This is a genomic window from Bradyrhizobium sp. WSM4874 (genome assembly GCF_055811835.1).
The window spans coordinates 1-87,998 of the sequence record NZ_JBVVPR010000034.1 but is presented as its reverse complement, the minus strand read 5'-3'; the positions used below and the strand labels follow the sequence as shown (position 1 = coordinate 87,998).

Genomic DNA, 87,998 nt, shown 5'->3' with positions numbered 1-87,998 from the left:
TCGGCCTTGGGGCTGGTTTCGCGGATGATGCGCTCGACCTCGTCGCCGGTGCCGACCGGTACGGTCGACTTGGTCACGACGACGGTGAAGCCGGACAGCGACTGCGCGATCTCTTTCGCGGCGGCATAGACGTAGGACAGATCGGCGTGACCGTCGCCGCGGCGCGAGGGCGTGCCGACCGCGATGAAGACAGCATCGGCATCCGCGACCGGCTTGGACAAATCGGTGGTGAACTCCAGCCGCTTGGCCTTGACGTTGGTCGCGACCAGTTCGTCGAGTCCGGGCTCGTAGATCGGTATCTCGCCGCGATGAAGCGCCGCGATCTTCTTCTCGTCCTTGTCGACGCAGATGACGTCGTGACCGAAATCCGCAAAGCAGGCCCCGGACACCAGTCCCACATAGCCCGTGCCGATCATAGCAATGCGCATGAAAAACCCTGTTTGGCTTGGTTAACGAAACCGCAATTCTAAGGCGGTTTAGCATTTTCCCGGGGGGAGGGAACAGCCCGCGTGCAAAAAACGGCACGGCAATTGTACCGGTTAAGAAATCGTAAGCCGCAAGGCGCCAAACTGCTCCGCGTTTACACAGATCCGGTCGGAACACGCCTCGAAAAGAGACACCATGGCACTATCAGGCACAATCGCCGCGAGCGGGGGACTCAAGGCCCCTTCCGCTACGCGTGTCGATTGGGTCGATTACGCCAAGGGCATCTGCATCGTCATGGTCGTGATGATGCATTCGGTGCTGGGGGTCGAGCTTGCTGCCGGCGAGACCGGCTTCATGCATGTCTTGGTGGCCTTCGCAAAGCCGTTCCGGATGCCGGATTTCTTCCTGATTTCGGGGCTGTTCCTGCCACTGGTGATCGACCGGGACTGGCGAACCTATCTCGACCGCAAGGTGGTGCATTTCGCCTATTTCTATGTCGTCTGGGTGACAATCCAGTTCGGCTTCAAGGCCCCCGCATTTGCAGCGGAAACGAGCTGGCGCGACGCCGGCTTGCTCTATCTGGAATCCTTCGTCGAGCCGTTCGGCACGCTGTGGTTCATCTACCTCCTGCCGATCTTCTTCGTCGTCACAAAACTGATACGGCGAATCCCGCCGCCCGCGATCTGGCTCATCGCGGCCGCACTGGAGACGGCGCGTGTCGCAACCGGCTGGACCGCGATCGACGAGTTCTGCGCGCGCTTTGTCTATTTCTATTCGGGCTATCTGTTCGCGCCCTACGTGTTCGCGCTGTCGGACCGCGCGCGCAATCATCCCGCATGGGCGCTGGCAGCGCTCGCGACATGGGCGCTGGTCAATGGAGGCCTGGTTATGCTCGGCGCCAGCGAGTGGCAATTCATATCGCTCGTGCTCGGCTTCGCCGGCGCCTGCGCCATCATCACGATGGGCACGCTGCTCGCGCGCGCGCAATGGCTGAACGTCTTCCGCTTCTGCGGCGAGCATTCGATCGTGATCTATCTCGCGTTCTTTCTGCCGATGGCGGCGACACGGACGCTACTATTGCGCACGGGCATCATTCCCGACATCGGTGCGGTGTCGCTGATCGTGACCATCGCCGGCATGATCGGAGCGCTCGCAATCTGGCAGATCGCTCTGCGCCTTGGTGGCAGTTTCCTGTTCGAGCGGCCCGATGCGTTCTGGATCGCGCCGAAGAAGACAAGCGCGGTGCTGCAGGCGGCGGAATAGCACGCTGTCGTCGCCCGGCTTGACCGGGCGACCCAGTACGCCGAGAGTCTGTGGTTCAGCCGATAAGCCGCAGTGTACTGGATTCCCCGCCTTCGCGGGGAATGACAGTGGGATGCGGGGAATGACAGTGGGGATAGCCGCTTCAGCAAGCCAAAAATCCCCCTCACAAGGCTGTCAAAGCCCGCAAAAATTCATACATTGCGGCCATGCCCAAGACATCTCCCAACACATCCCCGAAGACCGCCGCCAAAGCCGAAACCAAGCCCACTGCGGCGACAGCTGCTGCCAAGCCCGTCGCTGCGAAGGCGGCCGGCAAGGGCGACCATGTCTTCCTGGTCGACGGTTCCGGCTACATCTTCCGCGCCTATCACGCGCTGCCGCCGATGAACCGCAAGTCCGACGGCTTGCAGGTCAATGCCGTGCTCGGCTTCTGCAACATGCTGTGGAAGCTGTTGCGCGAGATGCCCGAGGACAACCGGCCGACGCATCTGGCGATCATCTTCGACAAGTCGGAAATCACCTTCCGCAACAAGATCTATCCTGAGTACAAGGCGCACCGGGCGCCGGCCCCGGACGATCTGATCCCGCAATTTTCACTGATCCGCGAAGCGGTACGCGCCTTCGACCTGCCTTGCCTGGAGCAGGTCGGCTTCGAGGCCGACGATCTGATTGCGACCTATGTGCGGCAAGCCTGCGAGCGCGGCGCGAGCGCGACGATTGTGTCCTCCGACAAGGACCTGATGCAACTCGTCACCGATTGCGTCACCATGTACGACACCATGAAGGACCGCCGCATCGGCATCCCCGAGGTGATCGAGAAGTTTGGCGTGCCGCCGGGGAAGGTGGTGGAAGTGCAGGCCCTGGCCGGCGATTCCACCGACAACGTGCCTGGCGTGCCCGGCATCGGCATCAAGACCGCGGCGCAGCTGATCGTCGAGTATGGCGATCTCGAGCAACTGCTGTTCCGCGCCACCGAAATCAAGCAGCCGAAGCGGCGCGAGGCGCTGATCGAGAACGCCGAGAAGGCGCGCATCTCGCGACAGCTCGTATTGCTCGACGACAAGGTCGACCTCGAAGTCCCGCTGGACGATCTCGCCGTCCACGAGCCCGATGCACGCAAGCTGATCGCGTTCCTGAAGGCGATGGAATTTTCCACGCTGACGCGCCGCGTCGCCGAGTTCTCTCAGATCGATCCGGCCAACGTCGATGCCGATCCGGGCTATTCCAGCGGCGCCAGCGTCTTCTCGCCGCTGCCGCCTTCGGACGTCGTGCCCGCCCCGGGAACCGGCGCGCCGGCGCAAATTCCGGCGGGCCAGCGCAACGCATCGGCGAGCAAGGAGGACAAGGCCGCGAGTCCGAAGGGCGCGCCGATCTCTCTCGCCGCCGCGCGCGAAGAGGCTTTGCGCAAGCTTCCGGTCGACCGGAGCAAGTACCAGGCCATCAAGACGCTCGCGGAATTGAACGCCTTCATCGCGCGCATCCATGATGCCGGCCATGTCGCGGTCGAGATCCGGGCAAACTCGATCGATCCGATGCGGGCCGATCTCTGCGGCATCGCGCTGGCGCTGGCGCCGAACGAGGCCTGTTACGTGCCGCTGGCGCACAAGCAGTCCGGCGGCGGCGCCGGACTGTTCGACGCCGGCCTCGCGCCCGATCAGGTCAGGCACGCCGATGCGATCGAGGCGCTGCGACCGGTGCTGGAATCGCCAGGCATTCTCAAGATCGGCTTCGACGTCAAGTTCACCGCGGTGATGCTGGCGCAGCACGGCATCACACTGCGCAACACCGACGATGCGCAGCTGATCTCCTACGTGCTCGACGCCGGCCGCGGCTCGCATGCGTTGGAGCAGCTATCCGAGCGCTGGTTCGGCCACGCCATGCTCAAGGAGAACGAGCTGCTCGGCAGCGGCAAGGGCAAGATCACGTTCGACCAGGTGCCGATCGACAAGGCCGCGGCGCTGTCGGCGGAAGGCGCCGACATGACCTTGCGCGTCTGGCGCGTGCTGAAACCGCGCCTTGTCGCCGAGCACATGACCACAGTCTACGAGACGCTGGAACGCCCGCTGGTCGCGGTGCTCGCACGCATGGAGCGGCGCGGCATCTCGATCGACCGTCAGGTGCTGTCGCGCCTCTCCGGCGACTTCGCCCAGACCGCGGCCCGTGTCGAAGCCGAGATCCAGCAGATCGCGGGCGAGCCCGTCAATGTCGGCAGCCCGAAGCAGATCGGCGATATCCTGTTCGGCAAGATGGGGCTGTCCGGCGGCACCAAGACCAAGACCGGCGCGTGGTCCACCACCGCTCAGGTGCTCGACGAACTCGCCGAGCAGGGCCACGACCTCCCGAAGAAGATTCTGGAGTGGCGCCAGGTCTCGAAGCTGAAATCGACCTACACCGACGCGCTGCCGACCTACGTCAATCCGCAGACCCACCGCGTCCACACGACCTACGCGCTGGCCGCGACCACGACGGGCCGGCTGTCGTCGAACGAGCCGAATCTGCAGAACATTCCGGTGCGCACCGAGGACGGCAGAAAAATCCGCCGTGCCTTCATCGCAACGCCGGGGCACAAGCTCGTCTCCGCCGACTATTCGCAGATCGAGCTGCGGCTGCTCGCCGAGATCGCGGACATTCCCGTGCTGCAGCAGGCGTTCCGCGACGGTCTCGACATTCACGCCATGACGGCATCGGAAATGTTCGGCGTGCCGATCAAGGGCATGCCGAGCGAAATCCGGCGCCGTGCCAAGGCGATCAATTTCGGCATCATCTACGGCATTTCGGCGTTCGGTCTCGCCAACCAGCTCGGCATCGCGCGCGAAGAAGCCTCCGCCTACATCAAGAAGTACTTCGAGCGCTTCCCCGGCATCCGCGCCTATATGGACGAGACGCGCGATTTCTGCCGGAGCCACGGCTATGTCACCACGCTGTTCGGACGGAAGATGTACTATCCCGACATCAAGGCTTCGAACGGCTCGGTGCGCGCCTTCAACGAGCGCGCCGCGATCAACGCCCGGCTCCAGGGCACCGCCGCCGACATCATCCGCCGCGCCATGACGCGGATGGAGGACGCCCTGGTCCAGAAGAAGCTGTCTGCGCAGATGCTGCTGCAGGTGCATGACGAACTGATCTTCGAGGTGCCGGACGCGGAGGTCGAGGCCACGCTCCCCGTCGTGCAGCACGTGATGCAGGACGCACCGTTCCCGGCCGTGCTGCTCTCGGTGCCGCTGCATGTCGATGCACGCGCGGCGAACAATTGGGACGAGGCGCATTGAAGCTAGGTCTTCACTACGCTCCTTCCAAACTTACAGTGTCGTCCCGGCGAAGGCCGGGACCCATACCCCCAAGAAGAAGTTTGAAGTGAGATTGTAGTTGGCAATCTTCGCCCAACTCGATCCTCGGCGTATGGGTCCCGGCCTTCGCCGGGACGACCTATAGAGAGAGACACGGATCGAATTGTCCTCCGTGCAATTGCGCGATGGCCCCACTGGGCCACGCATATTAGAACCATGCTGTCTCGCGCACCGGTTCAGCCATGCCCCACACCCCCGCCCTGCTCGGCTTCGCCCTCGTCTGCCTCGGCCTCGTGCTCACGCCCGGGCCGAACATGATCTACCTGATCTCGCGTTCGATCACGCAAGGGCCGGCGGCGGGCATCGTCTCGCTCGGCGGCGTGGCGCTCGGCTTCGTGTTCTACATGCTGTGCGCGGCGTTCGGCATCACGGCGCTGCTGCTCGCCGTTCCCTTCGCCTATGACGCGCTGCGCTTTGCCGGAGCCGGTTATCTGTTGTGGCTGGCCTGGCAGGCGGTGAAGCCGGGCGGTCGCTCGCCGTTCCAGGTGAAGCAGCTTGCGATCGACAGCCCGCGCAAATTGTTCGCAATGGGGTTCGTCACCAATCTGCTCAACCCGAAGATCGCGATGCTGTATCTCGCGCTGCTGCCGCAGTTCATCGATCCCACCGCCGGCAGCGTGCTGGCACAGTCAGTGGTGCTCGGCGCAATCCAGATCGCGATCAGTGTCAGCGTGAATGCGATGATCGCGCTCGCGGCAGGATCGATCGCGTTGTTTCTCGCAAGCCGGCCAAGCTGGATGTTGGTCCAGCGCTGGCTGATGGGCACGGTGCTGGCCGGGCTTGCGGTGCGAATGGCGGTCGAGGCGCGGAAGGTGTGATTTTCACCTCTCCCCGTAAGAACGGGGAGAGGGAGAAGAAAGATCAATCCAGCTTCGCCTCCATGCCCCGCTTGACCGCCGGACGTGCCATCAGGGCCTCGTACCAGCGCTTCACGTGGGGGAAGTCGGCCAGGTCAACCTTGTGGCGAGGGTGACGCCAGGCCCAGCCCAGGATGGCAAAATCGGCAACCGAGAGCTCGCCGGCGACGAAGTCGCGGGCCTCTAGCCGGCGGTCGAGGACGCCGTAGAGCCGTCGCGTCTCCGCCATGTAGCGCTTGAGGCCATAGGCGCGGTCCTGCTCGTTCTCGAGCGCGATGAAATGGTGCACCTGGCCCGGCATCGGCCCAAAACCGCCCATCTGCCACATCAGCCATTCATAGACGGGGATGCGGCCCAAAAGCGATTTCGGCAGGAATTTGCCGGTCTTTTCACCGAGATAAAGCAGGATCGCACCCGACTCGAAGATGCTGACGGGCTTGCCGCCGGGGCCATCGGGATCGAGGATCGCGGGAATCTTGTTGTTGGGCGAGAGCTTCAGGAACTCCGGCGCCATCTGTTCGCCCTTGCTGATATTCACCGGGATCACCTTGTAGGGCAGCCCCATTTCCTCCAGCGCGACCGAGATCTTGCGGCCGTTCGGCGTGTTCCAGGTGTGCAGCTCAATGGTCATTTGTCGCGTTTCCTTGCCCAGTCTTCTTGCCCCAGATATCCGGCATCCACCTACTCCAGAACGTTGCACCCCCACAACCGGCGGGCCGGGATGGCCGATCCCTGTTGACGGGGGAAGCCCCCTCTGGAATGTCGGGGCCGTCGCGGATAAATTCCGCCACCTCCAAAAACGCTCCCGAGGGCCCGCCGTGTCTAAATCAGCCTCCCGCGCCCGCCTGTTCGAGATCATCCGCCGGCGCTCCTTCGGCCGCGGCGAGGTGACGCTCGCGTCGGGCCGCAAGAGCGACTTCTACTTCAACCTCAAGCCGACCATGCTCGACCCGGAGGGCGCGACCCTGCTCGCCGAGCTGACCTATGAAGCGCTGAAGGACGACCAGCTCGATTTCATCGGCGGGCTCGAGATGGGCGCGGTGCCGCTGGCCGGGGCGCTGGCGCAGATCTCCTGGATCAAGGGCCATCCCATCGCGGCCTTCTTCGTGCGCAAGAAGCCGAAGGAGCATGGCGCCAAGCTCGCGATCGAGGGGCTGCCCAGGGGCGAGACGCTGGAGGGCAAGCGCGTCGTGATCGTCGAGGATGTCACCACCACCGGCGGCTCGGCGATGAAGGCGGTGGAAGCGGTGCGCGAGACCGGCGCTGAAGTGGTGCTGGTGCTGACCATGGTCGACCGCGAGGAAGGCGCCGACGACACCTTTGGCGCGGCCGGGCTGCCATTCCGCTCGCTGTACAAGGCGTCGGAGTTCTTGAAGGCTTGAGCGGCTAGACGTTTTCCGCCGTCGTGCCCGGGCTTGACCCGGGCATCCACGTCTTTGCCGCACCAGAGACCGTGGATGGCCGGGACAGACCGGGCCATGACGAGGTCCACCCCGTCCGGCGACACCGCTCCCCCCTCAACCGCTCATTTACCATCCCGCCTTATGGTGAATCATGTGCTGAGACCTGATGGTCCCGGCCGGTTGGGTAGCGTCGGGTGGAGTAAGCGTTTGCGTACAATCATGTCCCATGCGCGCCGGCGGCGTCGCGCGATGCTCGCAGCCGCCACATTGGCAACGCCGCTGCTTGCAGCTCCGGCCCCGGTTTCGGCCGAAGGCCTGTTCGACTTCTTCTTCGGCGGAATGCAGCAGCAGCAGCGGCCCCAGCGTGAGGTGCCGCAGCAGGCGAGCTCCTACGCCGACCCCTTCACCGGCCAGCAGAATGCCGCAAGCCCGCAATACGTGCCGCCGACACGTTCGGCCGCGGCCGGCGGCTCGGGACCGGCGTTCTGCGTGCGCAGCTGCGACGGCAAATATTTTCCGCTGATGCGCGGCCTCACCTCGCCCGCGCAGATGTGTCAGGCCTTCTGTCCTGCGAGCGCGACAAAAATCTATTTCGGCTCCTCGATCGACGGCGCGGCGTCGCAGAGCGGCGAGCGCTATGCCGATAGCGAGAATGCGTTCGCCTATCGCAAGGCGCTACGCGCCGACTGCACCTGCAATGGCCGCGAGCCGGTCGGCCTCGCGCCGGTCGATCTGGCGCTGGACTCCTCGCTAAAGCCCGGCGACGTGATCGCCACCAGCGATGGCCTCGTCGCCTGTACCGGCATCCGCGTCGGCAACGACCAGGCCGCGGACTTCACCCCGGTCGCCTCCTATCCTGGTCTCACCGCGCAGGTCCGCGCGCGGCTCGGCGAGATGAAGGTGGCGCCGGTGCGCGCCGAGACGGTGGCGGCGGATGGCCCCGCCGCGGAGATCGTGCGCGAGACGCTACCCGACGTGACCGTGCCGAAGACGCAGAAGCCGGCGAAGCGGGCGGGGCTGGATTAGCTCGGGCTCGTCTGTAGCCAAGCCGTCATTGCGAGCGACTTGTCCGCCGAAGCTCGAAGAGCGAAGGCGGAAGCGAGGCAATCCAGTCTGCCTTCGTGGAGGCACTCTGGATTGCTTCGTCGCAAGAGCTCCTCGCAATGACAGAGGATGGTGGATTACCTCCCGATGATCACGCCGATCACGTTCGGCGCCGCCAGATATTTCTCCTCGATCGCCGCGCGCGCGGCGGCGCGGTTGTCTGCCGTGAGCAGGCCGCGCTTCTCGGCTAAAATCATCCAGCAAAAACCCCACCAGTCGGTGAGCATGCCTTGATCGTCGACGAGGTCATAACCCTGCTCGGCTGCGAAGATGCGCGCATGCGCTTCGTCCAGCGTGTCGAGAAACAAATGGTCCTCGGCCGAAAACAGATCGTCGCTGACGTCGTCGATGGTGTAGCCCCAGATCGACTGGCACACCGCGTTGAACTCGCGGTCGAACTGGTCGTCGTCGACCGCGTAGCGCCGCGCCGCCTGATGCAGCCGCGACAGCGAGCGCGCGAAATCGGCGATCCTGGTGAGGGCAAATTGATCAAAGGCAATGGTGGACATGTAGTCCTCGCGAAGTCTGGCGGACGCTAGATATTGTGTCGGCAATGTGCCGAATCACAATGATATATCAAAGACTTGCTAAAGTGTTCTTAATTTGTTCTGATGCTTGTCGTCCCGGCGAAGGCCGGGACCCATAACCACCGTTGCCAGACGTTTTCAGAATCGGTGCCCAGCGATGAATGCACCAGCCGCGTACTACGTCTACATTCTCGCGAGCCGACGGTACGGCACGCTATATATCGGCATCTGCAACGACTTGGGCATTCGATTGTCACTACATCGTTCGGGACGCGGCTCGAAGTTCGTCAGCAAGTACGGCGTGACGCGGCTCGTCTATGTCGAGACATACGCAACTCCATGCGAAGCAATCGCACGTGAGAAAGCGCTGAAGGAATGGCACCGCGACTGGAAGATTTGTCTGATAGAGCAGGAAAATCCGGACTGGCGCGACCTGTCTCATCTTCTCTGACTGCGGTGGTTATGGGTCCCGGCCTTCGCCGGGACGACACCGTTTTTGTAGCGCGCGACCAGCCTCACATCGCCGACATCAACTTATCCCCGCACGCGCTCGCATAAAACTTGCCGCCGCATTGGCGCTTGATGGCGGCGCAGCGGGCGGCGGGGGATGCGTTTTGCGGAAGCGTGACGGCGCAGCTCAGGCCATCGGCGCTGCGGCCGATCTTGCCGGCGGCGAAGGCGGCGCTGGACGCGGTGATGCAGACGACGAGGAACGTGGCCGCTGCGATTTCGATCAGTCGTCGCATCACGGGTCTCATCAGAGGGTTCATGCACGTCTCCTCCACACTGATGGCTGAATTGGCCGCCATTCTACCACCAAATCCACGTTTCCCCGTATGCGTCCGGGTTCCCAAATCGGCCCGTTCCTTGCATAATTTTACGCCAGCGCAGTGCACGGTCGCACCAGCGACGGTTCCGGTGCACAGGCAAGATGCGTAGGGTCAGTAGTGTTCTCGCGACCAGGAAGTGACGACTTTGCAAGATTCATCGTTCCAGCCCAATTTTCCCGCTCCCAACCAGCCCATCGACGAACTCGCGCTGGCTGAGATCAAGGGCGCGATCCTGGCGAAGCTGCGCCTTGCCATCGGCAAGGATGCGGGCATGGCCACCAAGCACGACTGGTATCAGGCCGCGGCGCTGGCGTTGCGCGACCGCATCGTGCATCGCTGGCTCACAGCCGAGAAACACAGCTACGATGCAGGGCGCAAGCGCGTCTATTATCTCTCGCTCGAATTCCTGATCGGTCGCCTCTTCAGCGACGCGCTGAACAATATGGGGCTGCTGAAGATCTTCGAGGTCGCGCTCGGCGATCTCGGCGTCTCCTTGCCTGAGCTGCGCAAATGCGAGCCGGACGCGGCGCTCGGTAATGGCGGGCTCGGACGGCTTGCCGCCTGCTTCATGGAGAGCATGGCGACGCTGTCGATCCCCGCGATCGGCTACGGCATCCGTTATGATTACGGCCTGTTCCGCCAGATCATCAATCAGGGCTGGCAGCAGGAATATCCGGACGAATGGCTCGGTTTCGGCAACCCCTGGGAATTGCAGCGGCCCGAAGTGATCTACGACATTCGCTTCGGCGGCGGTGTCGAGCATGTCGACGACAAGGGCCGCGATCGCGCGATCTGGCATCCGTCCGAGACCGTGCAGGCGATGGCCTATGACACGCCGATCGTCGGCTGGCGCGGCCAGCACGTCAACGCGCTGCGGCTGTGGTCGGCGCGCTCGCCCGATCCGTTGAAGCTCGACGCCTTCAACACCGGCGACTATGTCAGCGCCAGCGCCGAGCAGTCGCGCGCGGAAGCGATCTGTAAATTCCTCTACCCGAACGACGAGAGCCCTGCGGGCCGCGAGCTGCGCCTGCGCCAGGAATATTTCTTCGTCTCGGCTTCGCTGCAGGACCTGATCAAGCGGCACCTTGCATCCGACGGCCAGCTCCGCAGCCTGTCGAGCAAGGTCGCGGTGCAGCTCAACGACACCCATCCGAGCTTGGCCGTCACCGAGCTGATGCGGATCCTGATCGACGATCACAATTTCCGCTGGGACGAGGCCTGGAAGATCACGGTCGCCACGCTGTCCTACACCAACCACACCCTGCTGCCCGAGGCGCTGGAGACCTGGCCGGTCGAGCTGTTCGAACGGCTGTTGCCGCGGCATCTCGAGATCATCTACCGCATCAACGTGCAGCATCTCGCGCTCGCCGAGGCGCGCGCGCCCGGCGACATCGACTTTCGCGCATCGGTCTCGCTGATCGACGAGAGGAGCGGGCGGCGCGTGCGCATGGGCCAGCTCGCCTTCGTCGGCTCGCACCGCATCAACGGCGTCTCGGCGATGCATTCGGACCTGATGCGCGAGACCGTGTTCCACGATCTCAACCATCTCTACCCCGGCCGCATCACCAACAAGACAAACGGCATCACCTTCCGTCGCTGGCTGATGCTGGCGAACCCGAAGCTGACCGATCTGTTGCGCGAGACCTGCGGCGATGCCGTGCTCGACGACCCGACGCAGCTCAGCCTGATCGAGGCCCGCGCCAGCGACGTCGAATTCCAAAAGAAGTTCCGCGCAGTCAAGCTTCACAACAAGACCGCGCTGGCGCGCCTGATCGGCGAGCGGCTCGGTATCAAGGTCGATCCGACCGCGCTGTTCGACGTGCAGATCAAGCGCATCCACGAATACAAGCGCCAGCTTCTCAACGTCATCGAGACGGTCGCGCTGTACCAGGCGATCAAGGACGATCCCAACGGCAATTGGGTGCCGCGGGTGAAGATCTTTGCGGGCAAGGCTGCGGCGAGCTACCGCTACGCCAAGCTGATCATCAAGCTGATCAACGACGTCGCCGAAGTCGTCAACAACGATCCCGCGATCGGCGGCAAGCTCAAGGTCATCTTCCTGCCCGACTACAATGTCAGCCTCGCCGAAGTGATCATTCCCGCGGCCGACCTCTCCGAGCAGATCTCGACGGCCGGCATGGAAGCCTCCGGCACCGGCAACATGAAGCTGTCGCTGAACGGCGCCCTCACCATCGGCACGCTCGACGGCGCCAACATCGAGATCCGCGACCATGTCGGCGCGGAGAACATCGCGATCTTCGGCATGGAAGCCGGCGACGTGATGATCCGGCGCAAGCAGGGGCTGGACGCCTCTGACGTGATCCGCAATTCGCCGAAGCTCCAGCGCGCCATCAATGCCATCGGCGTCGGCGAGTTTTCGCCCGGCGATCCCGGCCGCTTCGAATCGATCGCGCACGCGCTGCGTTATCTCGACCATTACATGGTCAGCGCCGATTTCGATTCCTATTACGAGGCGCAACGCAGCGTCGATGCGCGCTGGCAGGTGGCGCCGGCCTGGACCCGCGCCTCCATCCTCAACGTCGCGCGCATGGCGTGGTTCTCCTCCGACCGCACCATCCGCGAATATGCCGAGGAGATCTGGAACGTGCCGGTGAATCCGACCACGCCGTTGCTGCCGACCTTGCGCGACGTCGCGGGCTGAATTTCCGCGGCGTGAAATCGGTTACCCACGAGGTAATTGCACAAGCCGGCGGCGGACGTGATATGACGTCCGTCATTGAACGCCGGATCAAACAATGCACGCCAAGCTCCCGCACCCTTTCGACGACGCCACCCGCGTCACCGCCGGCGACTCCAGTTGGCAGGGACACACCAGCGACGATTACTGGGCCTTTGTCGGCCCGTTCGGCGGCGTCACGGCTGCGACCGTCCTGCGTGCGCTGATCGAGCATCCGCAACGCGCCGGCGATCCGCTGGCGCTCACCGTCAATTACTGCGCACCGATCGCGAAGGGGCCGTTCGATCTGGACGTGCGGCTGGTGAAGGCCAATCGCTCCAGCCAGCACTGGAGCGTCGAACTGTCGCAAGGCGGCGGCGAGGTCGCAACGCTCGCCACCGCCGTGTTCGCCGAACGCCGGCCGTCCTGGGAGCACAGGGTGGCGCAATATCCTGATGCAAAGCCGTTCGAAGAGACGATGCCGTTCCCGAAGATCGCGGCGTCCTGGGCCAACCAATATGAATTCCGCTTCGTCGAGGGCGAGATGCGGATCGGCCCGCCCAAGTCCGAGCTCGCCAGCACTTACTCAAAGCTTTGGATCAGTGATCGCGAGCCGCGCAAGCTCGACATGCCGGCGCTGATATCGATGTCGGACGCCTTCTTCGGCCGCATCTTCCACGCACGGCGCGAACTCGTGCCGTTCGGCACGGTGTCGCTGACGACATATTTCCACACCGACGCCGAAGAGCTCGCCGCCGAGGACATCACCCGCGTGCTGGCGACCGCAGATTCAAAGATCATGCACAAGAGCTACGCCGACCAGAACGCCGAGCTGTGGTCGCCGAACGGAAGACTGCTCGCGACCACGACGCAGATCGCCTATTTCAAGGCGTAGCTGCTTCCGCAAGTTCGTCATTGCGAGCGCAGCGAAGCAATCCAGACTGTTTCCGCGGAGGGATTCTGGATTGCTTCGCTACGCTCGCAATGACGAGTGGAGAGATATCGCACAAACAAAAAGGGCGGCCTCACGGCCGCCCTTTGCGATAAAGACAGAACAAACTTACTCCGCCGCGAGCTTCACGTCCGGCGCGGCGGCGCGGACCTCGGCGTCCACCTGGGCTTCAAACTTGGCAAAGTTCTTCTGGAACATGCCGACCAGCGCGCGGGCGGTCTTGTCGAACTCGTCCTTGTCCTTCCAGGTGTTGACCGGGTTGAGGATCTCGCTCGGCACGCCCGGCAGCGCGGTCGGGACCGCGAAGCCGAAATATTTGTCGGTTCGGAATTCGACGTTGCGAAGCGAGCCGTCGAGCGCAGCGGTGAGCAGCGCGCGCGTCACCTTGATCGGCATGCGCGAGCCGGTGCCGTACTTGCCGCCGGTCCACCCCGTGTTGACCAGCCAGCAGTCGACATTGTGCTGGGCGATCAGGTCGCGCAGCATGTTGCCGTAGACGCTGGGATCGAGCGGCAGGAAGGGCGAACCGAAGCAGGTCGAGAATTCCGGCTGCGGTTCGTTGCCGAGACCGCGCTCGGTGCCCGCGACCTTCGCGGTGTAGCCCGAGAGGAAGTGATACATCGCCTGCGCCGGCGAGAGCTTGGCGATCGGCGGCAGCACGCCGAAGGCGTCGGCGGCGAGCATCACCACGTTCTTGGGCTGCGGTGCGCGGCCGGTGCGCGAGGCGTTCGGGATGAATTCGAGCGGATAGGCCGAGCGCGTGTTCTCGGTCTTGGAGCCGTCGTCGAAGTCGACCACGCGAGTGTCTTCGTCGAGCACGCAATTCTCAAGCACCGCGCCGAAACGCGTCGAGGCGGCATAGATCTCGGGCTCGGCTTCCTGCGACAGCTTGATGCATTTGGCGTAGCAGCCGCCTTCGAAGTTGAAGACGCCGTTCGGGCCCCAGCCGTGCTCGTCATCGCCGATCAGCGTGCGGTTCGGATCGGCTGACAGCGTGGTCTTGCCGGTGCCGGACAGGCCGAAGAAGATCGCGGCATCGCCCTTGGCGCCGACATTGGCCGAGCAATGCATCGGCATCACGCCGCGCTCGGGGAGATAGTAGTTCAGCGTGGTGAAGACCGACTTCTTCATCTCGCCGGCATAATAAGACCCGCCGATCAGCACGATCTTGCGGGCGAAATCGATCGCGACGACGTTCTCCGACTTGCAGCCATGGCGCTTCGGATCGGCGCGGAAGCTCGGCATGTCGATAATGGTGAGCTCCGGCGTGAAGCTCGACAACTCGACCGCCTCGGGACGGATCAGCAGCGTGCGGATGAACAGCGAGTGCCAGGCGAGCTCGGTGAAGACGCGGGTCTTGATGCGATAAGCCGGATCGGCGCCGCCATAGAGGTCCTGTGCGAACAGCGACTTGCCTTCGGCATGCTTGAGGAAGTCCTGGTAGAGCGTCTCGAACTGCTCTGCGGTGATCGACTGGTTGCCGGCCCACCACATCTTCTTGTCGGTGGTGGCGTCACGCACCGTGAATTTGTCCTTGGGGCTGCGGCCGGTGAACTCGCCGGTGTCGGCGCAGAGCGCGCCATCGGCCGACAGCACCGCCTCGCCCGCGGAGAGCGCGTATTGATAGAGTTGCGGCGCACCGAGGTTCCAGTGAACCTGCTTGAGATTCTTTAAGCCGAATTTGTCGGCGCCGAAGGCACCGTTGCGCACGCCCGTCTCTTGCACGAAAAATCCTCCTAGAACCCAATCAGCGCGATCATGCTTGGCGCCGCCGCGGTCACCGTGATTACAGGCCGTCCGGCCTCGGTTGGAACGACCTAATACTGATGAACGCTGGCGTTGCCAAGCTGATCCCTTAGGATTTGGTTTATTCAAGGACCGCGCCAAACGTCGCGCATGTCAGCTCTGAGCAGGCGCATCAAAAAATCAACAATGATCGCGCAACCAAATGCGCGTTTCGGCGTTCTACGAGGTTGCTGCGCCGCACAATCTTCCGCGCCATCCTATCGTACCGCGCCTTCGCCGATCAGCGCGAACGGGCCCCACATCGCGGGGTATGCGTTGCGCGGTGACGAGGTGTCGTCAACATAGGTTAACATTGCGCGGCGCAAAGCTTCGGCACGGCCGATCTTTGGTTCGTTTTTGAGCAGCTCGAAAGTCGATGTGGTCAAGCGGGTGGCAGCTTCCGAATCAACGGCCCAATGCGAGACCAGCAGCGCACGCGCACCGGCATAGAAGAACGAGCGCGCCAGTCCCGACAGGGCCTCGGCGCCGGGCTTGTCGCCTGCGATGGTGTTGCAGGCCGAGAGCACAACCCAATCCGCGTTGAGCTTGAGCTGGGCGACTTCACTCGCAGTGAGCAGACCGTCGTCGAGCTCCGTGGGCTCATCAGGAATGGAGAGCGCGAGCGAGGGCTCACCCAGTCCCTTGATGTCGCCGGCAACGAGGCCGTGGGTGGCAAAGTAGATGATGCCGTATTGAGCAAGCGCTGCACGCTTCAGCGTCGTTTCGCTGGCGTCGCGGCCGAGATGGATATCGGCCTCGGCAGCCCCGACATCCCTGGCCACCGCGTTCAACTCATCGGCGGTGTCGGGCAGCTGCGGCAGCGCCTGCGCAAGTCGCGCGCGATCGACGCCGGCACCGCGCCAGAAGTCGCTATAGGCAATGGTCGCGATGCTGCGCGCGACGACCTTGCCGCTCGCGGCGCGCCGCTCGGCGGGCGCTTCCAGCGCGGGATTGAACACGGGATCGCCAAAGCCGGTCATCGGCTTCACGCTTTGGTCCCGACGGGCGAAGGCCCGCAGCGATTTCAGGCTGACCACCGACGGCAGCACCGAGACGGCCTGGCGCCGCAGCAGCCAGGCGGCGCCGCGATAGCCTTCGAGCGTGTCGGGGATCGCAGCCTGCGGCTTCTCGGTGACGAGCAGATGAAACGGCAAGGCGGTCAGCGCAGCCGACGGCACCACCAGCAGGCTGCGCTTGTCCTTTGTCAACGCCTCGACCGGACCGAGCAGCGCGACATGGAGCTCGTTGGCGAGTGCGAGATCGAACAATCCGGATTTGCCGGAGGCATCGCGCGCTTTGCCGACGTCGAGTCCCTTGCGGAATGCCGTCACCTTCTGCGTCAGCGCATCCGCGCCGAGTGGAATCGCCCTCCAGCCGACGCCCTCGCGCGTGATCGCGATGACATAGCTTTGCTTGTCGACGACGGAGTAGAGCACCATCGCCTCGTCCGCCGACAGCAGCCGCTGAATGTCCTTTGCCGTCAACGGCAGGGGATTGGAGAGCGACGCGTAGTCGGGAAACTCGACCGCGAGAGTCTTCTGCAAGCCCGCACGCTCGTTGGCAATCGTTGCAATCCGCACGCGGCTGCGCTGCTCGGCTGCGAGATAGCGCTGCGCAGATGGCTTCGACACCGCGGTGACGATCGCCTTGTCGAGCGCCTCGGACTCAGCCGCGAGGTCCTGGTCCCGGCGCACCAGTTCGGCGAGCCGGTCGCTGCCGGCAGCAAGCCGAACCGCGAGCTTGTTTACGGCGGATGCGGCGGAGGATTGCGTGCCGCGCTGGATCGCGGCGAGGGCCTGGTCCAGCGCCTTGTCGCCGGGCAGCAGATCTTGCTGGCGTGCGGCGAACAGGACCGGCAACACGACGCGCAACTGCGCGCGATCGCCCCGAAGCGTCCTTTCCGCGAACGGCAATGCGTCCGCGGTGTGCCCGGCCACGTAGAGGAAATAAGCGAGATTGCTGGTCGAGGTCATGACGTCGGGATGATCGGGCCCGAGCGCATTTTCGCGGATGAGCAGCGCCCGGCGGTAGAGCCGCTCGGCGTCCGCATAGCGCTGCTGGTGCTCGTAGAGGCCGGCGAGATTGTTCAGCGAGCGGGCAACGTCGGGATGATCCGGTCCCAGCACCTTCTCGCGGATCGCGAGCGAGCGCTCGATCGGCGCTTCCGCGTCCGCATCGCGGTTGAGATCGCGATAGACCTGGCCGAGATTGTTCAGGACCGTGGCCACCGCCGGATGCTCGGGGCCGCCGGCCTTCTGGTAGATCACGAGCGCCCGCTGAAACAGCGGCTCGGCATTCGCATAGTGCTGCTGCTTCACATGGAGCGTGGCGAGATTGTTGAGGGACTGGCCGACATCGGGATGCTCGCGCGACAGCCCCTTCTCGCGAACGGCGAGCGCGCGCCTGAACAGCGGTTCGGCCTCGGCATAGCGGCTCTGCCGCTGGTAGAGCGCGGCGAGATTGCTCAGTTCGGCTCCAAGCAGCGGGGTTTCGAGACCGAGCGACTTTTCCATCAACATGATGGCGCGCTTGTAGAGCGGCTCGGCCAGATCGTCGTGGCCCTGACCGGCATGAACCTGGCCGAGGTTGTTCAGCGCGGCGGAGAGTTCGCGACCGGTGTCGCTCTTCTCCAGGCTCGCGACCATGCCTTGCGCCAAAGGCAGTGCTTCCGAATATCTGCCAGCGCTCATCAGAGCGTTGATGCGCGCGCTCTCCGCGGCGAGACCTTTCGGAGCAGAGCTTGTCTGGGCAACGCTAGGCGTGACAAGCGATGCGGTGATCGCGAGCGTCAAACCCGCGACCAGCGTCAGCCTCTTCCATTCTGCCATGACGCTCTCGCCGCCGCCTTCCGACCGGTTACGGTACCGATTACGGAGTTGGGTCGCGGCGACGGGCGGCAGCGTTCAATGTGTTGCGCTCTGGTCCATCCTGGCGCGCGCTTCGCCGGCGAGGCGAACCAGCATCTTGCGCAGCGCCGTGCCATCAGCCACGCGTTCCGGGAAGTCCAGCCTCAAGGCGGTCTGGCCGTTCTGCATGTCGAGGCCCTCCGGATCGCATCCGGTGCAGCGCCAGTCGCTCTCGGCAGCGCCCAGCAGTTTTGTTGCATACAGGCCCATGGCCTCGCGGTGGTCGGCATTCATGTGCTCCACCGCGCCCTCCTCCGCCGCCAGCAAGTCCTCGGCGCCCGTGAGGTCCGTGAGGAATTGCTCCGGCTTGAGGTCGACGATCCGGCCGAAGCCCGCGACCAGATGGGTTCCCGTGGGTCGGATCCGAAAGAAAGAGAAATCCTTAAAAGAAACAAAGGCTTCCGCTGAGGGATGGGCATTGAGATACCGTCGCTGGAGCAGATCCTTGTCCGCATCGGCCGGCTCGGCATGACCGGACAGCATGATCCGGGCACCTTCCAGCGGATCGCCCGCCGCCCGCTCGTCCAGCATCAGGGACACCCGGCTGTCGGCCAGGATGTTCCTGGTGTGCACCGCCAATCCCGAGATCAGCAGGATCGGAGAGCCATCCGGATGGCTGGCCAGATTGACCAGGGAGCAATAGGGATCGCCGCTGCCGGCCATCAACGTCGCCAGGGCACCCTGCCGTGACCGCCGCAGCAGCGATTTGGCGAGCTTTCCGGGATCGAAATCGGGGGTCGGTTGCATCGGCTTTCTCGGGTCAGGTGGTTGCATGGAGGGCCTTTTTTCGGGTAAACCGGGGCCCGGTTATGGGTCGAGATGCGGCGAATCTGCCGTGTTTCGTGGAACTTGGTCACACTTCAGCCTAGCTTGCATTGCTCGGTGACAAGGTTCGACTGCCAACATCGGCACCCATGTATGCGGCGCATCAGTGGATTGCTCGCCGTTTCAAGCCACGACCCAAACGGAAAGCAGAAAGCAGAGGCTCATGCCCACAATCGCTTTGGTCGACGACGACCGCAACATTCTCACATCCGTCTCGATCGCGCTGGAGGCCGAAGGCTATCGCATCATGACCTATACTGACGGCGCCTCCGCGCTCGACGGTTTCCGTACCACCCAGCCCGATCTTGCCATCCTCGACATCAAGATGCCGCGCATGGACGGCATGGAGACGTTGCGCCGGCTGCGGCAGAAATCCGACCTGCCCGTGATCTTCCTGACCTCCAAGGACGAAGAGATCGACGAGTTGTTCGGCCTCAAGATGGGCGCCGACGACTTCATCCGCAAACCATTCTCGCAGCGCCTGCTGGTCGAGCGCGTCAAGGCGGTGCTGCGCCGTTCGGCGCCGAAGGACCCGACCGTCACGCCGAAGGAGAACGACGCCAAGGCGCTCGACCGCGGCCTGCTGCGCATGGATCCTGAACGGCACACCTGCACCTGGAAGAACGAGCCGGTGACGCTGACCGTCACCGAATTCCTGATCCTGCAGGCACTCGCGACCCGGCCCGGCGTGGTGAAGAGCCGCAACGCGCTGATGGACGCCGCCTATGACGACCAGGTCTATGTCGACGACCGCACCATCGACAGTCACATCAAGCGGCTGCGCAAGAAGTTCAAGGTGGTCGACAACGAGTTCGAGATGATCGAGACGCTCTACGGCGTCGGCTACCGCTTCAAGGAAGCCTGAGGCGCACGCGCCTCCACGAAAGACTGAGAGCATCGCCGGTTCTGATTCCATCGGGACCGGGATGGCTCTAGGATGCGGGGACCTTCGCACGAGCTGTCCTAACGCGGGCGTGAGCATTGCTTGACCGAACGCAGCCTGACGAGAACCAGAACGCCGAGGACGTCACCGCCCACGGCGCTCCGGATCAATTGGCCGAGGACAAGCCGGCCGTGCGGGGCTGGCGTCCGCTGAACTGGCTGAAGCGCGCCGGGCAGTTCTTCTTCGCGCTGTCCTTTTCGAGCCTGACCCGCCGCATCGTCTCGCTCAACCTCGCCGGCCTCGTCGCGCTGGTGGCGAGTATCCTCTATCTGTCGCAATTCCGCGCCGGCCTGATCGACGCCCGCGCGCAGAGCCTGCTGGTACAGGCGGAGATCATCGCCGGCGCCATCGCCGCCTCCGCGACGGTGCAGACCAATGCCATCACCATCGACCCCGACCGGTTGCTCGACCTCAAGCCGGGCGAGACCTATGGCGGCTCGGACGAGTATTCCTCGCTGGATTTTCCGATCAATCCGGAGCGCGTGGCGCCGGTGCTGCGCACGCTGATCTCGCCGACCAAGACACGCGCCCGCATCTACGACCCGAACGGCAGCCTGCTGGTGGACAGCCGCAGCCTCGAGACCGTAGTGCGCTTCCCCCTGCCGTCAGTCTCCGCCGAGAAGCCGGGCATCGTCGAGCGCGGCATGGTCGCGGTCCGCACTTGGCTCAATCGCGGCGACCTGCCGCTCTATCGCGAGCTTGGACCCGAGAACGGCAATGGCTATGCGGAGGTCGGCGACGCGCTCCAGGGCCAGAAGCGCTCGATGGTGCGGGTCAATGCGCGCGGCGAGGTGATCGTCTCGGTCGCGGTCCCCGTGCTGCGCTCGCGCGCCATCCACGGCGCGCTGATGCTGTCGACGCAGGGCGACGACATCGACCAGATGGTCACCGCCGAGCGCCTCGCCATCCTCAAGGTGGGCGGCGTCGCCGCAGCGGTCATGATCATGCTGTCGCTGCTGCTGGCCAGCACGATCGCAGGTCCGGTCCGCCGGCTCGCCGACAGCGCCGAGCTGATCCGCCGCCGGATCAGGACCCGGGTCGAGATTCCCGACTTCACCCGCCGTCGCGACGAGATCGGCCATCTCTCCGGTGCGCTGCGCGACATGACCAGTGCACTCTACAGCCGCATCGAAGCGATCGAGATGTTCGCCGCCGACGTCGCGCACGAATTGAAGAACCCGCTGACCTCTTTGCGCTCCGCGGTCGAGACGTTGCCGCTGGCACGCAACGAGAACAGCCGCGCGCGCCTGCTCGAGGTGATCGAGCATGACGTCAAGCGGCTCGACCGGCTGATCTCGGACATCTCCGATGCCAGCCGTCTCGATGCCGAACTGCAGCGCCAGGATGCGATCCCGGTCGACCTGCGCCGCCTGCTGACGACGCTCGTCTCCGTCGCCAATGAAACCAAGCTCGGCCATGACGTCGCTGTCGAAATGCGTTTCGAGGGCCGCGGCCCGACCGATAATTTCGCCGTGACGGGCCACGATTCGCGGCTCGGACAGATAGTCTCCAACCTGCTCTCGAATGCACAGTCCTTCTCCGAACCCGGCAACAAGGTGCGTCTCACCTGCCGCCGCGTGCGCGGAGAGATCGAGATCGTGGTCGACGACGACGGCCCCGGAATCCGCGATGACGCGCTGGAGCGCATCTTCGAGCGCTTCTATACCGACCGCCCTCATCAGGGCTTTGGCCAGAATTCCGGCCTCGGCCTGTCGATCTCCAAGCAGATCGTCGACGCGCATGGCGGACGCATCTGGGCGGAGAACCGTCCCGGCCCGGCGGACGAGGACGGAGCGCCGAGTGTCGTCGGCGCGCGCTTCGTGGTGAGGCTGCCGGCGCTATGAGCGACGGCGGCCCTAGCATTCACGCCTCGGCGGTCAAGGTTGGAGATCTGGCGGTGCTGATCCGCGGGCCCTCGGGCTCCGGCAAGTCGCGCCTTGCCTTTGATTTGATCATGGCGGGACGCAGCGGCGTGCTCGAAATGGCCGTTCTGGTCGGTGATGACCGTGTCCATCTGGCGACAGTCGGCCGGGAAATTGAGGTCCGCCCCGCTCCGGTCCTGGCCGGGCTGATCGAGATTCGGGGGCTGGGAATCCGCCGCTGCGACTTCGTGGAGCATGCGACCGTCGGTCTCGTGGTCGATCTGGACGCTGCGGATGCGGAGCGGCTGCCGCCGGCCGAATCCCTGAAAACAGCCATTTTAGGTGTCGAAATACCGCGAATCCCCATCGGCCGTGACTATTCGCCCCTCCCCCTGGTTGTTGCAGCCTTGACCACTACCAAGAGTTCATCTTCCGCTAACCCTTCCGGCGATTGTTTGAAGGGAAATGGTAACCATATGAACCCCACACTCGCGACCGAATAGACCGGCGCAGCTCCCCTTATCCATCCGTCTAGATTCAGGGAGATACGCAACATCCCCTCTTGCGCGGGGGCTCTGGATGGTCAAAGTGGCGCGTTCGTGCGGTGCACCAAAAGCGCCCGCGAGGAGTTTTCCGATGATTGGTCTAGTACTTGTGACCCACGGGCGCCTTGCCGACGAATTCAAGGCAGCGCTTGAACATGTCATGGGCCCACAAAAGCAAATCGAAGCGATCACGATCGGCGCCGAAGATGATTCCGATCTCTGTCGAAGCGACATCATCGAGGCGGTTAACCGCGTCGATTCCGGCGACGGCGTCGCGATCCTCACCGACATGTTCGGCGGCACGCCGTCCAACCTGGCAATATCGTGCATGAGCCGGCCGAAGGTCGAAGTGCTCGCGGGCATCAACCTTCCCATGCTGGTGAAGCTCGCCAAGGTGCGCGAGGAGCGTCCGCTCCCCGACGCGATCGCGATGGCCCAGGAAGCGGGTCGCAAATACGTCACCATCGCCAGCCGCGTCCTCGCCGGCAAATGAGCGACGAGGCGCCGCAAGCCGGGACGGGCGTGCCCGCGGGCGCGATCTCCAAGGACCTCCTGATCATCAACAAGCGCGGCCTGCATGCGCGGGCCTCCGCAAAGTTCGTCCAGGCCGTCGAGCGCTTCAGCGCGCAGGTCTGGGTGACGCGCGGCGGCGAAACCGTCGGCGGCACCTCGATCATGGGCCTGATGATGCTCGCCGCCGGTCCCGGCACCACCATCACGGTCGCCGCGTCCGGCGATGATGCCGAAGCCGCGCTGGCGGCGATCACCGAACTCGTTGAAAGCAAATTCAACGAGGAAGGGATTTAGGCGGCGTCGCCTCGATCACTTCGGCGGCGCGATGTAGATGTTCCAGCTCATCGACGGACCGGCTTTGCCGTGGGTGAAACGGCGCGTCGTCATCACGATGCGCTCGGCGTTCGGCGCAACCTCGGACACCCATTTCTCGAACGCTGGCAGGCGACCGTCGGCCGGATCGAACACGCCGATGAAGCCGTATCGCTTAACGTCATCGGGCGAAATCAACCCGGACCCCCAGGCTTCGAGCGGCGTGAACGCGGCCGGATGATCCGGGCTGTAGAACACCATCGGCTGGATCGATTCCATGGTGCCGGCAACGACCGCCCAGCGCGAGGCGAAGCGCGCGTGCCAGGCCTGCGTCAGCTCGCGCGCGAGATCCGAGCGCGCGCCATAGGTCGCCGTGTTGCCGGCATTAGCCGCCATCTCGCGCGCGGCGATCCAGGGCGAGGCAATGAGCGTGGCGACGCTGAGCACGAGCCAGATCGCGACAATGTTGAATAGCGCAGCACTTTGCACCCGCAAGGCCGGGATCGCGACCAGCGCGAGCGGCACCAGGAAGAACAGCGAGATGCCCCAATCGGTCTTCATGTAGATGCTGAAGGCCAGCGCGCCGAGCGCGGGGCCGACCGCGACGATGATCTGAATGAGCCAGACGTTGCGCGCCTGCGAAAGGTTCACGCTCGCATTCGCGCCGCGCGCCCAGGCCCGCGTGACGATGCGCAAGGGCGCACGCAGGAGCAGCCTGAACCAAGGCGACACCAGCGCCATCGCCAGAGCGGCCAGCGCCACCGGCAATGCCAGCAGCGCGACATTGTGCAGGGCATAGCCGGCCACCAGCTGATGCACCTGGCCGCTGTCCTCGAGGCTGTAGGTGTCGCCGGCATAGGTCAGCGGCACGAAATGCGCGTCCGCCAGCCAGACGATGTGCGGGATCATCGCCACCGCCATCGTCGCGATCGCAACCCATGGCGCCGGTGACGACAGGAAACTCAATCGCTCCGGATGGATCAGCGCGGCAAGCCCGATGGCGCCGATCATGGTCAGCACCCAATATTTGGTCATCAGCGCCAGCGCGCCGGCAAGGCCGAGCAAGACTCCGGATTGCCAGCTCCGCTTCTCGAACGCATTGAGATAAGCGAGCACGAGGAGCGGCAAAGTGACGAGCTGAAGCAGGTCGGGATTGTACTTGAAGCCCTTGAAATTGAAGATCGGGTAGAGCGCGACCATCACCACGACCAGGAACGCGCGCCGCGCATCCACGACGCGCAGCGCGATCAGCCAGCAGATCACCATACCGGTGCTGACGGTCGCCATCGCCAGCGCATAGGTCGCCCAGTCCGTCGGCGGGAACATCGTGAACCAGAGGCCGGCGACCCAGCCCGACAGCGGCGGGTGCTTGCCATAGCCCCAGAGGAATTTCTGCCCCCAGCCCCAGGCTTCCGCGACGTCCATGTGAACGTCCTGCGCTGCCTTGAGGTTGATCAGGATGAAGGTCCAGAGCACCGCATGCAGGATGGCGAGCTGGATCACCAGCCAGAGGCGCGCCTCGGGGCGGGTCGCGCTGGCAACCAGCCAGGCCCGAAAGCGGGCATAGCTCACCCGGGTCTTCGCGCGCGCTCGGGCAGACGGGATCGAGGTCGTCGACATGGGCCTGGACATCAGGCGTTGCGTAGCGCGTTTCGGGCCTTCGTGGAATCAGCTTGGCGTGAACAAAGGCCCTGAAATTACAGCAATATGGTTGCCGCACGGGGATGTGAGTGGTATCCCGCGCCCATGACGACCGTCCCCATTTCCAACATCCGCAATTTCTCCATCGTCGCCCATATCGACCATGGCAAATCGACGCTGGCCGATCGCCTGATCCAGATGACCGGCGGCCTCACCGACCGGGAAATGGCGGGCAAGGAGCAGGTGCTCGATTCCATGGACATCGAGCGCGAGCGCGGCATCACCATCAAGGCGCAGACGGTGCGCCTTGCGTACAAAGCCAAGGACGGCAAGGATTACATCTTCAACCTGATGGACACGCCCGGCCATGTCGACTTCGCCTACGAAGTCTCGCGGTCGCTGGCGGCCTGCGAGGGTTCCCTGCTGGTGGTCGATGCCAGCCAAGGCGTCGAAGCGCAGACGCTCGCCAACGTCTACCAGGCGCTCGACAACAACCATGAGATCGTCCCGGTCCTGAACAAGGTCGACCTTCCCGCCGCAGAGCCCGAGAAGGTCAAGCAGCAGATCGAGGACGTCATCGGCATCGATGCCTCCGACGCGGTGATGATCTCGGCCAAGACCGGCCTCGGCGTGCCCGATGTGTTGGAGGCCATCGTCACGCGCCTGCCGCCGCCGAAGGGCGATCGCGATGCGACGCTGAAGGCGTTGCTGGTCGACAGCTGGTACGACGTCTATCTCGGCGTGGTCGTGCTGATCCGCGTCGTCGACGGCGTCATGAAGAAGGGCAGCCGCGTCCGCATGATGGGCACGGGCGCTGCCTATGACATCGAGCGCGTCGGCTTCTTTACGCCGAAGATGACGCAGGTCGACGAGCTCGGCCCCGGCGAGATCGGCTTCATCACCGCCGCGATCAAGGAAGTCGCCGACACCCGCGTCGGCGACACCATCACCGACGACAGGAAGCCTGTTACCGAAATGCTGCCGGGCTTCAAGCCGGCGATCCCGGTGGTGTTCTGCGGCCTATTCCCGGTCGATGCCGACGACTTCGAAACACTGCGGGCCGCGATGGGCAAGCTGCGGCTCAACGACGCCAGCTTCTCGTTCGAAATGGAAACCTCGGCCGCACTCGGCTTCGGCTTCCGCTGCGGCTTCCTCGGTCTGTTGCATCTGGAGATCATTCAGGAGCGGCTGTCGCGCGAGTTCGATCTCAATCTGATCGCGACCGCGCCGAGCGTCATCTACAAGATGAAGCTCAACGACGGCACCGAGATCGAGATCCACAATCCCATCGACATGCCTGACGTGGTCAAGATCGCGGAGATCCAGGAGCCCTGGATCGAGGCCACGATCCTCACCCCCGACGAATATCTCGGCAGCGTGCTGAAGCTGTGCCAGGACCGCCGCGGCTCGCAGAAGGAGCTGACTTACGTCGGCTCCCGCGCCATGGTGAAATACGATCTGCCGCTCAACGAGGTCGTGTTCGACTTCTACGACCGCCTGAAGTCGGTCTCCAAGGGCTACGCCTCGTTCGACTATCATCTCACCGACTACAAGCCGGCCGATCTGGTCAAGATGCAGATCCTGGTCAACAACGAGCCGGTCGACGCACTCTCGATGCTGGTGCATCGCACCCGCGCCGAAGGCCGCGGCCGCGCCATGGTCGAGAAGATGAAGGATTTGATCCCGCCGCACATGTTCCAGATCCCGATCCAGGCGGCGATCGGCGGCAAGGTGATCGCGCGCGAAACGGTCCGCGCGCTGCGCAAGGACGTCACCGCAAAGTGCTACGGCGGCGACATCACGCGCAAACGGAAACTTCTGGAGAAGCAGAAGGAAGGCAAGAAGAAGATGCGGCAGTTCGGCAAGGTCGACATCCCGCAGGAAGCCTTCATCGCCGCGCTGAAGGTGGACAGCTGAGGCGAGCGCCTCGCCCGGCTCTAGCGAGATGAGACAGGGCCGGTTCGGGACCTTTGGGCGGACAATAAAAAACGCGAAAACAACCCCATGCACAGTAGCCGGCACGTTGTTGGCATTGGTTTTTTTCGAGCTTCCGATTTTACGAAATCTATTTGACTCGTCGGGCAAAACAGGAGCATGATGCCATAATCGCAAGCCGTGGGATTGGCGAGCTGTTGTGTGCAGGCCTGCGATGTCGAGCTTTCAATTCTGAGGCGTGTGCACTTGATCGTTCCAGCTTCTTGAAGCGTGCGCAAAGCTCGTCACGCTGGCCGCGACGACGTAGGATCTGAAACGAACAATGACGACCTCGCTCGTTCACGCCTGCGACGTCTATTTTGCCCCTCCTGACGCGCTGCAGCGTGCAACGCTGCTGCGCAAAGCCGGGATTCAGCAAGCATGTCGCAAGCCATAATCAAATAATCAGACGAGACGGGCACCGCCATCGATGTGAAGCGTCTCGCCATTCATGAAGCGGTTGCTCATCAGGAAGACCACAGCGTTTCCGGCTTCCTGCGCCGTGCCAAGGCGGTGCAGCGGCAGCTTGTCCTTGAGAGCCGCCACGTAATCATCGCGGCCGTCGCCAAGTGTGCGCGCGAGCAGAGGCGTATCGATCGTTCCAGGCGACAACGTGTTCACGCGGAGCGGGGCCAATTCCAGGGCGAGGCCCCGGGCGAAGGCTTCCATAGCAGCCGAGGCGGCGGCAAGCACGGCGGTGCCGTATGCGTTTGGTCGGTCGGCCAAGGCTCCGGAAATGAAAGTGACTGATCCGTCGGCGGCAATTCGGCTTCCGAGGCTGCGCAGGACATGAACAGCCGCCCAGATGCGCTCATCGAAAGCGCGGCGCAAATGATTGACGTCCGCCGCAAATATCTTGCCCGCGACGAAACTGCCGGCAAGCAGAACGAGATGATCGACGTGGGGGATATCAGCTAGTGCGGCGGCGATCGTTTCAGGTTTGGTCACATCGGCGGAGCGCCAACCGGCGAACCCATTCTCGGAGGCAACCCGCTCAGCTCCCGCGGCACCGAGCCCGATAACGATGACTTTGCCACCGGCTGCTTGGGCCTGTTGGGCCGCGGCAAGGCCAATTCCCGACGTACCACCGAAAATGACGACAGTTTGGTCCTTGAGAGAGCTGGAGGGCAAATCGGTCATGAAGGCGGTCCTTTCGAAGGGCAGCGCCCAACGCGCGGCCGATGGACTCAATCTAGACGCCTCGATTTTGCTTGATAATCCGGCACATTGTCGGCTCTATTATGCCGCCATGGAACAAATCAGCCTCGACCGACTGACCGGACTTATCGCCTTCGCCCGCTCCGGATCGCTTGGCAGCTATACCGCCGCCGCTCGCGCTCTCGGCGTCTCGCCTTCGGCCGTCAGCAAAAGCGTTCAAAGACTGGAGCAGCGTCTTGGCCTCCGCCTGTTCAGCCGAACCACCCGCTCGCTGACCTTGACCTCGGAAGGCCGAGATCTGCACGAGCGGACACTGCGCCTTTTGCGGGAAGCGGATGCGATCGAACAGGCGGCATCTGCCGCGCGGTCCGAGCCCTCTGGCGTTTTGAGGATTGCAGCGCCTCTGCCGATCGGCACCCATATTCTCGCCGCGGCGTTGCCGCGCTTTCGCAGTCGCTATCCAAAACTTGCGATAGACCTGCGGCTCGGCGATCAGTTCGTCGATCTTATTGAAGAGGGCATCGATGTGGCGATCCGCGTCGGCGAGCTTGCCGATTCTCGGCTGATCTCACGGCAACTCGCGCCTCACCGCATCTGCGCATTCGCGTCACCGGAATATCTGGCTCGGCGCGGAACGCCGATGAGCCCGCACGAGCTGGTCAATCATGACTGCGTAAACTTTCGCTTCCAGAGTTCGGGGCAGATTTTTCGGTGGCCTTTGATCGTCGGGGACCGCTCGATCGAGCTCGTTCCCGATGCCGGGATCATCACCGACGTCAGCGATGCCGTCGCCGTGGCCATTGCGTCGGGTGGCGGTATCGGCATTACGCCCACCTACGTCGCAGCACCCTACGTGCGGCGAAAGGAGCTCTTGCCGGTGTTGCAGAATTTCGCCGTTCCGAGGACCAACATCACCGCACTTTGGCCGGAAAGTCGACGCGGCAATCCCAATGTGACGAGCTTCATCGCGTTCTTGTCCGAAGTCTTCACGTCGCGACCTTCATGGGACGACGTGGTCGCCAAAGCCGGTCAGGATGTCGAGAGATGAAGCTTGCAGTCTCGCCAACGCCCGCCGGGGACCGTTAACAGAGGCGACGGCTGCCTTCTAACGTCGCCTTCTGCCCGATCGCGTTGAAAACGCCAGGGGCGGCGCTTCATGGCCTCGTTGAACTCGAACGTTCAGGCCTCATCAGACCTGCCGCGCGCGACAAACGCATCGCCCTTGTCGTTCGGACAATTACAGTTTCCGGGCGCAGTTCGCCTGCTCGCGGCTGATACCGCTCAGTTGTCGGCCACCTCACACCCGTGCCTGTCTCCATATCCGATCATGTTGCGCCGAAGCGTCGCCAATCGGCAGAGACTTTGCTAGACCTGTGACGCAAGGCTAAATGCCTTTACGCCGGAGGCAACGCCACCCCCGTCAACTCGCCCAGTCTGTCGAGAAGTCTCTCCTGAAAATCGCGGTCCGTCGCTTCGTGCGCCGGCTCTTGGCGCCGGAGGTCATGCCAGTAATGACCGCTGACCAGGGCGGCGGGATCGTCGCTCACCGCCAGCCAGGTCTGCGTCCGGTGGCCACGCCGACCGGCGCTCCGGCACCGCCCATTTTGGTGCGCGCCCAGCCGGGATCGACCGCGTTGCTCAGCACCTGCGGCCAACGCCGCGCCAAGGCAAAGGCCAGCGCGACCATGTGCAGCTTGCTCTCCGCGTACGCCTTGGCCGGATCCCAGGTTCGCCTTGTCCAGTCGAGATCGCTCAACGATCCCTCTCCGCCGCGATGTAGTCCGCTGCTGAGATAGACCAGGCGATCGGGGCGTTTCATCAGGGCGGTGAGCAAATAGGGCGCGAGCGTGTTGACCGCCAGGGTGGTGGCGTGGCCTTCGGGCGTCGGGCCGCGGCTGCGCTCGGTATAGACCCCGGCGTTGTGGATGACCGCGTCCATTCGCCCGATTGCGTTGACCTGATCTGCCACGTGCCTGGTCTGGGCGGCGCTCTTGAGGTCGCCGATCACGACCCGCGCGGAATGCGATTCAAGTCCGGCGATTGCCGCCGCACGTTCCGCTGATCGCGCGTGCAGGACCACCTGGTGGCCCTGTTCGAGGAGAGACTGGGCAGCTGCCCGGCCCAAACCGTCCGTACTGCCCGTGATGAAGACGATTGCCATTGCCGCTCCTGTTCGATTCCCCGCTTCGGTGCCTCCGTCGAAAGCTCAAGGAGAATGCAACATGTTCGACTGATCATGCCGTGGCGCAAGAGCGCCGAACGAAGACATCAGAACCGAACAATCTTCCAGGACGCGCATTAACATTCGATAAGTTAGGAATGACCGCATGTCGAATTTCGTCATGCTGCTGGTCGAGGACTGACTCGCTCCAGCGCGAAGTTCTATCCGACCTTCTCAAGGACGAAGGGTTCGAAGTCGTCGAATGTGCCACCGCAGAAGCGGCGGAGCTTATCGTGGCATCGACGGGCACGGAGCTACGGGCGCTCATCACCGATCACAACCTCGCGGGGAGAATGACCGGGCTCGAGCTCGCAGAGTACGCTCGCAGTGCCCATCCCGGACTCAACATCGTGCTGATGTCCGGGACGGTGATGGCGCCGCTGCCGCCCAACACGACCTTCTTGCACAAGCCGTTTGCGCCCGCCCATTTGCTGGCGGCCGTTTAGAATCAGAATATCCTCGGAGGTCATCCGCCCGATTTTCTGCGCCGACGGCGTTCTCGCTCTCCGGCACCGTCAGCCGGACAGAGTGACCCTGCCGCATGGCGAGCGATGCCGCCGCAACAGCCGCCTCGAAAGCGGCTTCCTTGGTCTGGTAAGTATTCCGGATTTCGCCATCATGGTCGACGTGCCAGGCGCCGTCCCTGCCAACAATATCATAGGCTGCGAGGCCCATAGTCTATCCCTCCTTCATGCGTCCGGCGTTGCCTTGGACGCCTGGGTGCTGCTCACCGGGTCCGACGCCGGGAAACTGTCCTTCAAGCCTTTTTCCAACTCGTCGTCCTTGGCCTTGTCGCGTCGGATGCCACGCTTGAGGTCTTCTGCGTTCTTGTCCGGCGGCGCCGGATCGAATTTCTCGGTCATGCAAGTGTCCTTTCGCTACCTCAAACGCCTGGAACTGATGACCGTTCCTTTCAAGGAACAAACGCAATCGCGGTTTGCTGTCGAATGGAGAAACCAGAAAGCGCGTGCAGCGCAGTGCTCTTTCATTCAGGTTGCGTCTCGCGCCATAACACATCTTGTGATAGTATCGCGCATCCCTCGGATCAGGAGAAGGCAATGAAAGCTTCGGTTTTTGCGTTAGGGAGCTTGATCATTCTGTCGATCACATCAGCGAACGCAGCTCCCAAAGCCCCGGCCGCCCCGCCCACGGCGGCCAGCTCGGTCGCATGTTCTACCTCGGGTGGTGGCTTTGGCAGCTACCCGTCAGGCTGCCGAAACGGAGCAAACTTCAAGACCTACAACGAATGCAAGGAATCAGGCGTCAAGCGCGGCTGGAGACACGAAGACATGGCGTGGTACTGCAGCGGTCTGGGACTGCAATAGCGAGCGGTCATTGTGCTTTTCACGGCCGCGAACCCGGCGCGACGACTGGAGCGACCCATGGAATGCACAATCCGGCCCGCACTCGCAGATGATGCCGATGAGATCAGCGCGGTCATCTTGTGGGCACTGCGGGAAACGAACGCGAAGGACTATGCGGACGGGATCATCGAAAGGATCGCGCATGGCTTCAGTCCCGAAGCCGTACGGCGGCTGATCGGACTACGCACCGTCTTTGTCGCCACGATCCGCAGCCGCATCGTTGCGACCGCAGGTCTCGACGGAAATGTGGTCCGCACCGTCTTCGTGGCTCCCGATGTTCAGGCCCGGGGCATCGGCAAGCTGCTGATGGCCGAGATCGAGCGCACGGCGCGCGCACGAAACGTTGCTTCGCTGACCGTCCCTTCTTCCGTCATCGCCGAGACTTTCTACGCGCGGCTCGGGTTCAAGGCGGTGCACGACAGCTATCATGGTGACGAACGCACGATCATCATGGAGCGCCTGCTACAGGACCCGACCTAGATCCGTTTTGGACTGTTCTCCGGGATTCAGCGGGCAGCGGGCTTACTCTATCGCTACCGCCGCGCGGCGAGCACGTTCGAAGGAGGGGTTTGCAACGCTGCGCGCCTCTCGCTGAGGGCATGATCGAACAGTTCGAGCACCAGGCCGAAGGCTGCCAGCTCCTCCTCCTCGATGGCGCCGTCATCGTAGCAGCCAAGCGTTTCCTCGATGATGGCATCGACCTCCTGCTGCATGGCCAGCAGTTCGTGGTCGGACTCCGCAGTGCGCACCTTGGAAACCAGCGCCAGAATTCTGTTGCGATGGCCAGTGTTCTCGTCGCGTTCATCCCGATTCAGATACTGACGCAGCCAGGCGCCGGCCGAGCCGATGCCGGAGAGAAGCAGGAGCGCAAACCAGAAGTAGTCGCCGTACCTGTCGAGGAAGGTGCGCTCGGTCCCGTCGATCACGGCCGCCGCTCCCCGGTGAACCGGCAGCTCGGCTTCTTTCTCGGTGTCCGGCTTGGTGATTTGCGCAGCGCCAGGCACCTGCCTGGCGATCGCCTGGCGGAGGGCGAATTGCTGACGGTAAAACGCCGCCACTGTCGTTTCGGACAAGGCATTCCGCGCGACGATCAAATGGCTGACACTGACGGTCTCCACCTTGTCATCCGGCCAGGCTGGATTCGCATTGAAAATGCTTGGCGGAATTTCCTCCGACTCGTAACGAGGATGCTTCAGGGTGATGGCTTCCGATGCGTCGATCGCGAGAAATTTCGGCTCGCCACGCGTCCGGGCGGTCGCGGCGACCGCGTCGGCGGTTATCTTGCTGTCGAGCGGACCGACCGCCATGAATGCGTCCAGGCTCGGGTCACGCGCCAGCTCCTCGAGCTGGCCCGTGCCGAATTGAGCGACCGTGACCTTGTCCGGCTCCACACCGGCGGCGCTCAGGATGACTCTCAGCAACGCGGCGTTCGCCGGGGTCGCGCCGATCACCCCTACCCTGCGCCCTGCGAGATCGGCGATCTCCTTGATTTTCGGCGCCGGCTTTCGCTTGGAGCCCTTGCCCGCCGGTCCCGAAGAAGACCACAGCACGACGAAATTCTTGCGCAAGATGACGACTGTTTGCGCGTCGGCCGGCATTTCCAGATCGCCGCGACCGACCGCAAGGTCGGCCTTGCCGGCACCGAGCAGAGCGAGAGCTTCGGCCGCTCCGGCAGTCGCGATCGGAGACAACCTCACGGTCCTGCTTTCGCTAGCAAAGGCCTCGGTCATCGCCTCGATCACTTTGTGGTCGTTGCTTCCCGGCGGTCCGACGGCAATCCGAAGAGTTATCGGCCGCAGCGCGTAATACAATGTACCCGCAGCAGCTCCGAAAACGAGAAATCCGATAGCTAAAATCAGCAGCAAGGTCTTCGTCTGTCTCCGCCCTCGGCGGGCTGCATCACTGCGTTTCATCGGAGCATCAGACGAGGACATTTGCCGCTGCCGGTTGGAGGCCAAATCGCTGCCTGTTTCGGAAGAGTATCATGCTGTTCTGGAAAACGATAATGTCCGAGCAGTACCAATAGTTTCTTGGGGCCATCATCACTGATCCCGCACTTCAAGTTTGAGGATTGCCGGGATGACGCCGCACACCTTGATCCTCCTCTGCAAATAGATCACCATCGCGAGATCGACCGCTCACAGCAAGAATGGGCGAGGAAACGCGCATGAACGCAACTCCCGGATTTGGCCTCGTCGAACGCGCCCGCGCCCTCGCACCGCTCATTGCAAGCGAGGCTGACGAGATCGAGCGGTCGCGACGGCTGACGCCGCCCGTTGTCAACGCGCTGATCGAGAACGGGCTCTATCGCGCGCTGCTGCCGCAGAGTCTTGGCGGCGCCGAAGCGCCGCCGGAAGCCTTCATGCAGATGCTGGAGGAGATCGCGAAAGCGGATGCCTCCACCGCCTGGTGCCTCGGCCAATGCACGGTCTGCGCGATGATCGCGGCCTCGCTCGACCACGAGACCGCGCAGGAGATCTTCAACACGGCGCCGGGCGTCCTCGCCTGGGGCGCGATCGCGCATGAGGCGCGGGCGGTCGAGGGCGGCTATCGTGTCACGGCGCGCTGGGATTTTGCCTCGGGCTCGCGGCAGGCGAGCTGGCTCGGGGCGCATGTCCGCATCGTCGGCGCCGACGGCGCCCCGCGGAAAAATGCCGACGGCTCGGCGGAGGTGCGCACCATCCTGTTTCCGGTCGCAAGCGCCGTGCTGCACGACGTCTGGCAGGCGATCGGGCTCGCCGGCACCGGCACTGATTCCTACGAGGTCGCCGACCTGTTCATCCCCGAGCGCTTCACCGCGTTTCGTGACGTGCCGTCCGCGCTACGCGAGCAGGGTCCGCTTTACAGGATCGGCACCGGTTCGACCTTCAGCCTCGGCTTTGCCGCGGTGTCGCTCGGCGTGGCGCGCGCGACGCTGGATGCCGCGATCGCACTGGCGCGCGGCAAGCATCAGTCGCTGGCGGCCAGCGCCATGCACGACAACGGGGCGGTCCAGGGCCTGATCGGCCGCACCGAGGGCGATCTTCGCGCTGCGCGCGCCTATCTCTACGCGACGGCCGATGCGATGTGGCGCGATCTCTGCGCGACCGGCGCGTTCAGCGCGGCGCATCGGAGCTCGGTTCGCCTCGCCGCGACCTGGACCATCCACCAGTCGGCCAAGGTGGTCGACACCGCCTATCACATGGCCGGCGCCACCGCCGTATTTCGCAGCAATCCGTTCGAGCGACGATTTCGCGACATGCACGCCATCGCCCAGCAGATCCAGGCGCGCGACACGCATTACGAGGATGTCGGTAGGATGATCCTTTCAGAGGATGGCTGACGTCGACCAGTTGCGAAAGTGCACGCACGCTGACCTATATTGAGTTCGCATCCGCGTCTTCGACGCTGAACCTTTTGGGGATTTTCCCGGACCAATTTCTATAGCTACAAAAACAACAGCTTTTCCGCTGTGACCGCGCCGACCATATGGAAGTGATAGTTCCAATTGTTTCTAGCGCACCGCATCTGCGCAAGAGAGGTCCGTTATGGGCCGAACAGCTGGCAGGAAAGTCAGTTGCCATTCCATTCAGGGGCGTTCGCCGGGATGGCACCATGGCGGCATGCTCATTATTGCCATCCTCTGCAGCGCATGCACTCTCCTGTTTGCGAGCGAAGCCGTGGCGCAATGCTCGGCGCGAGACGTCCTGCGGAATAACCTGAAGCTCAAGCAAGCGCCCTCTGATCGGCCGCAGATCCCAATCAAATCCGCCGTCGATCACCCCGTGTGGAAGACGATCAGGATCGGGACGTTTGCAAACTTTTTCGCCCTCAGTAACGCTTTGGATGCGGCAGGTTGTGGCATCGGAAACTCGGCTGGCGAAATTCTCGCGCGGCCGACGTTTACCGTTAGCGTCACTAAAACGAGCGTAGAGCTTTTCACGGTGTCGGCAGCCGAACTGGGCTTTCGGACCGACACTGCGTTGCTGGCGGACATCTACGCGCGCGCCAAACAACTAGGTTTCGGCCTGGCGGCTGCAGAAGTCGGACCACAACTGAGGCTTCAATATTTTGACCAGCCGATCGGTGAATTTCTCATCATCGGAATGGAGCCCATCAGGACCTGGCAGGGCGCCCCCGTCATCTTGAATGTAGCCAATGGCGGCGCGGGACTCATCCTCATCGGCCAGGATGGCAGCGCCGACGCACAGATCCCCGCGGCATCCCGCTTCGTATTCGTGCGGTCCCATGAAACCGCTCCTGCCGAGGAGGCCGTAACACTTGTCGGCCGGTGAACTTTCGATCGTGCGCACGTCGAAAGTACGATGGAGGTAAAAAAATGAACTGCCTGCGCATTTTCGCTACGCCTGATGGCGAATCCCATTTTGGGGAAATTGATATTCCCACGACACTAACGCGATCGTTTCCCAACGGAGCGCCTGCCGCCAACTACGAATCCTCGCGTTCCGCATTCTACGAAGCCTCGCGAGTTCGTTTTGTTCGTATCCCAGGAGGGGCCCGCGAAGCGGACTTTCATAACCCACCCGGCCGACTCCTTGCCATTTGGTTGGACGGCGAGGTCGAGTTTGAAACGAGCGACGGAGAGGTGAGGCGTGTCTCCGCTGGAAAGGCGGTTCTGGTCGAGGATACGCATGGGCAAGGGCATATCTCGCGCCATCCACCGGAAGGGCAAAATGTTATACAGGTTTTACTGCCGCACGGCCTTGATGCGCCTTCTGCGTAGTCGGTGTCGGCCAATCGCATCACTTCGTGGCGTGGCAGTTCACTCCCTGTCGGATCGAAGCGTCATCGGCGAAGCAGCTCCCATCGAGCCGGGTTCATGAGTACGCGCGCTAGGCCACCAGCGCGGCGTCTTCCTCGCCGCCGTCGATGCCGCGTTGCGCGGCGAGCAGGCTGATGATCTCGGCGTTCGGGCGGGCCTTGCTGAACAGAAAGCCCTGGCCCTCGTCACAGCCTTCGGCACGGAGACAGCTCAGCTCGGCTTCGGTCTCGACGCCTTCGGCGGTGATGGTGACGCCGAGGCCTTTGCCGAGGCTGACGATGGAGCGAATGATCGCCTGGGCCTCGCGATTGGCGCCGAGATCGCGCACGAAGGACTGGTCGATCTTGATCTTGTCGAACGGAAAGCTGCGCAGATAGCTCAGGCTGGAATAGCCGGTGCCGAAATCGTCCATCGAGATGCGCACGCCGAGCGCGCGCAGCGCGTGCAGCGTCGCCAGCACCTGGGCACTTTTCTCCAGCAGCAGCGTCTCGGTGATCTCGAGCTCCAGCCGCCGCGGCGGCAGGCCGGAATGCTTCAACGCATCCGTCACCACCGAAAGCAGATTGCCACTGCGGAACTGGAGCGGCGACAGGTTGACGGCGACGCGGACGTCGTCCGGCCAGGTCGCGGCATCGTGACAGGCCCGGCGCAGCATCAGGCCGCCGAGCGGATTGATCAGCCCGGTCTCTTCCGCGACCGGAATGAACTCGGCCGGCGAGATCATGCCGCGCTCGGCATGCGGCCAGCGCACCAGCGCCTCGAAGCCGGTGATGCGGCCGCTCTGGAGATCGATCAACGGCTGGTAATACGGCCGCAGCACGTCGTTCTGGATGGCGTCGCGCAGCTCGACCTCGATCTTGCGGCGGGTCTGCGCTTTCGCATCGAGCGCCGCCTCGAAGAACGCGAACGAGCCGCGCGCATCCAGCTTGGCGCGCGACAGCGCCATGTCGGCGCTCTTGAGCAGCTTTTCGGAATCGTCGCCGTCGCCCGGTGCCATCGCAATGCCGATGGAGGCACCGACCACCACGGAATGGCCGTCGAGCAGATAGGGATCGGCGATGGCTTCCAGCAGGCGCTTGGCCAGCAGCACCGCATCCTCGGGACGCGTCAGGCCGCTCTGCACGATTGCGAACTCGTCCGAGTTCAGCCGCGCCAGCGCGTCCTCCTCGCGCAAGGTCGAGCGCAGCCGCTTGGCGACGCCGCGCAGCAGCTTGTCGCCGACCGCGTGTCCCAGCGTATCGTTGACCGCCTTGAAATTGTCGAGCCCCAGCATCAGCAGGGCGACCTTGTCTGTGCTGCGCCTTGTATGCAGCAGCATCTCGTCGACCTGCTGGCGCAGCAGATTGCGGTTTGGCAGACCGGTCAGCCCGTCATGCTGGGCCATGAAGGCGAGCCGCGCCTCGGCGCGCTTGCGCTCGGTGATGTCCATCAGCGCGAGCAGCACCGCGGGCCGCTCGGCATAGGTCAGTTCGCGCGAATAGATCGCAAGGTCGATCAGGGTGCCGTCGGCCTTGACGTGCTTCCAGGTGCGTCCGGCCTGCTCCTCGCCGGCCGAATCGGCGGTCCAGGGCGGCTCGCTGTCGAAAGCCTGAAGGGAACGGATCGTCAACCGCTCGAACTCGGCGCGGCTGTAGCCGTAATGGGCGACAGCGGCATCGTTGACGCCGAGGATGCGTTCATCGTCTAGTGCGCAGACGATCATGGGGACGGGATTGCCGTCGAACAGCAGGCGGAACGAGGCCTCGCGCTGCTTCAACTCGGTGATGTCGACGCGCAGGCCGACGACGCCGCCGTCCTCCGTCAGCCGCTCGTCGATCAGGATGACGCGGCCGTCCGCCAGCTTCTGCTCGTGGCGCGAGCCGGGCTGATAGAGCTTTTGCAGCCGCTCCGCGATCCATTCTTCCTCGTGGCCGGCCGCCTCGGGATAGTCGCCGCGGGCGACGCCGATGCGCAGCGTGTCCTCGAGGCGCGCGCCTTCCTCGAACAGGTCGGCGGTCTTGCTGTAGATCTCCGCGTATTGCTTGTTCCAGAGGACGTAGCGGCCCTCGGCATCGAGGAACACGATGCCTTGCGGCAGGATCTCGATGGCCTGGCGCAGGCGTTCATGGGATTTGCGCGCTTCCGCGATCGCGGCCTCGGCCTCGGCGCGGCTGCGCAGAACTTCGTCGCGTTCGGACGGAGGATGAGGGGCGCGCGCAAAGCGCGGCTTGCGCGGGTGCAGGCCGGACCTGCCAAGCACGCTTCCCTTTCGCTTTTTTGACTTTCGAAACCCCAAACTCAACTTCACTCGTCCCAGCCGCACCCAGCGACCGCAACTCTTGGAGCAAGTGTCTGAAAAAAAGGTAATCTTGGGTAGCATGGCGATGGGACGCACGGTCTGGCAGTCTGGAAAAAGCAGCCCTCATTGCCCGTTTGCAAGGCCCGGCAGCGCCGATGGGCGCGCAAGGCGCATCGCATCGTCGTTATCGGAGAACGAGATGGCGCAAAATTGCGCGCCGCCTTGAATCATTTCCGGGATCGCGCGCGATTGTATGCAGAAGTGAGTGAACAGACGTCCCGCGCACGAATTTTGGTCAATACATGAGAGGGTTATCCCATCGTTAAAAATCGGCCGCCCGACGCCGCGGAACCGCGACTTTTGGACGAAATTTCAGCGGAGGGACTGTTTCTTAACCCTGACGCGGTGTTGGGGTTATAAGGATGTCAGCATGAGTCCCCGCCGCCTCGCCCCTCTCCTGCTCGTCATGACGCTCCTGGCCGCCGGCGACGCGCTGGCCCAGGACAAGGGCAGCGTCAACCCAAAGCCGCTGCCGCCGCTCGCCAATCTGAACGATCCCAATATCGGCGCCAAGGAGCTGTTCGCGCGAAAGCTGCTGCCGTCGAAGGGACCGGCGCACGTCATCGGCTCCTATGTGAAGGGCTGCATCGGCGGCGCCGAGCAGATGCCCCTCAACGGCGACAATTGGCAGGTGATGCGGTTGTCGCGCAATCGCAGCTACGGTCATCCCGCGATGATCGCGCTGATCAAGCGGCTTGCGGCCAGGGCGCACAAGGACGCGGGATGGCCGGGCATCCTGGTCGGCGACATCGCCCAGCCGCGCGGCGGGCCGGCGCTGTCCGGCCATGCCAGCCACCAGATCGGCCTCGATGCCGACATCTGGCTGACGCCGATGCCGGACCATCGGCTCTCGCGCGAGGAGCGCGAGGACATGTCGGCGGTGATGATGGTGCGTCCGGACCGGCTCGACATCGATCCAAAAGTGTTCACGCCGGGCCATGTGCTGGTGCTGCGCGACGCGGCGCAGGAGCCGGCGGTGCAGCGCATTTTCGTCAATGCCGCGATCAAGAAGGCGCTGTGCCGCGAGGCCAAGGGCGACCGTTCCTGGCTGTCGAAGATCCGGCCGTGGTGGGGCCACGACTATCACTTCCACATCCGCATGCACTGCCCGGCGGGCGCGAGCGACTGCGAGAGCCAGCCGTCGCAATCCGACGACGAAGGCTGCAAGCCCTCCGATCTCGCCTACTGGTTCAGCGACGGCGTGCTGCACCCCAAACCCCCGCCGGAGCCCCCGAAGCCGAAACCGCCGATGACGCTGGCGCAGATGCCGGGGGCGTGCAAAGCCGTGCTGCACGCGGGCAATGCGAAACCGTAAAGCCTTCGCGGTCGTCCCGGCCATTCCAGGTTGGCGCCATGCGGACCGCCGCCGTTGACCTGTTCCGCCACCCTGTTATGATGACCCAGCGATCGCTTGCCGGACCGTAAGTCCGTCGGGCTTGCCGGAACAGCGCTTCCGCCGGTCGCAAGCCTCATTCAACCAACGCCGTCTTGCGCGCGCCGCCTTGCGTGCCCTGAGCGCGCGCATGGAGCGCTTCCGATGTCTCGCCTTTCCGTGCTTTTTTCGGCTTTGCTCGTTCTGGCCGCGGGCCTTTCGCCTGTCGCCGCCGAGGACAAGACCATCACCGTGTTCGCGGCAGCCTCGATGAAGAACGCGCTCGACGAGGTCGACGCCGCCTACACCGCCAGGACGGGCGTCAAGTTCAGCGTCAGCTATGCCGCAAGCTCCGTGCTCGCCAGGCAGATCGAGCAGGGCGCGCCGGCCGATGTGTTCGTCTCCGCCGACACCGACTGGATGGATTACGCCATCTCCAGGAAGACCATCAACGAGCCGACCCGGGTCAATCTGCTCGGCAACAGCATCGTGCTGATCGCGCCGAAGGATTCCAGGCTCGACAACGTGCCCATCGTGCAGGGGTTCGACCTCGCAAAACTCGCCGGCGACGGCAGGATCGCGACCGGCGACGTCAAGTCCGTACCAGTCGGTAAGTATGCCAAGGCGGCGCTGGAAAAGCTCGGCGCCTGGCAGGCGGCGGAGCCGAAATTCGCCATGGCCGAGAGCGTGCGTGCCGCGCTGACGCTGGTCGCGCGTGGCGAGGCCAACCTCGGCATCGTCTATTCCACCGATGCCAAGGTCGAGCCCGGCGTGAAGATCGTCGGCACCTTCCCGGCGGATTCGCATCCCGCGATCATCTATCCCGTCGCTGCAACCACGACAGCAAAGGGTGAGACCAGCGACTATCTCGCCTTCCTGCGCTCGACCGCCGCCAAGACCATTCTGGAAAAATACGGTTTCAAGTTCCTGATCAGCCCCTCTACATAATTTGCGATTTGATGCTCGACATCTCTCCCGCCGAATGGACGGCAATCCTGCTCTCGCTCAGGGTTGCCGTGATCGCTACGCTGGTGGCAACGCCGTTCGGCATTGCGCTGGCATGGCTGCTCGCGCGGCGTGATTTCTGGGGCAAGTCGGTGCTCGATGCGCTGGTGCATCTGCCGCTGGTGCTGCCACCCGTCGTCACCGGCTATCTGCTGCTGCTGACCTTCGGCCGCCGCGGCCTCGTCGGCGCTTTCCTCGCGGACCATCTCGGCATCGTCTTCGCCTTCCGCTGGACCGGTGCTGCGCTTGCCTGCGGCCTGATGGCGTTTCCGCTGCTGGTGCGTCCGATGCGGTTGTCGATCGAGGCGATCGATCGCCGGCTCGAGCAGGCCGCCGAGACGCTCGGCGCCACTCCTTTCAAAGTGTTCTTCACGGTGACGCTGCCCTTAGCGCTGCCCGGCGTGCTCGCCGGCATGGTGCTTGGCTTTGCCAAAGCGATCGGCGAATTCGGCGCGACCATCACCTTCGTCTCCAACATTCCCGGCGAGACCCAAACGATTTCGTCCGCGATCTACTCGCTGATCCAGACGCCGGACGGCGACGCCGCCGCCGGACGGCTCGTGATCGTCTCGATCGTGCTGGCGCTCGGCGCGTTGATCGCGGCCGAATGGTTCGCCCGCCGCGCCACCGCGCGCCTGCACGGGAATTGACCATGCTGCGTGTCGACATCGAAAAGCAGCTCGGCGAGTTCTCGCTGTCCGCCGCCTTCGCGAGCGAGGGCCGCGTCATCGGCCTGTTCGGAGCGTCGGGCGCCGGCAAGACCTCGCTGGTCAACATGATCGCGGGGCTGCTGCGGCCCGACCGCGGCACCATCGTGATCGACGGCGAGACCGTCGACGATAGCGCGGCCGGTATTCATGTCCCGACCTGGCGCCGCCGCATCGGCTATGTTTTCCAGGATGCGCGGCTGTTTCCGCATCTCAATGTCGCGCAAAATCTCGACTATGGCAGGCGGATGAACGGCCTCGCGCCCGATCCGGCGCAGCACAAGCGAATCATCGAGCTGCTCGACATTGGCGCGCTGCAGGGTCGCCGCCCCGGAAAACTTTCCGGCGGCGAGCGCCAGCGCGTCGCGCTCGGTCGCGCGTTGCTGTCGAGGCCGCGCCTGCTGCTGCTCGACGAGCCGCTCGGCGCGCTCGACGAGAGCCGCAAGCTGGAGATCCTGCCCTATCTGGTGCGGCTGCGCGACGAGGCCAACGTCCCCATGGTCTATGTCAGCCACGACGTCGCCGAGCTGCGCCAGCTCGCGACGCAGATCGTGATGCTGAAACAGGGCCGCGTGACGTCGTTCGGCGGGGTGAAGGTGCTGACGTGAGGGCCTGTTGCACATTCCCGTCTTGTGTCGTTGGGTTTCGTTGCCAAACTCGACGCGGACTACGTGGGAGCTAAACCCCCGCCACCGACGTCCACAAATCCGCCAGCTTGCGCCGCAGGACCTGCCTGCGGGTCAGCGGCGCGGGCGCTTCCTCGTCTTCCGGCAGACGCAGGCCGACGACGTTGACGCGGCCGCCGGAGATGGAGCGCGCGACGAGCACGATCGGATCCAACGCAAGCTCGGCGCCCTCTTTCGGTGCGCGGTCGAGATGGACGTCGAAATAATCAGCGAGCGTGTGCCCGCTCTCGTCCTCGCTCACCTTCACGCCGTAGATCTCCGCGAGCTCGGCGAGCGTGTGATCGCCGGAAACCATGAAGTCGCCGAGTAGATGCGGATCCGGCGCCGAGCTCGGCTGCATGTCGACGAAGAAGCGGTCGAGCGATTCGGCCTTTTCCGGCGGCGCCAGCAGATAGATGTAATCGCCGGGCGCGATCGGCTCGGCTTCAATCGGCGTCAAAATGTTCTCGTTGCGGATCACCAGCGTCGGCTTCGACCAGGACGGGATCAGACCGCGGCGAAAATACAGGCTCTTGGGCCGCACCGGATAGCCGACGAGCTGCTGCTCAAGCTGGCCGGGCAGGTCCAATTCGACACGGCGCGGGCCGCGTTCGGCGCGCGGCAGCGCCACGTGCAGCTTGCGCGCGGCCGGCGCCAGGGTCCAGCCTTGCAGCAGCAGCGAGATGATGACGACGACGAAGGCGACGTCGAAATAGAGATAGGCCTTCGACAGCCCGACCAGCATCGGGATCGAGGCCAGGAAGATCGCGACCGCGCCGCGCAGGCCGGTCCAGGCGATGAAGATCCTTTCGCGCCAGTTGAAGCGGAACGGCGCCAGGCACACGAAGACGGCGATCGGCCGCGCCACCAGCATCAGGACGAATGCGATCCCGACCGCCGGCAGCACGCTGCCGCCAAGCCTGCTCGGCGAGACCAGCAGACCGAGCAGCACGAACATCACGATCTGCGCCAGCCAGGTCGCGGCGTCCAGGAAGGCCACGACCGAATTATGTGCGCGCGTCGGGCGGTTGCCGATGATGATGCCGGCGAGATAGACCGCGAGGAATCCCGAGGCATGCATGATCTGCGAGCCGCCGAAGATGACGAGCGCGGCGGTGGTGACGAACGGCGCATGGAGGCCCTGCGGCAGCGCGACCTTGTTGAGCGCGATGACGACCAGACGCCCACCGATCACGCCGACGACGGCGCCTAGCAGGGCCTCCTGGGCGAACTCCATCAGCACATGCGCGGCCGTGCCCGTTCCCAGCGAGATGTATTCAACCAGCATCAGGGTCAGGAAGATCGCGAAGGGATCGTTGGTGCCGGATTCGACCTCCAGCGTCGCGCCGACGCGCGGGCGCAGGCGCAGGCCCTGGGTATGCACCAGCAGGAACACTGCCGCCGCGTCAGTCGAGGCCACCACGGCGCCGACCAGCAGCGACTCCGTCCAGTTAAGGTCGAGCGCATATTTAGCGAACGGTGCCGTGATCAGCGCGGTCAGCAGCACGCCGACGGTCGCGAGCACCATGGAAGGCGCGAGCACGGTGCGGATGCTGGCAAAGCGGGTGCGCAAGCCGCCGTCGAACAGGATCAGTGCAAGCGCGACCGAGCCGACCAGATAGGTGGTTCGGACGTCGTCGAACTGCAGCTGTCCGGGACCGGAATCGCCCGCGAGCATGCCGATCGCGAGGAAGACGAGCAGAAGGGGCGCGCCGAAGCGCAGCGCAAGCAGGCTTGACAGGATCCCGGCCAACACCAGGACGGCGCCGAGCAATATGGCGAGGCTGACGGAGTCGAGGGAGGCCATCCACCTTCCGGGTACGAAATCGCTGGAATTGCATCCTTATCGTCGGCGGACTCCCACGCCAACCCATTTTCTCCCGCTCGCGGCAATCTGCCTGCATTTTGCGGCCTTAACGCACTTCACTTAGCGGTGTATCGGTGGTCCGGCCGGGCCCTTTGTGGGATTCTCCGGCGCGCTCGAATCAACACTTCCCACCCGCTTCCCGACGAGACCGATGGACATGGACCTCAAAGACTTCATGGAGTTCGTGGAGACCACCGCGCGCAGCGTCGGGGCCGAAATCTCCTCGCCCTGGTTCTACCTGCAATTCGGGCTCATTCTGGCCGCGGCCGGCATCGCCTATGCCGCCGAAGCCGCCGTTCGCAGCCGGATCGACATGACCTCGCTGGCGATGCGCTGGCCGCTGCCGCTCCGGCACTTCGCCCGGGTGATGGTCTCCAGCGCCTCGACGGCGGCGTTCACCCTGCTCGTGATCGTCTCGCGCGTGGTTATGTACCATGCGACCTGGCCGAGCCGCAGCTATCTCCTGATGGTCGCCGCCAAGCTGGGGTTGGCCTGGCTCGCGATCCGGCTGCTGACCTCGGTGCTGCGCAACGCCTTCATCGTCAAGCTGGTGTCGATCACGGCCTGGTTCGTCGCGGCGCTCTCGATCGTCGGCCAGCTCGATGCGACGGTCGACCTGCTCGACTCCTTCGCCATCGTGCTCGGCGGCCTGCGGCTGACGCCGCTGCTCGTGATCAAGGCCGGCGCGCTGCTGCTCATCGCGCTCTGGCTCACCAACATCGCCAGCAATTTCGCCGAGAGCCGGATCAACTCGACCACCGATCTGACGCCGTCGGTGCAGGTGCTGCTGGTCAAGATCATCCGCATCGGCCTGCTTGCGGTCGCGATCGTGATCGCGCTCGGCGCGGTCGGCATCGATCTCTCGGCGCTCGCGGTGTTCTCCGGCGCGGTCGGCGTCGGCATCGGTATCGGCCTGCAGAAGATCGTCGCCAATTTCATCTCGGGGATCATCCTGCTCGCCGACAAATCGGTGAAGCCCGGCGACCTCGTCACCATCGGCGACAACACCGGGCGGATCAGCGCGATGAAGACGCGCTATATTTCGGTCGCGGCCGGCGATGGCCGCGAATTCCTGGTGCCGAACGAGGATCTGGTGACGCAGAAGGTCGTCAACTGGACCTACACCGACAAGAACACGCTGGTGAAGATCGCCTTCGGGACCAATTACGACGCCGACCCGCGGCTGGTCTGCAAGCTCGCCGCCGAGACCGCGGCCGCGCATCCGCGCGCGCAGAAGGGCAAGCCGCCGAATTCCATCCTGACCGAGTTCGCCGAAGCCGGGATGAAGTTCTCGCTGACCTTCTGGATCGCCGACCCCGACGGCATGGACAACGTCAAGAGCGACGTGATGCTGGCGCTGTGGGATTCCTTCAAGCGCGAGGGCATCCGGGTTCCCTACCCCGTCCGCGAAATCCGCATCCGAGGCGGCGCCCTGCCGGTGGAAACCACCGTAGAAGTCCCGAATTGAGCCGGCTTTCGGGCGCATGCCCGCCAAGCTTGGCTTGCATGAAGGCTCGCGATCATTAAATTGGGGCCTTAAATCAGTCCCTTGCGCCCACCTCGATACCGGCCCCGTGCCGAGAAGACCGCATCCGCATGAGCTACGTCGAAGCTACCGATACCTCGCTCCGCAAGACCGGACAGATCAAGCTGCATGGGCCAAGCGCCTTTGCCGGCATGCGCAAGGCGGGAGCGCTGGTGGCGAAGTGCCTCGACGAGCTCACCGACATCGTCGGGCCCGGCGTTCCGACCGAGCGCATCGACCAGTTCGTCCGCGACTTCGCCTTCAGCAACAATGCCTATCCGGCGACGCTGATGTATCGCGGCTATCGCTATTCGACCTGCACCTCGCTCAACCACGTGGTCTGCCACGGCATGCCCGGCGATCGTCCGCTGAAAGAGGGCGATATCGTCAACATCGACGTCACCTTCATCGTCGACGGCTGGTACGGCGATTCCAGCCGGATGTATGCGGTCGGCCCGATCGCGCGCAAGGCCGAGCGGCTGATCGAGGTGACCTATGAGGCGATGATGCGCGGCATCGCCGCGGTGAAGCCCGGCGCCACCACCGGCGACATCGGCCACGCCATCCAGAGCTTCGTCGAGCCGCAGGCCATGAGCGTGGTGCGCGATTTCTGCGGCCATGGCCTCGGGCGCATGTTCCACGACGAGCCGAACATCATCCATGTCGGACGGCCCGGCGAGGGCGTGCAGCTCAAGCCCGGCATGTTCTTCACCATTGAGCCGATGATCAATCTCGGCAAGCCGCATGTGAAGATCCTGTCCGACGGCTGGACCGCCGTGACCCGCGACCGCTCGCTGTCGGCGCAGTTCGAGCATTCCGTCGGCGTCACCGCCACCGGCGTCGAAATCTTCACGCTGTCCGAGCGGCACGGCGAGAAGCAAATCGGGTGAGGGCGCGGCCGACCTTCGGGTCGCCGGCTGACGTGAACCGGATTTGCCGGCGCAATTGACGGTTGCAAAAACGGTTATCCGCGGCAATGCTGGCGGCCGATGCCCGCCAAGACCGACCACGACAAGAGCAAGCTCGAAGAAGCGCCGCACTATCTCGGCCATCGCGAACGGCTGCGCGAGCGCTTCTACAGCGCGGGTGCGGACGCGCTCAGCGACTACGAGCTTTTGGAGATGGCGCTGTTTCCGGCGCTGCCGCGGCGTGACACCAAGCCGCTGGCGAAGACACTGATCAAGACCTTTGGCTCGTTTGCCGAGGTCGTGCATGCGCCGGTGGCGCGCCTGCGCGAGGTTGACGGCATGGGCGAATCCGCGATCCACCAGCTCAAGCTGATCGCGGCGGCGGCGCATCGCGTCGCCAAGGGCGGGGTCAACAGCCGCAACGCGCTATCGTCCTGGAACGAGGTGATCGACTATTGCCGCACCAGCATGGCTTTCGCCGACAAGGAGCAATTCCGCCTGCTGTTCCTCGACAAGCGCAACCAGCTCATTGCCGACGAGGTGCAGCAGACCGGCACCGTCGATCACACCCCGGTCTATCCCCGCGAAGTGATCAAGCGCGCGCTGGAATTGTCCGCGACCGCGCTGATCCTGGTGCACAACCACCCCTCAGGCGATCCCTCACCCTCGCAGGCCGACATCCAGATGACCAAGGCGATCATCGACATCGCCAAGCCGCTCGGCATCGCCGTGCACGACCACATCATCGTCGGCAAGAGCGGACATGCGAGCTTGCGCGGAATGCGGCTGATCTAATAGCAATATCGCGGATCGACCGGGACATAGGAGCCGTCCCGGCGCTGCATGTAGCAGCCGCGCTGATAGGCGTAATAGCCGGAGCGGCGGCGTTCACCCTCGGAGGCGATCGCAGCGCCCGTGCCGGCACCGACGACGGCGCCGATGGCGGCGCCGCGGCCTCCGCCGATGGCGCCACCCACGATCGCTCCACCGACGCCGCCGAGGATGGCACCGCCAATTGCGTCCTGCGCCGCCGCCTCATGAGCAGGCATCGCCATCACGACTGTCAGACATGCCGCGATGGCCAAACTTCCAATGCGAAGACCTCGAAGCATGCTCGCCCTCCCCTGTGGTCAGACGAGTCATAGCGCCGCAGCCGGATTCGGACCAGAAGAATCACCACGCCGGGACGCGGCACTTCTCGCGATGGCGTTGGAGGCTCGGCTCGAAGGCGGCTCAGGCCATGTCGCGTGCGCACCGCGGGCCATCCCCATTCACCTCAAGCATCGACCCAACGCTGCACCGCCTCGGCGGTGTCGGCCGGCGTGGTGTTGAAGCAGATCGCGGCGTCGGGCGCCAGGCGGTGGACGAGGTTGAGCACCTTCTCGAACAGCAGCAGGCGCTCCTTCGGCTCGCGCAGACCCGCGCCGATCACGATGCAGTCGAAATTCTCCTCGCGCAACGCTGCCGTCACAGCGGCTTCCGCCGCGGCATCGAGATCGATCAGGCAACTCGTGACTTCGTAACCAAGATCGCGCAGGCGCAGCAACTGCGCATCGATATAGTCGCGCACGAGCTCCGGCGTGAGCTGCGGGAATGCGCTGTAATCCGCGTTGCCGGGTTCGATGCCGATCGCGAGGACGCGCGTGGTCATGCAGGGCTCCCTGGCCAGACTGCCTCGCGTCGCTAACGGAGAGCGGCCCCTCCCGGTTCCCTCGCGGGGCGGCCGCCCTGATCCCGGTCCTGCCGCTCATTTTCCCGGCGAGGTTGTAACCCACTTCACACGCGGCGCCGCGACAGCCTGCCAGACTTGCGGGAGATCACGCTGGCCTTACGCCCTGATCACGGCACCTGGTTCATTTCGACTAACGCGCAGTTGCGAAAATTCATTCATTGCGGGAGCGGAAAATGATTTCATTCGAGAGTCTGAAAAGCGAATACGAGGGTAATTGGGCCAATCTCGAGATCCGGCCTGCACGCCTCTCCGACGCGAACGCGGTCGCGCGCAAGGCCATCAACGGCAAGGCGACCTATCAGCAGATCGAACGGTTGACCGGCGTCCCCTGGTATTTCGCTGCTCTCTGCCACTACCGCGAGTCCAATTTCGATTTCGACACCTATCTCGGCAACGGCGAAACGCTTCATCGCACGACGACCATCGTTCCGAAAGGACGCGGCCCGTTTGCCACGTTCGTGGACGGCGCAGTGGACGCCTTCAGAATCCAGAATTTCATCGGCGCTCACGATTGGGGGATCGGGCGGATTCTATTCCGGCTCGAAGCCTTCAACGGCTTCGGCTATCATGCCAAGGGCTGCAATTCGCCGTATCTCTATGGCGGTTCGACGCTGTATGGCCCGCCCGAGGCAAGGGCCGGCAAATTCGTCCGCGATCATGTGTTCGATTCGAACCACGTCGATTCCCAGCTCGGCACCGCGGTGATCCTGCATGCAATGATGTCGCTGGATTCCTCGATCACCCTCGACGGCAGCCCGCAATTCGCCAGCCGCGCGGAGCCGGAGGACGACGCGGCATCGACGATCGTTCTCATGCAGCAGGCGCTCAACAAGCACGGCGCCAATCCGCCGCTCGCCGAGGACGGCATCAGCGGACCGAAGACCAGGGCTGCGGTCTCGCAGTTTCAGCAGCAGAACGGCCTGAGAGACACCGGACTTCTCGACGGCGCCACGGTCGCCACCCTCACGCGCGCGGCGCAGTCGGGCCCCACGGGATCGACCGGCGATATGTCCCGAATCATGAAGCGGCTGGAGGACGTCGCGCAATTGCTGCGGCCACCGGTCGGCGCTGCGACGCCGGCTACGACGACATCGGGCAACACGCTGCCCGCCACCACGGATCCGATCAGCCTGTTCGAGCGGCTCTTTTCCCTCGTCAACAAGACAGCCCCCATGCCAGGACCCCTCACCCCGACCAGTTCCGCCCCCGTCGATCAGTTGAAGCAGGTCGTCGATCTGCTCGGCACCTTGCTCAACAGGGACGGCAAACCCGTCCTCGGCCAGGTCAATGGCGCGCTCGGCGATACCATCGGCAAGATGCTCGACGGCAAGAAGACTGCCCTCGGCATCGGCGGCTCACTGATCACGGCGTTGCTGACTTCGGTGACGGCGAGCCCCAACGCGGGCGGTATTGCCGGACTGCTCGGGACGCTCGTGTCGGCCGTGCCGGGCCTCGGCCAGTTCGCGATGCCGATCTCCCTGGCGCTCACAGCCTGGGGCGTGCTCGGCAAGATGGAGAAGTGGGCCCAAGGCACCGCGCCGCCGCCCAGGCCGACGACGTAGTCTGCGGCCATCTTCGAGACGCCCGCCTATGGCGGGCCCTCAGGATGAGGTCGCGTTTCGCGGCGCCTACTGACGCAGCATGATCAGGGGATCGGCGGTATCGGGGACGCGCCGCCATTGCGCGTTGTCGTCGGCCTCGAACTGCCAGGCCTCGCCGGCCTTCGACAGCAGGATGATCTGGCCGCGCTCGAGCCGCCATTGCGTCGGGTTGAACTGCGCGATGGCCGCATCGCATTTCGGCTTGAGGAAGACCTGGAAATTGTCCGGCCCGGCTTCCGTGTTGGTCAGCGTCAGCCCGCAGACAGGCTGGCCGTTGCCCCGCACGATCGACCAGTCGCCGATCATCTGGTCCATCGACTTCGCCATCGAACGAGCGGCGGCGAGGTCCTGCAGAATGTAGACGCCCTCGCCTTGCCGCAGGCCCTCGAAGATGCCGGCCTCGACCTCGGTGAAATCGATCACGGCTTCACCGCTCGCATCCTGCAAGCGGACGATGTCGAGACCCCTGACGCTCCAGGCGACGATGTCCTTGGTGAAGGGCAGCGCGGCCTTGCAGGCCGGCTCCAGCTCGAGCTTGAAGCCTTGAGCAGCAGTGTCGGCCTTGAGCGTGACGACGCAGGTCTTGCTGCGCTCGGTGGTCGAGAGTTCCCACTGCCCGGGCATTTCCTTCTTCAGGGTCGTCGTATCCTGCGCCAACGCGAGGCCGATCGCGGCCAAGTAGGCCGCGACGGCGAATGCGACGACACGAAGAGCTCCCATCAGCGTCCCTTGAACGGTGTTTCCGCAACCGGCGTCAATGGCGCCTTGCCGGCGAACCAGGACTTGAGATTGTCGACCACGAGCTGATCCATCGCGTTGCGCGTCACCACCGAGGCCGAGCCGATATGCGGCAGCAGCACGACGTTCTGCATGGTCTTGAGCTCGTCCGGCACGTTCGGCTCGGCCGCGAACACGTCGAGACCTGCGGCAAGGATGGTGCCTGATTTCAGCGCCTGGACCAGCGCCGGCTCGTCGATCACCGAGCCGCGCGCGACGTTGACCAGCACACCGCGCGGGCCGAGCGCCTTCAGCACCTCGGCATTGATCATCTTGTTCGTGCTGGCGCCACCGGGCACGATCACCATCAGCGTGTCGACCGCCTTCGCCATCTCGATCAGGTCGGGGTAGTGCTTGTAGGAGACGTCCTTGGACGGATTGCGGGTGTGATAGACCACCGGCACCAGCGAGGCATCAAGCCGGCGCGCGATCGCCTGGCCGATCCGGCCCATGCCGACGATGCCGACTTTGCGATCGCGCAGCGAGCCGACGCTGAGCGGATAGTTCTGGGTCTGCCAGAGACCGGAGCGCACATAACGGTCGGCCTTGATGAACTCACGCACCGTGGAAATCAGAAGCCCCATCGCGACGTCGGCGACCTCTTCGGTCAGCACGTCGGGCGTATTGGTGACGATGATGTTGTGCTCGGCGGCGTATTTGGCGTCGACGTGGTCATAGCCGACGCCGAAGCTCGCCACCATCTCGATCTTGGGCAATTGCGACAGCGACTGCTTGTCGGCACGCACGGTGTGATAGGTCACCGCCACGCCGCGGATCTTTTCGCGAACCGCCGGCGTCAGCCGCTCGAGATCGCCCCGCGTCTCCGCCTTGTGCACGACGAAATGATCGGAAAACCCGTTCTCGAGGATCGGCCGGACCGGCCCATAAATCAGAAGGTCGATCTTTTCGGACGAAATCGAACCGGTGGTCATCAGTTGTCCTTTCCAAGCGCGCTCTCGTGCCAGCGCCGTAAAACGAGGTGGGAAACTAGCGCCAGCACCCCATAGATGACAATCCCGGCCAGCGACAACAGCAGCAGCGCTGCGAACATGCGGGGTATGTTCAAGCGGTAGCCTGATTCTGCGATCCTGTAGGCGAGCCCGGACCCGGCGCCGGCCGTTCCCGCCGCGATCTCGGCCACAACCGCGCCGATCAGCGACAGACCGCCGGCAATGCGCAGGCCGCCGAGAATGTAAGGCAGCGCCGCCGGCAGCTTGAGAAACCGCAGGGTCTGCTGCGGCGAGGCGCCATAGAGCTGGAACAGGCCTGCGAGGTTGCGATCGACCGAATTGAGCCCGAGCGTGGTGTTCGACAGCACCGGGAAAAAGGCCACGATGAAGGCACAGACCACGACCGCGGTCTGCTGCTCCAGATAGATCAGCAGCAGCGGCGCGATCGCGATGACAGGCGTGACCTGAAGCACCACGGCATAGGGGAATAGCGATGCTTCCACCCATTTGGACTGGTTGAACAGCAGCGCCAGCGCGATGCCGCCGATGCTGGCCGCGACAAAACCTTCAAGCGTGGTCAGCAGCGTCGCGGCGAGCGATTGCGACAGCACCGCCCAGTCCTTGATCAGCGTCAGGAAAATGACGGAGGGCGCTGGCAGCACGTAAGGCGGGATGTCCTTGATGCGGACCACGAGCTCCCAGGCGAGCAGGCCCGCCGCGAACACGATGACGGGCAGCACGAAGCGCAACGCGCGTTGCACGCCGGACCGCTTCGCTATGACGGTAGCTTGCGCATTCATAGCGTCGACTGCCCTGAATAGGACGGCGCCAGCGCGGCCGACACGCTCCGGCAGTAATCCGAATAGGCGGCGGAGGTACGAAACTCCTCGCCGCGCGGCTCGACCGTCTCGATGCGGATGTCGGCCTGGATGCGGCCCGGCCGCGCCGTCATGACCACCACACGCTGCGACAGATAGACGGATTCGAACACCGAATGCGTGACGAAGATGACGGTCTTGCCGAGCCTGCGCCACAACGCGAGCAAATCGTTGTTGAGGCGGAAGCGCGTGATTTCGTCGAGTGCCGCGAATGGCTCATCCATCAGGAGGATATCAGGGTCGGTGACGAGCGCGCGCGCCAGCGACACCCGCATCTTCATGCCGCCGGAGAGCTCGCGCGGGAAAGCCTCGGCGAAATCGGCAAGCCCGACGCTTGCCAGCGCCTCGTCGGCTCGCCCGCGCGATTCCGCCTTCGGAACGCCCGCCAGCTTCAGCGGCAATCGCACGTTCTCGCGCACGCTGGTCCAGGGCATCAGGGTCGGTTCCTGAAATACGAAGCCGATGCCGTGACCTGGGCGCGGTGTGCCCTCGCGACGCGCCAGCCTTACGATTCCTGACGACGGCGCGCTGAGCTCGGCGATCAGCCGCAGCGCGGTGGATTTGCCGCAACCTGACGGCCCCAGCAACGAAATGAACTCGCCTCTGCGCACCGCAAGGTCGAGCGGGCCGAGCGCCACCACGCCGTTGTCATAGGTCTTCGTCACGCCGCGCAGGCTGACAGCCAGGGCCGTCAGGCCGGTCTCGACCCCCGTCAACGTTTTGACTGATGACATCGCCCTTGCGCTACGGCTTGCTCGGGCGCAGCTCGGCGCCGACGCCCTTGTTGACGAAGCGCAGCGTATAGGATTTGCGGAAATCGAGGTCTGCCTTCACGACGCCGGCCTTCACCATCTTGTTGAAGAAGGAGGTGTAGCGCTCGTCGCTCATCGCGCCGATGCCGTTCTTCAGCGAATCGCCGGAATCGACGATGCCGTATTCCTTCATCTTAGCGACGGAATAGGCGAGCAGCTCGTCGGTCATCTCCGGATTGAGCTTCTTGATCATGGCGTTGCCCGCGGAATTGTCGCGGTAGATGTAATTATACCAGCCGACCATGGAGGCATCGACGAAGCGCTGCACCAGGTCGGGCTTCTTCTCGACCACGTCGCGGCGGCTCTCGATCAGGGTCGAATAGGTGTTGAAGCCGTAATCGGCGAGCAGCAACACGTTGGGCTTGAAGCCGGCGGCCTTCTCGACCGCGAAGGGCTCCGAAGTGACGTAACCCTGCATCGCGCTCTTGGGATTGGCGATGAAGGGCTGCGGATTGAAATTATAGGGGCGAACGTTCTTCTCGCTGAAACCGTATTCGGATTTCAGCCACTGGAAATAGCTGGTCATGCCCTCCTTGGAGACGAACAGCGTCAGCGGCTTGAGGTCCTCGATCTTGGTGACCTTGGCATCCGGCTGCGTCAGCATCACCTGCGGATCCTTCTGGAACACCGCGGCGATGGTGACGACCGGGACGTTGTTGGCGACCGCGTCGAACGACATCAGCGTGTTCGCGGCCATGAAGAAATCGATCTTGCCGGCGATCAGCAGCATCCGGTTGTTCTCGTTGGGCCCGCCGGGGACGATGGTGACGTCCAGCCCATATTTTTTGTAGGTGCCGTCGGCGACGGCCTGGAAGAAGCCGCCATGCTCGGCCTCGGCGACCCAATTGGTGCCGAACATGACCTTGTCCAGGGTTTCGGCGCGCGCGGGGGCGACCGAGACCAAAGCGGCCATCAGGCCCGCCGTTAAGGCTCGCCGCAGATGAGAAGGGCTCATGATGGGACTCCGTCGATCGCTGCTGGCCGATGTCTAATCAACGCGATAGAACCGCAAGACATTCGGGGACGCGAGCCGGCCTGGCCCGCGTCCCCTGATAACCCAAATTACGCGACAAATTCGGGCAAAGAAACCTTGATGACGCCTTCCCGCGACTGGACCGAGATCCGCTGGGCCGATGCCAGCCCCGCCGAGGTGTCGCGCTGGATCGCAGTGCTGCCGCTGGCGGCGACCGAGCAGCACGGCCCGCATCTGCCGCTCGAGACTGACGTGCTGATCGCAGACGCCTATCTGGCGCGGGTCCGCGAGCTCCTGCCCGAGAGCGCTCCGGCCACTTTCCTGCCCGTTGAACCGATCGGGATTTCCACCGAGCATATCGACTATCCGGGCACGCAGACGCTGCCGACTGAAATCGCGTTGAAAAATTGGACCGCGATTGGCGAAGACGTCGCGCGTCGCGGATTGAAGAAGCTCGTCATCATCACCAGCCATGGCGGCAACAGCGCGGCGATGATGCTGATCGCGCAGGATCTTCGCGCATATCAGAAGCTGTTCGTGGTGACGACGTCGTGGTCGCGGCTGTCGGGGGCGGACAGCCTGTTCCCAGCCGACGAAGTGCGCCACGGCATTCATGGCGGCGCGGTCGAGACCTCGATCATGCTGGCGCGCTATCCCGAGCAGGTGCGCGTTGATGCGATCGCGGATTTTCCCGCGAGCAGCGTTGCGATGGAGCAGCAATATCGCTGGCTGTCGACACAGCGTCCCGCACCGTTCGCCTGGCAGGCGCAGGATCTCAACCCAAGCGGTGCTGTGGGCAATGCGACGCTGGCCGTCGCCGCGAAAGGCGAGCAGCTGATCGACCAGGGCGCCCGCGCCTTTTGCGAGCTGCTTGCCGAAGTTGATAACTTCGCCGTGAACAGGCTCGCCAAAGGCCCGCTCGGCTAGCGTCTATCCTCCTGGAATCATTCGGGAAAGATCCAGACTCGACCTCCGCTTTCGCCGGTTTCGAACCGGACGCGCGGAGCCTCCGTCCAACTCGGTACGCGGGCCACAACGGACCGCCTCAACCCGGATGGAGTTTCAGATGTCGATCAAGACCAAGATTTTTGCAGTTGCCCTCACCGCGCTCACCCTGACCGGCAGCGTCGTCGCCACCACCTCGCAGGCGCAAGCCAAGCCGCTCGGCTGGGGCGTCGGCGTCGGCCTGGGCATTGCCACCGCTGCCGTCGTCGGCTCCGCGATCGCCGCCAGCAACGACCCCTATTACAACGGCTATCACCGCTGCGGCTGGACCGCCCAGTACAACGCCTTTGGCCAGTACGTTGGCCGCGTTCGTACCTGCTTCTGATTTGAGTCCCTGAGGCCGATCTCACGTGGATCCTGCGTCCGACACGGGCGCCTCATCCACCCCGTGTCGTGCCCCCGACCCCGCCCGGATGTCCCCCCGGGCGGGGTCAACCGTTTTAGCCCCTAGGGAATTTGTTGCAGTCCCGTCACACCGAGGTGGGAACCATCCTCTGCGGCAATCCGCATCAGTTGCTATTGCGAATTAATAGCAATAAGGTTCACAAGAGGCTCAGGGGCTTGGGAAAAAGTCGCGCCGGATCGAGATCATCTCGCCCGATCGCGGAGCACCTAAGCCTGATGACAGGGTCGCCGCGAATCGGCAGGGATAGTGCGGCGAGTGGACACATTCGCGTTTGGGGGCGTGCGTTTTGACGTTGAGGGGTCACCGTTACAGGTATTTGCGAACGGCCGCGGCGATTGCCTCGGGCGTATTGGCTTTTCCCGTCGCCGGCCGCGCGGCCGATCTTCCGCTGAAGGCACCGGCCATGAAGGCGGTCTATGACTGGACCGGCCTCTATATCGGTGCGCATGCCGGCTACAGCCTCGGTTCGTCGCGCTTTGCGCTGAACGACGGCACGGGAATCAACAACAGCGGCGTCTTCAGCGGCATGATCGGCGGCGTGCAGGCCGGCTACAATTACCGGCTCAATTCCGGTTGGCTTGTCGGCGTCGAAGGCGATTTTTCGTTTCCGAACTACATCACCTCGAACTCGATCGTTTCCTTTCTCGCGACACCCGCCAACACCGTCACGCAGCAATGGGACTACACCGCGAGCCTGCGCGGCCGCGTCGGCTACACCAGCGGTCCCTGGCTGGTCTACGCCACTGGCGGCTTTGCTTGGATGGGCGAGCGCTATTTCGATACGCCGGCCGCAGGCGAAGTCCCGAAAATCCTGAACACGAGGCCCGGCTGGATCGCGGGTGGCGGCATCGAATACGGTTTCGCGCCGCATTGGAGTGCACGGGTCGAATATCTCTACAGCCGCTTCGACGGCGCCAATGTCGCCTTCTCCACAGGCGCCCAATACAATTCGTCGTCTCTCGACTTGCAGTCGATCCGGCTCGGCCTCAACCGCAAGGTCGATTGGCCGGGCATGCCGAGCTATAACCCGAAGAGCTCCCTGATCGACACGGAATCGGATCGCTGGGAGATCCACGGCCAGAGCACGTATCTACCGCAAGGCTACCCGTCGTTCCCCGCCCTCTACACCGGGCCGAATTCGCTCTCGCCATCAAGACAGGCCAAGGCGACCTGGAGCAACAGCCTGTTCCTGAACGCGCGGCTCTGGGACGGCGGCGAGGTCTATTACAATCCCGAACTGCTGCAGGGATTTGGATTGAACGACACGGTCGGCGCGGCCGGTTTCCCCAACGGCGAAGCGCAGAAGTCGAACTTCCCCTATCCGCACTACAACACATCGCGCCTGTTCGTGCGCCAGACATTCGGCTTTGGCGGCGAGCAGGAAGAGCTTGCGAGCGGCCAGTTGCAGCTCGGACAGAAGGTCGACGTATCCAGGCTCACGGTGCAGGCCGGCAAATTCCCGGTGGTCGACGTGTTCGACGGCAACGCCTACGCCAAGGACACCCGCAAGGACTTCATGAACTGGTCGCTGTGGGCGCCAGGCGCCTTCGACTATTCCGCCGACAAGGTCGGCCTCACCTACGGCGTCACCGCCGAGCTGAACCAGAAGCAGTGGGCGTTGCGCGGCGGCTACTTCCTGATGGTCGCCGAGTCCAATTCGAATCATTTCGACACCAGGGTCGGCGAGCGCGGCCAGTACGTGCTCGAGCTCGAAACGCGCTTCTCGCTGCTCGGCCAACCCGGCAAGCTCAGGACCATAGGCTGGCTCGACAGCGCCAACATGGGCAGCTTCCGCGAGACGCTGGACAATCCTGCGCTCAACCTCGACATCGCGCAGACCCGGCGCGGCCGCATCAAGGTCGGCTATGTCGTCAATCTCGAGCAGGCGATCACCGAGGATGTCGGTCTGTTCAGCCGTTGGAGCTGGAACGACGGCAAGACCGAGACGCTAGCCTTCACCGACATTCACCGCAGCCTTTCCGCGGGATTGTCGATCAAGGGCACGAAATGGGGCCGGCCCGATGACGTGATCGGCGTCGGTGGCGCCGTCAACGCCATCTCGCAGGATTATCGCGACTTCCTGGCTGCCGGTGGCCTTGGCGTTCTCATCGGCGATGGCGCGCTCAACTACCGCCGCGAGCGCATCCTCGAAACCTATTACGCCTACGCGCTGAATAAGAGTCTCACCCTCACCGCCGACTACCAGCTCATCGTCAACCCCGCCTACAACGCCGACCGCGGCCCGGTGTCGGTATTCTCCGGCCGGCTGCACGGCGAGTTCTGAGCGCGGTTCAGAACAACAGCGCGACGCCGGAGACGAACAGCAGCGCGAGCACGATCTTGCGGAACGTGGCCTCGTCGATGCGGCCGAACAGTTTCAGCCCGAGCCACGTTCCCGCAAGGAGAAACGGCAGGCCGAGCGCGAACAGCTTTGCGGTCTCCAGCGTGAACGAACCTTTGGCGCCCAGCAGCAGCGCCGCAATGGCAAACACCACGACCGCGACCGGTTGGAACGTGGCGCGCTGAACATCCTTGGGCAGGCCGCGCAGATTGCACCAGATGGTGATGATGATGCCGGCGAGGCCGGTCAGGCCGCCGAGCAGGCCGTTGACGAAACCGATCGTCATGTCGGCGGCCGGCGGCACGATGGTCGCGACCTTGAGCTGCGGCCTGAAGAACGCGTAGAGGCTGTAGACAATCAGGATCGCCCCAACCGCGATGCGGACGCTCTTTGGATCGGCCGAGGTCAGCAGTGACACGCCGAACGGCACGCCCAGGAGGGCACCGATCATGAAGGGCCACAGCCGGCGCCAGTCGAGCGCGCTGCGCAGCTTCCAGACCGAGTAGCCCTGCACCAGGAGGCCGAAGCCGACGATCAGGCTGGCGCTTTGAAGCGGCGTCAGCACGTAAAGCCACAGCGATGCCGCGACGAGGCCGAAGGCAAAGCCGGAGAGGCCGGCGACGAATGCGCCGGCGAAGGTGGCCAACAGGAAAAGCGGTAGCTCGATCGTGATCCCGTCCATTGCTCGCTCCAAACATCAGCGAGCAGCGCTTGCGTGGGATCACCACTTCACGGGGAGGCTGCGACATCCCCGGTGGCGCGAGCCTAGGTGAAGCCGCTTCCCTCCACAATGACCTTGTTACGCGGCCCGGATCGCGTCCAGGAACTTTCCGACCTCGACCTTGAGACGGCTGCTCTCGCCGGACAGCGACTTCGCTGACGCGAGCACGGTGGAGGAGGCCGATCCGGTCTGGCTCGCGCCGCGCTGCACGTCGACGATGCTGGCGGAGACCTGCTGGGTGCCGCGTGCCGCCTGCTGCACGTTGCGGGAAATCTCCCGCGTCGCCGCGCCCTGCTCCTCGACCGCAGACGCGATCGCCGATGCGATCTCCGACATGCGGGTGATGGTGTCGCCGATCGACTTGATGGCGCCGACCGAATCCTCCGTCGCACTCTGGATACCCGTGATCTGCTGGCTGATCTCGCCGGTGGCCTTGGCGGTCTGCTCGGCCAGCGCCTTGACCTCGGAGGCGACCACGGCGAAGCCGCGCCCGGCCTCGCCGGCGCGCGCCGCCTCGATCGTTGCATTGAGCGCCAGAAGATTGGTTTGACCCGCGATCTGGCTAATGAGCTCGACCACGTCGCCGATCCGGCCAGCAGCCTTGGCGAGCTCGCCGACATAGTCGTTGGTCCGCGCTGCCTGCTGCACCGCTTCGCTAGCCACGCGCGCGGAGTCCTGGACCTGCCGGCCGATCTCGTCGACCGAGGACGCCATTTCCTCCGCGGCCGCGGCAACGGTCTGCACGTTGCTGGAGGCCTGCTCGGAGGCGGCCGCGACGGTCGCGGTGACCTTTTCCGATTGATCGGCGGTGCTCGTCAGCGTTCCCGCCGACACTTCCAGCTCCGACGATGCCGACGACACGGTGTTGATGACGTCGCCGATCAACGCTTCGAAATCGCGCGCGATCTGATCCATGCGCTGGCTGCGCCGGAGTTTCGCCTCGGCTTCGACCGCGGCGGCCTCGTCGGCGGCCTTCTTGGCAGAGAGCGAGTCCTTGAAGTGCTGGAGCGAGCCCGCCACCTGGCTGATCTCGTCATTGCGGCCCGTCACGGGGATCTCGACCTCGTGCCGTCCGGCGGCAAGCGTTGCGATCACGTCCGCGAGCCGGCTCAGCGGCGTCACCACGCGCCGGCGCAGCATCATGGTCACACCACCGAGCGTCCCCAGCAACGCCAGCACCGCCACGCCCGCGAGCGCGAACATCGCCAGCGCGCCGTCGCGCGCGGCCGAGGCACGCTCGGCCGCTTCGGCCAGCGCGGCATCGCGCACGCCGTAGAACATCTGGATGGCGGGTACGATGACGCTGGCCAGCTCTTCGGCGTTGATGCCGTACTTGCCGTCGCCACGTGCCGCAGGCATTTCCTTGTCCACGACGAGCGCTGCCTTTCCGAAATAGGAATCCGTCGCCGCCTTCAGCGCGCTGGCGATGCGGGGCGGGCTTCCGAGCTGGTCGATGCCGGCCTCGATGCGCTCGCGGTCGGCCTCGACGCGCCCCTGCATACGATCCATCAGCGAGAATTCGGTCGCCGTGAGCGGACGGCGTGCGCTCAGCGCCGGCGACAGCGTGGCGGCGCGGCTGCCGGCCGAGACGCGCAGATCCTGCGCCGTTCGCGCCAGGCCCAACAGCGCCGCAAGCGAGGAATCGGCATTGATGACCTTCGCTTCGAGCCGGTTCATGATCGGCTCGATATTGCCGATGACCTCGGCAACGCCCGGAAGGAAGCCCTTGATCGCAGCGCTGTCGCGTGTTGCCAGCGGAACGCTCATCGCGCGATCTGCCGCCGTGGTGATATCCCTGAGCCGCCGCGCGGTACGGTCCAGGTTTTCGATCATCGCTCCGGAATCATCCAGCACCATGATGGCGCGCCTTGCCCCCTCGAATGCGGCATCGGCCGCTTTCGCGGCCTTCGCGGCGCCTTCGATCTGGGCCTGCGTCGCAGGGTTCTCCTGGAAAATCGGGGAGATGTAGGGGGCACGAAGGCTAGCAATCTGCTGACTGACCATCAGGGTCGCACCAAAGGCGTCGACCGTCTTGATCGCATCGGAGCGGTTCGCGAAGATGCGCGCCTGGGGTATGAGCACCTCGGCGCCAAGGATGACTGCAAAAACCGTCACCGTCAGCATCGACAGCGCAAAGAGCTTCCCGATCCGCATCTGATCCCCCGAATACATTCCTGCAAATGCCGAAAACCTAGCTGGTTGCCGCTAAGAGCCCGTTAAGCAACCGCATGCCCGTAGTTCCGCGGGTATTGGGCTTCGAGCACCTTCCTTCCGGGCCGGCGTCGCCAAGGTTCCCTCGCGGTGCCGGATGCGACAGAATCATCGGCATTTCTTCCTCGAATACCTATATCAATGCGTGTGTCGCCATCCGCGCCACACTCCCTTACCTCGGAACATCAATGCTCTCGGCCGAACTCGCCATCGTCGTCGTCCTGATCGTCATCAACGGCTTGCTGTCCATGTCCGAGCTGGCCGTGGTCTCGTCACGTCCGGCGCGGCTGTCGATGCTCGCCGCCAAGGGCGTCCGCGGCGCCGAGCGGGCGCTGACGCTCGCGGCCGATCCCGGCAAATTCCTCTCGACGGTGCAGATCGGGATCACGCTGGTCGGCGTCCTCTCCGGCGCGTTCTCGGGCGCGACGCTCGGACAGCGGCTGACGCAATGGCTGCTCGAACTCGGCCTGTCCGCAGGAATTGCCGACATCGTCGGCGTGGGCCTGGTTGTCACACTCATCACCTACGCCACCCTGATCGTCGGCGAGTTGGTGCCCAAGCAGGTGGCGCTGCGCGACCCCGAGAGCATCGCGGTCAGGGTTGCACCCGCGATGCACGTGCTTGCGAAGGTCTCGCTGCCGCTGGTCTTCCTGCTCGATCTCTCCGGCAAGCTGATCCTCACGCTGCTCGGCCATGGCGGCAAGTCCGAAGAGAAGGTGTCGGAAGACGAGATCCATCATCTCGTCAGCGAGGCCGAAAGCGCGGGCGTGCTCGAGTCAGGTGAGAAGGAGATGATCGCGGGCGTGATGCGGCTCGGCGACCGGCCGGTCGGCGCGATCATGACGCCGCGCACGGAGGTCAACGAGATCGACCTGAACGATACGCCGGAGAGCATTCAAGCAACCATCGCCAAGAGTCCGCATTCGCGCTTTCCGGTGTCCGACGGCGACCGCGACAAGCCGATTGGCGTGCTCCAGGCCAAGGACCTGCTGGTCGCCTTCATGAACGAGCGCACGCCGGATTTGCGCGTGCTGGTTCGCGAGGCGCCCGGCATTCCCGCGTCGGCCGATGCCCGCGACGTGCTGGCGATCCTGAAGGCTGCGCCAGTGCATGTCGGCCTCGTCTACGACGAATACGGCGCCTTCGAAGGCATCGTGACCACGGCCGACATCCTGGAATCGATCGTCGGCGCCTTCCATTCCGAGGAAGGCCCGCCGGAACCGGCCTACGTCAAGCGCGCGGACGATTCGCTGCTGGTCTCAGGCTGGATGCCGGTCGACGAATTCGGCGAGTTGCTCGGCATCCAACTGCCGCCGCACCGCTACAACACGGTCGCCGGCCTCGTGCTGCAACAGTTCAACGTGCTGCCCGGTGTCGGCGACGCCTTCGACTTCGGCGGCTGGCACATCGAGGTGGTCGATCTCGACGGGCGGAGGATCGACAAGATTCTCGCGAGCCGGCGGAGCGAAGTAGAGACGGGGTGAGCGAGCGGCGACGTGAGGTGGTGCTGAAATCTCCACGTGTCGTCCCGGCCTAGTGCGCAATTGCGCACGGGGGCCGGGACCCATACCGCGTGATTTATCGATTGCTGAAGGTAGAAGTACAGAACGACCAATCTTCGCCGAACCGCTCGCTGTGGTTATGGGTCCCGGCCCGCGTGCGCAATTGCGCACCGGGACGACAGTTGAGATTGCCGACCCAGCCCTCACCCGAACCTCACCCCGATCCGCTTTTCCTTGCGCCAGATCACAGTGCAGGCGAGATGCTTTCCGTCGGCCTGGACGAACAGGCTGAAATGGTCGGGAATGCCGACGGGACTGCTGACGTCGAGCGCGGCGCCGGTATCGGACAGGTTGCGGATGGTGCAGTCGATCGCGCCGCCGCCGCCGAACTCGATCGTTCCGGCCTTCAGCACGCGATGCCTTGCCTTGTCGCGCCGCTCGTCCATGGGGACAATCTACACCCAAAGTTGAACCAAGCGTTAAACGCAGCCCACGTCGCGATGCCTTTCCGCGCAGACCTGCGGCCTTGCAAGTGGACCGGCGCCTACAGCGCCGGCTGGAACGTCTCAGTCCGCGCCATCCGCCAGGCATCACGGAAGCGCGGGTCTTCGGTGCCTTCGAGCAGCTCGCCCGGACGCAGCGACGGATAGAGCTGCGCGAAAGATTTCACGTCCGTCGTCGAGGTGCGTTGGGAGAAGTGGATCGGGCGCAGCTGCTGCGGATGCTCGAGACCGGCCGCGGCGATGAGCTCGGTCAGCGAGTGCAGCGTGGCAAGGTGATAATTGTGCACGCGGTCGATCTTGAGCGGTACGTAGAGCGCGCGCGCCCGCGTCGGATCCTGGGTCGCGACGCCGGTCGGGCAGCGGTCGGTGTGGCAGCTCAGCGACTGGATACAACCGAGCGAAAACATGAAGCCGCGTGCCGAATTGCAGTAGTCTGCGCCGATCGACATGGCGCGTGCCATGTCGAACGCGGTCGCGATCTTGCCGGAGGCGCCGATCTTGATGCGGTCGCGCACATTGATGCCGATCAGCGCGTTGTGGACGAAACTGACGCCCTCCCGCATCGGCATGCCCAGATGGTCCATGAACTCCAACGGCGCGGCGCCGGTCCCGCCCTCATTGCCGTCGACGACGATGAAGTCGGGATAGATGCCGGTCTCGATCATCGCCTTGCAGATCGCCAAAAACTCCCAGGGATGGCCGATGCACAGCTTGAAGCCGGTCGGCTTGCCGCCTGAGAGCCTTCGCATCTCGCCGATGAACTGCATCATGCCAACAGGCGTCGAGAAGGCGCGATGCGAGGCCGGCGAGATGCAATCCTCGCCCATGGCGACCCCGCGGATCTTGGAAATCTCCTCCGAGACTTTCGCCGCCGGCAGCACGCCGCCGTGACCGGGCTTGGCGCCCTGGCTGATCTTGAGCTCGACCATCTTGATCTGGTCCTGGCGCGCGACGCGCGCGAAGGCTTCGGGATCGAAGGTGCCGTCGAGATGACGGCAGCCGAAATAGCCCGAGCCGATCTCCCAGATGATGTCGCCGCCCATCTCAGCGTGATAGGGGCTGAAGCCGCCCTCGCCGGTGTCGTGCGCGAAGCCGCCCTTCTTGGCGCCGGCATTCAGCGCGCGCACGGCGTTCGGACTGAGCGCGCCGAAACTCATCGCGGAAATGTTGAACACCGAAGCCGAATACGGCTTGGCGCAATCGGGGCCGCCGATGGTGACGCGGAATTTCTCCTCGGCATGCGTCTTCGGCGAGACCGAGTGATGCATCCACTCATAACCCTGGCGGTAGACGTCTTCCTGGGTGCCGAACGGACGCTTGTCGAGCTGCATCTTGGCGCGTTGATAGACCACCGCACGGATGTCGCGCGAGAACGGCATGCCGTCCTTCTCGCTCTCGAAGAAGTACTGCCGCATCTCCGGGCGAATCTCTTCGAGCAAAAAACGGATATGCGCCGAGATCGGGTAGTTGCGCAGAACGGCGTGGCCCTTCTGCATGAGGTCGCGGACGCCCAGCAGCGTCAACGCGCCGAAGATCAGGATCGGGATCAGCAGGATGTCGAAGATCTTGCGGTCGGCGATGCCGATGCCGATCAGCAGCGCGGTGACCACCGCGCAGATCGTCAGGACGATGAAGCGCGGGGAGAATGGCAGCAGCAGGGTTTCCACGATCCCCTCTTCCGCCAGCGGCAGTCGTTTGGGCGATACGTTGGGCGATTCCTGCGTCTTATGCTCGTCGGCCACGATTCCCATCCTCTCGCCAGCATGAGGCGGTACGATACGCCCGCGCCTGTCATACGGATATGACGCGGCGGTTGTTTCACGCTAGCGAATTCGGCGGAGATAAATCAATCAGCCCGATGGGCGGGCTTTTGCGGTGCAGCAGAGGCTGGGCCGACGACCACACTCACCGCGGTCATCCCGGCCCCCGTGCGCAATTGCGCTCTAGGCCGGAACGACCAGAGAACGCGGCGATTACCGCTCGACGAACGCCTTTTCAATCACGAAATGGCCGGGCTTGTTGCCGGAGCCCTCGACGAAGTCGCGGCCTTCGAACATCAGTTTCAGCTCTTCGAGCATCCCCGGGCTGCCGCACATCATGATGCGGTCGGTCGCGATGTCGAGTGGACCCTGGCCGATGTCGTTGAAGATCTGCTCGGAGCTGATGAGGTCGGTGATGCGGCCGCGGTTCTTGAACGGCTCGCGGGTCACGGTCGGGTAGTAGATGAGCTTGTCCGCGAGCAACTCCCCGAACAGTTCGTCCTCGCGAAGGCCGGCGACGAGCTTCTCGCCATAGGCGAGCTCGGAGACCTGACGGCAGCCATGCACCAGCACGATGCTGTCGAACTGGTCGTAGACCTCGGGGTCCTTGATCAGGCTGGCGAAGGGCGCCAGGCCCGTGCCGGTCGAGAGCAGCATCAGCCGCTTGCCGGGAATGAGATTGTCGGTGATCAGCGTGCCGGTCGCCTTGCGGCCGACCAGGATGGTGTCGCCTTCCTTGATCTTCTGGAGACGCGACGTCAGCGGGCCGTCCTGAACCTTGATCGAGAAGAACTCGAGCTCTTCCTCGTGATTGGCGCTCGCCATGCTGTAGGCGCGGAGCAGCGGGCGGCCCTCAACCTCGAGGCCGATCATCGCGAACTGGCCGTTCTGAAAGCGGAAGCCGGAATCGCGGGTGGCGCGAAAGCTGAACAGGGTGTCGGTCCAGTGCTGGACGGAAAGAACCTTCTCTCGGTAAAACGCGCTCATGATTTTCGATATTCCGAATAATTGCGGTTTTGGGGCAAAAGCGTTGCCCGGCCCCTGAAAGCGGAGCGGACACCATTGCCATGGCGGAGGATTTCGCGTGTGTGATCTACGCCATCGAGATCAATAATCAACCTCGTTCCGGATGCAATTGATGCCGGTCAAACCGGCATTTGCGGCGGAAATGGTCACATCATTAATGGATCTGCTGTCCGGCGCGTGCGGAGGGCAATTTCTTTTCCCTCGGGGGCTCGAATACAGCACTTAATTTCCGTGGCGCTCGCGAGAATTTCATTAAGAATAGCTCTGATTTCCCGCCGGTCTGGCCCCCGTTTCCCGCATTTTTGTGGCTTTTGGCGCCAAGATCGACTGGAACTTGCGACTGCGACTGGCGACAGAGACACATGGCGAGCGGCGAGCGGATCTTCGTCCAGGCGATCAAGCGCTATTGCGCGACCCACGGCATCGCGCTCCAGGTCCGCGCCGATGGCTGGCTGCTCGCGATGCGCCGGGGCGAGCAGCGCCTCTTCGCGTTCGGCTACGACATCGGCCTCAACAGCGCCATCGCGCACCGCCTGGCCAGCGACAAATCGGCCACCGCCGAGGTGCTCGCCCTCGAGGGCGTGCCCTGCATTCCCCATCGCCTGTTCCTCAATCCCAAGTTGGGCGAGAAGGTTGTCGGCGTCGCCTGGCGAGAGGCAATGCTGGCGCTGCTTCACGACAATCCGCAAGGCGTGGTGGTGAAGCCGAACGAGGGGACATCGGGACGATCCGTCTTCAGGGTCACGACGGAAACAGAGCTCGATCGTGCGGTTGGCGAAGCCTTTTCGATGAGCGCCGGACTCGTGATCTCGCCCTATGTCGTGATCGAAGACGAAGTTCGCGTGGTGCTGCTCGATGATGTGCCACTCGTCGTCTACAGCAAGCAGCGTGGCTCGGATTGGCGGCACAATCTCGATGCGGGTGCAAAGCCCGTGCTGATACAGGACCGCGATCTTCACACAGCCTGCGCAAAGCTCGCCATCGACGCCGCCAATGCCGTCGGCATCACCTTCGCCTCGATCGACCTCGTGCACGTCGACGGCGTCTGGCGCGTGCTCGAGATCAATTCCGGCGTGATGATGGAGACGCTGGCGAAGCTGCATCCGGAACTGGTGCAGACGACGTACGATGCGGCGCTGGATCGGGTGTTTGGCGACAAACACTGAGTGACACGCGCGCTGGCGGCTTCAACCAACCGCCAACCGATACGCAGCCTTCGCATTCACGCCGAACGCCTTCTCCCGCACCTGCGGCCCGAGCTTCATCAGGCAGGCCTCAAGCGCATTCTTGATCTCCCCATAGCTCCCCGCGAGCAAACATACCGGCCAATCCGAGCCGAAGATCAGGCGATCCTCGCCAAAGCATGTCGCGGCGTGCGCGACGAACGGAAACAGCAGTTCCGCATCCCAGTCGCTCCACACCGCTTCCGTCGCCAGCCCCGAGACCTTGCACCAGACATTGCCGCACGCCGCGAGAGCCGCGATGCGCTCGGACCATTCGTCGCTTCCACCGTCGGCGATCGGCGGCTTGGCGGCGTGGTCAAGCACGAAGCGCGCCTGCGGGAAGGCTTGTGCTGTTGCGATCGCGGCCGGCAGCTCGCGGGCGCGGACCAGGAAATCGTAGGCGAGATCGTGCGCGAACACGGCCGTGAGGCCGCGCTGGACGTCCTCGCGCAACAACCACTCCGGGTCGGCCTCGTCATGGACCTGGTGGCGGATGCCGACCAGCTTGTCGCCGCCGGGCGAAGCACGCAACTGCTCCAGCGTTTCGCCAAGTGCAGCATCAGTCAGATCGACCCAGCCGACGACGCCGATCACCGAGGGCGTCGCATGCGCGATCCGCAAGAATTCCTCGGTCTCCGCGAGCTCCGAGCGGCACTGCACCAGGATGCTCGCGTCGATGTCGTTCGCGCTCAAAAGCGGCGCGAGATCGGCCGGACCGAAGGCACGCCGGATCGGCGTGAGCTCGGGCGCGTCCATCCAGGGATAGTCGGCGCGCGCAGGATCCCAGAAATGCTGATGAGCGTCGACGATCATGCCTTACGCTCCGCCCGGTAATGGCGCGCGGGCGTCGACGAATTTTCGCGCACGCAGCTCCTGCCAGAACGCCGCGGGCACCGCCGTCTCCGACATCGCGATGTTATCGGCAACTTCCGCGGCGTTGCGCGCGCCCATCACCGCGATCGTGACTGCCGGATGGGCCATGCAGAACTGCAGCGCGGCGGCTTTCAGCTCGGTGCCGTGCTTGCGGCAGAGTTCGTCGAGCGCGAGCGCGCGGGCGACGAGTGCCGCATCGGCGTCCTGATAGTTGAACTTCGCGCCCGTGTGCGGATTGGCCAGGATGCCACTGTTGTAGATGCCGCCGAGCAGGATGCCGATGTTCTTGGAGGCGCAGACCGGGAACAGCGCATCCAGCGCGCCCTGGTCGAGCAGCGTGTAGCGGCCGGCGAGCAGGAAGCAGTCGACCGGAACGGCCTCTGCAAACCGGACCAGCATTTCCGACTGGTTCATGCCGGCACCGATCGCCTTGACGGTGCCGTCAGCGCGCAGGCGCTGGAGCGCGCGGAAGGCGTCGGCGACGGCGTCGTCGTAATGATCGTCGGGATCATGCACGAGCAGGACATCGACGCGGTCGAGCCCAAGCCGCACCAGACTTTCCTCCACCGATCGCATCACGCCGTCATAACTGAAATCGAACACCGGCCGCTCGCGCGACGTACCCTTGTAATGCTCGTCCTCCACGGCAGTGCCATCGGGCGCGCGCAGCAGACGGCCGACCTTGGTCGAGATGGCATAGGAGTCACGGGGCTGTCGCCGCAGGAATGCGCCAAGGCGTCGCTCCGCGAGACCAAAGCCGTAGAGCGGCGCGGTATCGAAGAAGCGGATTCCGAGCGACCAGGCGCGGGCGATGGTCGCTTCCGCATCGGCATCGCTCACCGGGGTGAACAAGCCGCCGAGCGGGGCGGAACCGAGGCCGAGTGAGGTGACGTCGAGGGAGCCGAGCCGCGATCTTTTCATTCCCATTGCCTCAACAGTCTTCCCCAACAGCCAAAATCATCTCTCCCGCTTGCGAAAAGCGCAAGCGGGAGAGGCACGCGAGGAGCGCGGGGCTGGCGACGCTCCTACTTCAACATCTGCGCAACGTTGTCCTTGGTCACGAGATCGAGGCCGGTATAAACGATCTCCGGCACCTTCTCGCCTTTCTTGATGGCGAGCAGCGTGTCCATCGCCTTCTCGCCCATCTCGAACGGACGCTGGCCGACCAGCGCATTGGCGTAGCCGTCGCGCAACAGCTCGAGCTGCATTTTCAGCGTATCGGCGACGACAAGCGTGAACTTGCCGGAATCGATATCCTTCTTGTACCTGGACGCGAAGGCCTTGAAGCCTTCGGGGGCGAACATCGGCCAGCCGCCGATGGGAACGATCGCGGCGAGATCTGGCGTCGCGGTGCGCATGTCAGTCATCTGCTGAACCGCCAGCGCGGGATCGTCGTTGCAGAACGTCGGAGAGCCCGCGACCTCGGTCCATTTCGAGCCCTTCAGCGCCTCGCGAACGCCGTCGACGCGTTCGGCGAGGTTCTTGGCGCCGGGACCACCCGAGACCATGGCGTATTTGCCGCCATCGGGCCGCAGCTTCAGGAGCTGCTTGCCGAGGGCGACGCCGAACTCCTTGTTGTTGGTGCCGATATAGGCGATGCGCTTGGCGCCGGGCGCATCGGCGTCGAAGGTGATGACAGGGATGCCGGCCGCGGTCGCCGCGTCGATCGACTTGGTCATCGCCGCGACGTCGGCAACCGAAATGGCGAGGCCGTCGACCTTCTGGGTGACGAAGTCCTGGATGATCTGGGCCTGCGTCGCCGGCTCGTGCTCGACCGGCCCCTTGTAGATGCACTCGATATTGCCGAGTTCCTTAGCACGCTTCAGGCAGCCGTCTCGCGCGAAGTCGAAGAACGGATTGTTCATCGCCTTGGGCACGATCACGAACCGGTAGTTTGCGGCAAACGCCGGCGTAGCCATCATCGCGACGGCGATTCCGGCAAGAACAAATTTCCTCATCGTCTCCTCCACCCTTCTTTGGCGCCTGTCCTCTTGAGATCGTCCGGGAAGCGGACAGGCGGCATTTTCGTTGCCGTCCCGGAACGACGTCGTTTCAGATCATCCGCGAACGGATGCGGTCGACCAATACGGCCAGGATGATGATCACGCCCACCAGCGTCTGCTGCCAGTAGGAGCTGACCTGGGCGAGCACGAGACCGTTGCGGATCACCTCGAGCAGCACGCAGCCGACGATGGCGCCGAGCGGACCGCCGATGCCGCCGGCGAGATTGGCACCGCCGATGACGGCCGCAGCGATCACGTTGAGCTCGTAGGACGTCGCCATGTTGGCCGGCGCCGACCCGAGCCAGCCGGAGATGATGATGCCCTGGAGGCCTGCGGCGAGCGCGCAGATCACATAGACCTCGATCTTCACCCGCACGACCGGGATGCCGGTGAGTTCGGCCGCCTTCTCGTTGCCGCCGAGCGCGAACACGTGACGGCCGAACGAGCTGTGATGCAGCACCACGGCCATCGCCAGCGCGAGGACGATCAGATAAATGAACGGCACGGGCACGCCGAGCACGTCGCCCGAGGTAAGCGCGTAAAAATAACCGGCATCCGGCCCGCCCGGAAAGCTGCCGCGTCCGTTGGAGACGACATAGCCGAGCCCGCGCACGATCGAGAGCATGCCGAGCGTGGTGACGAACGGCGACAGGCCGAGCACCGCGATACAGAAGCCGTTGACGAGGCCGGCGAGCAGCGCGACGCCGAGGCCGGCGAGCAGCGAGACCAGCAGGATCAGGCCGGGGACATTGGCGAGCACGGTCTTGCCGTCGGCCGCCATGTGCACGAACAGGGAGCCCGCGGGCGAGCCGGGCGCCGACAGCTCGGTCATCACCATCGAGGTGACCATGGCGGAGAAGCACATCATGGAGCCTACGGACAGATCGATGCCGCCGGTGATGATCACGAAAGTGACGCCGAGGGTGGCAATGGCGATGAAGGAGAAATTCTTCGCCACATTCTGCATGTTGCCTTCGGTGAAGAAGTACGGGCTGGCGAAATGCATGACCACCAGCAGCACGGCGAGTGCGAGCAGGACATAGCCGGTCTGGGACGCGAAGATGCCGCGCTGCCACCATCTGATCCGGCCGACATTGGTGAAGCTGATCGGGGATTCCATGGGCATGGCCATCACGCCGCCTCCTTCGCGCCGGTGATCAGGGCGGTGACTTCCTCGGGAGAGGTTTGGTGGATGGGCTTGTCGGCCCGCTTTTCGCCGCGGCGCATGACGATCACGCGATCGCACACCGCGAACACGTCGGGCATGCGGTGCGAGATCAGCATCACGGCAACGCCCTGCTCCTTCAGCCGGTGGATCAGGCCGAGCACCTGCTCGACCTGGCGGACCGAGATCGCGGCCGTGGGTTCGTCCATCATGACCAGCTTCGCGTTGGAGAGCCGCGTCCGCGCGATCGCAACCGCCTGGCGCTGGCCGCCCGACATCTGCTTGACGAGATCGTCGGGGCGCGTCTCCGAGCGCAGCTCGCCGAACAGCTCCAGTGCACGCGCGGCCATCGCCTTGTGGTCGAGCAACGCGAACGGCCCGATCCTGCGCTTCAGCTCGCGGCCGAGAAAGACGTTGGCCGCTGCGGTGAGATTGTCGGCCAGCGCAAGGTCCTGATAGACCACCTCGATGCCGACGCCGCGGGCATCGACGGGCCGGTTGAAATGAACCGCGCTGCCGGCGAAGCGGATTTCGCCGTGGCTGGGGCGGAAATTGCCGGCGATGATCTTGACCAGCGTCGACTTGCCCGCGCCGTTGTCGCCCATCAGGCCGACGACCTCGCCGGGGAGGACCTGCATGTCGACATCATGCAGCGCGCGGATCGCGCCGAACTCCTTGCCGATGCCGGTCAGCTCGAGGACCGGTGTCGCTTGTGCATTTGTCATCAGCGGCCTTCCTCAGACGTAGCGGTTGACGAGGGATTCCAGATATTCTTGCCGGCCCGAGCGCGGCTGCGGGTCAAAGCCCGGGCCATGCGCGCGGTCGGCAAGTTCGGCGAGCGAGCGCTGGCCGCCGAGAATGGCGCTGCCCTCGGGCCCCGCCCATCCCTCGTAGCGTTTCGCAAGCGGCACAGTGAGCGCGCCGGAATCGAGCATGTCTGCGGCGGCAAGCAACGCGCGCGCGCAGGCATCCATCGAGCCGACATGGGCGTGGATCAGATCGTCGGGATCGATCGACTGGCGGCGGATTTTGGCGTCGAAATTCAGCCCTCCGGAGGTGAAGCCGCCGCGGCTCAGGAGCTCGTGGAACACCAGGGCAAGCTCGGGCACGTTCATCGCGAACTGGTCGGTGTCCCAGCCAAGCAGATCATCGCCGCGGTTGATGTCGAGCGAGCCGAACACGCCCAACGCCTCCGCGAGCGCAACCTCGTGATGGAAGGAGTGGCCGGCGAGGATGGCATGGTTCTGCTCGATGTTGAGCTTGACGTCCTTCAGCAGGTCGTAACGCGCGAGGAAGCCGTAGCAGGTGGCGACGTCGAAATCATATTGGTGCTTGGTCGGCTCCTTCGGCTTCGGCTCGATCAGGATCGGTCCCTTGAAGCCGATCTTGTGCTTGTGCTCGACGACCAGCGAGACGAAGCGGCCGAGCTGGTCGAGCTCGCGCTTGAGATCGGTATTGAGCAGCGTCTCGTAGCCCTCGCGCCCGCCCCACAGCACGTAGTTCTGGCCGCCCAGACGGTGCGTCACCTCCAGCGCGGCGCGGACCTGGCCGGCGGCATAGGTGAATATCTCGGGGTCCGGATTGGTGGCCGCGCCCGCCATGTAACGGCGATGCGTGAACAGATTGGCGGTGCCCCAGAGCAGGCGCACTTTGCTCGAGGCCATCTTCGCTTCGAACAGATCGGCGATGGCATTGAGGTTGGCGACGGATTCGCCAAGCGAGTTGCCTTCCGGCGCCGCATCGACGTCGTGGAAGGTGAAGAAGGGCACGTCGAGCAAGCGAAACAGCTCGAAGGCGACGTCGGCCTTGGCGCGCGCCTGCGCCATCGCATCGGTGCCGTGATGCCAGGGCCGCAGGAACGTCTCGCCGCCAAAGGGATCGCCGCCGGGCCAGCACAACGAATGCCAATAGCAGACCGCAAAGCGCAGATGGTCCTCCATCCTGCGGCCATGAACGAGGCGGTCCTTATCGTACCAGCGGAAGGCGGGCGCGTTGCCCGCATCCTTGCCGGCGAAGGCGACAGGTACGCTTGTATCGAAGAATTTCGCTGACGCATTCACTTAGGCACACTCCTTCAACGCAGGATAAAGCTCGCGCCAGCGGCGATAGGCCTCGTCATAGGCCGCGCTGACCGATGCGCGAGGCGTAAAGCTCGCGAGCCGCCGGGGACGGGTGCAAACCGCAGCCGCGTCTTCGCCGGTGGCGGCGAGCCGGCCGAGCCTGGCGGCGCCGAGTGCCGCCCCGACCTCGCCCTCCTCGACGCGGTGGACGGGAATGCCGAGCACATCGGCGCAGATCTGCGCCCACAGCGGCGAGCGCGAGCCGCCGCCGACGAGATCGACCTCGGCAAGCGGTCCGCTGGCCGCGCTCAGCGCCGCCAGATTGTCGCGCGCGGCGAATGCGACGCCTTCGAGCACGGCCTGAACGATCTGGGAGCGCCCGGTCGCACCGCCCAGGCCGACGAAGGCACCGCTGGCAGCGGCATCGTTGTGCGGCGTGCGCTCGCCGTCGAGATAAGGCAGGAACTTGACCGGGCTCGGTCCATCGACGCGCTCGCCGAGCGGCGCCAGCAGCGCTGCGGCCGGAACCTCCATCACGCCCGCGAGCCAGGCCAGCGACGCCGCCGCCGACAGCATCACGCCCATCTGGTGCCAACGGCCGGGCAGTGCGTGACAGAACGCATGGACTGCCGAGGCCGGCGCCGGTGCAAACCGATCCGTGACGCGGAACACCACACCTGAGGTTCCCAGCGACAGGAACGCATCGCCCGGCGCGATGGCGCCGAGCCCGATCGCGCTCGCGGCGTTATCGCCGGCGCCGCCGGCGACCACGACATCCCTAGCCATGCCCCAACGTTGCGCGTAGTCCGGCGCGAGCGTCGCGCTGACCTCGCTGCCTTCGACAAGGCGCGGCATATGATGGAGATCGAGCCCGGTGGCATGCAGCAGCAGGGCCGACCAGCGGCGCAGACCGACATCGAGCCACAGCGTGCCGGCCGCGTCCGACATGTCCTCGATCATCTCGCCGGTCAGGCGATAGCGGACATAGGCCTTCGGCAGCAGCACCTTTGCGACGCGCGCGAAGATTTTTGGTTCGTGCCTGGCGACCCAGAGCAGCTTCGGCGCGGTGAAACCGGGCATGGCCAGATTGCCGGCGATCGTGTGCAGCGACGGGCAGCGCCGCTCCAGCGCGACGCATTCGGCATGCGAGCGACCGTCGTTCCAGAGAATCGCGGGACGCAGCGGCCGTCCGCCCTCGTCCAGCAGCGTCGCGCCGTGCATCTGGCCCGACAGCCCGATGCCGCGCACCCGCGCGACCTCGCGCGGATGGCGGGCGGCAAGATCGTCAACCGCGCCGACCGCCGCATCGACCCAGCCATCGGGATCCTGCTCGGACCACAGCGGCGCGGGATGCGACAGCGCAAGCTCGCGCGCCGCCGTCGCGACAACCGCGCCGGCTTCGCTCACGAGCACCGCTTTCACACCTGATGTGCCGATGTCGATTCCGAGATACACGCCATCCTCCCTTTCGCCTGTTGCGGTGCGCGAACGCAAAGTCGCCTTATCCGCAACGGGTCGTTTTGAATTCCACCTGCCGCTAAGGCAGATTGTCCCGCATCACGATGTCGATCCTGATCTTCTCCTGTTCGCGCAAGATCGGCTCGCCACGGGCGAGCGCGAGCAGCACGCGCACGGCGGCGCGCGCTTCATGTCCGGGGTTCTGCGAGATCGCGGCATGCATCACGCCCTGCAGCAGCAGCCGGCGCGTCAGCGCGGTGACGTCGTGTCCGACGAACACCACCTGCCTGTCGCGGCCGTCATCGCTCAACGCCTTCCCGTTCAACGCGTTGGCGACGCCTTGCGTGCCGGCGCCGACATTATAGAGACCCACAATGTCGGCATGCCTGCCCAGCAGCCGCGCCAACAATTGTTCCGAACGCGCGTCCTCGTCCCGTCCTTCGAGCACCGGCAGCACGCTGAGGCCAGGGAATTCCGACGCCATCACCTGGTTGAAGCCAAAAATGCGCTCGGCATGATCGCGCAGGCCCTGCGAGCCCGCGACGATCGCGACCTTACCGGACTTTTGTCCGACCAGCCGTCCGACTAGCGCGCCGGCGGTGCGCCCCGCGGCAATGTTGTCGATGCCGACATAATGGTGCCGGCGCGACGACGGCACGTCCGAGACCAGCGTCACGACCTTGGCGCCGGCATCGACGAGATCGTCGATCGCGGCGCGGACGCCGGGATGATCCAGCGCCACCACGGCGATGCCGTCGTAATCGTCAGAGAGCCCTTCCAGGGAAGCCGCGAGCACGGACGGATCGAACACGTCGGTTGCGACGGTCTCGACGCCGAGGCGGCGGGACGACAGCCAGCCCGACATCTCGCCGAGATAATCCTGGATCTGCTGCATGAACGGGTTCGGCCCCGACGGCATCACGAAAGCGAAACGGCGGGCGCGGCCGCGGGCGAGCTCGGCGGCGGCCACATGCGGCTGGAACGAATTGCGCTCGATCGCCTCTTTGACGCGCCGGACCGTATCCGGCCGCACGCCCGGACGATTGTGCAGGACGCGGTCCACCGTCGCGAGGCTGACGCCGGCCTGGCGGGCGATGTCCTTCAGCGTCAGCGCGGTCGTGGTGAGCGTATCGGCCATAGCTGAAGGCTAGCAGAGGTGTTTTGAGGTACGCAACTCATTTTGAGGGGCGGCAAGCATTTTCCCGCCGCTGTGCCTAGGAACAGCCTCTTCCGTCCGCCGTTGCTGCCGCGTGCATAACGATATCACCCATGATCCCGGCGAAGGATTGAGCCCGACGCTCGAGCGCAACATCCAGGCCCTGGTCGAGCGCCGCCGCCGCGAGCGGCGCGCGTCCAGGGGTCAGGAAAAGGTTGCCGATGCGATCACGGCGTTCACCGGCAGCATGGCGTTCGTCTACCTGCATGTCGCGGTGTTCGGCTTCTGGATCATCGCCAATCTGCATTGGCTGCCGGGAATCCCGGCCTGGGACGAGAGCTTCGTGGTGCTGGCGATGATTGCTTCGGTCGAGGCGATCTTCCTGTCGACATTCGTGCTGATCTCGCAGAACCGCATGAGTGCAGCAGCGGACAAGCGCGCCGATCTCGATCTCCAGATCAGCCTTCTCGCCGAGCACGAATTGACCAAGGTCGCCCGCCTCCTCACGCAAATTGCCGAGCGGCTCGACGTCCAGCCCGACTCGAAGCGCGATCTGGAGGAGGCAAGCCGCGACATTGCCCCCGAGCGCGTGCTCGACAGGATCGAGGAGACGCGCTCCTGAGCTAACGGCTCGCCGACAGATCCAGGGTCAGGAACAGGCTGTTGGGATCCTCAACATAGCCCTGGAACGGGCCGCACAGGACAAAGCCATGCGCCTGGTAGAGCGCGTGCGCCGGCTTGAAATAGTCCCACGAGCCGGTTTCGAGGCTGAGCCGCGCCATGCCGCGCGCGCGGGCTACCGTGATGATGTGGTGGAGCATCTCACCGCCAAAGCCGCGCCGCCGCTTGGTCTGGAGCGTGTGCATCGACTTCACCTCGCCATGCTCGGCTGACAGCGTCTTCAGCGCACCGACGGCGACCAACGTCTCGCCGTCCCACCCGGTCCAGAACGCCACGTCGGGCGCGCGCAGCCCGGAGAGATCGAGCGCATGGGCGCTGCCCGGCGCGGTCTGTGCTCGCGCCGCCGCAACGTGATGGTCGAGCAGCGCGATGACGCGCGGATCAAAGGAGTCGCCGGTGCGGATCTGCATCGTCACGGTCTCACATCTTGCCGTAGGACGCGCCGCGGCGCGTGATGATGACGTAGCGCGCGTCCTGTCTGGTCTCATTCTCGAAGATCACCGCGCGCATCACGTCGAAATCGAGACAGTCGCCCTCGCGCAGGCGAACCGCCTTGGCGTCGATATGCACAGCGATCGCGCCCTCCAGCATCAGCAGTTGCTGGGTGAAGGCGTTGCGCCCCCAGGGGCTGTACGGCACCCGCGCGCCGGCCGGCAGGTCGACGACGATGATCTCGATGCCGCTCGCCGCGTCCGTCGGCGAGGCGTGGCGGCGGCGATAGCCGCTGTCGGGATCGCGCCAGTGCGGCTGGTCGGCGAGCCGCACCAGCCGCTCCGGCGGCTTTTCGGCCAGCGCGACGACATCGCTGAGCGACACGTCGAGCGCGGCGCAAAGTTTTCCCAGCAGCGCAGCCGTCGCACTGCTCTGCGCCCGCTCCACTCGCCCGATCATGGCCCGGCTGACGCCGGACCGCGTGGCAAGCTCATTCAGCGTCATGCCGGCCTGCGTCCGCAGCGTCTTCAAGCGACGACCGATCGCGCGATCGAGCTTTTGCTGGTCCATTTTCTTTGCAGATCCTGGTCTCTGATCCGAACATTGCCCGACACGAGGACCGCACCCCATCAGGGCCGCGAGAAGCTTAAGCTGGGCGATGCGTGTGTGCCGGAAGCGAAGGGCTAATATATTAGAAATTTTGCGGAGCCTTTAGGGCCGACTAGGATAGACCCAACGACGATGACCGGGAGGCGGCGACATGGGCGAACCGACGCAGCGGACGATCAAGGCCAACGGCATCAGCCTCAACGTCGCCGAGCAGGGCAAGGGGCCGATGGTGCTGCTCTGCCACGGCTTTCCGGAAGGTTGGTACTCCTGGCGTCACCAACTCGAGGCGCTGGCGGCGGCCGGTTTCCACGCTGTCGCCCCTGACATGCGCGGCTACGGCAAGAGCGATCGGCCCGAAGCGATCGACCAGTACACGATCCTCCACATGGTCGGCGACCTCGTCGGCGTGCTCGACGCTTTCGGGGCGAAGGACGCCGTCATCGTCGGGCACGACTGGGGCGCGACGATCGCCTGGCACACGGCGCGCCTGCGGCCCGATCGCTTCCGCGCCGCCGCCATTCTCAGCGTGCCCTATCGACCGCGCGGTCCGGTGCCGCCGACGAGTGTGATGCCGCAGACGGCGGATGCGCAGTTCTATCAACTGTATTTCCAGGAGCCGGGTGTCGCCGAAGCAGAATTCGAAAGGGATCCGCGCGCAACGCTCGGCGCGATGCTCTATGGCGGTTCCGGCGAGGGCGCGGCGGTGATCCGCGCCAATGCCGGGCGTCAAGGGCGGACCGCCGGTGTCGGCATGGTCTCTCGCAAGGACGGCTTGCTACCGAAAATGCAGGTGCCGCTGCCGCCGTGGCTGAGCAGCGCGGATCTCGACTATTACGGTGCCGAATTTGCCCGTAGCGGGTTTCGCGGACCGCTCAACTACTATCGCAACATCGATCGCAACTGGGAGCTGATGGGCGCCTTCGAGGGCGTGAAGGTGGTCGTGCCCTCGCTCTTCATCGCCGGCGACCACGACATGGTCATGGCCTTCCCTGGCGCCGCCGAGCACGTTGCCAACATGAAGCAATGGGTGCCGCAACTGCGCGAGATCAAGATGCTGCCTGGGTGCGGACACTGGACGCAGCAGGAACGGCCGGCGGAGGTGAACGCGGCGATCGTGGAATTTCTGCGGAGCCTGCCGAACTAAAGGATGGAGCGGGCGAAGGGAATCGAACCCTCGTATGCAGCTTGGGAAGCTGCCGTTCTACCATTGAACTACGCCCGCGGATGCGCAGCCTGCGCCCGCTCTGATTAGCCGAGACGGCGCATCTCGCCAAGCGCTTTGGCGCAGCCCGCCCGACCCTTCTTAAGTTTCCGGTAAGATTTTGGGTGCGCGCCGGATTGTGGCGGTGTTATGATCGCCTGTCTGGGGAGACGTGCACTGAGTGGGGCGTGTGCATGGTGGGGCGTGGCTACGCGATATTCGACACGACCATAGGGCGTTGCGGCATCATCTGGAGCAGCACCGGCATCGTCGCCGTGCAATTGCCGGAGGCGCGGGAGATTGATACCCGCCGCCGGATTTTCCAGGTCCATCCCGAGGCGCGCGAACAGCGGCCGTCCGCGAATGCCGCGTTTGCGATCGAGGGCATCGTGGGCTTGCTGCAAGGCAGCGATGCTGATTTTTCCGAGGTCAGCCTGGACGCAAGCGGGGTGCCCGGCTTCAACCGGCGGGTCTATGAAGCGGCCTGCGCCATCCCGCGCGGGGAGACGCGCACTTATCACGAGATCGCCAAGACGCTGGGCGCCTCCGGCGCCGCGCATTCGGTGGCCCAGGCGATCGCGAAAAATCCCTACATGCTGATCGTGCCCTGCCACCGGGTGCTGGAGGCCGGCAATTACACCGACCGGCTTTCGCCCTATGGCGGGGTGATCTCCAAGCGGCGGCTGCTGTCGCTGGAGGGCGCCCATCCGATCGCCAGCAAGACGCTGTTCGACGTGCTGCTGCCCGTTGCCCCACCGAGACCCTCCACCTAGATAGGTGGCATGGATGCAACAACGCTGCTGACCACCCCCTCGATGACCGTCTCCGAGTTTCGCTGCGACGCGGGACCGGACGACAGCCCGTTTGCGGAATGCCGCACCGGCCATTCCATCGCCTATGTCCGCGCGGGCAGCTTTGGCTGTCATTGCCGCGCCGGGTTCTTCGATCTGGTGGCGGGCTCGATGCTGGTCGGCGCGCCAGGCGAGGAATACACCTGCACGCATGAGCATGTCGCCGGCGACGTCTGCTTGTCCTTTTTTCTCAGCGACGATCTGGTCGACGCGCTCGGCGGCCGGCGCGACGTCTGGCAGGTCGGCGCGACGCCGCCGCTGCCCGAGCTGATGGTGCTGGGCGAACTCGCCCAGACGGCGGCAGATGGCAACAGCGACCTCGGTCTCGACGAGGTCGGGCAGATCCTCGCCAGCCGTTTCGTCGATGTCGTCTCGGGCAAGGCGCGCAAGCCGACGAGGCCGACCGCGCGCGACCGCCGCCGCGCCGTGGAAGCCGCGCTATGGATCGACGCCAATTCGCATGCCGAGGTCGACCTCGAACAGGCCGCGCGGCAGGCAGGCCTCAGCCCCTTCCACTTCCTGCGGCTGTTCTCCGCCGTGCTCGGCGTCACCCCGCATCAATATCTGGTGCGCTCGCGGCTGCGGCACGCGGCGCGGCTGCTTACCGACGATGGCATTGCAGTCACCGACATCGCCTATGACGTCGGGTTCGGCGATCTCTCCAACTTCGTCCGCACCTTCCACCGCGCCGCCGGCGTGTCGCCGACCAAGTTCCGTCAGGCGTCGAAGGGCGAGCGCAAGATTCTCCAAGAACAGCTTGCCCTCAACTGACTAGGTTCGTCTCCGGCGCGCGCCGATTGCGGCGCGCTTTGGCAATGGAGACGACCATGTACGACCATATCGGATTGCGCGTAGCCGACCTCGACGCCGCCACGCGCTTCTACACCGCGGTGCTTGCGCCGCTCGGTTATGTCCTGTGCTCGAGCGGTGACGGTTATGCCGGCTTCGGGCCGAAGGGCGAACCCGGGCTATGGCTGCACCTGAACAAGGGACGCAAGGCCGATGGCGCCCATATCGCCTTTCGCGCCGGGGATCATGGTTCGGTCAAGGCATTCCACAGCGAGGGCTTGAAGAGCGGCGGCCGCGACAATGGCGGCGCCGGCCCGCGCAAGGATTACAGCCCGACTTACTATGCGGCGTTTTTGATCGATCCCGACGGCAACAATGTCGAGGCGGTCTGCACGTGAGTACGGCAGCCCTCACCACACACATTGTCATGCCCCGGCTTGACCGGGGCATCCAGTACGCCGCAGCTTCTCGATTTCATCACAGCGGCCACTGGAATACTGGATCGCCCGATCAAGTCGGGCGATGACAGCTGAGATGACGGCGCTATCGCTCGCTTCTCTACATCAATGGACTCAACCAGGATTCAACAATGGCCTCCATCCACAACGACATTCCCCTGAACGCCCCGGCGCGCGACGTCTGGGATGCGGTGCGTGATTTCGGCGCGCTGCATCAGCGGCTGACGCCGGGCTTCGTCACGGCCTGCACGCTCGACGGCGACGCGCGCATCGTCACCTTCGCCAACGGATCGGTGGCGCGCGAGGTGCTGGTCGATTGCGACGATGCGCGGCAGCGGCTGGTCTACGCGATCAACAACGAGCGGCTGAAGCATTACAGCGCCTCGGTGCAGGTGATCTCCGAGGGTGAGGCGAGATGCCGCCTGGTCTGGATCATCGACATGCTGCCGAATGAGCTCGCGCCCTATGTGCAGGGACAGACCAAGGACGCCGTCGCCGCGATGCACCGAGCGTTCCCGGCAGCTGCTGCGTGATCTTTCTCACAGAGCCCAGCCCTCGTCCGCAATAACCATGGCGGCGTGCGCCCGGTTGGCTCCGCTCTCCCGGCGGCGCCACGCACGCGAGGAGCAGGCCATGAGAGGTGCGGACAAGGTGATCTGCCAGGCAGCCGCCGTGCTGCTGATGTTTTCGATTTCGAGCGCGCCGGCAAAGGCGCAGTTTCTTGGCGGCGGAGGTGCCGGCGGCGAGGACATGATGACCCAGATGGCCCCGATGCTGGAGATGATGAAGGCCAAGATGGGCAAGCGCCGCTTCGGCATGATGATGCAGACCATGGGCCCGATGATGAGCCGCATGATGGAGAATGGCGGCGGCGGAATTGGTGGCATGATGGGCGGCGGAATTGGCGGCCTCGGCGGCGCCAATCTCGGCGGCGGTTTCGGCGCGCCCAATTACGGCGGCTACGCGCCGATGGGCGCAGGCGGCACCATGCCGACCGGAATCGGCGGCATGGGCGGCGGCGACATCATGGGCATGCTTGGTGGCGCCGGCGGCGGCGACATGATGGCGATGATTCCGCAATTGATGCGGCTCACCAACGTCGGTGGCGGCCATCGCCGCCACGGGCACCGCTAGTCAGCAGCGGCCGACAGAGCCGGCCTGATCGCAGGTTTGGTTTGGCGCGGTCCCCAGCGTGTCAACACCACGCTGGAGGACGAGAGCAGGCCGAGCACGACCATCGAGCTCGCCGCCAGCCAGAAAAAGTTTTGCGCGGTGGCATCATGCGTCGACAGCCACCAGCCGACCGCCGCGATGTAGATCAGCCGCGCGGTCTGCGCCAGCACCGGCCCGATCACCTTCGCAGCACCCTGCGACGAGAAATACATCGTCGAGGCGAGGCCGATGAAGGCGTAGAACGGCGCCACCGTCGACAGATATTGATGGCTGGTCGCGCGCACGGTCGCGCTGTCGGTGAAGATGTTGACCCAGAGATCGGGGAAGATCGCAACCAGGCACGCCGGTGCACCGACGGCGACGAAGGCGCTTGCCGCCGCGATCCAGGCGATGCGCCGGGCGCGGGCGATGCGGCCGGCGCCGACCGCCATGCCGATCATCGGCACCGAGGCGATGCCGAACGAGAACGCGATCGAGGTCAGCAGGAATTCCAGCCGCGCACCGATGCCGTAGCCGGCGAGGATCGCGGTGCCGAATTTCGCAAGCATGTGGGTGAAGATAGAGATCGTCAGCACCGATTGCAGCGGCGAGAAGCAGGCGATGGCGCCCACTTTGAGGATGTCGAAAAACATCGCCCATTGGATGCGAAGTCCGCGCAGCTTCGGCGTCACGCGGGCGCGGCCGGAGAACAGGTACCAGCCCATCACGCCGATATTCATGCAATAGGCAATCAGCGCGCCGGCGGCGACGCCGCGCATGCCGAATTGCGGCACCGGACCGAGCCCGAGACCGAGTGTGCCGCCGAGCACGATCTGCCAGGCCGCAGAATTGAGGATCAACAGCGACGGCAGCTTCATGTTGCCGGTGCCGCGCAGGACGCCGGCCATGGTGTTGAGCAGCCAGGGCAGCACGGCGCCGCCGAAAAACACCTGGGTGTAGGCAATCGCATGCGTCAGCACCTCGCCGCGGCCGCCGAGCATCTCAAGCACCTTGGGTCCGAAGATCAGCATGCCCAGCATGAAGACGAGGCCGAAGCTGATGCCGATCAGCAGCGCGTGCGCGGCGAGCGTCCCGGCACGCTCGCGATCGCCGGCGCCGAGCGCGCGCGCGATCGCGGAGGCCACCGCGCCGCCCATCGCACCGCCCGACATGGTCATGGTCAGGATCACTGTCGGAAACACCAGCGCCATCGCGGCCAGCGCTTCCACACCAAGACGTCCGATATAAGAGGTCTCCGCAATCACTGTGCAGGTACCGGCGGAGAGCGCGACAACGTTGGGCCACGCCAGTCCGAGCAACGTGCGCAGGATCGGCCCGTCCGTCAGCGCGCTCCTCAGGGGGCGCGGGGGCGGCGGCAGCGGACGCTCTTGTTCATCGACCGGGATTTCGGCGATGTCTGACATGTCCTCTCCGGGCGAAGCGCCATTTGCGGCGCAGCAATGCTTAGGTGTGCCAATGAAATGGTTCGCGCGCAGGGCGCAACGAGAGGCTTGTTAGCACGACGCGCAGCGATTTCTCCTGCGCCAGGTGCAGGCGTGCCCTGCGGCAGCGCATTTCGTGGAGGAATTAACCGATGCGCCAGAGCAATGGCGGACGGCCGCCCGGTGTCGGGGACAGGTGCACGCCGATGTGCCGCCCGCAGCCGGCCGCAAGCCCCTCGAACAACCCCGCCAGCACCTTGGCGCAAGCTGGGTGGTGATCGGCGACGCCGTCCATCAACTTCCAACTCTGCTGACGGATTTCAAACGTGCCTTCGGATTGCGTCGTCTCAGCCGCATCGTCCTGCGCGACCAACAGCGCGTTGAGGAACGTCGCGAATTCGCTCGCACCGCCGCGGCCCGTCGACAGCGCCGCAGCGACCTCATCGAAATATTGCATCCCGATCAGCTTTCCGGTGAGGTGCAGGAGATAGCCCGCATCCTCCGGACCGAACAGCTGCACCATCACGGGCGCGGCGGTGCGCACATATTCCATGGCGTAGTTGCGATAGGCTTTTTCCAGTCGCGGTCTCGGCCAGCTTGCGACCGGCAACGCCGGAGCCGCGGCGGCATTGAACAGCGGCGCTTCGAGATGCCGCGCGAACACGAGGCGCTGGTCGAGTTCGAGCGGCTGGTCGTATTGGTGATAGTAGCCTTCGAGCCCGTCCTGGCCGTCGACGCTCTGCTTGGTGCAGACGAACCCCAATCTGATATCGCCGAGCGCCACACCGTTGTTGGCGTGCCAGCCGCGGAGCATCGCGCGCGAGACTTCGCCCGGCACGCCGCAGATGGCGGTGCCCTTCCAGATCCAGCGCGGCGGTGGATAGCGGATCCAGGCTTTGCGGTCGCTCTCATGCATGTATTCGACGTGCACGCCGCCGATCCAGTTCGAGAGGTAGTGATATTGCGCGGCCGCCACGGCGGGCGGCAGATGGCTCAGCCCGAGCTTCTCCAGCCCCGGCAGGAAGCGCTCCTGCTGCTGGCGGCGAAACACGCGAAAGACGAACTCGGCGGCATCCGCCGTGCCGCGACGCGTCACCACGGTGAGGATCAGACCGGTGAAATAGGCGTGATAGAGATCGGCAACGGCTCGCCAGCGTTTCCATTGAGCTTCCTGCGCGGGGTCTGATGCGGCGGCCATGTTCGCTCCCGATCGTTGTTTTGATCGAGTGTGTCACTGCATCCGGTGATGGACAAGCTGAGCCGCACGCAGGGCGCCCTGCACACCGGCTCGCCAATTCCGCATCACGAATTTTGCACAGGCTTAAATTTGCGTGGCTTTGGCGGCACGCTCGCGCTCGACGCGCTCGGTCACGTCACGGGCCATCGCCACCGATCCCTGCACCACTCCAGCGGCGTCCCGCACCAGCGCGAAGGTCATCTCGATGTAGAGCTTGCGTCCGTCCTTGTGCAGCGCGCGGGTCAGTGTCGGCTTGCCCGCAAGCTTCATCGTGCCGCTGGCAAGCGCGGCCTCGAAGCCTTTCCAGTGCGCGGCGCGCAGATGTTCGGGAATGATCAGGTCGAGATTCTGGCCCAGCGCTTCGTCCGCGGAGAAGCCGAACAGTGCGGACGATGCGCGATTCCAGCGCATGATCGTGCCGGAGCGATCCGAATAGATCAGCGCGTCTGCGACGTCGTCGAGGATTTTTGCGTCGAGTTCGGATTGAGCAATCATCTCGCCACCTCGGACATAGCCCGCATTTCGTTTCTTATCCTGACACAGATTCGGTGTCATCGCCCGACTTGATCGGGCGATCCAGTATTCCAGAGGCAAATGTTTCGAGCCGATAGGCTGCGGCGTACTGGATGCCCCCGGTCAAGCCGGGGCATGACAGCGGAGGGTGAGGCTATCCCTACACCCGGAAATGCTTGCTCAGCTTCAGACCCTGGGCCTGGTAGTTTGAGCCGATGCGCTGGCCGTACATGGCGTCGGGACGGGCCAGCATCTTCTCGTAGACGAGGCGGCCGACGATCTGGCCGTGCTCGAGGATGAACGGCACTTCGCGCGAGCGGACTTCGAGCACGGCGCGCGAGCCCAGCCCGCCGGCACCGGCATAGCCGAAGCCGGGATCGAAGAATCCGGCATAATGCACGCGGAACTCGCCGACCAGCGGATCGAACGGCACCATCTCCGCGGCGTAATCGGGCGGCACCTGCACCGCCTCTTTCGACGCCAGGATATAGAACTCGCCGGGATCGAGGATCAGGCTGCCGTCGGGACGGGCCGAGATCGGCTCCCAGAACTCGTCGACGGAATAGCCGGCGCGACGATCGACGTCGATGACGCCGGTGTGGCGCTTGGCGCGGTAGCCGACGAAGCCCCCGCTCTTCTCGCCGGAAAGGTCAACAGAGACGGCGACGCCGCCGGTGAGATCGGCATCGTCGATATCGACGAGACGCTCGGTCGCGTGCAGCGCCTCGAGGTCGTCGATGTTGAGGATGGCGTCGCCGGTGCGGAAGCGCACCTGCGACAGGCGCGAGCCTTCGCTGACCAGCACCGGGAACGTCTTCGGGCTGATCTCGGCATAGAGCGGGCCGTGATAGCCGGCACCGATCATGTCGAAGCGGCGGGTGCCGTCGGCGATCACGCGGGTGAAGACGTCGAGCCGGCCAGTCGAGCTCTTCGGGTTGGCGGCCGCAACGATCTCAGGCGGCAGCGCGAGGCTTTCGAGCAGCGGCACGATGTAGACGCAGTTGGTCTCCAGCACTGCGCCGTCGGCGAGGCTGAACTCGTGCAGCTTCAACCCGTCGATGCGCTCGGCGACGGTGGCGCCGGGACCGGGCAGGAAGCTGGCGCGAACGCGATAGGCGATATCGCCGAGGCGAAGGTCGAGGCTCGCCGGCTGGATCTGGCTCTCGACGAAGTCGTAAGCGGGCAGGATGAGACCGCCCTCCGCCATCGCCGCGATCATGCGGTCGGGCAGGATACCATTGGCGTCGGCGGCAACCGTGAACGTCAACCCGGAGTCCTCATCAGGGATCAAACACATCCCGACATGCGGGAAATATGAGCGTTTTACGGCTATCCGATGGACGTCTTGACGGAAAGGGCATTGCGGAATATGAGCATGACTTATCCCGTGGTGATTTGAGCCGGCCGGCTTGCAGCCACGTTAAATAAGTCGCTAAACAGGCCGGGGACCTCTGTGATCCCGGCCCGTGGAAATATTCCAGGCCGGTTTTTTTGTGACCATTTCGATGGTCACTTCAGGAGGTCCTATGTCGAAGTCCCCGGCGCCCACTGCGTCCTACCGTCCCGAAACCCGCCTGGTCCATTCCGGCACCCTGCGCTCGCAATATGGCGAGACCTCGGAGTCGCTGTTCCTGACCCAGGGCTACGTCTACAACAGCGCCGAGGAGTGCGAGGCGCGGTTCAAGGGCGAGGACCCCGGCTTCATCTATTCACGTTACTCCAATCCGACCATCGCGATGTTCGAGCGCCGCATGATCGAGCTCGAAGGCGCCGAAGCGGCCCGCTCGGCCGCGACCGGCATGGCCGCGGTAACGACCGCGATCCTGGCACCGCTCAAGGCCGGCGATCACGTCGTGGCCTCGCGCGCACTGTTCGGCTCGTGTCTCTACGTCGTGCAGGATTTGCTGCCGCGCTACGGCATCGAGACCACGCTGGTGGACGGCCTCGATCTCGACCAGTGGCAGCGCGCCATGAAGCCGAACACCAAGACGTTCTTCCTGGAGAGCCCGACCAATCCGACACTCGACGTGCTCGACATTCCCGGCATTGCCGAGATCGCGCACAGCGGCGGCGCGCGGCTCGTCGTCGACAACGTGTTCGCCACCCCGATCTGGCAGAGCCCGCTCGCGCTCGGCGCCGACGTCGTGGTCTATTCCGCGACCAAGCACATCGACGGCCAGGGCCGCTGTCTCGGCGGCATCATCCTGTCCTCGGAAGCGTTCATCGCCGAGCACATCCACAATTTCATGCGCCAGACCGGCCCGTCGATCTCTCCGTTCAACGCCTGGGTCCTGCTCAAGGGCCTGGAGACGCTCGCCGTGCGCGTGCGCGCGCAGACCGAGACGGCGGCGCGCATCGCGGACGTGCTGGCGAGCCATCCGAAGATTTCGCGGCTGGTGTTTCCCGGCCGCGCCGATCATCCGCAGGCCGCATTGGTGAAGAAGCAGATGCGCGGCGGCTCGACGCTGGTCGGCCTCGAGGTCAAGGGCGGCAAGCAGGCGGCGTTCCGCGTGCTCAACGAGCTCAAGCTTGCCAAGATCTCGAACAATCTCGGCGACGCCAAGAGCCTCGTCACGCATCCGGCAACGACGACGCATCAGCGCCTGAAGCCGGAGGATCGCGCCGCGCTCGGCATCAGCGAGGGTTTCATCCGCTTCTCGGCGGGGCTGGAGCACGCGGACGATCTGATCGAGGATCTGACCGCGGCGCTGGAGAAGGCGTGAATTATTGTCGTCCCGGCGAAGGCCGGGACCCATAACCACAGGAAGCAGTTTGGCGAAGACCCAGAGTTAAGGGGCGCGGTACGAACACCGCGCACCATTGATGGATCACGCCGTATGGGTCCCGGCCTTCGCCGGGACGACAAGTCACATCGGCCGATAGGTCCGGACGTCCCCGGGCACGTTGACGCCG

At 64.4% G+C, this 87,998-nt stretch carries 80 protein-coding genes, 1 tRNA gene, 3 pseudogenes and 1 riboswitch; of the genes and pseudogenes, 42 read left to right on the top strand and 42 right to left on the bottom strand.

Translation table 11 applies throughout. The annotated features are described in order from the left end of the window. Positions 1–428 (bottom strand): 2-dehydropantoate 2-reductase N-terminal domain-containing protein (locus AC0L3P_RS28540; RefSeq protein ID WP_473307108.1); only part of this gene is annotated, 428 nt, incomplete at its 3' end. 193 nt (positions 429–621) lie between these two features. Here AC0L3P_RS28540 and AC0L3P_RS28535 point away from each other — a divergent pair. From AC0L3P_RS28535 to AC0L3P_RS28525, 3 genes are all read left to right on the top strand, one after another. Then, positions 622–1,689, top strand: a complete 1,068-nt coding sequence (locus tag AC0L3P_RS28535) for an acyltransferase family protein (RefSeq protein WP_473307106.1) — start codon at positions 622–624, stop codon at positions 1,687–1,689. A 206-nt stretch (positions 1,690–1,895) separates the two neighbouring features. Then, positions 1,896–4,958, top strand: coding sequence for a DNA polymerase I (gene polA, locus AC0L3P_RS28530; protein WP_473307104.1), 3,063 nt, complete (start codon positions 1,896–1,898; stop codon positions 4,956–4,958). Positions 4,959–5,218: 260 nt separating this feature from the next. After that, complete coding sequence (locus tag AC0L3P_RS28525) at positions 5,219–5,854, top strand: LysE family translocator (protein WP_473307102.1); 636 nt, start codon at positions 5,219–5,221, stop codon at positions 5,852–5,854. Positions 5,855–5,897: 43 nt separating this feature from the next. On the opposite strand, the gene AC0L3P_RS28520 is transcribed toward AC0L3P_RS28525, so the two are convergent. Continuing rightward, positions 5,898–6,524, bottom strand: a complete 627-nt coding sequence (locus tag AC0L3P_RS28520) for a glutathione S-transferase family protein (RefSeq protein WP_473307100.1) — start codon at positions 6,522–6,524, stop codon at positions 5,898–5,900. A gap of 187 nt (positions 6,525–6,711) precedes the next feature. On the opposite strand from AC0L3P_RS28520, the gene pyrE reads away from it, so the two are divergent. Further along, positions 6,712–7,275: an orotate phosphoribosyltransferase gene (gene pyrE, locus AC0L3P_RS28515; RefSeq protein ID WP_018460046.1), complete on the top strand. Its 564-nt coding sequence runs from the start codon at positions 6,712–6,714 to the stop codon at positions 7,273–7,275. Positions 7,276–7,545: 270 nt separating this feature from the next. Continuing rightward, on the top strand, positions 7,546–8,322 hold the full coding sequence (locus tag AC0L3P_RS28510; protein ID WP_473307098.1) for a DUF2865 domain-containing protein: 777 nt from the start codon (positions 7,546–7,548) through the stop codon (positions 8,320–8,322). Between the two features lie 155 nt (positions 8,323–8,477). On the opposite strand, the gene AC0L3P_RS28505 is transcribed toward AC0L3P_RS28510, so the two are convergent. Next, entirely contained in the window at positions 8,478–8,909 is a 432-nt protein-coding gene (locus tag AC0L3P_RS28505) for a hypothetical protein (RefSeq protein ID WP_027514353.1), read from the bottom strand. 175 nt (positions 8,910–9,084) lie between these two features. Between AC0L3P_RS28505 and AC0L3P_RS28500 the strand changes: the two genes are divergently transcribed. Further along, positions 9,085–9,378: a GIY-YIG nuclease family protein gene (locus AC0L3P_RS28500; RefSeq protein WP_473307096.1), complete on the top strand. Its 294-nt coding sequence runs from the start codon at positions 9,085–9,087 to the stop codon at positions 9,376–9,378. Between the two features lie 64 nt (positions 9,379–9,442). Here AC0L3P_RS28500 and AC0L3P_RS28495 read toward each other — a convergent pair whose 3' ends face one another. After that, on the bottom strand, positions 9,443–9,673 hold the full coding sequence (locus AC0L3P_RS28495; RefSeq protein WP_473307094.1) for a hypothetical protein: 231 nt from the start codon (positions 9,671–9,673) through the stop codon (positions 9,443–9,445). A 229-nt stretch (positions 9,674–9,902) separates the two neighbouring features. On the opposite strand from AC0L3P_RS28495, the gene AC0L3P_RS28490 reads away from it, so the two are divergent. After that, positions 9,903–12,419: a glycogen/starch/alpha-glucan phosphorylase gene (locus AC0L3P_RS28490; RefSeq protein WP_473307114.1), complete on the top strand. Its 2,517-nt coding sequence runs from the start codon at positions 9,903–9,905 to the stop codon at positions 12,417–12,419. Between the two features lie 94 nt (positions 12,420–12,513). Next, complete coding sequence (locus AC0L3P_RS28485; protein ID WP_473307092.1) at positions 12,514–13,329, top strand: acyl-CoA thioesterase; 816 nt, start codon at positions 12,514–12,516, stop codon at positions 13,327–13,329. A 165-nt stretch (positions 13,330–13,494) separates the two neighbouring features. Here the strand turns inward: AC0L3P_RS28485 and AC0L3P_RS28480 are convergent, their stop codons facing one another. The 3 genes from AC0L3P_RS28480 to AC0L3P_RS28470 form a co-directional block, all read right to left on the bottom strand. Then, positions 13,495–15,111: a phosphoenolpyruvate carboxykinase gene (locus AC0L3P_RS28480; protein ID WP_354206230.1), complete on the bottom strand. Its 1,617-nt coding sequence runs from the start codon at positions 15,109–15,111 to the stop codon at positions 13,495–13,497. 278 nt (positions 15,112–15,389) lie between these two features. Then, positions 15,390–17,999 (bottom strand): CHAT domain-containing protein, encoded by a 2,610-nt coding sequence (locus AC0L3P_RS28475; protein WP_473307090.1) that lies wholly within the window; start codon positions 17,997–17,999, stop codon positions 15,390–15,392. Positions 18,000–18,074: 75 nt separating this feature from the next. Beyond that, positions 18,075–18,824 (bottom strand): HugZ family pyridoxamine 5'-phosphate oxidase, encoded by a 750-nt coding sequence (locus AC0L3P_RS28470; RefSeq protein ID WP_473307088.1) that lies wholly within the window; start codon positions 18,822–18,824, stop codon positions 18,075–18,077. A 241-nt stretch (positions 18,825–19,065) separates the two neighbouring features. Here AC0L3P_RS28470 and AC0L3P_RS28465 point away from each other — a divergent pair, with 241 nt between their 5' ends. From AC0L3P_RS28465 to AC0L3P_RS28445, 5 genes are all read left to right on the top strand, one after another. Then, entirely contained in the window at positions 19,066–19,767 is a 702-nt protein-coding gene (locus tag AC0L3P_RS28465) for a response regulator transcription factor (protein WP_007597749.1), read from the top strand. Positions 19,768–19,883: 116 nt separating this feature from the next. Beyond that, a complete protein-coding gene (locus AC0L3P_RS28460; protein WP_473307086.1) occupies positions 19,884–21,689 on the top strand; it encodes a stimulus-sensing domain-containing protein in 1,806 nt (601 codons plus the stop codon). Further along, positions 21,686–22,210: an HPr kinase/phosphorylase gene (locus tag AC0L3P_RS28455; protein ID WP_473307084.1), complete on the top strand. Its 525-nt coding sequence runs from the start codon at positions 21,686–21,688 to the stop codon at positions 22,208–22,210. The genes AC0L3P_RS28460 and AC0L3P_RS28455 overlap by 4 nt, the downstream gene beginning before the upstream one ends. A 133-nt stretch (positions 22,211–22,343) precedes the next feature. Next, positions 22,344–22,745: a PTS sugar transporter subunit IIA gene (locus AC0L3P_RS28450; RefSeq protein ID WP_007597752.1), complete on the top strand. Its 402-nt coding sequence runs from the start codon at positions 22,344–22,346 to the stop codon at positions 22,743–22,745. Then, on the top strand, positions 22,742–23,059 hold the full coding sequence (locus AC0L3P_RS28445) for an HPr family phosphocarrier protein (RefSeq protein ID WP_018460059.1): 318 nt from the start codon (positions 22,742–22,744) through the stop codon (positions 23,057–23,059). Before AC0L3P_RS28450 ends, AC0L3P_RS28445 begins: the two co-directional genes overlap by 4 nt. 15 nt (positions 23,060–23,074) lie before the next feature. Here the strand turns inward: AC0L3P_RS28445 and AC0L3P_RS28440 are convergent, their stop codons facing one another. Then, on the bottom strand, positions 23,075–24,697 hold the full coding sequence (locus AC0L3P_RS28440) for a glycosyltransferase family 39 protein (RefSeq protein ID WP_473307112.1): 1,623 nt from the start codon (positions 24,695–24,697) through the stop codon (positions 23,075–23,077). 126 nt (positions 24,698–24,823) lie between these two features. Here AC0L3P_RS28440 and lepA point away from each other — a divergent pair, with 126 nt between their 5' ends. Beyond that, on the top strand, positions 24,824–26,635 hold the full coding sequence (lepA, locus tag AC0L3P_RS28435) for a translation elongation factor 4 (RefSeq protein ID WP_354206223.1): 1,812 nt from the start codon (positions 24,824–24,826) through the stop codon (positions 26,633–26,635). Positions 26,636–27,097: 462 nt separating this feature from the next. Here the strand turns inward: lepA and AC0L3P_RS28430 are convergent, their stop codons facing one another. Continuing rightward, a complete protein-coding gene (locus tag AC0L3P_RS28430; protein WP_354206221.1) occupies positions 27,098–27,832 on the bottom strand; it encodes an SDR family oxidoreductase in 735 nt (244 codons plus the stop codon). Between the two features lie 109 nt (positions 27,833–27,941). Here AC0L3P_RS28430 and AC0L3P_RS28425 point away from each other — a divergent pair, with 109 nt between their 5' ends. Continuing rightward, the gene (locus tag AC0L3P_RS28425) at positions 27,942–28,898 is read left to right on the top strand and encodes a LysR substrate-binding domain-containing protein (RefSeq protein WP_275172945.1); all 957 of its coding nucleotides are present in this window, start codon (positions 27,942–27,944) and stop codon (positions 28,896–28,898) included. Between the two features lie 77 nt (positions 28,899–28,975). Beyond that, positions 28,976–29,125, top strand: a pseudogene (locus AC0L3P_RS28420) (TetR family transcriptional regulator); the annotation flags it as partial. A 119-nt stretch (positions 29,126–29,244) separates the two neighbouring features. Here AC0L3P_RS28420 and AC0L3P_RS28415 read toward each other — a convergent pair. Continuing rightward, positions 29,245–30,011: pseudogene (locus AC0L3P_RS28415) on the bottom strand (SDR family NAD(P)-dependent oxidoreductase). Positions 30,012–30,169: 158 nt separating this feature from the next. Between AC0L3P_RS28415 and AC0L3P_RS28410 the strand changes: the two are divergent. Beyond that, positions 30,170–30,517 (top strand): response regulator, encoded by a 348-nt coding sequence (locus AC0L3P_RS28410; protein ID WP_473307080.1) that lies wholly within the window; start codon positions 30,170–30,172, stop codon positions 30,515–30,517. 31 nt (positions 30,518–30,548) lie between these two features. On the opposite strand, the pseudogene AC0L3P_RS28405 reads toward AC0L3P_RS28410, so the two are convergent. Both AC0L3P_RS28405 and AC0L3P_RS28400 read right to left on the bottom strand, forming a co-directional pair. Beyond that, positions 30,549–30,746 (bottom strand): annotated as a pseudogene (locus AC0L3P_RS28405) (hypothetical protein); the annotation flags it as partial. A gap of 14 nt (positions 30,747–30,760) precedes the next feature. Next, positions 30,761–30,934, bottom strand: coding sequence for a hypothetical protein (locus AC0L3P_RS28400; protein ID WP_219679146.1), 174 nt, complete (start codon positions 30,932–30,934; stop codon positions 30,761–30,763). A 474-nt stretch (positions 30,935–31,408) separates the two neighbouring features. Between AC0L3P_RS28400 and AC0L3P_RS28395 the strand changes: the two genes are divergently transcribed. Next, positions 31,409–31,915 (top strand): GNAT family N-acetyltransferase, encoded by a 507-nt coding sequence (locus AC0L3P_RS28395; RefSeq protein ID WP_473307078.1) that lies wholly within the window; start codon positions 31,409–31,411, stop codon positions 31,913–31,915. A 53-nt stretch (positions 31,916–31,968) separates the two neighbouring features. On the opposite strand, the gene AC0L3P_RS28390 is transcribed toward AC0L3P_RS28395, so the two are convergent. After that, the gene (locus AC0L3P_RS28390) at positions 31,969–33,369 is read right to left on the bottom strand and encodes a TAXI family TRAP transporter solute-binding subunit (protein WP_473307075.1); all 1,401 of its coding nucleotides are present in this window, start codon (positions 33,367–33,369) and stop codon (positions 31,969–31,971) included. A gap of 233 nt (positions 33,370–33,602) precedes the next feature. Here AC0L3P_RS28390 and AC0L3P_RS28385 point away from each other — a divergent pair, with 233 nt between their 5' ends. The 3 genes from AC0L3P_RS28385 (at position 33,603) to AC0L3P_RS28375 (ending at position 36,158) form a co-directional block, all read left to right on the top strand. Further along, positions 33,603–34,757, top strand: a complete 1,155-nt coding sequence (locus tag AC0L3P_RS28385) for an acyl-CoA dehydrogenase family protein (RefSeq protein WP_473307071.1) — start codon at positions 33,603–33,605, stop codon at positions 34,755–34,757. Between the two features lie 205 nt (positions 34,758–34,962). Then, positions 34,963–35,709 (top strand): hypothetical protein, encoded by a 747-nt coding sequence (locus tag AC0L3P_RS28380; RefSeq protein WP_473307067.1) that lies wholly within the window; start codon positions 34,963–34,965, stop codon positions 35,707–35,709. 44 nt (positions 35,710–35,753) lie between these two features. Then, positions 35,754–36,158 (top strand): cupin domain-containing protein, encoded by a 405-nt coding sequence (locus tag AC0L3P_RS28375; RefSeq protein WP_473307065.1) that lies wholly within the window; start codon positions 35,754–35,756, stop codon positions 36,156–36,158. A 109-nt stretch (positions 36,159–36,267) separates the two neighbouring features. Here AC0L3P_RS28375 and AC0L3P_RS28370 read toward each other — a convergent pair whose 3' ends face one another. Continuing rightward, the gene (locus AC0L3P_RS28370) at positions 36,268–38,436 is read right to left on the bottom strand and encodes a putative bifunctional diguanylate cyclase/phosphodiesterase (protein WP_473307063.1); all 2,169 of its coding nucleotides are present in this window, start codon (positions 38,434–38,436) and stop codon (positions 36,268–36,270) included. A gap of 469 nt (positions 38,437–38,905) precedes the next feature. Between AC0L3P_RS28370 and mepA the strand changes: the two genes are divergently transcribed. The 4 genes from mepA (at position 38,906) to modC (ending at position 42,227) form a co-directional block, all read left to right on the top strand. Next, positions 38,906–39,850 carry a penicillin-insensitive murein endopeptidase gene (mepA, locus tag AC0L3P_RS28365; RefSeq protein ID WP_275172910.1) on the top strand — a complete coding sequence of 315 codons (945 nt, stop codon included), beginning with the start codon at positions 38,906–38,908 and terminating at the stop codon, positions 39,848–39,850. 222 nt (positions 39,851–40,072) lie between these two features. Next, positions 40,073–40,855: a molybdate ABC transporter substrate-binding protein gene (modA, locus tag AC0L3P_RS28360; RefSeq protein ID WP_354064032.1), complete on the top strand. Its 783-nt coding sequence runs from the start codon at positions 40,073–40,075 to the stop codon at positions 40,853–40,855. A gap of 11 nt (positions 40,856–40,866) precedes the next feature. Next, entirely contained in the window at positions 40,867–41,562 is a 696-nt protein-coding gene (modB, locus tag AC0L3P_RS28355) for a molybdate ABC transporter permease subunit (RefSeq protein ID WP_354064030.1), read from the top strand. Positions 41,563–41,564: 2 nt separating this feature from the next. Further along, positions 41,565–42,227 (top strand): molybdenum ABC transporter ATP-binding protein, encoded by a 663-nt coding sequence (gene modC / locus AC0L3P_RS28350; protein ID WP_354064028.1) that lies wholly within the window; start codon positions 41,565–41,567, stop codon positions 42,225–42,227. A 70-nt stretch (positions 42,228–42,297) separates the two neighbouring features. Here modC and AC0L3P_RS28345 read toward each other — a convergent pair whose 3' ends face one another. Then, positions 42,298–44,091, bottom strand: a complete 1,794-nt coding sequence (locus tag AC0L3P_RS28345) for a potassium/proton antiporter (RefSeq protein ID WP_473307059.1) — start codon at positions 44,089–44,091, stop codon at positions 42,298–42,300. Between the two features lie 211 nt (positions 44,092–44,302). Between AC0L3P_RS28345 and AC0L3P_RS28340 the strand changes: the two genes are divergently transcribed. The 3 genes from AC0L3P_RS28340 (at position 44,303) to radC (ending at position 47,379) form a co-directional block, all read left to right on the top strand. Then, on the top strand, positions 44,303–45,619 hold the full coding sequence (locus AC0L3P_RS28340) for a mechanosensitive ion channel family protein (protein WP_275172915.1): 1,317 nt from the start codon (positions 44,303–44,305) through the stop codon (positions 45,617–45,619). Positions 45,620–45,747: 128 nt separating this feature from the next. Beyond that, entirely contained in the window at positions 45,748–46,566 is an 819-nt protein-coding gene (map, locus tag AC0L3P_RS28335) for a type I methionyl aminopeptidase (RefSeq protein WP_354064025.1), read from the top strand. Positions 46,567–46,665: 99 nt separating this feature from the next. After that, positions 46,666–47,379 (top strand): RadC family protein, encoded by a 714-nt coding sequence (radC, locus tag AC0L3P_RS28330; protein WP_354064023.1) that lies wholly within the window; start codon positions 46,666–46,668, stop codon positions 47,377–47,379. Here the strand turns inward: radC and AC0L3P_RS28325 are convergent. Then, positions 47,376–47,696, bottom strand: a complete 321-nt coding sequence (locus tag AC0L3P_RS28325; protein WP_354101182.1) for a glycine zipper domain-containing protein — start codon at positions 47,694–47,696, stop codon at positions 47,376–47,378. The genes radC and AC0L3P_RS28325 overlap by 4 nt on opposite strands. A gap of 164 nt (positions 47,697–47,860) precedes the next feature. Then, positions 47,861–48,235 (bottom strand): hypothetical protein, encoded by a 375-nt coding sequence (locus AC0L3P_RS28320; protein ID WP_275172921.1) that lies wholly within the window; start codon positions 48,233–48,235, stop codon positions 47,861–47,863. A 254-nt stretch (positions 48,236–48,489) separates the two neighbouring features. Between AC0L3P_RS28320 and AC0L3P_RS28315 the strand changes: the two genes are divergently transcribed. Then, positions 48,490–49,878 (top strand): peptidoglycan-binding protein, encoded by a 1,389-nt coding sequence (locus tag AC0L3P_RS28315; protein ID WP_473307056.1) that lies wholly within the window; start codon positions 48,490–48,492, stop codon positions 49,876–49,878. A gap of 66 nt (positions 49,879–49,944) precedes the next feature. Here the strand turns inward: AC0L3P_RS28315 and AC0L3P_RS28310 are convergent, their stop codons facing one another. Genes AC0L3P_RS28310 through AC0L3P_RS28290 form a run of 5 tightly spaced genes read right to left on the bottom strand, consistent with a single transcriptional unit; the run spans position 49,945 to position 54,289 of the window. Next, positions 49,945–50,637, bottom strand: a complete 693-nt coding sequence (locus tag AC0L3P_RS28310) for an AprI/Inh family metalloprotease inhibitor (protein ID WP_354206197.1) — start codon at positions 50,635–50,637, stop codon at positions 49,945–49,947. Beyond that, positions 50,637–51,626, bottom strand: a complete 990-nt coding sequence (locus AC0L3P_RS28305; RefSeq protein ID WP_275172926.1) for a 2-hydroxyacid dehydrogenase — start codon at positions 51,624–51,626, stop codon at positions 50,637–50,639. Before AC0L3P_RS28305 ends, AC0L3P_RS28310 begins: the two co-directional genes overlap by 1 nt. Next, entirely contained in the window at positions 51,626–52,444 is an 819-nt protein-coding gene (locus tag AC0L3P_RS28300) for an ABC transporter permease (protein ID WP_473307051.1), read from the bottom strand. Before AC0L3P_RS28300 ends, AC0L3P_RS28305 begins: the two co-directional genes overlap by 1 nt. After that, the gene (locus AC0L3P_RS28295) at positions 52,441–53,256 is read right to left on the bottom strand and encodes an ABC transporter ATP-binding protein (RefSeq protein WP_275172929.1); all 816 of its coding nucleotides are present in this window, start codon (positions 53,254–53,256) and stop codon (positions 52,441–52,443) included. Before AC0L3P_RS28295 ends, AC0L3P_RS28300 begins: the two co-directional genes overlap by 4 nt. 10 nt (positions 53,257–53,266) lie before the next feature. Beyond that, on the bottom strand, positions 53,267–54,289 hold the full coding sequence (locus AC0L3P_RS28290; protein ID WP_473307048.1) for an ABC transporter substrate-binding protein: 1,023 nt from the start codon (positions 54,287–54,289) through the stop codon (positions 53,267–53,269). A gap of 138 nt (positions 54,290–54,427) precedes the next feature. Here AC0L3P_RS28290 and AC0L3P_RS28285 point away from each other — a divergent pair, with 138 nt between their 5' ends. The 3 genes from AC0L3P_RS28285 (at position 54,428) to AC0L3P_RS28275 (ending at position 58,002) form a co-directional block, all read left to right on the top strand. Then, positions 54,428–55,234, top strand: a complete 807-nt coding sequence (locus tag AC0L3P_RS28285) for a creatininase family protein (protein ID WP_473307046.1) — start codon at positions 54,428–54,430, stop codon at positions 55,232–55,234. A gap of 139 nt (positions 55,235–55,373) precedes the next feature. After that, on the top strand, positions 55,374–55,637 hold the full coding sequence (locus AC0L3P_RS28280; RefSeq protein WP_473282109.1) for a hypothetical protein: 264 nt from the start codon (positions 55,374–55,376) through the stop codon (positions 55,635–55,637). Positions 55,638–56,034: 397 nt separating this feature from the next. Continuing rightward, positions 56,035–58,002: a carbohydrate porin gene (locus tag AC0L3P_RS28275; RefSeq protein ID WP_473307044.1), complete on the top strand. Its 1,968-nt coding sequence runs from the start codon at positions 56,035–56,037 to the stop codon at positions 58,000–58,002. Between the two features lie 7 nt (positions 58,003–58,009). Here AC0L3P_RS28275 and AC0L3P_RS28270 read toward each other — a convergent pair whose 3' ends face one another. Together AC0L3P_RS28270 and AC0L3P_RS28265 are read right to left on the bottom strand one after the other, a co-directional pair. Beyond that, the gene (locus AC0L3P_RS28270; RefSeq protein ID WP_275168417.1) at positions 58,010–58,741 is read right to left on the bottom strand and encodes a sulfite exporter TauE/SafE family protein; all 732 of its coding nucleotides are present in this window, start codon (positions 58,739–58,741) and stop codon (positions 58,010–58,012) included. 117 nt (positions 58,742–58,858) lie between these two features. Further along, a complete protein-coding gene (locus AC0L3P_RS28265; RefSeq protein WP_473307042.1) occupies positions 58,859–60,934 on the bottom strand; it encodes a methyl-accepting chemotaxis protein in 2,076 nt (691 codons plus the stop codon). Positions 60,935–61,179: 245 nt separating this feature from the next. Between AC0L3P_RS28265 and AC0L3P_RS28260 the strand changes: the two genes are divergently transcribed. Continuing rightward, positions 61,180–62,475: a hemolysin family protein gene (locus AC0L3P_RS28260; RefSeq protein WP_473307040.1), complete on the top strand. Its 1,296-nt coding sequence runs from the start codon at positions 61,180–61,182 to the stop codon at positions 62,473–62,475. Positions 62,476–62,696: 221 nt separating this feature from the next. Here the strand turns inward: AC0L3P_RS28260 and AC0L3P_RS28255 are convergent, their stop codons facing one another. The 3 genes from AC0L3P_RS28255 to AC0L3P_RS28245 all read right to left on the bottom strand — a co-directional run bounded on the left by AC0L3P_RS28255 (position 62,697) and on the right by AC0L3P_RS28245 (position 65,743). After that, positions 62,697–62,939: a PilZ domain-containing protein gene (locus tag AC0L3P_RS28255; RefSeq protein ID WP_027565868.1), complete on the bottom strand. Its 243-nt coding sequence runs from the start codon at positions 62,937–62,939 to the stop codon at positions 62,697–62,699. A gap of 98 nt (positions 62,940–63,037) precedes the next feature. Next, positions 63,038–64,747: an FMN-binding glutamate synthase family protein gene (locus AC0L3P_RS28250; protein ID WP_473307038.1), complete on the bottom strand. Its 1,710-nt coding sequence runs from the start codon at positions 64,745–64,747 to the stop codon at positions 63,038–63,040. Positions 64,748–64,969: 222 nt separating this feature from the next. Beyond that, positions 64,970–65,743: a ferredoxin--NADP reductase gene (locus tag AC0L3P_RS28245; RefSeq protein WP_354064005.1), complete on the bottom strand. Its 774-nt coding sequence runs from the start codon at positions 65,741–65,743 to the stop codon at positions 64,970–64,972. Positions 65,744–66,144: 401 nt separating this feature from the next. Here AC0L3P_RS28245 and AC0L3P_RS28240 point away from each other — a divergent pair, with 401 nt between their 5' ends. Beyond that, entirely contained in the window at positions 66,145–66,948 is an 804-nt protein-coding gene (locus tag AC0L3P_RS28240; RefSeq protein ID WP_473307036.1) for an ATP-grasp domain-containing protein, read from the top strand. A gap of 21 nt (positions 66,949–66,969) precedes the next feature. Here AC0L3P_RS28240 and AC0L3P_RS28235 read toward each other — a convergent pair whose 3' ends face one another. The 8 genes from AC0L3P_RS28235 to AC0L3P_RS28200 all read right to left on the bottom strand — a co-directional run bounded on the left by AC0L3P_RS28235 (position 66,970) and on the right by AC0L3P_RS28200 (position 75,702). After that, a complete protein-coding gene (locus tag AC0L3P_RS28235; RefSeq protein WP_473307034.1) occupies positions 66,970–67,818 on the bottom strand; it encodes an amidohydrolase family protein in 849 nt (282 codons plus the stop codon). 3 nt (positions 67,819–67,821) lie between these two features. Continuing rightward, a complete protein-coding gene (locus AC0L3P_RS28230; protein WP_473307032.1) occupies positions 67,822–68,799 on the bottom strand; it encodes an aldo/keto reductase in 978 nt (325 codons plus the stop codon). Between the two features lie 104 nt (positions 68,800–68,903). Further along, complete coding sequence (locus tag AC0L3P_RS28225) at positions 68,904–69,836, bottom strand: sugar-binding protein (RefSeq protein WP_275168425.1); 933 nt, start codon at positions 69,834–69,836, stop codon at positions 68,904–68,906. Positions 69,837–69,930: 94 nt separating this feature from the next. Continuing rightward, the gene (locus AC0L3P_RS28220; protein WP_275168426.1) at positions 69,931–71,013 is read right to left on the bottom strand and encodes an ABC transporter permease; all 1,083 of its coding nucleotides are present in this window, start codon (positions 71,011–71,013) and stop codon (positions 69,931–69,933) included. After that, the gene (locus AC0L3P_RS28215; protein ID WP_007597833.1) at positions 71,013–71,771 is read right to left on the bottom strand and encodes an ATP-binding cassette domain-containing protein; all 759 of its coding nucleotides are present in this window, start codon (positions 71,769–71,771) and stop codon (positions 71,013–71,015) included. The genes AC0L3P_RS28220 and AC0L3P_RS28215 overlap by 1 nt, the downstream gene beginning before the upstream one ends. Positions 71,772–71,783: 12 nt before the next feature. Beyond that, positions 71,784–73,106, bottom strand: coding sequence for a xylose isomerase (gene xylA / locus AC0L3P_RS28210; RefSeq protein ID WP_473307026.1), 1,323 nt, complete (start codon positions 73,104–73,106; stop codon positions 71,784–71,786). Further along, positions 73,107–74,561 (bottom strand): xylulokinase, encoded by a 1,455-nt coding sequence (xylB, locus tag AC0L3P_RS28205; RefSeq protein ID WP_473307022.1) that lies wholly within the window; start codon positions 74,559–74,561, stop codon positions 73,107–73,109. Between the two features lie 82 nt (positions 74,562–74,643). Continuing rightward, positions 74,644–75,702: a LacI family DNA-binding transcriptional regulator gene (locus AC0L3P_RS28200; RefSeq protein ID WP_473307020.1), complete on the bottom strand. Its 1,059-nt coding sequence runs from the start codon at positions 75,700–75,702 to the stop codon at positions 74,644–74,646. A 112-nt stretch (positions 75,703–75,814) separates the two neighbouring features. On the opposite strand from AC0L3P_RS28200, the gene AC0L3P_RS28195 reads away from it, so the two are divergent. Continuing rightward, positions 75,815–76,342, top strand: a complete 528-nt coding sequence (locus AC0L3P_RS28195; RefSeq protein ID WP_473307017.1) for a DUF1003 domain-containing protein — start codon at positions 75,815–75,817, stop codon at positions 76,340–76,342. Between the two features lies 1 nt (position 76,343). Here the strand turns inward: AC0L3P_RS28195 and AC0L3P_RS28190 are convergent, their stop codons facing one another. Together AC0L3P_RS28190 and AC0L3P_RS28185 are read right to left on the bottom strand one after the other, a co-directional pair. Continuing rightward, positions 76,344–76,811, bottom strand: coding sequence for a GNAT family N-acetyltransferase (locus AC0L3P_RS28190; RefSeq protein ID WP_473307110.1), 468 nt, complete (start codon positions 76,809–76,811; stop codon positions 76,344–76,346). 10 nt (positions 76,812–76,821) lie between these two features. Then, positions 76,822–77,403 carry a helix-turn-helix domain-containing protein gene (locus AC0L3P_RS28185; RefSeq protein ID WP_275168432.1) on the bottom strand — a complete coding sequence of 194 codons (582 nt, stop codon included), beginning with the start codon at positions 77,401–77,403 and terminating at the stop codon, positions 76,822–76,824. 190 nt (positions 77,404–77,593) lie between these two features. On the opposite strand from AC0L3P_RS28185, the gene AC0L3P_RS28180 reads away from it, so the two are divergent. Then, positions 77,594–78,586, top strand: a complete 993-nt coding sequence (locus AC0L3P_RS28180; protein WP_473307012.1) for an alpha/beta fold hydrolase — start codon at positions 77,594–77,596, stop codon at positions 78,584–78,586. A 4-nt stretch (positions 78,587–78,590) separates the two neighbouring features. Here AC0L3P_RS28180 and AC0L3P_RS28175 read toward each other — a convergent pair. After that, positions 78,591–78,664, bottom strand: a tRNA-Gly gene (locus AC0L3P_RS28175). Positions 78,665–78,837: 173 nt separating this feature from the next. Between AC0L3P_RS28175 and AC0L3P_RS28170 the strand changes: the two genes are divergently transcribed. The 5 genes from AC0L3P_RS28170 to AC0L3P_RS28150 all read left to right on the top strand — a co-directional run bounded on the left by AC0L3P_RS28170 (position 78,838) and on the right by AC0L3P_RS28150 (position 81,875). Further along, complete coding sequence (locus tag AC0L3P_RS28170) at positions 78,838–79,416, top strand: methylated-DNA--[protein]-cysteine S-methyltransferase (protein WP_473307010.1); 579 nt, start codon at positions 78,838–78,840, stop codon at positions 79,414–79,416. A 9-nt stretch (positions 79,417–79,425) separates the two neighbouring features. Continuing rightward, positions 79,426–80,265, top strand: a complete 840-nt coding sequence (locus tag AC0L3P_RS28165; RefSeq protein ID WP_473307008.1) for a helix-turn-helix transcriptional regulator — start codon at positions 79,426–79,428, stop codon at positions 80,263–80,265. 56 nt (positions 80,266–80,321) lie between these two features. Next, positions 80,322–80,681, top strand: a complete 360-nt coding sequence (locus AC0L3P_RS28160; RefSeq protein ID WP_473307005.1) for a VOC family protein — start codon at positions 80,322–80,324, stop codon at positions 80,679–80,681. 191 nt (positions 80,682–80,872) lie between these two features. After that, positions 80,873–81,274: an SRPBCC family protein gene (locus AC0L3P_RS28155; protein WP_473307002.1), complete on the top strand. Its 402-nt coding sequence runs from the start codon at positions 80,873–80,875 to the stop codon at positions 81,272–81,274. A 100-nt stretch (positions 81,275–81,374) separates the two neighbouring features. Continuing rightward, a complete protein-coding gene (locus AC0L3P_RS28150) occupies positions 81,375–81,875 on the top strand; it encodes a hypothetical protein (RefSeq protein ID WP_473307000.1) in 501 nt (166 codons plus the stop codon). On the opposite strand, the gene AC0L3P_RS28145 is transcribed toward AC0L3P_RS28150, so the two are convergent. From AC0L3P_RS28145 to AC0L3P_RS28130, 4 genes are all read right to left on the bottom strand, one after another. Continuing rightward, positions 81,872–83,317, bottom strand: a complete 1,446-nt coding sequence (locus AC0L3P_RS28145; RefSeq protein ID WP_473306998.1) for an MATE family efflux transporter — start codon at positions 83,315–83,317, stop codon at positions 81,872–81,874. The genes AC0L3P_RS28150 and AC0L3P_RS28145 overlap by 4 nt on opposite strands. Positions 83,318–83,480: 163 nt before the next feature. After that, on the bottom strand, positions 83,481–84,533 hold the full coding sequence (locus AC0L3P_RS28140) for a hypothetical protein (protein ID WP_473306996.1): 1,053 nt from the start codon (positions 84,531–84,533) through the stop codon (positions 83,481–83,483). A gap of 123 nt (positions 84,534–84,656) precedes the next feature. After that, positions 84,657–85,067, bottom strand: a complete 411-nt coding sequence (locus AC0L3P_RS28135) for a PAS domain S-box protein (RefSeq protein ID WP_473306994.1) — start codon at positions 85,065–85,067, stop codon at positions 84,657–84,659. Between the two features lie 178 nt (positions 85,068–85,245). Next, entirely contained in the window at positions 85,246–86,382 is a 1,137-nt protein-coding gene (locus AC0L3P_RS28130; RefSeq protein WP_473306992.1) for a 2'-deoxycytidine 5'-triphosphate deaminase, read from the bottom strand. An 80-nt stretch (positions 86,383–86,462) separates the two neighbouring features. Continuing rightward, a riboswitch (SAM riboswitch) is annotated at positions 86,463–86,542 on the top strand. Positions 86,543–86,611: 69 nt separating this feature from the next. Between AC0L3P_RS28130 and AC0L3P_RS28125 the strand changes: the two genes are divergently transcribed. Beyond that, the gene (locus tag AC0L3P_RS28125; protein ID WP_247285330.1) at positions 86,612–87,808 is read left to right on the top strand and encodes an O-succinylhomoserine sulfhydrylase; all 1,197 of its coding nucleotides are present in this window, start codon (positions 86,612–86,614) and stop codon (positions 87,806–87,808) included. The last annotated feature ends 190 nt before the right edge of the window (positions 87,809–87,998 follow it).

Bases quoted from the DNA above. Each gene is read 5' to 3' on its own strand.
- AC0L3P_RS28535 (WP_473307106.1), top strand. From the start codon at position 622: ATGGCACTATCAGGCACAATCGCCGCGAGCGGGGGACTCAAGGCCCCT.
- polA (WP_473307104.1), top strand. From the start codon at position 1,896: ATGCCCAAGACATCTCCCAACACATCCCCGAAGACCGCCGCCAAAGCC.
- AC0L3P_RS28525 (WP_473307102.1), top strand. From the start codon at position 5,219: ATGCCCCACACCCCCGCCCTGCTCGGCTTCGCCCTCGTCTGCCTCGGC.
- AC0L3P_RS28520 (WP_473307100.1), bottom strand. From the start codon at position 6,524: ATGACCATTGAGCTGCACACCTGGAACACGCCGAACGGCCGCAAGATC.
- AC0L3P_RS28510 (WP_473307098.1), top strand. From the start codon at position 7,546: ATGCTCGCAGCCGCCACATTGGCAACGCCGCTGCTTGCAGCTCCGGCC.
- AC0L3P_RS28505 (WP_027514353.1), bottom strand. From the start codon at position 8,909: ATGTCCACCATTGCCTTTGATCAATTTGCCCTCACCAGGATCGCCGAT.
- AC0L3P_RS28500 (WP_473307096.1), top strand. From the start codon at position 9,085: ATGAATGCACCAGCCGCGTACTACGTCTACATTCTCGCGAGCCGACGG.
- AC0L3P_RS28495 (WP_473307094.1), bottom strand. From the start codon at position 9,673: ATGCGACGACTGATCGAAATCGCAGCGGCCACGTTCCTCGTCGTCTGC.
- AC0L3P_RS28485 (WP_473307092.1), top strand. From the start codon at position 12,514: ATGCACGCCAAGCTCCCGCACCCTTTCGACGACGCCACCCGCGTCACC.
- AC0L3P_RS28475 (WP_473307090.1), bottom strand. From the start codon at position 17,999: ATGGCAGAATGGAAGAGGCTGACGCTGGTCGCGGGTTTGACGCTCGCG.
- AC0L3P_RS28470 (WP_473307088.1), bottom strand. From the start codon at position 18,824: ATGCAACCGACCCCCGATTTCGATCCCGGAAAGCTCGCCAAATCGCTG.
- AC0L3P_RS28465 (WP_007597749.1), top strand. From the start codon at position 19,066: ATGCCCACAATCGCTTTGGTCGACGACGACCGCAACATTCTCACATCC.
- AC0L3P_RS28455 (WP_473307084.1), top strand. From the start codon at position 21,686: ATGAGCGACGGCGGCCCTAGCATTCACGCCTCGGCGGTCAAGGTTGGA.
- AC0L3P_RS28450 (WP_007597752.1), top strand. From the start codon at position 22,344: ATGATTGGTCTAGTACTTGTGACCCACGGGCGCCTTGCCGACGAATTC.
- AC0L3P_RS28445 (WP_018460059.1), top strand. From the start codon at position 22,742: ATGAGCGACGAGGCGCCGCAAGCCGGGACGGGCGTGCCCGCGGGCGCG.
- AC0L3P_RS28440 (WP_473307112.1), bottom strand. From the start codon at position 24,697: ATGTCGACGACCTCGATCCCGTCTGCCCGAGCGCGCGCGAAGACCCGG.
- lepA (WP_354206223.1), top strand. From the start codon at position 24,824: ATGACGACCGTCCCCATTTCCAACATCCGCAATTTCTCCATCGTCGCC.
- AC0L3P_RS28430 (WP_354206221.1), bottom strand. From the start codon at position 27,832: ATGACCGATTTGCCCTCCAGCTCTCTCAAGGACCAAACTGTCGTCATT.
- AC0L3P_RS28425 (WP_275172945.1), top strand. From the start codon at position 27,942: ATGGAACAAATCAGCCTCGACCGACTGACCGGACTTATCGCCTTCGCC.
- AC0L3P_RS28410 (WP_473307080.1), top strand. From the start codon at position 30,170: ATGACCGCATGTCGAATTTCGTCATGCTGCTGGTCGAGGACTGACTCG.
- AC0L3P_RS28400 (WP_219679146.1), bottom strand. From the start codon at position 30,934: ATGACCGAGAAATTCGATCCGGCGCCGCCGGACAAGAACGCAGAAGAC.
- AC0L3P_RS28390 (WP_473307075.1), bottom strand. From the start codon at position 33,369: ATGTCCTCGTCTGATGCTCCGATGAAACGCAGTGATGCAGCCCGCCGA.
- AC0L3P_RS28385 (WP_473307071.1), top strand. From the start codon at position 33,603: ATGAACGCAACTCCCGGATTTGGCCTCGTCGAACGCGCCCGCGCCCTC.
- AC0L3P_RS28380 (WP_473307067.1), top strand. From the start codon at position 34,963: ATGGGCCGAACAGCTGGCAGGAAAGTCAGTTGCCATTCCATTCAGGGG.
- AC0L3P_RS28375 (WP_473307065.1), top strand. From the start codon at position 35,754: ATGAACTGCCTGCGCATTTTCGCTACGCCTGATGGCGAATCCCATTTT.
- mepA (WP_275172910.1), top strand. From the start codon at position 38,906: ATGAGTCCCCGCCGCCTCGCCCCTCTCCTGCTCGTCATGACGCTCCTG.
- modA (WP_354064032.1), top strand. From the start codon at position 40,073: ATGTCTCGCCTTTCCGTGCTTTTTTCGGCTTTGCTCGTTCTGGCCGCG.
- modB (WP_354064030.1), top strand. From the start codon at position 40,867: ATGCTCGACATCTCTCCCGCCGAATGGACGGCAATCCTGCTCTCGCTC.
- modC (WP_354064028.1), top strand. From the start codon at position 41,565: ATGCTGCGTGTCGACATCGAAAAGCAGCTCGGCGAGTTCTCGCTGTCC.
- AC0L3P_RS28345 (WP_473307059.1), bottom strand. From the start codon at position 44,091: ATGGCCTCCCTCGACTCCGTCAGCCTCGCCATATTGCTCGGCGCCGTC.
- AC0L3P_RS28340 (WP_275172915.1), top strand. From the start codon at position 44,303: ATGGACATGGACCTCAAAGACTTCATGGAGTTCGTGGAGACCACCGCG.
- map (WP_354064025.1), top strand. From the start codon at position 45,748: ATGAGCTACGTCGAAGCTACCGATACCTCGCTCCGCAAGACCGGACAG.
- radC (WP_354064023.1), top strand. From the start codon at position 46,666: ATGCCCGCCAAGACCGACCACGACAAGAGCAAGCTCGAAGAAGCGCCG.
- AC0L3P_RS28325 (WP_354101182.1), bottom strand. From the start codon at position 47,696: ATGCTTCGAGGTCTTCGCATTGGAAGTTTGGCCATCGCGGCATGTCTG.
- AC0L3P_RS28320 (WP_275172921.1), bottom strand. From the start codon at position 48,235: ATGACCACGCGCGTCCTCGCGATCGGCATCGAACCCGGCAACGCGGAT.
- AC0L3P_RS28315 (WP_473307056.1), top strand. From the start codon at position 48,490: ATGATTTCATTCGAGAGTCTGAAAAGCGAATACGAGGGTAATTGGGCC.
- AC0L3P_RS28310 (WP_354206197.1), bottom strand. From the start codon at position 50,637: ATGGGAGCTCTTCGTGTCGTCGCATTCGCCGTCGCGGCCTACTTGGCC.
- AC0L3P_RS28305 (WP_275172926.1), bottom strand. From the start codon at position 51,626: ATGACCACCGGTTCGATTTCGTCCGAAAAGATCGACCTTCTGATTTAT.
- AC0L3P_RS28300 (WP_473307051.1), bottom strand. From the start codon at position 52,444: ATGAATGCGCAAGCTACCGTCATAGCGAAGCGGTCCGGCGTGCAACGC.
- AC0L3P_RS28295 (WP_275172929.1), bottom strand. From the start codon at position 53,256: ATGTCATCAGTCAAAACGTTGACGGGGGTCGAGACCGGCCTGACGGCC.
- AC0L3P_RS28290 (WP_473307048.1), bottom strand. From the start codon at position 54,289: ATGAGCCCTTCTCATCTGCGGCGAGCCTTAACGGCGGGCCTGATGGCC.
- AC0L3P_RS28285 (WP_473307046.1), top strand. From the start codon at position 54,428: ATGACGCCTTCCCGCGACTGGACCGAGATCCGCTGGGCCGATGCCAGC.
- AC0L3P_RS28280 (WP_473282109.1), top strand. From the start codon at position 55,374: ATGTCGATCAAGACCAAGATTTTTGCAGTTGCCCTCACCGCGCTCACC.
- AC0L3P_RS28270 (WP_275168417.1), bottom strand. From the start codon at position 58,741: ATGGACGGGATCACGATCGAGCTACCGCTTTTCCTGTTGGCCACCTTC.
- AC0L3P_RS28265 (WP_473307042.1), bottom strand. From the start codon at position 60,934: ATGCGGATCGGGAAGCTCTTTGCGCTGTCGATGCTGACGGTGACGGTT.
- AC0L3P_RS28260 (WP_473307040.1), top strand. From the start codon at position 61,180: ATGCTCTCGGCCGAACTCGCCATCGTCGTCGTCCTGATCGTCATCAAC.
- AC0L3P_RS28255 (WP_027565868.1), bottom strand. From the start codon at position 62,939: ATGGACGAGCGGCGCGACAAGGCAAGGCATCGCGTGCTGAAGGCCGGA.
- AC0L3P_RS28250 (WP_473307038.1), bottom strand. From the start codon at position 64,747: ATGGGAATCGTGGCCGACGAGCATAAGACGCAGGAATCGCCCAACGTA.
- AC0L3P_RS28245 (WP_354064005.1), bottom strand. From the start codon at position 65,743: ATGAGCGCGTTTTACCGAGAGAAGGTTCTTTCCGTCCAGCACTGGACC.
- AC0L3P_RS28240 (WP_473307036.1), top strand. From the start codon at position 66,145: ATGGCGAGCGGCGAGCGGATCTTCGTCCAGGCGATCAAGCGCTATTGC.
- AC0L3P_RS28235 (WP_473307034.1), bottom strand. From the start codon at position 67,818: ATGATCGTCGACGCTCATCAGCATTTCTGGGATCCTGCGCGCGCCGAC.
- AC0L3P_RS28230 (WP_473307032.1), bottom strand. From the start codon at position 68,799: ATGAAAAGATCGCGGCTCGGCTCCCTCGACGTCACCTCACTCGGCCTC.
- AC0L3P_RS28225 (WP_275168425.1), bottom strand. From the start codon at position 69,836: ATGAGGAAATTTGTTCTTGCCGGAATCGCCGTCGCGATGATGGCTACG.
- AC0L3P_RS28220 (WP_275168426.1), bottom strand. From the start codon at position 71,013: ATGGCCATGCCCATGGAATCCCCGATCAGCTTCACCAATGTCGGCCGG.
- AC0L3P_RS28215 (WP_007597833.1), bottom strand. From the start codon at position 71,771: ATGACAAATGCACAAGCGACACCGGTCCTCGAGCTGACCGGCATCGGC.
- AC0L3P_RS28200 (WP_473307020.1), bottom strand. From the start codon at position 75,702: ATGGCCGATACGCTCACCACGACCGCGCTGACGCTGAAGGACATCGCC.
- AC0L3P_RS28190 (WP_473307110.1), bottom strand. From the start codon at position 76,811: ATGCAGATCCGCACCGGCGACTCCTTTGATCCGCGCGTCATCGCGCTG.
- AC0L3P_RS28185 (WP_275168432.1), bottom strand. From the start codon at position 77,403: ATGGACCAGCAAAAGCTCGATCGCGCGATCGGTCGTCGCTTGAAGACG.
- AC0L3P_RS28180 (WP_473307012.1), top strand. From the start codon at position 77,594: ATGGGCGAACCGACGCAGCGGACGATCAAGGCCAACGGCATCAGCCTC.
- AC0L3P_RS28170 (WP_473307010.1), top strand. From the start codon at position 78,838: ATGGTGGGGCGTGGCTACGCGATATTCGACACGACCATAGGGCGTTGC.
- AC0L3P_RS28165 (WP_473307008.1), top strand. From the start codon at position 79,426: ATGGATGCAACAACGCTGCTGACCACCCCCTCGATGACCGTCTCCGAG.
- AC0L3P_RS28160 (WP_473307005.1), top strand. From the start codon at position 80,322: ATGTACGACCATATCGGATTGCGCGTAGCCGACCTCGACGCCGCCACG.
- AC0L3P_RS28155 (WP_473307002.1), top strand. From the start codon at position 80,873: ATGGCCTCCATCCACAACGACATTCCCCTGAACGCCCCGGCGCGCGAC.
- AC0L3P_RS28150 (WP_473307000.1), top strand. From the start codon at position 81,375: ATGAGAGGTGCGGACAAGGTGATCTGCCAGGCAGCCGCCGTGCTGCTG.
- AC0L3P_RS28145 (WP_473306998.1), bottom strand. From the start codon at position 83,317: ATGTCAGACATCGCCGAAATCCCGGTCGATGAACAAGAGCGTCCGCTG.
- AC0L3P_RS28140 (WP_473306996.1), bottom strand. From the start codon at position 84,533: ATGGCCGCCGCATCAGACCCCGCGCAGGAAGCTCAATGGAAACGCTGG.
- AC0L3P_RS28135 (WP_473306994.1), bottom strand. From the start codon at position 85,067: ATGATTGCTCAATCCGAACTCGACGCAAAAATCCTCGACGACGTCGCA.
- AC0L3P_RS28130 (WP_473306992.1), bottom strand. From the start codon at position 86,382: ATGTGTTTGATCCCTGATGAGGACTCCGGGTTGACGTTCACGGTTGCC.
- AC0L3P_RS28125 (WP_247285330.1), top strand. From the start codon at position 86,612: ATGTCGAAGTCCCCGGCGCCCACTGCGTCCTACCGTCCCGAAACCCGC.